The sequence below is a fragment of the Streptomyces sp. 1-11 genome, assembly GCF_007176755.1.
In the GTDB taxonomy this organism is placed as follows: domain Bacteria; phylum Actinomycetota; class Actinomycetes; order Streptomycetales; family Streptomycetaceae; genus Streptomyces.
This window is the reverse complement of sequence record NZ_BJTV01000011.1, coordinates 169,838-281,874: the sequence shown is the minus strand read 5'-3', so window position 1 is coordinate 281,874 and position 112,037 is coordinate 169,838. Positions and strand designations below refer to the sequence as shown.

Sequence of the window (112,037 nt, the reverse complement as noted above, 5' to 3'; positions counted from 1 at the left end):
AGTTCAGCTCGCCGTCCACCAGGTCCACCAGGTCGTCGCCGGCCATGGCGAGCCGGATCTGCGCCTTCTCGCGGGGCGGCCCGGGGTGCGTGGTGTCGACGTCGATCCGGCCGCCGGTCATCCGGCCCACGAACGTGACGTCGAGGTCGGTGACGTGGCAGCTCACCGAGCGGTCCAGGGCGGCTGCCGCCCGGACGTCGCCCTCGGCGCCCCGCATGTTGTCCGAGAGCCTTCCCAGCGCTGTGCGGCACTCCTCGATCGTGGCCATGGCAACCGACGGTACCCCAGCGGTTCGCGGTAGCGTCTGGGCATGAGCGAGTCCGTTTCCGAGGCCCGGGCCGAGGCCGTGGCGGGGGCCGAATCCGAGGCCGGATCCGAGGCCGCGCCCGCGGTCGCCCCGGCGGCCGACGCCGCCGTACCCGCGGCCGGGCCCGCCGCCGTCCCCGCCGCCGACCCCGAGGCCGGGCCCGGCTCCGGGGACGCCCCCGGAGCCGAGTACGACCCCGCTGCCCCCGCGCCCCTGAACGTCCCGCGCACCCCCACCGGCGACGCCGGCGTCGACGCGCGGCTCCAGCGGCTGGCCGACGCGGACCACCTCGCCACCGACGGCCACATGGAGGTGTACGAGGATGTACACAGGGGCCTGCGCGACGCGCTCACCGCGCTCGACGCCCGCCCCGGACCGCAGGTCCCCGTACCGCCGTACCGAAACAGGAGCTGAACCGAACGTGGCAGGAGTCGCACGCCTTCGTCTGGACGCGGAGCTGGTCCGCCGGAAGCTGGCGCGTTCGCGCGAGCACGCCAGCCAGCTGATCGCCGCCGGACGGGTCACCGTCGGCAGGACCGTGGCGACCAAACCGGCCACACAGGTGGACAAGGCGGCGGCGATCGTGGTCCAGAGCGACGAGAGCGACCCCGACTACGTCTCCAGGGGCGGCCACAAGCTCGCCGGCGCGTTCGAGGCCTTCGTGCCGCTGGGCCTCGTCGTCGAGGGCCGGCGCGCGCTGGACGCCGGCGCGTCCACCGGCGGCTTCACCGACGTCCTGCTGCGCGCGGGCGCCGCCCACGTCGTCGCCGTGGACGTCGGATACGGCCAACTCGCCTGGTCCCTGCAGAACGATGAACGCGTCACCGTCAAGGACCGTACGAACGTACGCGAGTTGACGCTTGAGGCGATCGATGGGGAACCTGTGGATCTTGTCGTGGGCGATCTGTCCTTCATCCCGCTCGGGCTGGTGCTGCCCGCCCTGAAGCGGTGCGTGAAGCCGGACGCCGACCTGGTGATGATGGTCAAGCCGCAGTTCGAGGTGGGCAAGGAACGGCTGGGCAGCGGGGGTGTCGTACGGAGTCCGCAACTGCGGGCGGAGGCCGTGCGCGGGGTGGCCGAGAAGGCCTGGGAACTCGGGCTCGGGGTGCGGGGGGTCACCGCGAGTCCGCTGCCCGGACCCTCGGGCAACGTCGAGTACTTCCTGTGGCTGCGGTCCGGCGCCCCCCGCCTGGACCCGGCCGACGTCGACCGAGCAGTGGCGGAGGGGCCGCGTTGACACAGAACCGAGCGCGTACTGTTTTCCTGCTCGCCCACACCGGGCGGCCCGCGGCCATCCGCAGTGCGGAGCTGGTGGTCAAGGGGCTGCTGCGGCACGGCATCGGGGTGCGGGTGCTGGAGGAGGAGGCGCGCGACCTGCCGCTGCCGGACGAGGTCGGACTCGTCAAGGAGGCCACCCCGCAGTGCCTCGACGGCTGCGAGCTGCTCATCGTCCTCGGCGGTGACGGGACCCTGCTGCGCGGCGCCGAGTTCGCCCGGGCCTCCGGGGTGCCGATGCTCGGCGTGAACCTCGGCCGGGTCGGGTTCCTCGCCGAGGCCGAGCGGGACGACCTGGACCGGGTCGTCGACCGGGTGGTGGCGCGCTCCTACGAGGTCGAGGAGCGGATGACGATCGACGTCGTCGTGCACCGCAACGGGGACATCGTGCACACCGACTGGGCGCTGAACGAGGCCGCCGTGCAGAAGGCCGGCGCCGAGAAGATGCTCGAGGTCGTCCTCGAGATCGACGGGCGGCCGGTCACCGCGTTCGGCTGCGACGGGATCGTGCTGTCGACGCCCACCGGATCCACCGCGTACGCCTTCTCGGCCGGTGGGCCCGTGGTGTGGCCCGAGGTCGAGGCGCTGCTGATGGTGCCGATCAGCGCGCACGCGCTGTTCGCCAAGCCGCTGGTCACCTCGCCCGACTCGGTGCTCGCGGTGGAGGTGCTGCCGCACATCCCGCCGGGTGTGCTGTGGTGCGACGGGCGGCGGACCATCGAGCTGCCGCCCGGGGCGCGGGTGGAGGTGCGGCGCGGCGCCGTGCCGGTGCGGCTGGCCCGCCTGCACCACGCCTCGTTCACCGACCGGCTGGTCGCGAAGTTCGCGCTGCCGACCACCGGCTGGCGGGGCGCGCCGCACACGTAGCCGCGCGGCCGGCCCGGGACCCGGCGGGGGCCACTCGCCCGGGTGACACGGGCGGGCCATGTGCGCTCCCCGCCCCGGACCTCGTATGGTCTGTTCCGTGTTGGAGGAGATGCGGATACGGTCGCTCGGGGTCATCGACGATGCCGTGGTCGAGCTGTCACCGGGGTTCACCGCCGTCACCGGCGAGACCGGTGCGGGCAAGACCATGGTGGTCACCAGCCTGGGACTGCTGCTCGGCGGCCGGGCGGATCCGGCGCTGGTGCGGATCGGCGCCGGCAAGGCGGTCGTCGAGGGGCGGATCGCCGTGCCCGCGGACGCCGCCGCCGTCGTACGCGCCGAGGAGGCGGGGGCCGAGCTGGACGACGGCGCCCTGCTGATCAGCCGTACCGTCTCCGCTGAGGGCCGCTCGCGGGCCCACCTGGGCGGGCGCAGCGTGCCGGTGGGGCTGCTCGCCGAGCTGGCCGACGACCTGGTGGCCGTGCACGGCCAGACCGACCAGCAGGGGCTGCTGAAGCTCACCCGGCAGCGCCAGGCGCTCGACCGGTACGCCGGCGACGCCGTCGCCGTGCCGCTCGCCAAGTACACCGGGGCCTACCGGCGGCTGCGGGCCGTCTCCGCCGAGCTGGAGGAGATCGTCACGCGCGCGCGTGAGCGCGCCCAGGAAGCCGACATGCTCCGGTACGGGCTGGAGGAGATCGCCGCCGTCGAGCCCCGGGCCGGGGAGGACGTGGAGCTGGCCGAGGAGGCGGAGCGGCTCGGGCACGCCGAGGCCCTGGCGTCCGCCGCGACCGCCGCGCACGCCGCTCTCGCGGGCAATCCCGAGGACCCCGAGGGGATCGACGCCACCACCCTCGTCGCGGGCGCTCACCGGGCCCTGGAGGCCGTCCGCTCGCACGATCCGGCGCTCGCCTCCCTCGCCGACCGGATCGGCGAGGTCGGCATCCTGCTCGCCGACGTGGCCGGAGAGCTGGCCGGCTACGCCGACGACCTGGACGCCGACCCGCTGCGGCTGGCCGCCGTCGAGGAGCGCAGGGCCGCGCTGGGCGCCCTGACCCGCAAGTACGGCGACGACGTGGGCGCCGTCCTCGCCTGGGCCGAGCAGAGCGCCGCCCGGCTCACCGAGCTGGAGGGCGACGACGAGCGGACCGGCGAGCTGACCGCCGAGCGGGACGCGCTCCGCACCGAGCTGGGCGGACTCGCGCAGGCCCTCACCGACGCCCGGACCGAGGCGGCCGAACGGTTCGCCGCCGCCGTGACCGCCGAGCTGGCCTCGCTGGCGATGCCGCACGCGCGCGTGTCCTTCGACATCCGGCAGACCGAGGACCCCGAGGGTGTCGAGGTCGGCGGCCGGAACGTGGCGTACGGCCCGTCGGGCGCCGACGAGGTCGAACTGCTGCTCGCCCCGCACCCGGGCGCTCCGCCGCGGCCCATCGCCAAGGGCGCGTCCGGCGGTGAGCTGTCCCGCGTGATGCTGGCCGTGGAGGTGGTGTTCGCGGGCACGGACCCGGTGCCGACGTACCTCTTCGACGAGGTGGACGCGGGTGTCGGCGGCAAGGCCGCGGTGGAGATCGGGCGGCGGCTGGCCAAGCTGGCCAGGACCGCGCAGGTCGTCGTGGTCACCCACCTGCCCCAGGTCGCCGCCTTCGCCGACCGCCAGCTCCTGGTGGAGAAGACGAACGACGGCTCGGTGACCCGCTCCGGCGTCAAGGTCCTCGAGGGCGAGGAACGGGTCCGCGAACTCTCCCGGATGCTGGCCGGTCAGGAGGACTCCGAGACGGCCCGCGCCCACGCCGAGGAACTCCTGGAAACGGCCCGCGCCGATCTCTGACCCCGCTGTTCGGGCGCCCCGGGCTGAAGCTCACCCGTACGGGTGAACGTGCTCCGGCGCAGCGCTCCGGGCGCCGGCGGTGCGCGCCTTGCGGGGTTTCGCAGGAACAGCCGTACGCCCTGGCATGCTTGGCGGTGAACGCGGTCCGCGCGGGGAGGCGCGCGGTCCGGCCTTCCGGTCCTGCCGGCCCGCTACCTTCGGTACGTTCTCTCGTGACGCCCGCCCCGAATCAGGAGCCCCCGGCCCCGTGAGCCCCGTGAGCAGCAACGCACCGCACGGCCAGTCGCCGCTGCGCACCGTGCAGGTGCTGGGCGGGGGCAACGCCGGCAGCAGCGCGCACGTGCGCTCGCTGGCCGAGGGGCTCGTCGCCCGGGGCGTGCGGGTCACGGTGTGCGCCCCCGCCGAGGCCGACCGCGCCTATGACTTCTCCGGGACCGGCGCCGACCACGTGCACGTGCCGCGCAGCAGCGACCCGGCCTCCGTGGCCGTGCTCCGGGCCGCGTGCGCCGACGCCGACCTCGTGCACGCCCACGGTCTGCACGCCTCCTTCCGCACCGTGCTCGCGCTCAGCGGGCGCGGCACCCCGCTGGTGGTGACCTGGCACAACCGGGCCCGCGCGGAGGGCGCGCGGGCGCACCTGCTGCGGCTGCTGGAGCGGCGCGTGGTGCGGACCGCCGCCGTGGTCCTCGGCACCACCTCCGACCTGGTGGACCGGGCGCGCCGCTCGGGGGCGCGGGACGCCCGGCTGGCGGCCGTCGCCCTGCCCGGGCGGCGCCGGCGCGCCGACCAGGACGAAGCGGACCGGGAACGGCACAAGCTCCGCGCCGAACTCGGCGCCACCGGACGCCCCTTGCTCATGGCCGTCGGCTCCCTCGACCGGGAGCGCGGCTACGACGTGCTGCTGGACGCGGCGCGTGCCTGGCGGGGCCTCGACCCCGTCCCGCTGGTCGTCGTCGCGGGGGAGGGGCCGCTCCGTCCCGGGCTGCAGCGGCGGATCGAGGACGAGGAACTGCCGGTACGGCTCGTCGGCCGCCGCGACGAAGTGCCCGAGCTGCTCGCGGCCGCCGATCTGGCGCTGCTGACCAGCAGGTGGGAGTCCCGGTCCGTCCTCGCCCAGGAGGCGCTGCACGCGGGCGTGCCGCTCGTCGCGACCCGCGTCGGCGGCGTCCCCGACCTTGTGGGCGAGGCCGCCGAACTGGTCCCCTACGGCGACGCGGAAGCTCTGGCGGCCGCCGTCGTCCGGCTCCTCGCCGACCCCGCACGCCGTGCACTGCTGCGCGAGCGCGGCCCCCGGCAGGCCGCGACCTGGCCCACCGAGGACGAGACCGTCGCCCAGGTCCTGAGCGTCTACGACGAACTCACCCAGCCCACACCGCTGCCCTAGGGCAGGGTTCGGGTGACGCCGCGGCCGTCAGGACATCAGCTCCGCCGGCACCTTGCGCGTCCTGCCGTGCAGGGTCCGTCTCCGGCACGCGGCACCGCCGCGCCGGTGATGGGGCCGGGAGCCGGGACCCTAGGAGGTGTGCCGGCGGGCGCGCAGGGCCAGGCTCAGGGCCAGGACCGTCTGCGGGTCGTCGAGGTCGGTGCCCAGCAGTTCGCCGATGCGGGCGAGGCGGTTGTAGAGGGTCTGGCGGTTGAGGTGCAGCTCGCGGGCGGTCTCCGCCTTGCGGCCCGCGTGCGCGAGATAGGTCTCCAGGGTGGGCAGCAGCGGCGGCTTGGAGCGGTGGTCGTGATCGCGCAGCGGACCGATCGCGCGGTCCACGAACGCCGCCAGGTCCGGGTGGCCGCGCAGCCGCCACAGCAGCAGGTCGATGTCGAGGCGGCGGGCGTCGTACCAGGGCCGGTCGGTCAGGCCCTGCGCCGCCGTCGCCGTCTCCGCCGCGTGCCGGAGCCCGGCCGAGGCGGCCGCCCAGCCGCCCGCCACCCCGACGACCACGACCGGCGGAGCCGCGCCCGGCCGCCGCATCCCGGCCCGCTCCACGCCCGCCCGCAGCGCCGCCGCCACCCGGTCCGCGACTGACGTTCGCTCCGACTCCGAGCGCAGCCCGAGCAGGACCAGCACCCGGCCCTCGACCGGCCGGACGCCCAGCAGCACCGGGACCCCCACCGCGGCCAGCTCCTCGGAGACCGCGCGCGCCAGCACCGCCCAGCCCCCGGACGGGGACAGCGAGTCCCCGGCCCGCATCACCACCGGCAGCAGCGGGCTGCCGCCCGGCTTGAACCCCAGGACGCGGGCCTGCGCCGGGGCGTCCTCCGCCGTGATGCGGCCCTCCGCGAGGTCGGTGAGGAAGTCGCCCCGGCCACGCGCGGCCAGCTCCTCCTCCTGCCGGGCCTGCATCAGCACCACGGCCAGGATGCCCGCCGCCCGCTCCGCGGCGATCCGGTGCACCGGAGCCAGCGGCGAGCGGACCGGCAGCAGCACCAGCCTGGCCCGCACCGACCCCGGCCCCGACCCGGGCCCGCCGCCGGGGACGTCCACCAGCACTGAACCGGCGGGCGGCGGCGCCTCCTTGTGCGGGCCGCGCAGTCCCTCCCACACCTGCAGCGGGTCGGCGCCCTCCGGCCCCGGCCCGGCGGTGTACAGCAGCCGGCCGTCCGCGGTCTCCAGGAAGACCGGGTTGGCGCAGAAGTCGGCCAGGATGCCGAGCACTTGAGGAACCCCGCCACCGCCCAGCAGCGCCTGAGTGCACCGCCGGTGCACTTCCTCGGCGCGCTGCAGCAGCGCGTAGTGCCCGTTGACGATCTCCGTGTGGATCTCCTCGGTGACCGCCACGAAGGGCACCTCGCGGTGGAGCTGGACCAGCGGCAGTCCGGCGGCGCGGGCGGTGTCCACCAGCGCCGCGGGCAGCCGGGCGAACCGCGGCCCCAGCTCCACCACCAGCGCGGCGATGCCCCGTTCGGCGAGGGTGCGCACGAACGCCCGCTGCTCGGCCGGCCGGGTCCCCAGGCCGTAGCCGGTGGTGAGCAGCAGCTCGCCGCCCTTGAGCAGCGAGGCGATGTTCGGCACCTCGCCCGCGTGCACCCAGCGCACGGTGCGCCCCAGCCGGTCGCCGCCCGCCAGGATCTCGGGGAGCCCGCTGCGCAGCCCGGGCAGTTCCAGCGCCCGCTGAACGGTGATGCCGGCGCCCTGCGTGGCGAGTCTGCTGTCCGTACCGCTGTCCATGGAGCGGACGCTACCTGCGCAAACGTCCGGACGACAGCGTGTGCCCCCGCTACACCGGGCGGATGTTGTGGTTGAAGCGGAACACGTTGTCGGGGTCGTAGGCGCGCTTGACCTTCTCCAGCCGGAACAGGTTGCCCTCGCCCAGTCCTGCCCTGACCCGGTCCCGGCCCTCGTCCCCGATGAAGTTCAGGTATACGGCGCCGGTGCTCCACGGCCGGACGTCGGCGCGGACGTCGCGCACCCAGGCGACCGCCCGCTCGTCGTCGGCCGGGTCCTCCCAGACGGCGAAGGGGTGCACCGCCCAGGCGGCGTCCCGGCAGGGCAGCGGGTACTCGTGCGGACCGGCGGCGACGGCGCCGCCCTGCGGGAACAGCAGGTGCTGGGTGCTGGTCGGCACCGGCATGCTCTCGGCGCGGGCGCAGTAGACGGCCGCCAGCTCGTCGGGCATACCGGTCACGTACTCCGCCGACCAGTAGTTCCGCTGCCCGGGCGGAGCGTCCAGCATGCACTGGACGTCGGCGTACGGCATCGCCCCGGCGATCTCCGCCTCGTGGGGCAGCGCCAGCAGCGGCCCGGCGAGCCGGCGCAGCTCCTCCTCGCCGCCCGCGTAGGTGAGCAGCGCGGCGCACACCAGCTTGCCCACCAGCTCCGCCGGCACGAACTGCTCGGGCGGGCCGGTCAGGTACAGCACGGCGCCGCTCACCTCGTCGGGGCCGGTGGCGACGATCTCGCGGAAGACGCGGACCACGTCCCGGCCGAGTTGCGGCAGGTACAGCAGCAGGGCGATCGCGAACTCGGGCATCTCGTGCAGCCGCAGGGTGAGCGCGGTGGCGACGCCGAAGTTGCCGCCGCCGCCGTGCAGGGCCCAGAACAGCTCCGGGTTCTCGTCGGCGCTCGCGTGCACCCGCTCCGCGTCGGCGGTCACCAGCTCCACGCCGAGCAGGTTGTCGCAGGCGTAGCCGAAGGCGCGGTCCAGCCACCCGGTGCCGCCGCCGAGGACGAGACCGCCGACGCCGGTGGTCGAGGCCCGGCCACCGGTGGTCGCGAGGCCGTACGGCTGGGTGGCCCGGTCCAGGTGGCTCATGGTGGCGCCGCCCTCGACCCGGACCGCCTCGGCGACCGGGTCCACGCTCACCCCGTGCATCCGGCGCAGGTCCACCACCACGGCGCCGTCGCCCAGGGCCGCGCCGGCCACGCTGTGCCCGCCGCCGCGCACCGCGACCCGCAGGTCGAGGTCGCGGGCGAAGCGTACGGTGCGGACCACGTCGGCCGGGCCCGCGCACTGGGCGATCACGGCCGGCCGCCGGTCGATCATCGCGTTGAAGACGGCTCTGGCCCCGTCGTAACCCGGGTCCGAGGGGGCGAACACATCGCCGGTCAGGTCTTCGCGCAACGCGGCGAGGGCCGCGCCCGCCTTCGAAGGGGAAGCCATGGCCGCCCCCTTCCGGAAAGGGGCAGTAGTCCGCTCTCAGCCTAGGTCCTGTCGTCAAACTCCCGTCTGCCCTGCGACGCCATGCACGCACTCTCGCCGCACCGGACCCAGACCCGAGTACATCCAGTACGAGGGCCAGGGCCCGGCACGCCGAGAGCACGCACCTGACGCCACAGGGCCCGCCCTCCGGGCGGACGACGGGCATTTGACGACAGGACCTAAGGCGGGCGCGCGCACCCGGTCGCGTTCAGCCGCCGTAGGCGCCCGAGGCCGTCAGCCGCAGGGCGGTGTCGATCAGCGGCACGTGGCTGAACGCCTGCGGGAAGTTGCCGACCTGGCGCTGCAGCCGCGGGTCCCACTCCTCGGCGAGCAGGCCGAGGTCGTTGCGCAGGGCGAGCAGCTTCTCGAACAGCTTCCTGGCCTCGTCCACGCGGCCGATCATCGCCAGGTCGTCCGCCATCCAGAACGAGCAGGCCAGGAAGGCCCCTTCGTCGCCCGGGAGGCCGTCGACGCCCTCGTCCTTGCCCTCGGTGGGGTAGCGCAGGATGAACCCGTCCGAGGTGGACAGCTCGCGCTGGATCGCCTCGATGGTGCCGATCACCCGCTTGTCGTCCGGCGGCAGGAAGCCCATCTGCGGGATCAGCAGCAGCGAGGCGTCCAGCTCCTGGGAGCCGTAGGACTGCGTGAAGGTGTTGCGCTCCTTGTCGTAGCCCTTCTCGCACACGTCCCGGTGGATGCCGTCGCGCAGTTCCTTCCAGCGCTCCAGAGGGCCGTCCGCGTCACCGGACTCGATCAGCTTGATCGTGCGGTCCACCGCCACCCAGGCCATCACCTTGGAGTGCACGAAGTGCCGGCGCGGGCCGCGCACCTCCCAGATGCCCTCGTCCGGCTCCTGCCAGTGGTCCTCCAGGTAGCGGATCAGCTTGAGCTGGAGCAGGGACGCGTAGTCGTTGCGGGCCAGACCCGTCATGTGGGCCAGGTGCAGGGCCTCGGTGACCTCGCCGTACACGTCGAGCTGGAGCTGGTGCGCGGCGCCGTTGCCGACCCGGACCGGGGCCGAGTGCTCGTAGCCGGGCAGCCAGTCCAGCTCGGCCTCGCCCAGCTCGCGCTCGCCCGCGATGCCGTACATGATCTGCAGGTTCTCGGGGTCGCCGGCGACCGCGCGCAGCAGCCACTCGCGCCAGGCGCGGGCCTCCTCGCGGTAGCCGGTGCGCAGCAGCGAGGACAGGGTGATCGCCGCGTCGCGCAGCCAGGTGTAGCGGTAGTCCCAGTTGCGGACGCCGCCGATGTCCTCGGGCAGCGAGGTGGTGGGGGCCGCGACGATGCCGCCGGTGGGGGCATAGGTCAGCGCCTTCAGAGTGATCAGCGAGCGGACCACCGCCTCGCGGTACGGACCGTGGTACGTACAGTGCTCGACCCAGTCGCGCCAGAAGTCCTCGGTCGCCACCAGCGACGCCTCCGGCTCCGGCAGCGGCGGCGGCTCCTTGTGGGAGGGCTGCCACGAGACGGTGAACGTGATCCGGTCGCCCGGGGCGACGGTGAAGTCGGAGTAGGTCGTCAGCGCCTTGCCGTAGGTCTCGGCCTCCGTGTCGAACCACACGGAGTCGGGCCCGGCGACCGCCACCGTGCGGCCCTCGTGCTTGTGCACCCAGGGCACGACCCGGCCGTAGGAGAACCGCATCCGGAGCGCCGAGCGCATCGGCACCCGGCCGGTGACGCCCTCCACGATCCGGATGAGCTGCGGGGCGCCGTCACGCGGGGGCATGAAATCGGTCACGCGCACGGTGCCGCGCGGGGTGTCCCACTCGGACTCCAGGATCAGCGAGTCGCCCCGGTAGCTGCGCCGGGCGGCCGTGGGCGGCTGCGAGTCGGCCGCGTGCGCCGGGCCGAGCCGCCAGAAGCCGTGCTCCTCGGTGCCCAGCAGGCCGGCGAAGATGGCATGCGAGTCGAAGCGGGGCAGGCACAGCCAGTCGACTGTGCCGTCCCGGCAGACCAGGGCAGCGGTCTGCATGTCTCCGATGAGTGCGTAGTCTTCGATGCGCCCGGCCACGTGCAACTCCAGTCGAACGGCCACGTCACCCCCGCGCAGGGGGCTGTCGCTAGTGCGGTCAAGGGGGTCGTTGTTATGCGTCGTTGAGCGGTGAAGCAAAGCAGCCCGCCGAGCCCTGGGGCAAAACGACAGTCCTTGCTCAACGAACTGCCGCGCTCTCGTTGTTCCGGCTGGTGCGGGCGGGGGTGTGCCGTCTTTACCGGACGGGCTCGGCAGGTGAGTGTCCGAGCAGGATACGACGCACGTAGATGATCTGCGCGCCGCTCCCGGCAACCCGTGTGGGCCGAACGAGTGAGCACCGGGTGACGGGCGTGTGACGAGAGCGCACGGGTGCCCGCGAGCCCTCCGGTGATCCGGACCGCTGCGTACCGGCCCGGAAGCGGAGCGTGGCCGGGAGCCATCTCCTCCGGGCGCTGTTACGCTGGTAGCCCGTGGACCGGTGGGAGATGAACCCCCGAACCGCAGCGACGGCGCCCCCGGAGGAATCCGGTCCGGCGGCCGTACCGCACGACAGTCAGCGACCACGGGAGCCCCCTCTTGGCCATGCCGCCGAAATCTACGACGACCAAGCACATCTTCGTCACCGGGGGTGTCGCCTCCTCGCTCGGCAAGGGCCTCACCGCCTCCAGCCTGGGCATGCTGCTCAAGGCCCGCGGCCTGCGCGTCGTGATGCAGAAACTCGACCCGTACCTGAACGTCGACCCGGGCACGATGAACCCCTTCCAGCACGGTGAGGTGTTCGTCACCAACGACGGCGCCGAGACCGACCTGGACATCGGCCACTACGAGCGCTTCCTCGACCGGGACCTGGACGGCTCCGCCAACGTCACCACCGGTCAGGTCTACTCGACCGTGATCGCCAAGGAGCGCCGCGGCGAGTACCTGGGCGACACCGTGCAGGTCATCCCGCACATCACCAACGAGATCAAGCACCGCATCCGCCGCATGGCGACGGACGAGGTCGACGTGGTGATCACCGAGGTCGGCGGCACGGTCGGCGACATCGAGTCGCTGCCGTTCCTGGAGACCGTCCGCCAGGTCCGCCACGAGGTCGGCCGGGACAACGTCTTCGTCGTCCACATCTCGCTGCTGCCGTACATCGGCCCCTCCGGCGAGCTGAAGACCAAGCCGACCCAGCACTCCGTCGCCGCGCTGCGCAACATCGGCATCCAGCCGGACGCCATCGTGCTGCGCTGCGACCGCGAGGTGCCGACCGCCATCAAGCGCAAGATCTCGCTGATGTGCGACGTCGACGAGGCCGCCGTCGTCGCCTGCCCGGACGCCCGCTCGATCTACGACATCCCGAAGGTCGTGCACTCCGAGGGCCTGGACGCCTACGTCGTGCGCAAGCTCGACCTGCCCTTCCGCGACGTGGACTGGACGACCTGGGACGACCTGCTGGACCGGGTCCACAACCCCGACCACGAGATCACCCTCGCCCTGGTCGGCAAGTACATCGACCTGCCCGACGCCTACCTGTCGGTCACCGAGGCGCTGCGCGCCGGCGGCTTCGCCAACAAGGCCCGCGTCAAGATCAAGTGGGTCACCTCCGACGACTGCAAGACCCCGGCGGGCGCCAAGGCGCAGCTCGGCGACGTCGACGGCATCTGCATCCCGGGCGGCTTCGGCGACCGCGGTGTGCTCGGCAAGGTCGGCGCGATCCGCTTCGCCCGCGAGAACAGGATCCCGCTGCTCGGCCTCTGCCTGGGCCTGCAGTGCATCGTGATCGAGGCCGCGCGCAGCCTCGCCGACATCCCGGACGCCAACTCCACCGAGTTCGACCCGGCCACCGCCCACCCGGTCATCTCCACCATGGCCGAGCAGATGGACATCGTCGCCGGCGAGGGCGACATGGGCGGCACCATGCGCCTCGGCATGTACCCGGCGAAGCTGGCCGAGGGCTCGATCGTCCGCGAGGTGTACGACGACAAGGAGTACGTCGAGGAGCGGCACCGGCACCGCTACGAGGTGAACAACGCCTACCGCGCGGAGCTGGAGAAGAAGGCCGGCATCCTCTTCTCGGGCACCTCGCCGGACGGCAAGCTCGTGGAGTACGTGGAGTACCCGCGCGACGTCCACCCCTACCTGGTCGCCACGCAGGCGCACCCGGAGCTGCGCTCGCGGCCGACCCGCCCGCACCCGCTCTTCGCCGGGCTGGTGAAGGCCTCGGTCGAGCGGAAGATCTCGAAGTAACACACCGGTTGTACGGTGGCCGGGGTGCGAACCTTCAAAGGTGGGCACCCCGGCTTTCGCGGGAGGCCGGGATTTCGCGTGCGCGTGGGGAAGGACAGGGCATGACGATCAAGGACACCCCCGAGGAGTGGGAGATCCGGGCGACGGAGACCCCCTTCGCGGGCAACAAGACCTCCGTGCGCACGGACGAGGTCGTCATGCCCGACGGCTCCGTGGTCCGCCGCGACTACCAGGTGCACCCCGGCTCGGTCGCCGTCCTCGCCCTGGACGAGGAGGACCGGGTGCTGCTCATCAACCAGTACCGGCACCCGGTGCGCCACAAGCTGTGGGAGATCCCCGCCGGTCTGCTCGACGTGCCCGGCGAGAACCCGCTGCACGCCGCCCAGCGCGAGCTGTACGAGGAGGCGCACGTCAAGGCCGAGGACTGGCGGGTGCTGACCGACGTGTACACCACCCCCGGCGGCTGCGACGAGGCCGTGCGGATCTTCCTCGCCCGCGACCTCTCCGAGGCCGAGGGCGAGCGGTTCGAGGCGGAGCACGAGGAGACCGACATGGAGCACGCGCGCGTGCCGGTCGGCGACCTGGTGCGCCGGGTGCTCGCCGGCGACGTGCACAACAACTGCCTCGTGGTGGGTGTGCTCTCCCTGGTCGCCGCCCGCGGCGGGGACGGCCTGGACGCCCTCCGCCCGGCCGACGCGCCCTGGCCCGCGCGTCCCTTCGAGTCCTGAGCCCCGGGCCCCGGCAGGGGCCCTGACGGCCGTCGCGGACCCCGCCGCCCCCGCTCCGGGCCGACGCCCGCCGGGGGTCCGTCCCACCCGTCCGCGTATTGGTGTGACGATCGCCTGATCCGATCGGGGGACGTGCCCGCCGCGCTCCCACCGGAACGTCGCAGAGCGTGAACTAGGCTCTGGAAATGCCTGTTCCGGGAGGACCCGGCGGGCTTGCGCGTGCGGTGGGACGGGAGTGTGGCCCGTGACGGACCAGGCGGTGGACACAGGCGGCGCGCGGCTGCCCGCGCACCCGGCCGCGGACGACCATTTCCTGGGCCGTACACGGGAGTTGAAGGGACTGCGCGCCGACATCGAGCGGGCCGGCCTGGACACCCTCTCCGGCCGCAAGGCGCCCCGCGCGCGCGTGCTCCTCATCGCGGGCCGCCCCGGCTCCGGCCGCACCTCCCTGGCCCGGGAACTCGCCCGGCAGGTCGCCGAGCGTTACCCCGACGGGGTGCTGCGGGCCCGCCTCAGCGAACCCGACGGCACCCCCGTACCGGTGGCGCGCACCGCCCGCGAACTGCTCGCCGCGCTCGACGTGCCGGCCCCCGCCGGGGCCGCCGAGGAAGAGCTGACCGAGGTGCTCCGCGCGGCCCTCTCCGGCCGGCGGGTGCTGCTCCTGCTGGACGACGCGGCCGGCGCCGAGCAGGTCGACGCCCTGCTGCCGGACGCCCCCGACTGCCTGGCCGTCGCCGTCGCCGGCGGCCCGCTCACCGGCATCGCCGACGTCCGCCCCTGCACCCTGGGCGGCCTCGACACCAAGTCGGCGGTGGAACTCCTCACCCGCTACGCCGGCTCGGTCCGCATCACCGTGGACCCGCGCTCCGCCGAGAGCCTGGCCGAGGCCTGCCTCGGCCAGCCGGCCGCGCTCACCCTGGCCGGCGGCTGGCTCGCCTCCCGGCCCCAGGCGGCCGTCTCCGACCTCGCCAAGCGGCTGCACGCCGACGCCGGCGACGGAGCCGAGGCCACCCCGCTCGCCCGGGTCTTCCGGCTCGTCCACGACCAGCTCTCCGGCCAGGCAGCCCGGATACTGCGCCTGCTGTGCCTGGCCCCGGCGGGCCTGGCCGACCCGCACACCGCCTCCGCCCTGGCCGGCTGCTCGGTGGGCACGGCCGGCGCCGCGCTGGAGGAGTTCGCCGCGCTCGGCCTGGTGCGCGCGGTGGACTCCCCGCTGCCCGAGTACGAGGTCCCCGGCTGTCTGCACCCGCTGCTGCGCGCCCGCGCCGAGAGCCAGGAACGCCCGGGCGAGCTGCAGCTCGCCCGGGCCCGGATGCTGGAGCGCAACGTACGGCTGCTGCAGTCCTGCCGGGTGATCACCGAGACGGACAGCCCGCAGGCCCGGGAGAAGCTGCGCGAGATGCCACAGGCGCTGCGCTTCCCCAGCCCCCGGGCCGCCGCCGAGTGGCTGAGCGCGCGAAGGCCCGCCCTGCTGGCCGCCACCCGCGTGGCCGTCGCCGACGGCGAGCTGGACACCCTGGCCCGCCGGCTGATGTCCCAGCTGGTCAGGGCCATGGCGGCGCACTTCGGCGCGCAGGCGGCGGCGCCCGACCTGTACGAGGTGCACGGCCTCGTCCTCGACGTCGCCGAGCGGCGCGGCCTGCACCGGGAGCGGGCCGCGGCCCTGCTGAACCTCGGCGACGTGGACGCGCAGACCGGCCGCACCGCCGCCGCGCTGGCCCGGTACCGGGCCGCGCTGGACGCCGGACGCGAGGCGAACGACCCGTACGCCACCGGCCGCGCGATGGAATCCGTAGGCGGCGCCCACCAGGAGCTGGGGGACTACGACCGGGCCGCCGACTGGTTCGGCCGGGCGCTGGCCGAGCGGCTGGCCAGGGGCGAGCGCGCGGAGGCCGCCCGGCTGTACGGCCGCACGGCCACCGCCCACACCTACGCGGGCCGCTACGGCGAGGCGCTCAGGAATTGGCGCGCGGCCGCCGCCGGGTACCGCAAGGAGGGCGATGTGGCCGCCCACGCGCGGGCGTTGAGCGAGGTGGCCCGGGTGCAGGAGTACGCGGGGCGGCCGGAGGAGTCGCTGCAGACCTGCCGGGAGGCGGTGGACTGGGCCCGGCGTGCCCAGGACGCCCGGCTGCAGGCCGCGCTGGAGCTCAGACTGGCCGACACCCTGGACCGGCTCGGTGACCCCGCCGCCGCCCACCTGCACCGGGCCGCGGCCGAGCGCATGCTGGGTAAGGAGGCACAGGAGGACGACGTCTCGTCGAAATACGGCGATGACGCCTGCGAAATCCGTAGTGCCGCGAGCGAAGATTGATGCAATGAAAGGCTAGACAGCAGGAACGCCTTCATTAAACTGGCTCTGCCGCTCGTTCTCCTGCGGTGTCTCCCGGTATGCCCCTGCATGTCTGGGTACGTCTTGCATTGCACCCCCATACCCTCTGAGCCAAGGACCGTGATCGACGTGAAGGTCGGCATCCCCCGCGAGGTCAAGAACAACGAGTTCCGGGTGGCCATCACCCCCGCCGGTGTGCACGAGCTGGTGCGCAACGGCCACCAGGTCGTCGTCGAGCGGGGCGCCGGTCTCGGCTCCTCGATCACGGACGAGGAGTACGTCTCCGCGGGCGCCTCGATCCTCGGCAGCGCCGACGAGGTGTGGGCCGCCGCCGATCTGCTGCTCAAGGTCAAGGAGCCGGTCGCCGAGGAGTACCACCGCCTCCGCAAGGACCAGATCCTCTTCACCTACCTGCACCTGGCCGCCTCCAAGGAGTGCACGGACGCGCTCATCGAGTCCGGCACCACGGCCATCGCCTACGAGACCGTCGAGCTGCCGAACCGCGCGCTGCCGCTGCTCGCCCCGATGTCCGAGGTCGCGGGCCGGCTGGCCCCGCAGGTCGGCGCCTACCACCTGATGCGCCCGGCCGGCGGCCGCGGTGTGCTGCCGGGCGGCGTGCCGGGCGTGACCCCGGCCAAGGCCGTCGTCATCGGCGGTGGCGTCTCCGGCTGGAACGCCACCCAGGTCGCCGTCGGCATGGGCTTCGACGTGACCCTGCTCGACCGCGACATCAACAAGCTGCGCGAGGCCGACAAGGTCTTCGGCACCAAGGTCAAGGCCATCATGTCCAACTCCTTCGAGCTGGAGAAGGCCGTCCTGGACGCCGACCTCGTCATCGGCGCGGTGCTCATCCCGGGCGCCAAGGCCCCGAAGCTCGTCACCAACGAGCTGGTGTCGCGCATGAAGCCCGGAAGTGTCCTTGTCGACATCGCGATCGACCAGGGCGGCTGCTTCGAGGACTCCCGTCCCACCACGCACGCCGAGCCGACCTTCCGCGTCCACAACTCGGTCTTCTACTGCGTCGCCAACATGCCCGGCGCGGTGCCGAACACCTCCACCAACGCCCTCACCAACGCCACGCTGCCGTACATCGTCTCGCTCGCCAACAACGGCTGGGTGGAGGCGCTGCGCCGTGACGCCGCGCTCGCCAAGGGTCTCAACACCCACGACGGCAAGGTGGTTTACAAGGAGGTCGCCGAGGCGCACGGCCTGGAGCACGTGGAGCTGGAGTCCCTGCTCGGCTGACCCACGCGGCCTGGCGTGTCGCCAAGTCGCCAACGGACGAAAGGCGATTCGTCAACACGCCCCGTCAACACCGAACGCCCGGCCGGACCTTGCCCGACAAGGTCCGGCCGGATGTGTGTATGGTCACTTTGCCGCTTGCGGTCAACTCGCCTCGAACGTAACCCTTCGACCGATTCGCACACCGGTGAAACCTGCCGTGCGACGCCCGTACGCCCTTGACAGAGGGATGTTTCATTGCCGACACATCCTGCCGGGTCCGGCGGATTGTGTTGCTGCGGACCGCCGACACGCCATAGAGTCGCCAACCGTCGGCATGGTGCCACGCTGACCTTGTCTAGAAGTTTCCTGGTCACCAAGGAGGTAAGACGACTTGTGAATGAGTCGACATTTACTCCCGGGGGTGGTCAACCAGGAATGCCGGTACGGGGCCAGGCCGGTTCCGCGGGATTCGAGGCTGTCGGCTCCGTAGCTGTGCGCACCTTCGCAGCCCATCAGACTCCGGGTCCGCAGACGGTCCGGACAGCACACCAGAGCATGGATGGCCATCACGTGAACGCCATGGCCGGCGACGGAAGTGGCGCGCCCCACAACCAACTCGCCGACTACGACGACCTGCCCGAGGGGCACTTCTACGACCCCGACGCCGAGTACGAGCCCGATCCCGAGTACGCGGCCACGCTCGCTCCCGACGCGGCCCGTCAGCGCCGTGAGCGCATCGGCCCGACCGGGCGCCCGCTGCCGTACTTCCCGATCCCGGGCCCGCTGACCGACCACGGCCCCGCGAAGATCATCGCGATGTGCAACCAGAAGGGCGGCGTCGGCAAGACCACGTCGACCATCAACCTGGGTGCCGCGCTCGCGGAGTACGGCCGGCGCGTGCTGCTCGTGGACTTCGACCCGCAGGGCGCGCTGTCGGTGGGTCTCGGCGTCAACCCCATGGAGCTCGACCTCACCGTCTACAACCTGCTCATGGAGCGGGGCATGTCGGCGGACGAGGTCCTGCTGAAGACGGCGGTCCCCAACATGGACCTGCTGCCCTCCAACATCGACCTGTCCGCCGCCGAGGTGCAGCTGGTCTCGGAGGTCGCGCGCGAGTCGACCCTGCAGCGGGCGCTCAAGCCGCTGATGGACGACTACGACTACATCGTGATCGACTGCCAGCCCTCGCTGGGCCTGCTCACGGTCAACGCGCTGACGGCCGCCCACAAGGTGATCGTGCCGCTGGAGTGCGAGTTCTTCGCGCTGCGCGGTGTGGCCCTGCTGACCGAGACCATCGAGAAGGTCCAGGAGCGGCTCAACCCCGACCTGGAGCTCGACGGCATCCTCGCCACGATGTACGACTCGCGCACCGTGCATAGCCGTGAGGTGCTGGCGCGCGTGGTCGAGGCGTTCGACGACCACGTGTACCACACGGTCATCGGCCGCACGGTCCGCTTCCCGGAGACCACGGTCGCCGGCGAGCCGATCACCACGTACGCCTCCAACTCCGTCGGCGCCGCCGCCTACCGCCAGCTCGCCAGGGAGGTGCTCGCCCGGTGTCACGCCGAGTGAGTCTGCCCGGGGCCGACGAACTGTTCCGAACGACAGGGGGGACGGCGCTCCAGCCGTCCACGCCCCGGCGCGGTGCCAACGGCGAGGCCCGGGTGCCGGCTCCCGCGGGGGAGAGCGACGAGGCGGCCGCGGAGGACGCCCCGGCGTCGGTGCCCGTCCGGGGCGGCGACGGGGAGGGCGCGGAGCACGTCGCGGCCGACGCGGAGCCGGCCGAGGCCGGGGAGTCCCGCACCCGGCCCTCCCGGCGCCAGCCGCCGCCGGAGGGTTCGGCCGCGGCTGCCGCTGCCGCCGCGGCCGCCCAGCCGCGCAAGCGCGGCCGGGCGGCGAACCGGCGGCCCAGCGGCCGGGAGCGGCACGACGAGAAGATCACCGTGTACGTCTCCGCCGAGGAACTGATGGACCTCGAACACGCGCGGCTGGTCCTCAGGGGCGAACACGGCCTCGCCGTGGACCGCGGCCGCATCGTCCGCGAGGCGGTCGCGGTGGTCCTGGCCGACCTGGAGTCCCGCGGGGACGCGAGCATCCTGGTACGGCGGCTGCGGGGTCGGTAGTCGGCCACGCGGGCGCCAGACGATAGCCTGCGACGGCCATGACCCCGAACGACGCCCCCGCCTCCGGCCCCGGTGCCGGCCGCAGGCGTGCGCTGGGCCGTGGACCCGGCACCCCCCGCCCCCAGCCCCCCGGGACCCCCGCGGAGCCGCACGACGCGCCCCCGCCGGCTGCCGCCCCCCGGGCGCGGACCGAGCCGGGCCCGCCGGCCGCGGACGGGGCCGCCCCGCCCGAGCCGCAGGCGCCGGCCGGCGCCGAGCCCGGCCCACGAGCGGCCGCCCGGCACGAGGCCCGGCCGCCCACGACCGCCGAACCCGGGCCGGCGACGCGCGCCGACGCCTCGGCCCCCGCCCTGGAACCGACGACCGAGCCCGCACCCGAGCCGCCGGCACGGGCCGCTGTCGAGGCACCGGCCGAGACCGGGACGGTCACGGGAGACGCGCCGGAGCCGATCGCCGGGGCCGGACCGTCGGCTGAGGCCGGTGCCGGTGCCGGTGCAGGGGCCGGTGACGTCTCCGAGGCCGCTGCCGGCGGTGTCTTCAAGGTGCGCCTCGCCAACTTCGAGGGGCCGTTCGACCTGCTGCTCCAGCTCATCTCCAAGCACAAGCTGGACGTCACCGAGGTCGCGCTGTCCAAGGTCACCGACGAGTTCATGGCGCACATCCGGGCCATGGGCCCCGACTGGGACCTCGACCAGACCACCGAGTTCCTCGTCGTCGCCGCCACCCTGCTCGACCTCAAGGCGGCGCGGCTGCTGCCCGCCGCCCAGGTCGAGGACGAGGCCGACCTCGCGCTGCTGGAGGCCCGGGACCTGCTGTTCGCACGGCTGCTGCAGTACCGCGCGTACAAGCAGATCGCCGACATCTTCAACGGGCGCCTGGACGAGGAGGCCCGCCGCCACCCCCGCACCGTCGGTCTGGAACCCCAGTACGCCGAGCTGCTGCCCGAGGTCGTCATCAGCATCGGACCCGAGGGGTTCGCCAGGCTGGCCGTCAAGGCGATGCAGCCGAAGGCCAAGCCGCAGGTCTACGTCGACCACATCCACGCCCCGCTGGTCAGCGTGCAGGAGCAGGCGGGGATCGTGGTGGCGCGGCTCAGGGAACTGGGCGAGGCCAGCTTCCGGGCGCTGGTCGAGGACACCGACGACACCCTGACCGTCGTGGCCCGCTTCCTGGCGCTGCTGGAGCTGTACCGGGAGAAGGCCGTCGCCCTGGAGCAGGAGGCCGCCCTGGGGGAGCTGCTGGTGCGCTGGACCGGCGGGGACTCGGACGCGGCGCCGATGGTCACCGACGAGTTCGACCGGCCGCCCGACGAGCCCGAGGAGAAGAAGGCGTGAGCGAGACCACCGGGGCGCCCGCGGACCACCCAGCGGCGCCCGCCGACCGCCCAGAGGCATCCGCCACGGTCACCGGCCCGCCCGCCGGGACCGCCGAAGCGCCCGCCGGGGCCGTCGATGCGCCCGCCGGGGCCGAAGAAGCGCCCGCCGGCCTGCCCGTCGCACCGGGCACGGTCGCCGGGCTCGACCTCAAGCCCGCCCTCGAAGCGGTCCTGATGGTCGTGGACGAGCCCGCGACCGAGGAGCACCTGGCCCGCATCCTCGAGCGGCCCAGGCGACGGATCGCGGACGCGCTGCGCGAGCTGGCCGACGACTACACCGTGCAGGGCCGCGGCTTCGAGCTGCGGTTCGTCGCCGGCGGCTGGCGCTTCTACACGCGCGCCGAGTACGCCCCCGCCGTCGAGCGGCTGGTCCTGGACGGCCAGACGGCCCGCCTCACCCAGGCCGCGCTGGAGACCCTCGCGGTCGTCGCCTACCGCCAGCCGGTCAGCCGCAGCCGCGTCTCCGCGGTACGCGGAGTGAACTGCGACGGCGTCATGCGCACCCTCCTGCAGCGCGGTCTGGTCGAGGAGGCGGGCACGGAACCCGAAACAGGTGCGATCCTGTACAGGACGACGAACTACTTCCTGGAGCGGATGGGCCTGCGCGGCCTGGACGAGCTTCCGGAGCTCGCGCCCTTCCTCCCGGAGGCGGAGGCGATCGAGGCCGAGACCCAGGAGGGAGTCCCGTCGTTCGACCCGGACGCGCCCGACGCGCCCGGCGGTCAGGACGCAGACGACTAAGACGGAAACCTTGATGCGAAGCAGCGGCAGCGGCAAGAGCGGCGGGCGCGGTAACTACCGCGGTGCCGGCAACGACAGGGACCAGAAGCAGGGGCAGGGCCGTCCCCGCAAGCCCCGCCCCGAGGAGCGCCGCTACGACGTGGGCCCCGGCGCCTCCCAGGACGGCCCCAAGTCCGGGCGCGGCGGTGCCGCCCGTGGCGGCGCCAAGGGCGGCCCGAAGAGGCCCCAGCAGGGCGGCCGCAGCGCCCCCGCGCGGTCGCGCGAGTACGAGACGCGGGTGGAGGAGCGCAATCGGGAGCGGTACGCGGGCAAGAAGGACGTCAAGCTGCCCAAGACCTTCCCCGGAGCCGAGCAGGAGGGCGAGCGGCTGCAGAAGGTGCTCGCGCGCGCGGGCTACGGCTCCCGCCGTGCCTGCGAGGAGCTGATCGAGCAGGCCCGGGTCGAGATCAACGGCGAGATCGTGCTGGAGCAGGGCCGCCGGGTGGACCCCGAGAAGGACGAGGTCAAGGTCGACGGCCTCACCGTCGCCACGCAGTCCTACCAGTTCTTCTCGCTGAACAAGCCCGCCGGCGTCGTGTCCACCATGGAGGACCCGGAGGGCCGCCAGTGCCTCGGTGACTACGTCACCAACCGCGAGACCCGGCTCTTCCACGTCGGCCGGCTCGACACCGAGACCGAGGGCGTCATCCTGCTCACCAACCACGGCGAGCTGGCGCACCGGCTGACCCACCCGAAGTACGGCGTGAAGAAGACGTACCTCGCCGCCATCGTCGGGCCCATCCCGCGCGACCTGGGCAAGCGCCTGAAGGACGGCATCCAGCTCGAGGACGGCTACGCGCGCGCGGACCACTTCCGGGTGGTCGAGCAGACCGGCAAGAACTACCTGGTCGAGGTGACCCTGCACGAGGGCCGCAAGCACATCGTGCGCCGCATGCTCGCCGAGGCCGGCTTCCCGGTCGAGAAGCTGGTGCGCACCTCCTTCGGCCCGATCACCCTGGGCGACCAGAAGTCGGGCTGGCTGCGCCGCCTGTCCAACACCGAGGTCGGCATGCTGATGAAGGAGGTCGACCTCTAAAGAGGTTGTGCTCCCGGACACCCCCTTTTATAGTCGCAGTGACTATAAAAGGGGGTGTCCGTGCTGCAGGGCTACGACAAGCACGCCTACGAGCCTTTCGCCGTCACCGTCGACCTCGCCGTCCTGACCGTCCGCGAGGGCGCCCTGCACGTGCTGCTGGTCCAGCGCGGGCAGGAGCCGTACGCCGGTCACTGGGCGCTGCCCGGCGGCTTCCTGCTGCCGGACGAGTCGGCGGAGACCGCGGCCCGGCGCGAACTCGCCGAGGAGACCGGCCTGGTGGACGTCTCCGGGCTGGACCTGGAACAGCTGCGCACCTACAGCGAGCCGGACCGCGACCCCCGGATGCGGGTCGTCTCCGTGGCGTTCACCGCGCTGCTGCCCGAACCTCCCGAACCCCGCGGCGGCGGCGACGCGGCCCAGGCCCGCTGGCTGCCGTACCGCTCGGCGGGGCCGCTCGCCTTCGACCACGACCGCATCCTCGCCGACGCCCACGAACGCGTCGGCGACCGGCTGGAGAACACCCGCGCCGCCACCGCCTTCTGCCCGCCCGAGTTCACCCTCGGCGAGCTGCAGCAGGTCTACGAGACGGTGTGGGGTACCGCCCTCGACCGGCCCAACTTCCGCCGCAAGGTGCTCGCCACCCCCGGCTTCGTGGAACCCGTCCCCGGCGCCGCCCGGCTCACCGGGGGCCGCGGCAAGCCCGCCGCCCTCTACCGCGCCGGCCCCGCCACCGTCCTGCACCCGCCCCTGCTCCGGCCGTCCCCGGAAGGAAGCCCCGCATGACCACCACCCGACCGGGCAAACGCGCCGCCACCGGCTCCCTCCTCGGCCTCGCCCTCGGGGACGCCCTCGGCTTCCCGACCGAGTTCGACGACGTGCCCTCGATCCTCGCCGAGTGCGGCTCCTGGCGGGAGATGGAACTGGCGCGGCACGCCCTCGTCTCCGACGACACCCAGATGACCCTCGCCGTCGGCCGCGCGCTCCGGACGGCCCTGGAGCGCGGGGACCTCGCGCCGCTTCGGCTGGAGCGGCCGCTGCGCGAGGAGTTCGTGGACTGGTACCAGTCGCCGGACAACAACCGCGCGCCGGGCAACACCTGCCTGACCGCCTGCGCGCTGCTCAAGGAGGAGGGCCGCGCCTGGCAGGACGCCGGCCAGGCCGGTTCCAAGGGCTGCGGCGCCAACATGCGCGTCGCCCCGGTCGGCCTCGTCCCCGGCCTCACCGGCGAACAGCGCGCCGGCGCCGCCCAGTTGCAGTCCGCGCTCACCCACGGGCACCCCACCGCCCTGGCTGCCTCCGACCTGACCGCCCACGCCGTGCACCTGCTCGCCAGCGGCACCGACCCGGCCGGACTCGTCGGACGGCTCCGCAGCTACGCCTACGACAACCGCACCCGCTACCACCACACCTGGCTCGGCGACCTGTGGACCCGCTCCCAGGACCGCACCCCCGAACACTTCATCGCGCGCGGCTGGGACGAGTGCCTGGACGTGCTCGGCCGGCTCCAGGAGGCGGTGCGCACCGTCTCCCCGGAGACCGACCCCTGCCTGGCCACCGGTGCGGGCTGGATCGCCGAGGAGGCCCTCGCCACCGGGCTGCTGTGCTTCCTGCTCTTCCCGGACCGGCCCGTCACCGCGCTGCGCAGGGCCGCCTGCTCCTCGGGCGACTCGGACTCGATCGCCTGCCTCACCGGGGCCTTCGCGGGCGCCTGGCTGGGCGCGGACGCCTGGCCCGCCGACTGGGCCGGCCGGATCGAGTACCGCGGCGATCTTTTGGCACTGGGAGCGCTCTGGGACGCTTAGGCCCATGATCGACGACCTCGACATGGACCTGACGCCCGTGATCGCCGAACAGCCCCACCCCCTGCTGTTCGCGACCGTCTCGGGAGCCCACCTCTACGGGTTCCCCTCCGAGGACTCCGACCTGGACCTGCGCGGCGCCCACCTGCTGCCCGCGGCGGACCTGGTCGGGCTGCGCGAGCCGGAGGAGACGCGGTCGCGGACATGGGTGCGGTTCGGCACCGAGATGGACCTCGTCACCCACGACGTGCGCAAGTTCGCCCGGCTGATGCTCCGGCGCAACGGCTATGTGCTGGAGCAGCTCCTGTCGCCCCTGGTGGCGCACACCTGCGAGGCGCACCGGGAGCTGGCCGCGCTCGCGCCGGGCGTCCTCACCGGCCACCACGCCCACCACTACCGCGGGTTCGCGGTGACCCAGTGGCGGCTGTTCGACAAGACCGGCGAACTCAAGCCGCTGCTCTACACGTTCCGGGTACTGCTCACCGGCATCCACCTGATGCGCAGCGGCGAGGTGCAGGCCCACCTGCCCACCCTGCTGGAGCAGGTGGACGCGCCCGCCTACCTGCCCGAGCTGATCGCGGCCAAGGCCGAGCGCGAGCACGGGACCGCCGACGTCGATCACGCGCGCGTGGAGGCCGACGTGGAGCGGCTGCACGCGGTGCTCGACGAGGCGCAGGCCGCCTCAGCCCTGCCCGACGCGCCCAGCGCGCACGACGCCCTGCACGACTTCGTCGTACGCGTCCGCCTGGCGGGCTGAGGCGCGGCGCGCCCGGAACAGGAAGCCGGCCACGCGCGCGCGGTCCGGTTCCGGCGGCAGCGGGGTGCCGCGCAGGGCCAGCTCGGTCTCCGCCGCCAGCCGGGCCATGCGCGCCTCGACCTCCGGCCAGGAGACCTCGCCCCGCTTCACCGCCAGCAGCGGCTCCCGCTCGTCGCCGGCGTCGATCCGCAGCTCCCCGGTGCGCAGCAGGTCCCGGGCGCTGGTCAGCAGGCGCAGCAGGTGCATGGCGTGCTTCCAGCGCGGGGCGCCCGTGGTGCGGATGTCGGCGTCGAGCTTCCTGCGCTGGCCCAGGGCGTAGCCGGTGAAGGTGTCGTACACCCGCCGGGACAGGAAGGCGCCGCGCAGGGCGAGCAGTTCGCGGCCGGTGTCGTCCACGTGTTCCACCAGCGGGGAGTGCAGGCACTCCAAGATGTTCGGGTTGCCGCGCAGGGCCAGCTCGCAGAACCGCTCCAGCTCCCAGGAGAAGCGTTCCTCGCCCGGCCCCTCCACGTGCGCCGGCGGCTTGTCGAACCGCCAGAACAGGGGAGTGGGAGCGAGGAAGACACCCCGCCGGTCGGTGTCGCTGGCCTCGGTGGCCAGGCCGAAGGCCCGCGAACCCATGACGCAGGCGTAGATCGTGTGGTCGCGTACCAGGTCCGCGGGCTGCATCCCCGCAGCGTACGCGGGCCGCTCACGTCAGGCGGATCGAATTTCCCTCCACCTTGATGGTCTCGGCGGGCAGCGGCCGGGTCGCCGGGCCGTTCGCCACCGAGCCGTCGGTGATGCGGAACCTGCTGCCGTGGCAGGGGCAGTCGATGGTGCCGTCGGCCACCGCGCTCACCGTGCAGCCCTCGTGCGTGCAGATCGCCGAGAAGGCCTTGAAGTCGCCCTTCGACGGCTGGGTGACCACGACCTTCTGCTCCTTGAAGACTTTGCCGCCGCCCTCCGGGATGTCGCTCGTGCTCGCCAGCGCCCGGCCGCTGGGCGACGGGGAGGAGCCCGCCGAGCCGCCGCCGCCCCCGCAGCCGGTGGCGAGCGCCGCCGCGCCCGTCGCGAGAACCGTGCGCCGCGTCGTGCTGTAGGTCATGTCGTCACTCCGAACATCGGATGGAGGAAAAGCAACGATTTGCGACATCTTCGCACCAGAGGCGTCCCCGTCGGGGGAGGAGACGGGAGGGCGGACCCGCCCGTCACCGGGTCGGCCCCGCGTCTCAGCGGCCGGGCGCCGCGCGCCCGGCGGCCGGGCCCTGACTAGGCTGGAGGCCCAGCAACGAAGACGCACGTCAGCGAGGAGCAGCGCCGTGGCGGTACGAGCGGTCCGGGGGGCCGTCCAACTGGAGCGGGACGAGGCCGGTCACATGGACGAGCAGGTCGGAGCGCTGCTCACCGCGGTCCTCGAGCGCAACCGGCTCACCGCCGACGACCTGATCAGCATCTGGTTCACGGCCACCCCCGACCTGCACAGCGACTTCCCGGCCGCCGCCGCCCGCAAGCTCGGGATCGTCGACGTCCCCCTGATCTGCGCCCAGGAACTGGACGTCGAGGGCGCCATGCCCCGGGTCGTCCGCGTGCTCGCGCACATAGAGTCGGACCTGCCCCGCGCCCGGATCGCCCACGTCTACCTCGGCGCCGCCGCCGCCCTGCGCAAGGACATCGCCCAGTGAGAACCGCACTCGTCATCGGCACCGGGCTCATCGGCACCTCCGCCGCGCTCGCCCTGACCCAGCGGGGCGTCGTCGTCCACCTCGCCGACCACGACCCCGAGCAGGCCCGCACGGCGGCCGCGCTGGGCGCGGGCACCGACGAGGCCCCGGACGGCCCCGTCGACCTCGCCGTCGTGGCCGCACCGCCCGCACACGTGGCCGGCGTCCTCGCGGACGCCATGACCCGCGGCGCCGCCCGCGGCTACGTCGACGTGGCCAGCGTCAAGGGCGGCCCGCGCCGCGAGCTGGAGGAGCGGGGCCTGGACCTGTCCGCCTACATCGGCACCCACCCCATGTCCGGCCGGGAGAAGTCCGGCCCGCTGGCGGCCACCGCCGACCTCTTCGAGGGCCGCCCCTGGGTGCTCACCCCGACCCGGGACACCGACACCGAGGTCCTCAACCTCGCCCTGGAGCTGGTCTCGCACTGCCGCGCGGTGCCGGTCGTCATGGACGCCGACGCCCACGACCGGGCCGTCGCCCTCGTCTCCCACATGCCCCACCTGGTCTCCAGCCTGGTCGCGGCCCGCCTGCAGCACGCCGAGGAGGCCGCCGTGCGGCTGTGCGGGCAGGGCATCCGGGACGTCACCCGGATCGCCGCGTCCGACCCCCGGATGTGGATCGACATCCTCTCCGCCAACCCCGGCCCGGTCGCCGACCTGCTCACCGACGTCTCCGCCGACCTGGAGGAGACCGTCCGGGCCCTGCGCGCCCTGCAGTCCTCCGACGAGGACAAGCGCCGCGAGGGCGGCACGGGCATCGAGGACGTGCTGCGCCGCGGCAACGCGGGCCAGGTGCGGGTACCCGGCAAGCACGGCAGCGCGCCGCGCCGGTACGAGACCGTCGTCGTCCTCATCGACGACCAGCCCGGCCAGCTCGCCCGCATCTTCGCGGACGCGGGCCGGGCCGGGGTCAACGTCGAGGACGTCCGGATCGAGCACGCGACGGGGCAGCAGGCCGGTCTCGTCCAGCTCATGGTCGAGCCCCAGGCGGCGCCGATGCTGAAGGAGGCGCTGCGGGAGCGGGGCTGGGCGCTGCGGCAGTAGGCGGGCGGGCGTCCGACGGGGTCACCCGAACCCAGTAACCTTGTGCGGGGCGCTCTCGCGCTCCGGCCCCCCGCCCCCGCACCGCACCAGGAAGGTGTCCCCCGTGGAAAACGGCGCCCCGACCGCCAAGCCCGTCGTCGTCGCGATCGACGGCCCCTCCGGCACGGGCAAGTCGAGCACGTCGAAGGCCGTGGCCGCCAAGCTCGGCCTGAGCTACCTCGACACCGGCGCCCAGTACCGGGCCATCACCTGGTGGATGGTGACCAACGGCATCGACCTGGAGGACCCGACCGCCATCGCCGCCGTCGCGGGCAAGCCGGAGATCGTCTCCGGCACCGACCCGTCCGCCCCGGCCATCACGGTCGACGGCGTCGACGTCGCCGCCCCGATCCGCACGCAGGAGGTCACCTCCAAGGTCAGCGCGGTCAGCGCGGTTCCCGAGGTGCGCACCCGGATCACCGAGCTGCAGCGCTCGCTGGCGGCCGGCGCCGAGCACGGCATCGTGGTCGAGGGCCGGGACATCGGCACCACCGTGCTGCCGGACGCGGACCTGAAGATCTTCCTCACCGCCTCCCCGGAGGCCCGCGCGGCCCGCCGCAGCGGCGAGCTGAAGGGCGCCGACGTCCACGCCACCCGCGAGGCCCTGATCAAGCGGGACGCGGCCGACTCCAGCCGCAAGACCTCCCCGCTCGCCAAGGCGGACGACGCGGTCGAGGTGGACACCACCGAGCTCACCCTCACCCAGGTCATCGAGTGCGTCGTCACCCTGGTCGAGGAGAAGCGGGCCGGGAAGTGAGCCTTCCGTCGGAGCGGGGCGCCGAGGTCGGGCGGCGCATCGGCGTCGGCCTGATGCACGGGCTGTGGCGGCCGCGTGTGCTCGGCGCCTGGAAGCTGCCCGCGAGCGGTCCGGCGATCCTCGCCGTGAACCACTCGCACAACATCGACGGCCCGATGGTCATGGGCGTCTCGCCCCGGCCGACGCACTTCCTGATCAAGAAGGAGGCGTTCGTCGGCCCGCTGAACCCCTTCCTGACCGGCATCGGCCAGCTCAGGGTGGACCGCACCACCGCCGACCGCGCCGCCATCACCCAGGCCCTCGGCGTGCTGGAGGCCGGGGGAGTACTGGGCATCTTCCCGGAGGGCACCCGGGGCGAGGGCGACTTCGCCTCGCTGCGGGCCGGGCTGGCCTACTTCGCGGTACGCAGCGGTGCGCCGATCGTGCCCGTGGCCGTCCTGGGAAGTTCCGGGCGGCCGGGCAGGTTGATAAAGCAACTGCCACCGCTGCGCTCCCGCGTCGACGTCGTCTTCGGCGACCCGTTCGACGCGGGCGACGGGTCCGGGCGGCGCACGCGCAGGGCGCTGGACGAGGCCACCGAGCGCATCCAGAAGCAGCTCACCAGCCACCTGGAAAACGCAAGGCGCCTCACCGGGCGCTGAGCGACACTTGAGTAGTGGATCAGCCCACCAGGGCCGCTCCACCGATCACCACGATGAACGACGAGGTACGGACTTCATGAACGACCAGACCCAGCCCGGCGACTCGGCTGAGCACGAGTACGACCACGGGGCTCTCGGCGACGCCGAGTACGCGGAGTTCATGGAGCTCGCCGCGGAAGAGGGCTTCGACATCGAGGACGTCGAGGGCGCCATCGAGGCGGCGGGCCACGGCCCGCTGCCCGTGCTCGCCGTCGTCGGCCGTCCCAATGTCGGCAAGTCGACCCTGGTGAACCGGATCATCGGCCGCCGCGAGGCCGTGGTCGAGGACAAGCCCGGCGTCACCCGCGACCGCGTGACCTACGAGGCCGAGTGGGCGGGGCGCCGCTTCAAGGTCGTCGACACCGGCGGCTGGGAGCAGGACGTCCTCGGCATCGACGCCTCCGTGGCCGCGCAGGCCGAGTACGCGATCGAGGCCGCCGACGCGGTGGTCTTCGTCGTGGACGCCAAGGTCGGCGCCACCGACACCGACGAGGCGGTCGTACGGCTGCTGCGCAAGGCCGGCAAGCCCGTCGTGCTGGCCGCCAACAAGGTCGACGGCCCGAGCGGCGAGGCCGACGCCACCTACCTCTGGTCCCTGGGCCTCGGTGAGCCGCACCCCGTCTCGGCCCTGCACGGGCGCGGCACCGGCGACATGCTGGACGCCGTCCTGGAGGCGCTGCCCGAGGCGCCCGAGCAGACCTTCGGCGCCGCGGTCGGCGGCCCGCGCCGCATCGCCCTCATCGGCCGCCCGAACGTCGGCAAGTCCTCGCTGCTGAACAAGGTGGCGGGCGAGGAGCGCGTCGTCGTCAACGAGCTGGCCGGCACCACCCGCGACCCGGTCGACGAGCTCATCGAGCTGGGCGGGGTGACCTGGAAGTTCGTCGACACCGCGGGCATCCGCAAGCGGGTCCACCTCCAGCAGGGCGCCGACTACTACGCCTCGCTGCGCACCGCGGCCGCCGTCGAGAAGGCGGAGGTGGCCGTCATCCTGATCGACGCCTCCGAGAACATCTCGGTCCAGGACCAGCGCATCGTCACCATGGCGGTGGAGGCGGGCCGCGCCGTCGTCCTGGCCTTCAACAAGTGGGACACCCTGGACGAGGAGCGCCGCTACTACCTGGAGCGGGAGATCGAGACCGAGCTGGGCCAGGTCGCCTGGGCGCCCCGGGTCAACGTCTCGGCCCGCACCGGCCGGCACATGGAGAAGCTCGTCCCGGCGATCGAGACCGCCCTCGCCGGCTGGGAGACCCGGGTGCCCACCGGCCGGCTGAACGCCTTCCTCGGCGAGCTGGTCTCGGCCCACCCGCACCCCGTGCGGGGCGGCAAGCAGCCGCGCATCCTGTTCGGCACCCAGGCCGGCACCAAGCCGCCGCGGTTCGTCCTCTTCGCCTCGGGCTTCATCGAGGCGGGCTACCGGCGCTTCATCGAGCGCAGGCTGCGCGAGGAGTTCGGCTTCGAGGGCACCCCGCTGCACATCTCCGTGCGGGTGCGCGAGAAGCGCGGCAAGAAGAAGTGACCGGCCCCGCCGGGGCATGACGAAGGGCGGCTCTCCCGTGGGAACGGGGGCCGCCCTTCGTCATCGCCTCAGGCGCCGCGCCGCGGCGCGGGCGGCAGCCCCGCCGGGACGTGGTGCATCCCGGTGTCCTGCTGCCGCCCCAGCGTGCCGACCCGCTGCCACTGGGGCTGCTGCTGGCCGCCGCTCTGCCGGGCGCTGTACGCCCCCGCGCTGTAGGCGCTGTAGGAGGTCATGCGGTACGAGCCGGTGCTGTGCGGGGCGGTGCCGAAGGCGGTGAACCCCAGCTCCTCCTCGCCGCTGCGGTCACCCGGCAGCGTGCGGAAGGCCTTGACCCACTCCGCGTAGAGCGAGTCGTAGATCGGCGTGGCCGATGCGGCGACCGGACTCTCCCCCGACCGGGCGGACGGAACGGAGGCGAAGGCGGGCCGGCGGGGAGGAGAGGTGTCATATGCGTGCACGTATGTCCAAACGACCGGGATCCCGAAGGGATGCGGTCGTACAAGTCGGGTGCGCTGCCCGCCCGCGGGGACGCCTCTCAGGTGCCCGCGAGCGGCAGCGCGGCCGCCACCAGCTTGCCGCTCGCCGCGGCCCGGTCGAGGGAGCCGCGCAGCAGGTCCTCCCGGGGCTGCCGGCCGATGGAGCCCACCGGCGCCGCGAACATCAGCACCTGCTGGTGCTTGTTGGCGGCGGCCCGCCAGCTGTCCGTCACCTGCAGCGGCTGGTGCGCCTGCCACCAGGCGACCGGCTGACCGCCGCCCACGCCCGGCTGGAGCACCGCGTGCAGCTGGCCCATCGCCAGCAGGACCGACCAGCCGTGCAGCACCGGCGGGACCGATGTCAGCTCCATCACCGGCATGAAGCCCTGCTCGATGAGCAGCGGCAGGAAGTCGTCGCCGGAGCCGTAGGAGCCGGGGCGCACGACGGGCGCCGTCGGCTCGACGACGAGCGCGGGGTGCAACTCGCCCTCGATCAGGACCAGCCCGCTGGTCACACCGAGCACGGCCTGCTCCGGCACGGACCGCTGCGGCTCGCCGTCCACGGCCGGACGGCCCCCGATGGACCGGACGGCGCCCTGCAGCTGCTCCTCGGTGACCTGGACGACCTGCGAGGGCAGGCAGCCGGCGTGGGCGAAGGCGAGGACGGCCGTCTCGTCGCCGACGAACAGAACGGTGCTGGTGCGCTCCTGCTCGGAGTCGCCCGGGGTGCGGCAGGAGGTGCAGTCGTAACTGCCCGGGGCGTTGTCTCCGGCGAGCAGCCGGTCGGCTTCTTCGTCGCCGATCTCGGCGCGTACTGCGTCACTGACGTCGAGCATGCGCGGCACGGTGGCTCCCTCGGGATGCGGTGCAGGGTCGGCCGGGTGGCTCCCGGCCGATGAGCCCCGGGGTTCCGGGCTCATGAAGAAGACAACGGGCGTCCTGTGGTGGGGGTCACGCCCCCGGGACAACGGAATCGAACCATCCACCGCACAGGGTCACTGCTGGTGCGGAATCGGACACTCACCGTCAAGTGCGTGTCACGTCAAGGAACTTGAACGGGTGAAGTGGGTCACAGGTCAGCCGGGTGGGTGGCCGAAAAATCATGACATCAATGCATGAATGGGCTGGCCGAAAATCGCCGATACCCGGGGTAACCGCGAACTGGCCTGGAAAGACGGCGAGTTGGTTGAAATCGGCCGCCCGCTCTCTCTAGATTCCTCCGCCGTGTGCAACGAGCACCGCTCGGGTACGTCCGCCGGCCGGCCAGGCAGAGCACGATCGCCGCACCGGCCGCGGCGGACGGGGCGGGCGCGAGGAACCGCGGTCCTGCGCGGTGAGGCGCGCTCCGCCCGGGGGAGCCCGGGTTCGTGGAGAGGGAATCACATGTCCGAGTGTGCCGATACCACCCGCAACACCGCCCGTCCCGAAGGTGCCCGCAAGGGCCGTGCGACGGCCGCCCTGGCCGGAGCCGCGCTGCTGGCCCCCCTGGGACTCCTGGCCGCCACCGGCAACGCGGCCGCGGCGGACAACGGGGTGTGGGACCGCATCGCCCAGTGCGAGAGCGGCGGCAACTGGCACATCAACACCGGCAACGGCTACTACGGCGGGCTCCAGTTCTCCGCCGGCACCTGGCGCGCGTACGGCGGCGCCGCCTACGCCCCGACGGCCGACCAGGCCTCCCGGGGCGCGCAGATCTCCGTCGCCACCAAGGTCCAGCAGGCCCAGGGCTGGGGCGCCTGGCCGGTCTGCTCGGGCCGGGCCGGCGCCTCCGGGACCGCCCCCGCGGCCGCACCGGCCGCCGGCACCGCGAGCGGCGCGACGACGAAGTCCGCGCCCGCGCCGAAACCCGAGGGCACGGCGGCCCGCACCGAAGGCCACGCGGCCCGCGGCGGCTACACCGTCCGCGAGGGCGACACCCTGAGCGCCATCGCCGCCCGGCACGGCACCAGCTGGCAGCGGGTCTACGCCGCCAACCGCAACGTCATCGGCGACGACCCGAACATGATCGTGCCCGGCCGGCGCCTGGCGCTCTGAGCCGCCCGCGCACGCACAGCCGCTGTCCCGTCGAGGACAGCGGCTGTCCGCGTCGTCCGGCAGACTCTGCCTCATGTTGGAGACCTCGGCACGACTGCTGCGCCTGCTCTCGCTGCTCCAGGCCCACCGCGAGTGGTCCGGCGCCGAACTCGCCGACCGGCTCGGCGTCACCCCGCGCACGGTCCGCCGGGACGTCGACCGGCTGCGCGAGCTGGGCTACCCGGTCAACGCCAGCCCCGGCACCGGCGGCGGCTACCAGCTCGGCGCGGGCGCCGAACTGCCCCCGCTGCTGCTGGACGACGACGAGGCCGTCGCCGTGGCCGTCGGCCTGCGCACCGTCGCCGGACAGGGCATCGAGGGCATCGGCGAGACCTCCGTGCGCGCCCTCGCCAAGCTGGAGCAGGTGCTGCCCAGCCGGCTGCGCCGCCGGGTGGGCGCGCTCAACGCCTTCACCGTGCCGATGCTGCGCGGCGGCCCGCCGGCCTCCCCGGTCGACCCGGCGCTGCTCACCGAGATCGCCCATCTGTGCCGGGACGCCGAGCGGCTGCGCTTCGAGTACCGCACGCACGACGGCGCCGCCGGCCGCCGCACCGTGGAACCGCACCGGCTGGTGTGCACCGAGCGCCGCTGGTACCTGGTCGCCTGGGACGTGGACCGGTCGGACTGGCGGACCTTCCGCGTCGACCGCATCACCCCGAGGCCGCCGTACGGCCCCCGCTTCACCCCACGCGAACCGCCCGCCGGCGACCTGGCCGCCTATGTGTCCGAGGGCGTCTCCACGCGCGCGTACGCCGAGCGGTCCGCGGTCCGGCTGCTGGTGCCGCTGCACGAGGCCGCCGAGCGGATCTCGCCGTCCGCCGGGACGCTGGAGGCCGACGGCCCCGACGCCTGCGTCCTGCGCAGCGGCGCGCCGAGCCTGGACGTGATGGTGATTCACATCATGATGACCGGCTTCCCGTTCGAGGTCCTGGAGCCCGCCGAGCTGACCGATTCGGTCAGGAGGGTCCGCGACCGGCTCGACGGTGCCTTGGCCCGGTCGGCGCCGACGCACGCCGGTGAGGCGCCGAATCACTGAAATTCCCGGTGGCCTCGGCCCGCCCGGCGCCGCTACGGATTCGGCGCGGAAACGCGCCGCGGACCCGGCCCGACAGGGGCGGCGGCGCTTTCCGCCGGCCAATTCGGCGGGGTGCTGCGACACGCGGAAATTGTGTTCGAATACCCCGGCGAACGAGTCGGAAACCCCCGATCGTGTGAAGGAGTTCGAGAAAATCCGGCGCCCGGAACCTGTGACAGAAGCGTGACAGGAGAGGGGCCGGAGCAGGCCGCCGCCGTGCCTTCCGTCGCCGCCCGATGCGGCCTAGCGTGGCCGCATGGCACCGATTCCCACTCCGCCAGCGGAGCCCCAGGACAGTCCGGACGGGTACGTCGGCCTCGAAGCGCCGAGCGCCGAGCGGCTCGCCCGGCAGCGCGGATGGTCGGCGGTACGGTCGCTGCCGCCGGGCGCGATCATCACCATGGAGTACCGGGTGGGCCGGCTCAACTTCGAGGTGCGGGACGGCCGGGTGACCCGTGCCTGGAAGGGCTGAGCACGCCGAAGGCCCCGCTCCCCTTCCGGGGGCGGGGCCTTCGCGGTGGCCGCTGGGGTCGCTCGTGCATACCGGACCCCCCGACCTGCCGGGCGTCAGCCGCCCGAGACGGGACGAGCCGGCTGGGAGGCGCCGCGCGGCAGCCGGTCGGCGTGCGGTGGGCGGCGGCTGCCCGCCGGGGTGACCGGGGTGCGCTCCGAGCGGGCCGCGTGCGGGCTCGGGGCCATGTGCACCGGCGCCCGGGGGCCGCGCACCGACGGCACCGGCTCGCGGGCCGGGCCGGACTGCTCGGCGGGCGCGGTCCGCGGCTTGAGCAGCACCGGGGTGACCGGCACGGCCGAGGGGGTTCCCCCCGCGGGAGCGGAAGCGGGAGCGGAAGCGGAAGCGGGAGCGGGGGTGGGTACGGTACGGCCGCGGCGGGCGCGCCAGCGGTCGCGCAGGTCGAAGATCGCGGTCTCGGACCGGGCGATCAGCGGCTCGCACCACGGCAGCGCGAGCAGGATCAGCAGGCCCGCGGCCCAGCCCAGCAGCACGTCGCTCAGCCAGTGCGTACCGAGGTAGACGGTGGCCATCCCGACGCCCAGCGAGGTCACGGCCGACACGGCGGACAGCCAGCGGCGCGCGGTCGGGGTGGAGGCCAGGTAGGCCAGGATTCCCCAGGTCACCACGGCGTTCGCGGTGTGGCCGCTGGGAAATATATCGCCGCCGAGACCCATCTCGTTCGAGCCGATCACGGTGGCGTAGTGCGGGCCGAGCCGGCCCATGCCGTACTTGGCGGCGCCGACCGTGATGTTGAGCAGCAGCAACGAGGCGCCGAGGGTCAGCAGCGGGCGGAGCGTGTGCTGCCGCCAGGAGCGCCAGCCCAGCCAGGCGGCGACCATCACGGCGGTGGGGCCGCGCTGGCCGAGCACCACGTAGTAGTCGACGAACCAGTGGATCTCCGACCACTGCTGGTACGGGCGGAAGAACATGACCAGCCAGTCGAGCCGGACCAGCCAGGAGGTGATCACCACGGCCCACACGATCGCCAGGTAGAAGGCGAGGGTCGCGGTGAACAGCACGACCCGGTGCCGGCTCATCCGCGGCACATCGATGTGGGCCGGCCGTTCCGGCTCACGGTCCAGCCTGGCGAACACCCGGTCCAGACGCCGGGTGAGGTTTGGTTCGGTACGCACCCGATCGACGTTACAGTGAGTGCGCTCTGTTCCCGGTCGAAACAGCGTCTTTGTGATGACGATGTGATGTGGGAAACCTCTCAGGAGCCGCCGAATTCCTGGGATTCCGCAATCCGCTGAGCCTGCTTCCTGCAATTCCTTTGATCATTTCGGGTGGCGGTTATATCCCGCTTATGAATTCGTTCACCGAATCATCGTGTCGAATTCAGGGCGCGCTCATCGGGCCGCCGGAGCCGGTCACGGCGGACCGGAGCCGTTCAGCCAGAACGCGCCGTACACCGCGGCCAGCACCGCCAGACCCGCCGTGACCAGCGCCGATCTGGCGGTCCGCGGCCGGGCCAGGGCGCGGGCGAGCGGGAACAGCAGCGGGAACGCCGGCATCAGCAGCCGCGGCTTCGACCCGAAGTAGCTCGAGGCGCACAGGGCGAGCGCGAGGACGACACCCGTGTACACCAGCAGCGGCAGGGGCTGGCGCTGCCGCACGCCGGTGGCGTACAGCGCGATCAGCAGCACCACCCCGGCGATCAGGCCGACTCCGGCGAGGGCCGACGGCAGTGACGTGAACTTGTCGGCGACGAAGCGGGCGAAGGCGTATCCGCCGTCGAACCCGTTGCGCCAGCCGGCCTGCACGTCCAGATAGCCGAGCGGCCCCTTTCCGGTGCGCCGGCCGACCCACAGCACATAGCCGGCCGCGCCCAGCGGGGCGAGGAGCAGTCCGAGTACGCGGCGCCAGGCGGGCGGGTGAGGGGCGCGGGGGGTGAGGGGCAGGGCGCGTGTCGCGTGGAGCGCGCCGTCCGGCGCGGACAGGGCGCGCGTCGGTTCGTGCGCGCCGTCGGTGCACGCGACGCGCCCGGCGCGCACATCGGCCGCCGGACCGTGAGCACCGTCGCCGCCGCCGGCGTCGCGCGCGCCCCGCTCCCTCACGAACGTGAGCACGCCCGCCGCCCACACCGCCGCGACCACCGCGAGACCCACCGGCCGGGTCAGCCCCGCCAGCGCCGCCAGCACGCCCGCGCTCACCCACCGGCCGGTCAGCACGGCGTACAGCGACCAGGCCGCCAGCGCGGTGAACAGCGACTCGCTGTACGCCATCGACTGCACGATCCCGACCGGCAGCACCGCCCACAGCAGCACCGCGCAGACCCCCGCCCGGGGCCCGTACACCCGGTCCGCGACCGCGAAGATGCCGCCCGCCGCGGCCAGCGAGGCGAGCACGGAGACGACCAGGCCGGCGTCGGCGTACGACAGCGGCGTCACGGCGTGCAGCAGCCGCTCCAGCCAGGGCAGCAGTGGGAAGAACGCCAGATTGGAGTGGACGTCGCCGTTCGGCAGGCGCACCTCGTAGCCGTAGCCGAGCTCGGCGACCCGGGTGTACCAGAGGGAGTCCCAGCGCGCGCCCAGCAGCGTGAGCGCGCTGCTGCCGCGCGCGGCGCTCCACGCGGCCAGCACGAGCAGGCCGAGGATCCGGACGGCCGCGTACCCGAGGAGGGCCGGGGCCGCCCGGCGCGGGAGGGTGCCGCGGGCCGGGGCCACGCGCGTAGCTAGGTCGGTCACGGGCTCGATTATCGACCGGCTCCCGGACCGGTCCGTCCGCCGGGCCCCGCACGACGGCCCGCGAGGTGGCGTACGCCACACGGGTTGGGTCCCACGTGTGAGAGGTCCGCCACGTGTGCCCATCACGGACTCGCGTACGCTGACGAGTCACCCGCGTGGGTTCGCGCGGGCCGGAGACCCCGCTCCTCTCCGGCCGTACGACGGAGGTTCCCGCTCCGCCGGTCCGCCGCACGCGAGGGACCATCTGGGAGGTACGTACATGTCCGGCACGACCGCGGCCGCCGTTCGGCCGCGCCGTCGGGCGGCCGGGGCCGGTGCCAACCGCTGGGTCGTCCTGGTCGTCCTCTGCGTCAGCCTGCTGCTCGTCGCCCTCGACGCGACCGTCCTGCACGTGGCGGTCCCCGCCGTCACCGAGGACCTCAGGCCCGGCGCCGTGGAGCTGCTCTGGATCGTCGACGTCTACCCGCTGGTCTGCGCCTCGCTGCTGATCCTCTTCGGCACGCTCGGCGACCGCGTCGGGCGCAGACGTGTGCTGCTGCTCGGCTACACCCTGTTCGGCGTCGCGTCCGCCGTGGCCGCCTTCGCGCCCAGTGCCCAGACGCTGATCCTCGCCCGCGCGCTGCTGGGCGTCGGCGGCGCGATGATCATGCCCGCGACCCTCTCGATCCTCCGTCAGGTCTTCCCCGACCGGCGCGAGCGCGCGCTGGCGATCGGCGTGTGGAGCGCGGTCGCCGCCGTCGGCGCCGCCGTCGGGCCGCTGCTCGGCGGCTTCCTGCTGGAGCACTTCTGGTGGGGCTCGGTCTTCCTGGTCAACATCCCGCTGATGCTGGTCAGCCTGCCGGTCGGGCGCCTGCTGCTGCCCGAGTCCCGGGGCGAGCGCGACGGCCCCTGGGACGTCACCGGCGCCCTGATGGCGGCGGCCGGCCTGTTCGGCGTCGTCCTGGGCGTGAAGCGGCTCGGCGGCGGGGAGTCCGCCGCGAGCCCGTTCACCGTGGCCCCGCTGCTGCTGGGCGCGGCGCTGCTGTTCCTCTTCGTCCGCCGCCAGGGGCGCCGCCCGCACCCACTGGTCGACCTGCGGATGTTCCGGCGGCCGGCGTTCACCACCTCCGTGGGCTGCATCGTGCTGGCCATGCTCGCGCTGGTGGGCCTCGAGCTGATCGCGGCGCAGTACCTGCAGCTGGTGCTGGGCCTGTCGCCGCTGCGCACGGGCCTGCGGCTGCTGCCGCTGACCGTCGCGGCGATGGCGGCGGGCCTCGCGGGCGCCCGGCTGCTGCGCCGCTTCGGACCGCGCCGCATGGTCGCCGTCGGCTTCTGCCTCACCGCCGCCGCGGTCGTGACCCTGACCGCGATGGGCGGCGAGGACAACGCGGCGCTGCTCCTCGGCGGCTTCGTGCTGCTCGGCTTCGGTCTGGAGACCACCCTCTTCGGCGCCTACGAGTCGATGCTCAGCGAGGCCCCGGCCGAGCAGGCCGGCGGGGCCGCGGCGATCGGCGAGACCTCGTACCAGCTCGGCGCCGGGATCGGGATCGCGCTGCTCGGCAGCGTGATGAACAAGGCCTACGCGCCCGGCCTCGCCTCGGTGCCGGGCGTCCCCCCGGGCGCCGCCCGGGAGGCGGGCCACTCGCTCGGCGAGGCCTACGAGGTCGCCGGGCGCCTGGGCGGGTCCGCCGGGGAGTCCCTGCGCCTGGCCGCCCGGGACTCGTTCGTGCACGGGCTGCACGTCACCCTTCTGGTCAGCGCCGGCCTGCTGCTGCTCGGCGCGCTGATGGCGCTGCGGCTGCCGCGGGTCATGCACTGCGGCGAGAGCGCCGAGGGAGAGGTCCCGGCGGCGGGGGTGCCCGCCCCGCGGGAACCGCAGAAGCCGAAGGTGTCGGCCTGACCCCGCGCTCTGGACGTGCGGGACACTGCACCGTAACGTCGGCCGGAGAGACGTAACTAGCGCTGCTAGTTTTTATGAGTTCCAGTGTTCCGGAGGGTGTTCCATGTCCGCGTCCGCGAAGCTGCCCCCGTTCGACGCCGCCGACCCGCTCGGGCTCGACGACCTGCTCGACCCGGAGGACCTGGCGATCCGGGACACCGTCCGCGGCTGGGCGGCGGACCGGGTGCTGCCGCACGTCGCCGACTGGTACGAGAAGGGCGAGCTGCCCGGCATCCGGGACCTCGCCCGGGAACTGGGCGGCATCGGCGCGCTCGGCATGTCGCTGACCGGCTACGGCTGCGCCGGCGCCACGGCCGTGCAGTACGGACTCGCCTGCCTGGAGCTGGAGGCCGCCGACTCGGGCATCCGCTCCCTGGTCTCGGTGCAGGGCTCGCTCGCGATGTACGCGATCCACCGGTTCGGCAGCGAGGAGCAGAAGCGGCAGTGGCTGCCCCGGATGGCCGCCGGCGAGGTGATCGGCTGCTTCGGCCTCACCGAGCCCGACCACGGCTCCGACCCCGCCTCCATGCGGACCCACGCCAAGCGCGACGGCGACGACTGGATCCTGAACGGCCGCAAGATGTGGATCACCAACGGGTCGGTGGCCGGCGTGGCCGTCGTCTGGGCGCAGACCGAGGACGGCATCCGCGGGTTCGTGGTGCCGACCGACCGCCCCGGCTTCTCGGCGCCCGAGATCAAGCACAAGTGGTCCCTGCGCGCCTCGGTCACCAGCGAGCTCGTCCTGGACGACGTGCGGCTGCCCGCCGACGCGGTGCTGCCCGAGGTCACCGGCCTGCGCGGGCCGCTGAGCTGCCTCTCGCACGCCCGCTACGGCATCGTCTGGGGCGCGATGGGCGCGGCGCGCAGCAGTTTCGAGGCGGCCGTGGAGTACGCGAAGACCCGGGAGCAGTTCGGGCGGCCCATCGGGGGCTTCCAGCTCACCCAGGCCAAACTCGCCGACATGGCGGTGGAACTGCACAAGGGGATCCTGCTCGCCCACCATCTGGGGCGGCGGATGGACGCCGGCCGCCTGCGTCCCGAGCAGGTCAGCTTCGGCAAGCTCAACAACGTCCGCGAGGCCATCGAGATCTGCCGTACGGCGCGGACGATCCTCGGGGCCAACGGGATCTCCCTGGAGTACCCCGTCATGCGGCACGCGACCAACCTCGAGTCGGTGCTCACCTACGAGGGCACCGTCGAGATGCACCAGCTCGTGCTGGGCAAGGCGCTCACCGGGCTCGACGCCTTCCGGTGAGCCTCCGGGGAGGCAGGGCCGGTGAGCGGCCCTGCCTCAGCTCTGGTTGAAGAAGCCGTCCTCGCGGCGCGCTGCCGGCTCACCGCTGACGATCTCGGTGTTCGAGGGCGTCAGCAGGAACACCCGGGTCGCGACCCGCTCGATCGTGCCCCGCAGGCCGAAGGTCAGGCCGGCCGCGAAGTCGACCACGCGCTTGGCGTCGGCGGGCTCCATGGCCGTGAGGTTCATGATGACCGGGATGCCGTCCCGGAACAGCTCGCCGATCGCGCGGGCGTCCCGGAAGCTGTCCGGGGTGACCGTGCCGATCCGGCGGCCCTTCTCCTCGGCGGTGTCCGTGGCCACCTTCACCCGCGGGTCCGTGACCCAGGCGTCCGCGGACCCGGGGCCCTCGGAGTAGTCGTCGTCGTAGTAACGCTCGTCATCGTTGTCGTCGACGAGGCCGAGCCACGCACTCGCCTTGCGTACCGATCCCATGGACGCCTCCTCTCACAGCGGTCCTTCTTGCTTTCCGCATCCCTATGGTCATCCATGATGCGGACCGTGCGCCAAGTGGATAGACGCCGCGCGGGGGGTTTGTGACGGTACTGGTGCACAGCGGATCCGTCGAGACTCCGTGTGCCCCAAGGGTCGCGACTCATACGGCTGCTGACTGTGAGTGAAATATGATTGTCGCTGGCGGTCGGGTGATACACGGAGCGTACGGGTGAACGGCGTACCTGATACGACCCGACAGTCGGCCGATACGATGCCGCGTCTCGAAGTCGCGGTACATCACGGGGGATCGTCCTATGTTCGGAATCGTGCGGCCATGCAGTCACCGGCTGGGGGAGGGGATGCGGGCCCAGTGGATGGCGCACCTGTGCGGGCTCTGTCTCGCCCTGCGCCGTGACCACGGGCAGTTCGCCCGCGTCGTCACCAACTACGACGGCCTGCTGATATCCGTCCTGACGGAGGCTCAGGCCGGCTCGGTGGAGGGGTCCCGGCGCACCGCCGGGCCGTGCGCGCTGCGCGGCATGCGGACGGCGTCCGTCGCCCAGGGCGAGGGCGCCCGGCTCGCCGCGGCCGTCTCGCTGGTCCTCGCCTCCGCCAAGGTGCGCGACCACGTCGCCGACCGGGACGGGCTGCTGGCCCGCAGGCCGGTCGCCCTGGCGGCCCGGCGGGTCGCGGCGAGCTGGGGCCGGGCCGGGGCGCACAGCGGCGCCGCCGTCGGGTTCGACACCGGCGTCCTGGTCGACGCCGTCGACCGGCAGACCGGCATCGAGGCCCTGGCGGGACACGGCACCCCGCTGCTGACGGTCACCGAGCCGACCGAGACGGCGACCGCGGCCGCCTTCGCGCACACCGCCGTGCTCGCCGGGCGGCCGGGCAACGCCGAGCCGCTCGCCGAGGCCGGCCGCCTCTTCGGCCGGCTGGCGCACCTGCTCGACGCCGTCGAGGACCGGGAGGCGGACGCGCGCTCGGGCGCCTGGAACCCGCTCGCCGCCACCGGCACCCCCCTCACCGAGGCCCGCCGGCTCGCCGACGACGCCCTGCACGGAATCCGGCTGGCGCTGCGCGAGGCGGAGTTCACCGACGGCGGTCTTGTCCACCTGCTGCTCGTGCACGAGCTGGGCCGCTCGGTGGACCGGGCGTTCGGCGGCCACTCGTGCGGACACGCGCCCGAGGCCTCCTTCGGGCCGCCGCCGGGCCACGGGGCGCCCCAGGCGCCGGGCAACCCGTACGGGAACCCCTTCGGGGGCGAGCCGCCGCGCCCGGACAAGCGGGGCTTCTGGGCCGGGTGCGCGGCCGCCCTGGGGCTGTGCTGCACCTGCAAGGTCTGCTGCGCCGACGAGTACGAGGGCCCCTGGTCCCGGAGGAAGCGCGAGGGCTGCTGCGGCAACTGGGACTGCTCGTGCTGCGAGGCCTGCCAGTGCTGTGAGTGCTGCGAGTGCTGCGAGTGCTGCTCGGGCTGCGACTGCTAGGGCCTGGGTTGCCGGGGGCGGTCGGGGCTGACCGCCCGGTCCGGGTGTGTCAGGGCTGCGAGTGCTGCTCGGGCTGCGATTGTTCGGACTTGGGTGCCGGGGCGCGGCTTTCGGTGTGCGGTCGGGGCTGACCGCGGCCGGGGGTGGCCGGGCTACGAGTGCCGCGGCTGGGACGGTCGGCTGACCGCCAGGTTCCCGAGAGCCAAGACCGCGAGAGCAAGGTCCGGAAGCGTCTGGGATGTGACCGGCAGGGGCTGCCGTGTCCGGGGCGAGGGCCATCCGGAGGGGTGAATTCCGGCCATGCCCGGGACGCGGGCGGCCGATGGTGGCCGTGTGGCGCCCGCCGCCTCCGGGCCCCGCGGCCGGTCCGGTGTGCGGGCGGCGCCTGCGGACGCGGGCGCGGCCTCGTCCCCGCCGGTGGAGAGGCGTTCGCGGCTATCGGAGCCCGCCCCGGCGCCACCGTCCGCCCGGCCGCGCGCGGCACCCCTCGCGGGCCTCTTCCTGACCCCGTGTCAAGAGAGCGGCATGCATAGGTGGTTCAAAGCTTGACGGCCGAAAGGCACCCTTGTGCCGACCGGCCGTTCGGCCGAATACTCCCCCTCAGCGCTTGTCAGGGGCATGAGCGTTGTTCGGTACCCCGGACAAGTCCCTGACTGCGCCTCACCGGGCCCCGACCCCACGCGGGCCCTCGACTTCCCCTGGGAGGGAATGAAACGTGAGGATCAAGCGCACCACTCCCCGCAGCGGTATCGCAAGACGGACCCGGCTGACCGCCGTGGCGACCGGCTTCCTCGCCGCGGCGGCGTTCGCCGCCCCCACCGCGAACGCCAGCGACGCCCACACCTTCAGCGCCAACCAGCTCACCAGGGCGAGCGGCTCCGTTCTCAAGGCCGACATCCCCGGCACCGCCTGGGCCGTGGACGCCAAGACCAACCGTGTCGTCGTCACCGTCGACAGCACGGTGTCCCAGGCGGAGATCGCCAAGATCAAGCAGCAGGCCGGCAGCGAGGCGGGCGCCCTCGTCGTCAAGCGCACGCCGGGCAAGTTCAACAAGCTCATCTCCGGCGGCGACGCCATCTACGCGAGCAGCTGGCGCTGCTCGCTGGGCTTCAACGTCCAGGACTCCAGCGGCAACTACTACTTCCTGACCGCCGGTCACTGCACCGACGGCGCGGGCACCTGGTGGTCGAACTCCTCGCACTCCACCACGCTCGGCACCACGGCGGGCTCCAGCTTCCCCGGCAACGACTACGGCATCGTGCGCTACACCAACAGCTCGGTGACCAAGTCGGGCGCCGTGGGCAGCCAGGACATCACCAGCGCCGCGACGCCCTCGGTGGGCACGACCGTCTACCGCCGCGGATCCACGACCGGCACCCACAGCGGCCGCGTCACCGCGCTGAACGCGACGGTCAACTACGGCGGTGGCGACATCGTCTCCGGCCTGATCCAGACCACCGTGTGCGCCGAGCCCGGCGACTCCGGCGGCCCGCTGTACGGCGGCTCCACGGCCTACGGTCTGACCTCGGGCGGCAGCGGCGACTGCACCTCCGGCGGCACGACGTTCTTCCAGCCGGTCACCGAGGCGCTCAGCGCCTACGGGGTCCACGTCTACTGACGGGACCGCCTGCCACGCCCCCACGGCCGGACGCGGTCGTGACGGCTCCGTGACGGCACAGGCCCCCGCACGCTCCTCGCGTGCGGGGGCTTTCGCCTGCCGCCCCGGCGATGCCGCTGCGGAGGGCGGAATTCCGGCCGGCGCCCCCGCGGCTCCCGGCCGGTCGGGTGTTTGCGCAGGTGAGAGGGGCTCTTCGGGATGTCGCACAGTTGTTCGAGAATGGAGGTATGGTGGGTGACGGAGTAGGGAACTGATGTTCGAGAGCTGTTCGGGGCTCACGAGTGCGGGAGGTGCGTGTGCCGGGCTTCGCGCATCTGCACACCGTCTCCGGGTTCTCCCTGAGGTACGGCGCCTCCCACCCGGAGCGGCTGGCCGTGCGCGCGGGGGAGCGGGACATGGACGCCCTGGCCCTCACCGACCGCGACACCCTCGCGGGGACGGTCCGCTTCGCCAAGGCGTGCGCCGGGGCGGGGGTGCGCCCGCTGTTCGGCGTGGACCTGGCGGTGGCCGGGCCGGAGACCGCCGCGCGGGAAAGGCGCCGCACCCCCGTGCGGGGCGGTGCCTTCGTCGACGAGTCGGCTCCCCGGGTGACCTTCCTCGCCCGGGACGGCGCCCGCGGCTGGGCCGACCTGTGCGGGATCGTCACCGCGGCGCACGAGGGCGGGGGCACACCGCTGCTGCCCTGGTCGGGCAACCACGGCGACGGCCTGACCGTACTGCTCGGGCCGGACTCGGACGTGGGCCGCGCCCTCGCCGCCGGACGCCCGGACCGGGCCGCGAGACTGCTCGCCCCGTGGCGCGAGATCTACGGCGACGCGCTGCGGCTGGAGGCCGTCTGGCACGGCCGCGCGGGCACCGGCCCCGGCTCCCTGCGGCTGGCCGCCCGTACCGTCGGCTTCGCCGCCGAGCAGCGGATCCGGCCGGTGCTCAGCAACGCCGTGCGCTACGCCGACCCCGGCCAGGGGCCGGTCGCCGACGTCCTGGACGCCGCCCGCCGGCTGGTGCCGATCGACCCCCGCAAGGAGCTGGACTCGGGCGAGGCCTGGCTGAAGGACGCGCCGGCCATGCTGGAGGCCGCCGAGCGGGTCGTGGCGGCGGCCGGCTTCCGGCGCGACACCGCCCGCCGGCTGCTGGAGCAGACCGGGGCCACGGCCGCCGAGTGCCTGGTCGACCCCGAGGACGACCTCGGCATCGGCACCGTCCACTTCCCCGAGGCGCACCTCGTCGGCGCGGGCCGCCGCACCGCCCAGCGGGCGCTCGCCTCGCGGGCGGCGGCCGGGATGGTGCGGCTCGGCCTCGGCGGCCGGCGCGAGTACTGGGAGCGGATGCACCACGAGCTGGACATCATCGCCCACCACGGGTTCGCCTCCTACTTCCTCACCGTCGCCCAGGTGGTGGACGACGTGCGGGGGATGGGGATCAGGGTGGCCGCCCGCGGCTCCGGCGCCGGCTCCCTCGTCAACCACCTCATCGGCATCGCGCACGCCGACCCGGTCGAGCACGGGCTGCTGATGGAGCGCTTCCTGTCCAAGGAGCGGGTGGTCCTGCCGGACATCGACATCGACGTGGAGTCCGCGCGCCGGCTGGAGGTCTACCGGGCGATCATCGGCCGCTTCGGCGCCGAGCGGGTCGCGACCGTCTCCATGCCCGAGACCTACCGGGTGCGGCACGCCATCCGGGACGTGGGGGCCGCGCTGTCCATGGACCCGGCCGAGATCGACCGCGTGGCCAAGTCCTTCCCGCACATCCGGGCCCGGGACGCCCGCGCGGCGCTGGAGGAACTGCCCGAGCTGAAGGAGCTGGCGGGGGAGCGGGAGAAGTACGGCAGGCTCTGGGAACTGGTCGAGGGCCTCGACGCCCTGCCGCGCGGAGTCGCCATGCACCCGTGCGGGGTGCTCCTGTCCGACGCCTCCCTGCTCGCCCGCACGCCGGTGGTGCCGACCAGCGGCGAGGGACTGCCGATGTCGCAGTTCGACAAGGAGGACGTGGAGGACCTCGGGCTGCTCAAGCTGGACGTGCTGGGCGTGCGGATGCAGTCGGCGATGGCGCACGCGGTCGCCGAGGTGGAGCGGGCCGCGGGGGAGCGGATCGACCTGGACGCGGTGGCGTCGGGCGACCCGGCGACGTACGGGCTCATCCGGTCCACCGAGACGCTGGGCTGCTTCCAGATCGAGTCGCCGGGCCAGCGCGACCTGGTGGGCCGCCTGCAGCCGAGCACCTTCCACGACCTGGTGGTCGACATCTCCCTCTTCCGCCCGGGACCGGTCGCCGCCGACATGGTGCGGCCGTTCATCGAGGCGCGGCACGGACGGGCGCCGGTGCGCTACCCGCACCCGGACCTGGAGGAGGCACTGAAGGACACGTACGGGGTCGTCGTCTTCCACGAGCAGGTCATCGACATCGTCTCCGTCCTGACCGGCTGCGGGCGCGGCGAGGCCGACCGGGTCCGGCGCGGGCTGTCCGACGCGGAGTCGCAGGGCCGGATCAAGGTGTGGTTCGCGCAGGCCGCGGCGGCGAACGGGTACGACGCGGAGACGATCCGGCGGACCTGGGACATCGTGGAGGCCTTCGGTTCCTACGGCTTCTGCAAGGCCCACGCCGTGGCCTTCGCCGTGCCGACCTACCAGTCGGCGTGGCTGAAGGCGCACCACCCGGCCGCGTTCTACGCCGGGCTGCTCACCCACGACCCCGGGATGTACCCCAAGCGGCTGCTGCTGGCCGACGCGCGGCGGCGCGGGGTGCCGGTGCTGCCGTTGGACGTGAACGTGTCCGGGGTCGCACACAGGATCGAACTGGTGTCTGAATCGGGGGTGTGGGGGCTCCGGCTCGCCCTCTCCGACGTGCACGGCGTCAGCGAGGCCGAGGCGGAGCGGATCGCGGCCGGACAGCCGTACGCCTCCCTGCTGGACTTCTGGGAGCGGGCCCGCCCGAGCCGTCCGCTCGCCCAGCGGCTGGCCCAGGTGGGCGCGCTGGACGCGTTCGGCGCCAACCGCCGTGACCTGCAACTGCACCTGACCGAGCTGCACCGGGGCGCCCGGGGCGGCGGCGGGGACCAGCTCCCGCTCGCCGGGGGCCGCGAGACCGCGCCGGCCGGCCTGCCCGACCTGACCCCGCAGGAGCGGCTCAGCGCCGAGCTGGGCGTGCTGTCCATGGACGCCTCGCGCAATCTGATGGACGACCACCGGGAGTTCCTGGCGGAGCTGGGCGTGGTGTCCGCGCGTCGGCTGCGCGATGCCGGGCACGGGGAGACGGTGCTGGTCGCGGGCGCCAAGGCGGCCACCCAGACCCCGCCGATCCGGTCCGGCAAACGGGTCATCTTCTCCACCCTGGACGACGGCTCGGGCCTGGTCGACCTCGCCTTCTTCGACGACTCCCACGACGCCTGCGCGCACACCGTCTTCCACTCCTGGCTGCTGCTGGTGCGCGGCGTGGTGCAGCGGCGCGGCCCGCGCAGCCTCAGCGTGGTGGGCTCGGCCGCCTGGAACCTCGCCGAACTGCTCGAGGTGCGCCGCGAGGAGGGCCTCGACGGGGTCGCGGCCCGGCTCGCCGGGCCGCCCGGCGGCGCCGCGGACGGCCCCGCGCCGCAGGACGGAGGCGGGCCGGCCCGGGCCCGGATCGCCGGTTCGGACGGGCTTCCCCGGCCGGCTGGTTCTGCGGCCGGCGACCCGATGGACGGCCGGACGATCCGCATGCCCACGGGGTACCGGATGCACCCCTGGGCCGATCTGCGCCCCGCGGGCGAAGGGCCCGCGGTGGGAAGGAAGCTGTGGCACCAGAGTCCGGGGAGTGCGGGATGACGATCCTCTGCGTACGTTTCCAGCCGCCGATGCGCGAGGCGGCCCTGCCCGGGCTGCTCGGGCTGCTGGAGGAGTTCACCCCGGTCGTGGAGGCGCTGCCGCCGGACGGGGCACTGGCCGATCTCCGGGGCGCCGAGCGGTACTTCGGGCGCAGCGCGGTGGAGCTGGCCTCGGTGATCCGGGTCCGCGCCCTCGCGCTGCACGGCGTCGACTGTCTGATCGGCGCCGGACCGGGCCCGATGCTGGCCCGGATGGCGCTGCGCGAGGCCCGCCCCGGAGTGACCTGCGCCGTCCCCGCGGAGCCGGACGCCGTCGCGGAGTTCCTCGCCGGCCGGCCCGTCGCCGCGCTGCCCGGCGTCGGCCCCGCGACCGCCCGCACCCTGTGCGAGTACGGCCTGGACACCCTCGGCCGGGTGGCCGGCACGCCCCTGTCCACGCTCCAGCGGCTGATCGGCGCCAAGGCGGGCCGCGAGCTGCACGACAAGGCGAACGGCGTCGACCGCGGCCGGGTCGTCCCGAACGCCGTCTCACGCTCCCTCGCCACCGAACGCGCCTTCGAGCTGGACGAACTGGACCCCGCCCGGCACCGCAGGGCGCTGCTGTCCGCGGCCGGGGAGATCGGCGCCCGGCTGCGCGCGGTGGAGAAGGTCTGCCGCACCCTGACCCTCACCGTGCGCTACGCCGACCGCTCCTCGACCACCCGCAGCCGCACCCTGGCGGAGCCGACCGCGCACTCGGCCGCGCTGACGAGGGCGGCCTACGGCATGTACGAGTCGCTCGGCCTGCAGCGCGCCCGGGTCCGCGCGCTCGCCCTGCGCGCCGAGGGCCTCACCCCCGCCGACCAGGCCGCCCACCAGCTCACCTTCGACCCCGTGGACGAGAAGGTCCGCCGCGTCGAGGAGGTCGCGGACCGCGCCCGGGCGAAGTTCGGGCCCCGGGCGGTGATGCCGGGGGCGCTGGCCGCCTGAGTCCCCGGCGCCGGAGGCTCAGTTGGCCCACGGCGGAGTGATGACCGTGCCGTCGGCCAGCCGGGCTGTGAGACCCACCGAGGTGGTGACCCACGAGAGCGCGGTGTGGTCGGTGGGGTTCTCCACGGCCAAGGTCGCGCCGGCGCCGACGATCACCGTGTCGCCGGCGCGGACGCGCTCGGTGTCGCCGTCGAGGGTGATCAGCAGTTCGCCGACGAGCAGGTGGAAGATCTCCTCCCGGTCGACGGTGTGGGCCGGCGCCCTGGTCCCGGCGGGGATCTCGCCCCGCCACGCGCACAGCTCCCTGCTCCCGGTGAGCGGGGTGGCGTACGAGATGAAGCGGGCGCCGTGAATCTCGTGGGTCACGGCCTCGGCCGCGCGGACCACTGGCATGACGGTCTCCGTCCAACTAGTCAAGTAGGTTGACTACATGGTCAAGCTGGTTGACTGGTTCGTCAAGGGTGTTTCAATGCCTGCGTGCAGAACTCCGAAGCCATGGCCCTGTCCGCCGCCCTGCTCGCCGTCGCGGGTGACCTCGTCCAGCGCATCCACGACGGGGTCGAGGCCCGCGGCTTCACGGACGTTCGGCCCGCCCACGGCTTCGCCTTCGCGCGGCTCGCGCCGGACGGTGCCACCGTCACCGACCTCGCCGCGCACCTCGGGGTGACCAAGCAGGCCGCGAGCCAGCTCGTGGAGGAGATCGTGCGCAAGGGGTACGCCGAGCGGCGCCCGCACCCCGCGGACGCGCGGGCCCGGCTCGTCGTGCTCACCGGGCGCGGCTGGGAGTGCACGCGGGCCGCGGAGGCGGCGGCCGCCGAGGTGGTGGGGGCGTGGGCGGAGCTGCTGGGCGAGGGTGAGGCCGCCGCGCTGCGCGAGCGCCTGCTGCGGATCACGCCCCAGGGCCCCGTTCGGCCTGCCTGGTGACGGTCCGTCAACACCGGGGCGAGTTCGCGGTTATCACTGGAAGTTTTTACTGACGCGTAACTTCACGCCTGCACTACTCGCCCGTAACTTGACGGGTGAACAGCATCCTCGTGATCCGGATCACAGGGACAGGTCGTCCGCCGCACCTCCCTTGAGCCGCAAGGAGATCACACGATGCTGCCCTGGAAACGAGCGCTCAGACCCCTCGCCGCGCTGCTCCTCACCGCCGCCGTCGCCGTCGTCCCCGCCGCCGCCGCGCACGCCGCCACCGCTCCCAGCTCGGGCTGGAACGACTACTCTTGCAAGCCCTCGGCCGCCCACCCCCGCCCGGTCGTCCTGGTCCACGGCACCCTGGGCAACTCCGTCGACAACTGGCTGTCCCTCGCCCCGTACCTGAAGCACCGCGGGTACTGCGTCTTCTCCCTGGACTACGGCCAGTTGCCCGGCGTCCCCCTCTTCCACGGCCTCGGCCCCATCGACAAGTCGGCCGAGCAGCTCGCCGCCTACGTCGACAAGGTGCTCGCCGCCACCGGCGCCGAAAAGGCCGACCTGGTCGGCCACTCCCAGGGCGGCATGATGCCCCGCTACTACCTGAGATTCCTCGGCGGCGCCGCCAAGGTGAACGCCCTCGTCGGCCTCGCCCCCGACAACCACGGCACCGACCTGAGCGGACTGACCAACCTGCTGCCCTACTTCCCGGGCGCCGAGGACCTGGTCAAGGCCACCACCCCCGGCCTCGCCGACCAGATCGCCGGCTCCGCGTTCCTCACCAGGCTCAACGCGGGCGGCGACACCGTCCCCGGAGTGCACTACACCGTCATCGCCACCAAGTACGACGAGGTGGCCACCCCCTGGCGGAACCAGTACCTGAGCGGCCCCGACGTGCGCAACGTCCTGCTCCAGGACCTGTGCCCGCTCGACCTGTCCGAGCACGTGGCGATCGCGCTGACCGACCGGATCGCCTTCCACGAGGTGGCCAACGCCCTCGACCCGGCCCACGCCACGGCCACCACCTGCGCGTCGGTCTTCAGCTGACGCGCGGCCGGGGCCCGTCCGGCCTGAGCCGCCGGACGGGCCCCGGAGCCTGCCGGGCTCAGCGGCCCGGCCGGCCGCCCGCCGAGCGCCGCCGGACGGAGAGGAACAGCGCCGCCGAACCGAGCGCCAGGGCCGCCGCCCCGCCGACCGCGACGTACGAGGTGCCGGTGGAGGCGCCGGTCTCGGCCAGGTCCGGCGCGCCGCCGGCGGCCGCCGGCCGGTTGGGCGCGGCCGCCGTGGTGGGCCGGGCGGACGCGCTCGCGCCGGCGTCCCCGTGCCCGTGGTGCCCGACCGTCGACCGGCCGGCACCGGCCTCGATCTGCTCGTCGGAGGGGGCGGAGGCGCCCGGCGCGGGGGCGCTCGCGCCGGTGCCGCCCTCCGGGCCGCCGGTGCCCGCGTCGTCTCCGCTGCCGTTGCCGCCGTCGGCACCGCCGCCGAAGTCCACGTCGGAGCAGGAGTAGAAGGCCTCCGGGCTGTCCGAGCGCTGCCAGACCGCGTACAGGAGCTGCCTGCCGGTGCGCTCGGGAAGGGTGCCCGTGAAGGTGTAGAACCCGCCCGAGGCGACCGGGTCGGTGACCGTCGCGACCGGGTGCTCCAGGTCCAGGCCGGACCAGCCGAGCGGCTTCGCCGGGTCGTACCCGGGCTTCGTCGCGTACACCGTGAAGGTGCCCCTGTGCGGAGCGGTCACCCGGTACCTGAAGGTGCGGACCCCGCTGTGCACGCTCGTCGCCGGCCAGTCGGAGCGGGCCAGGTCGAGACCTTTGAACTCCTCGTTGCCGGCGCTGCACAGCCTGCCGTCGGGGATCAGCTCACGGTGGCGCCCGGCGGCGTCGCCGATCCGGATGCCGTTCCAGTCGTACAGCGCCTGGGCGCCGCCCGCCGCGACGGCCGCCCGGCACGCCGCCGACCGCGGGCTCTCCGGGCCCTCCGCGTAGCACTGGGCGACCCGGCTGACCGGGTCGCCCATCGAGCCGTGCGCGGACGCGGGCACGGCGGCGAGCGCGGTCAGGCCGAGAGCGGCGACGGTGACGGCGGCGGCCTTGCGGCGTGCGGGCATGCCGGAACTCCTTGGAACGGTCCTCGAAGGGCGGGTCGGATCCCGTGGGGTTGATCCGAAGCTAGCCCCGGGGAGCCGGGAAATCGCCTGCTGAGGGCGGTTCCAGGAGATCCTTATGGCGGAGTTAAGGGAGGGCTGAGACTGGGCTCAGGTTGCGGCCGTGCGGGCAGGTGACGCGTGGCGACCGGACGGATGCGCGGCGAAGCGGCCCGTTTGAGCCCGGGAGATCGGTGCAGGCGCAGGGGGTACGACGGCGAAAGGAACGTGTTCATGGCGGCGACCGACGACGAGCCCGTGGACCACGCAGCGGTCAGGCGTCACCGGACCCTGTTCCGCGCGATCGAGCGACGACGCCACCCGAAGCTGCGCCGCAGCGACATCACCGTGACCGACGAGGCGGCGGTCAAGCGCGCCACCAAGGCGGCCGCGCTCGGCAACGCGATGGAGTGGTACGACTTCGGCATCTACAGCTACCTCGCCTCCACCATCGGCCAGGTCTTCTTCCCCTCCGCCAGCGGCACCGCCCAGCTGCTCAGCACCTTCGCCACCTTCGCGGTCGCCTTCCTTGTACGCCCGGTCGGCGGCATGGTCTTCGGACCGCTCGGCGACAAGCTCGGCCGCAAGCGCATCCTCGCCGCGACCATGATCATGATGGCGGTGGGGACGTTCGCCATCGGCCTCATCCCCTCGCACGACGCCATCGGTCTGTGGGCCCCCGCCCTGCTGATCCTTTTCCGGCTGGTGCAGGGGTTCTCGACCGGCGGCGAGTACGGAGGCGCGTCGACCTTCATCGCCGAGTACGCGCCCGACAAGCGGCGCGGCTACTTCGGCAGCTTCCTGGAGTTCGGCACGCTCGCCGGGTACGTCGGGGCCTCCGGCCTCGTCGTCGTCCTCAGCAGCTTCCTCAGCGACGACCAGATGCTGCACTGGGGCTGGCGCGTGCCCTTCCTGGTCGCGGCCCCGCTCGGCCTCATTGGTTTGTACCTGCGGCTCAAGCTGGACGAGACGCCGGCGTTCCGGAAACTGGAGGGCGGCCAGGGCAAGGCGACCGAGGCCGCGAACGCGGTGGAGACCTCGGCCGCCGGAGACCTCGGCAAGATCTTCACCCGTCACTGGCGGCCGCTGCTGCTGTGCCTCGCGCTCGTCGCGGCGTACAACATCACCGACTACATGCTGCTGTCGTACATGCCGACCTACCTGTCCGACGAACTCGGCTACGGAACCAACCACGGTCTGCTGATCCTGCTGGTGGTCATGGTGCTGCAGATGTGCGTCATCAACCAGGTCGGACGGCTCTCGGACCGCTTCGGACGCAAGCCGCTGCTGATGACGGGCATGCTCGGATTCCTCTTCCTGTCCGTGCCGTCCTTCCTGCTCATCCGGCAGGGCAGCGTCGTCCTCATCGCCCTGGGTCTGGTCCTGATGGGCCTCTCCCTGGTGGCGATGCTCGGCACGATGTCGGCGGCGCTCCCGGCGATCTTCCCCACCCACGTCCGCTACGGCTCCCTCGCCGTCGCCTACAACCTGTCGACATCCTTGTTCGGCGGCACGACCCCGCTGGTGATCACCGCGCTGATCGGCGCCTTCGGCACCAACCTCATGCCGGCCTACTACGCAACGGCCGCCGCCGTCGTGGGCGTCGTCGCCGTCCTGTGCATGAAGGAGACGGCCAACGAACCGCTCGCCGGCTCGCCGCCCTCCGTCGAGACGGAGGAGGAAGCCGCCGCGCTCGTCCAGGTCCAGTTCGCCGACCCCAGGTTCTGAGACCCCGCCGGCCCACTCAGCGGCGGACGCGGGCCGTCTACCCGGCGGGCCACCAGGTGCGAGCGATGTCCTTTCGCACCTCCGGACGCCCCGCCGGGCGCTCCTCCGCCTCTTCGCGGAGCCGGCGGCTGTCCGTCCTCTTCAGCGGCTTCTGCAGGGTCACACGGCGCATGGCTGCCTCCTCACCGGCCTACCGGGTTCCGCGTTGGGGCGGAGATAGACGCTTTTGGGGAGACTTGCTCATCGATGCCGGATTGTCAGTGGCGGATGTCACTCTTCGGTACATGACGAACGAGAGCGCCCGACGGGCCGCGACGGACGCCGGGGTGGACTGGGACGCGCAGGCCGCCGCCTTCGACGACGAGCCCGATCACGGCCTGCGGCCCCCCGGGGTGCGGGCCGCCTGGGCCGACCGGCTGCGCGGCTGGCTGCCCGGGCGCCCCGCCGACGTCCTCGACCTCGGCTGCGGCACCGGCAGCCTGTCGCTCCTCGCCGCCGAGCAGGGACACCGGGTGACCGGGGTGGACAGCTCCCCGGCCATGGCCGCCCTGGCCCGCGCCAAGCTCGCCGGGCGGGACGCGGTGGTACTCCAGGGGGACGCCGCGGCACCGCCGGTGGGCGAGCTGCGTTACGACGTGGTCCTGGTCCGGCACGTGCTGTGGGCGCTGTCCGATCCCGAGCGCGTCCTGCGCCACTGGCGCACCCTGCTGCGGCCCGGGGGCCGGTTCGTGCTGGTCGAGGGCGTCTGGGGGACTCTGGACCCGGTCGGCATACCCGCCGACCGGCTCGTCGCCCTGCTGGAGCCGGTCGCCCGCCACACGCGCGTGGAACGGCTGTCCGGCGACCCGGAGCTGTGGGGCGGGGCCGTGGACGACGAGCGGTACGCGGTGCTGGCGGGCGTGTAGCGGCCCACGGGGCCCGCCGCCGGTCCCGGGCGGTCTTCAGGCCAGCAGGTCGTCGAAGCCGCCCCCGCGGGCCAGCGCCTCCAGTTCGTCCAGCGCGGCCGCGGCGGCGCGGGCGGCCACCGGGTCCCGCTCCGCGAGCCCGCTCGCGGCGAACTCGTCCTCGTCCAGCCGCCGCACGTCCGTGCCGTCGGCGGAGCGCCACAGGTCGAGGTCGAGGTCCTCGACGACCAGTTCGGCGCCGGCCCGGGTGGCCGGCCGGGTGACGTCGCAGTACCAGCCCTTCAGGGCGCCGTCCCCGGCCCGGACCTCCTTCACCGAGTACCACCGGTCCAGCCAGTAGTGCTCGGTGAACACGTCACCCGGCTCGAAGCGCACGAACCCGAAGTCGCGCACGCCCGCGCCCGCCCACGGGGCCCGCACCGACACGCGGGCGCCGTCCTCCCGCAGCAGCTCCGCCGGGTAGCGGATCTTCGTACGGCCGCCCTTGACCAGGACGACCTCCACCCGGCCGGACGGCTCAGCCGGCCGCGCGGACATAGCGCACCTCCGACGCGCAGACCTCGTACCCGAGCCACTTGTTGACCGCGATCATCGGCTCGTTGCCGGCGTCGTTGCCCGTGAAGGCCTCCGTGACGCCGGCGGCGCGGGCGCGGTGCAGCGAGTGGATCTTGACGAGCTTGGCCAGGCCGCGGCCGCGGTGGGCGCGCAGGGTGCCGGTCATCGCGGTGGTGTACCGGGTGGCGCCGTCGGTGTAGGCCACCGTGAAGGCGACCGGCCGGCCGTCGGCGACCGCGACGGTGGTCAGCTCCTGGTTCAGCAGCGGGTGCCGCCAGTTGTGCTCGAGCCAGGCGTCGTAGTCGGTGAACTCCACCGGCACCATGCCCGGTTCGTCGGTCACCGTCGCCGCGTCCAGCTCGAACAGCGGACGCGGGTCGTCCGCGTAGTCCGCGGCGGTGCGCAGCTCGACACCCGGCGGGGTCTCCAGCAGCGGCGGAAGGGTGCCGTCCGCCAGGTCGAGACGGAGGAAGTGCGCCCGCCTGGCCGGGGCGTAGCCGAACCGTTCGGCGAAGGCGCGGTTGGCGGGCTCGTCGAGGACCCAGGTGTACAGCTTGGTCGCGCCGACGGCGCCGAGGTGCTCCTCGGCCGCGCGGACGAGCAGCCGGCCGGCTCCCCGGCCGGTCCGGTCCGGGCGCACGTAGACGTTGAGGAACCCCTGGCCCGGCTCCGGGCTGTCGTGCGCCAGGGAGACCCCGGCCGCGCCGATCACCTCCCCGTCCTCGACGGCGATCAGTGAACGGAAGTGGGCGTCGGGATGGCTGTGGGCGACGAGGTGGCGGACCGATTCCGGGGTGAACAGCATGTAGGGGAGGGTGAGATGGCGGACCCGGGCGTAGCCCTCCGTCTCGGCCGGCACGTCCAGGCGCAGATCGCGCACGATCACTGTCATGGGGAGGCACCGTACGGGCCGGGGCGCCGGGGATGCCTCCCATTTTCCGCCGGGTGCGGGACAATCGGCCTGTGAGCCTGAAGATCCACATCGATGACAGCGCGCCGCCGTACGAGCAGGTACGGGCGCAGATCTCCGAGCAGGCGCGGTCCGGGGCCCTGCCGGTGGGGTACCGGCTGCCGACCGTGCGCGGGCTGGCCGAGTCGCTGGGGCTCGCGGTGAACACGGTGGCCAAGGCGTACCGGGCGCTGGAGGGCGACGGGGTGATCGAGACGCGGGGCCGCAACGGCACGGTCGTGGCGGCCGCCGGCCCGGCCGCGGTGCGCGAGGCGGCGTCGGCCGCGCAGGCCTACGCGGAGCGGGCGCGCCGGCTCGGGCTGGCGGAGGAGGACGCCCTGGCCGCCGTCCGCGACGCCCTGCGGGCGGCCTACGGCGAGTAGCGGCGGCGGTCAGCGCGCCGGCGCCGGCTCCGGGGTCCGGGTCGCCGCCAGGCCCGCCCTGCGCGCCGCCCGCGCGAACGTCACCGCGTCCTGGACCGCCGCACCGCCGGGGTCGTTGTTGAAGTAGGCGAACACGTCCTCGCCCTCGGGCCAGGTCGTCGCGATGCGGTCCACCCAGGTCTCCAGGGACCGCCTGCCGTAGCGCGGCCAGGGCTGGGCGCGCCCCTGGTGGAAGCGGACGTAGCCCCAGCCGGCGGTGCGCCACAGCGGGGTGACCGGGCGGGCCAGGACGTCCGCCCAGCACAGGGCGGCACCCCGGGAGGACAGCACCTCGCGCACCTCGGCCGTCCACCAGGAGTCGTGCCGCGGCTCGACGGCGACCCGGGTGCCCGGCGGGAAGCAGGCCAGGCAGGCGTCCAGCAGGGACGGGTCGGCGCGCAGGGTGGGCGGGAGCTGGAGGAGGACCGGGCCCAGCCGGTCGCCCAGGCCCGCCGCGTGGGTCATCAGCCGGTGCACCGGCTCCTCCGGCTCCCGCAGGCGCTTGATGTGGGTCAGATAGCGGCTGGCCTTGACCGCGACCACGAAGTCCGGCGGCACCCGCACCCGCCAGGCGGCGAAGTTGTCGTACGACGGGAGCCGGTAGAAGGCGTTGTTGAGCTCCACGGTCAGGAACCGGCGCGTGTACTCCTCCAGCCACAGCCGCGCCGGAACGCCGGCCGGGTAGACGACCTCCCGCCAGTCCTTGTACTGCCATCCCGAGGTGCCAACGAACACGGTCATACGGCCATGAAAGCACCCGGATCCGCTGCCGACAGGTCCGCCGCCACCGGGCCGCCGGTCACAGGTACAGCCCCGCGTCCGCCCCGTCCCGCGCTCCCGGAACCGAGGTCGGCGCCGTGCCCCGGCGCAGCGCGTACAGCTCGGCCAGGGTGGCGCCGTCCCGGCCGACGCCCTCCTCGGTGCCGAGCCAGCCGGCCGCCTCGGCGCGGCTCAGCGGTCCCACCTCGATGCGGGCCAGACAGCGGCCGGGCCGTACGACGGCCGGGTGCAGGCGCTCCAGGTCCTCGTTGGTGGTGACGCCGACCAGGACGTTGCGGCCCTGGCCGAGCAGGCCGTCGGTGAGGTTGAGCAGCCGGGACAGGGCCTGCCCCGCGGTGTGCCGGGCCTCGCCCCGGATCAGCTCGTCGCAGTCCTCCAGCAGGAGCAGCCGCCAGCGGCCCTTGCCCGCCGCGTCCTCCTCGCCGATCGCGATGTCCATCAGGTAGCCGACGTCGGAGAAGAGCCGCTCCGGGTCGAGCACGCAGTCCACCTGGCACCAGTCGCGCCAGGAGCGGGCGAGCGTGCGCAGCGCGGAGGTCTTGCCGGTGCCGGGCGGCCCGTGCAGCAGGAGCAGGCGGCCGGCGATGTCCTCCGGCGTCGTCTTCATCAGGCGGTCCATCGCGTCCGCCACCGGCGCCGTGTAGTTGGGCCGGATCTCGTCCCAGGTGCCCGCCGAGATCTGCCGGGTGGTGCGGTGCGGGCCGCGGCGCGGGGAGACGTACCAGAAGCCCATGGTCACGTTCTCCGGCTGGGGCTCCGGTTCGTCGGCCGCGCCGTCCGTCGCCCGGTCGAGGACGGTCTTCGCCAGTTCGGCGGTGGTCGCGGTCACCGTGACGTCCGCGCCCCGGTTCCAGCGGGAGACCAGCAGTGTCCAGCCGTCGCCCTCGGCGAGGGTGGCGCTGCGGTCGTCGTCGCGGGCCGCCCGCAGCACCCGGGCGCCCTCCGGCAGCAGGGTCGCGCCGGAGCGGACGCGGTCGATGTTCACCGCGTGCGAGTACGGCTGCTCGCCCGTCGCGAAGCGGCCGAGGAACAGCGCGTCGACGACGTCGGACGGCGAGTCGGAGTCGTCGACGTGGAGCCGGATCGGCAGTGCGTCGTGTGGGTTCGCAGACATGCCCGCCATGATCCGGCACCGATGCCCTCCGCGCACGGCATTTCCACCCCTTGTCCCAGGTGTCCACACGCCTGCCGCGAGCCCCGGACCCGGCGGCCGCCGTGCTCGTTGACGGGTCGTCATGAGCGCCGTCGCGGGCGTGGCGGCGGCGGACCGGCGGGGCCGCGAGGGCGCTCCGCGGGGCGGCCGGGTCACCGGCGCGCAAGAGGGCGGCGGTGAACGTCCTGGGGTGATTGCGTCGAGAGGTGGTGAGAAGTCGTTGAGCCCGAAAAAGTTTTTGGCATGGACACTTCCAGTCAACACGCGTAGTTGCTACGACAGTTACGGCAGAGATCCTGCTAAACGGAGGTTCCATGAGACGTTCCCGACTTACCGGATTCGTGACCTCGCTCCTCCTCGCCGCCGGCCTCTCCCTCACCGGGGCCGTCACGGCGCAGGCCTCCTCGGCAGCCGTGACCGGTGGCTACGTGGCGCTCGGCGACTCCTACTCCTCGGGGGTCGGCTCGGGCAGTTACATCAGCTCCAGCGGAAGCTGCGACCGCAGCACCAAGGCGTACCCGTACCTGTGGAACGCCGCCCACAGCCCGTCCTCGTTCGCCTTCAACGCCTGCTCGGGCGCCAAGACCGACGACGTGCTGGCCAACCAGCTCGGCTCGCTCAACTCCTCCACCGGCCTGGTCTCCATCAGCATCGGCGGCAACGACGCCGGTTTCGCCGACGTCATGACGACCTGTGTGACCTCGTCCGACAGCACCTGCCTCGCCAAGATCAACACCGCCAGGGCGTACGTCGACTCCACGCTCCCCGGCAAGCTCGACGCCGTCTACAACGCGATCAGCGCCAAAGCCCCCACCGCCCGGGTCGTCGTCATCGGTTACCCCCGCTTCTACAAGCTCGGGCAGACCTGCCTCGGCCTCTCCGAGACCAAGCGGTCCGCGATCAACGACGCGGCCGACTACCTCGACAACGCCGTCCAGAAGCGCGCCCTCGACCACAACTTCGTCTTCGGTGACGTACGCACCACGTTCACCGGCCACGAGATCTGCTCCAGCAGCTCCTGGCTGCACAGCGTCAACTGGCTCGACATCGGCGAGTCGTACCACCCGACGGCGGCCGGCCAGTCCGGTGGCTACCTGCCGGTGCTCACCAACGCGGCCTGAGCCGGGCGGGTGAGGCCGTCGGACAAGGCCCTTCCGTGGCCGACCCGTGGGAGTGAACCCCCCGGGCGAGCCCGGAGCTGACGCGGAGACCCCGTTTGACGGGGTCTCCGCGCGGTCGTACCGGTCACCGGTAACGGCCGCGCGAGGCGCCCGTGTCCACGGCGGTGCCGGCTCAGCCGGCCGCGGACACGGCCCCCTTGAGCAGCAGACCGGCGCCCAGGGCGACGACGGTCAGCGCGGACGCCAGCGGCAGGGAGCGGCGTAGCAGCCCGGCCACCGGGTGGGACGTCCAGCGCGGGCGCCGCTCCAGCACCTGGGCGACGCCCGACCCCAGCCGGACCACCGCGAACCCGGCCGCCGTCAGGGTCAGCGCCAGACCGGCGCCGTACGCCACGACCAGCAGCAGCCCGAACCAGGCCTTCCCGAGCGCCGCGGCGCCGACCAGGACGACCACGGCGGAGGGGCTGGGCACCAGACCGCCGGCGAAGCCGAGCAGGATCGTGCCGCGCAGGGTCGGGGCGGTCGGATGGCTGTGGGTGTGACCGCCATGGGTGTGCACCACACCGCCGGAATGAGGGTGATGGTGTTCTTCGTCGGGACGGTGGTGATGGCCGTCGTGGTGCTCGTGCCGGCCGTGATGGTGATGGCCGTCGTGGTGCTCGTGCCGGCCGTGATGGTGATGGCCGTCGTGGTGCTCGTGCCGGCCGTGACGGTGATGGCCGTCGTGGTGGCGGCCGTGGTCCGGGCGTTCGGCGCCGGCGGCCTCCCGGGCCGCGCCCACCAGCGCCGGCGGGGCCTGCTCCGGCACGGGCCGGGCCCGCGGGTGCGCATACCGAAGCGCGCGCTCGCGCCAGGCCCGGCGCACCAGGCCGGCGCCCGCCGCGAGCACCAGCGCGCCCCCGGCCACGCCCAGCCAGGCGATCACCGACGGCGCGGCCGCCGAACCGGCGGTGACGAGCAGACCGAGGGCGACCACGCCGAGGGTGTGGGTCACCGTCACCGACGCCGCCAGGGGCAGCACGTCCCGGACCCGGGACCGGCCCCCGCGCGCGGCCGCCGTCGCCGCCATCAGGGTCTTGCCGTGCCCCGGGGCCAGGGCGTGCAGGGCGCCGAGGGCCACGGCGACGAGCAGCGCCAGCGCGGCGAAGCCGAGGGTGAGGTCCTGCCGGGCCACCAGATCGTCCAGGGCGCGGGTCCAGCGGTCGGCGCCCCGGGGCAGCACGGCCGCGCCGGGCGCGTCCTGCCGCTCCTCGGCCAGGGCCGGTCCGCCGGGCCGCACCCGCAGCGAGGCTCCGGCGGTGTCGGCCGGCGAGGACAGCAGGTCCTTCGGATACGTGGTCAGCTCGTGCGAGACCGACCGCCCCGGCACGTCCGTCGCGGTGAGCGTCATCCGGTCACCGCGCGCGGTGACCTCCCGCCAGCCGGGGCCGCCGGCCGCCGCGCCGCGGAAGCGGAGGGCCAGCGGCCTGCCCCCGGGCAGCGGCGCGGTGAACCGGCACTCCAGACGCAGGGTGTGCAGCCCCGCCTGCCCGGGCCGCAGCCGGGCCCGCGCGCTCGCGGGGGACAGCGCGGTGGCGCGTCCCGCCACGGTCAGCGCGCTGTCCGCGGCGGCCGCGGCGCACCGCCGCCCGGCCCACGCGTCCAGGCCCAGCCGCCGCACGGCCGGCCCGGCCTGGGTCGCCGGGATCTCCGCGAGATCCTCCACGTGGTCCACGCGGAGCCGGCCGGGGGCGACGACGAGGCCGTCGTACCGGTTCACCGTGAAGTTGCCGAGAGGGTGCGCGCTCGCCGTCGCGGCGGGCAGCAGCGCGAGGCCGCAGGCGGCGGTCAGGACGGCCGCCGCCAGGGCGGCCGGGCGGCGGAGCGTCACTCGGCGCCCCCCAACGCCTTCCGGGCCTCGGCCGCGCCCCGCGGCGAGAAGCCGGGGTTCAGCCGCAGCGCCGCCCGCAGCGAGGCACGGCCCTGTGCCGTGCGGCCCGTGGCCAGCTCGATCATGCCGCGGTGGTAGAGGAAGACGGCGTTGCGGTAGCCGGTGGCCGTGGCCCGGCGGGCCGGTGAAAGGGCCTCCTGGTCACGGCCGTTGACGTGCAGCGCCCAGGCGAGGGCGTCCGCGGTGTGCACGGTGCGCCGGCGGTCCCACTCGGCGCGGGCGGCGCGCAGCGCGGACGCCTTGTCCCCGTGGTCGGCGGCGGCCAGCGCGGTGTCCAGGTCGGCGTCGACGCCGTTGGCCCTGGCCAGGGCGGTCCAGGCGTCCACCAGCGCGTACTGCTCGCGCGCCTGCGCCTCGTCGCCGGCCGCGCCGCGCGCCTCGTACAGCTCGCCGAGCGCGACCAGCGGCCCGGGCAGCGGATAGCGGGCGACCACGGTCCGCAGCCCCCGGATCGCCTCGTCCCGGTGCCCGCTCGCCGCCTGGGCCCGGGCCCGGCCCTCCAGCGCCGGCAGATAGGTGTCGTCGGCGGCCAGAGCCCGGGCGTAGAAGCGGAGCGCGGACGCGTACCGCCCCTGGTTCCAGGCGAGCTGGCCGAGCTGGGCGGCCACGTAGGCGACGTCGCCGGACGAGGCGGCCGCGTCGAGGGCCTGCCGCAGGACCCGCCGGGCCGTCGCCACGTCCCCGCGCAGCTCGCGCACGTAGGCGTACCGGGTGAAGACCGGCACGCCCGGCCTGCGTTCGTCCGCCGTGCGGGCGGCCCGCGACGCCTGCGCGTACCGGCCGAGCTCCACCAGGGCGTCGACACGGGAGCACAGGGCGCGTTCGCTGTACGGGTTCCGCCGCAGCGCCCGGTCCGCGTAGCCGAGCGCGCCCGCGAAGTCGTGCCGGGCGGCGGCGAGGGCGGCCCGGCCGGCCAGCGCCCGGTCGTCGCCGGGCGCCAGTGCCAGGGAGCGCGCGAGAGCCTTGTCGGCCTGCGGGTAGCGGGCCGGGTCGCCGTTGGTCCGCGCCTGCTCGACGTAGGCCAGACCGAGGGTCGCCCAGCCGCCGTGGTCCCGTGGCTGCGACCGAAGATGGGCCTGCAGGGCGGCCACGGCGGCGTCCAGGTTCCCGCCGCCCAGCAGCCCGGGGTCGACGGCGGCGGAGGCCGCCGCCGGCAGCGCCCGGCCGTCCCGCAGGGCCCCGGCGGCGATCGCGCCGCCGGTCAGCGCGACCGCCAGCAGCACCGCGGGCCCCGCGAGCCGCGCGGCCCGCCACCGCCGTGCGGCGGCCCGGGCCCGCCGCACGGCGGCCACCCGCTCGTCAGCCCCCGCCGCGCCCCGCGCCCCGTCCGGCCCGGCGCCGGGCCCGGGCCGCGGTGCGGGTGCGGTGCCGGGAGGCGGCGCGGACGCGGCCCCGGGCCGCGGTGCGGATGCGGTGCCGGCAGGCGGTGCGGGTTCGGTGCGGGGTGGCGGCGGGGCGCCGGGCCCGGCCGTGCGGGCGGTTCGCCCGTCGGTCTGCTCGTCGTTCGTGCGCGGGGCCATGCCGTCTCCTGGATCGCCTGGTGCCGGTTCGAAAAGCGGAGGGCGCGGCCCGCCGTGGGGGAAGGGAAACGGGCCGCGCCGGTTCGGGGGTGTGTCAGTACGGGCGCCGCATCCGGCGGCGCCACCAGGCGAGGGCGGTGCCGATCAGCAGGACGCCGGCCGCGCCGGAGGCCGCCGAGGCGGCGATCAGCACGGCGTTCCCGGAGCCGGCGGAGCCCGCCCCGGCCGGCCGCAGCGCGTCGCCGAGCTGACTGCGCACGTCCGCGCCCTCGGCGGTGCCCTTGGCGAGCGCGCCGCGCGAACCGGCGGTGGGCTGGGCGACGTACGGGAAGTACTTCTCGAACTTCTTGTCGTTCTCGTCCACCGCGTCGCCCAGATCGTTCTTGGCGCCGACCAGTTCGCCCTCCATCACCTGGAGCGCCTCGTCGACCACGTCGTCGGTGAGCCGGCGGCCGTTCGGGAAGCCCGCGTTGTCGCCGTCCAGGACGCCCAGCCGCTTCGGATGCATGGCCGGCTTGATCGAGGTGTTCAGCCGCAGTTGCTCCGAAGGCTTCACGTTCGGCGGCTGGTTGAGGCCCTTGACGCCCTTCAGGAAGACGTCGACCAGGTCGTCGCGCGGCTCGGCGGGCGCCTTGATCTTGTAGATGCCCTCGATGAGCTTCGGCAGCTCCGGGCCGGTGACGTTCTTCAGGAACTGGGCGTCGTACGAGGGCTGCGAGGCGTTGAACCGGTCCTTGTCCTTCTGCGGGTTGACGACCTCGTTCACCAGCGGGTTGCCCAGGCGCGAGACCTGCGCGTAGTAGCCCTGCGCGTTGCGGCGCTGGGTGGTCGACCAGATGCCGACCACCGGCTGTCGGCCGGACTCGCGGATCAGGTCGTTGGGCACCTGCAGCGCGATGGTGTTGACGTTGTAGCCCTTGAGCGTGTCCCGGCCGACCTCGGTGAGGTTGCCCCCGTACAGCAGGTCGAAGACGCGCAGGTCCAGGAAGAACGGGTCGTCGGCCTGGCCGGCGAAGGTCGCGGCACCGCCGGCCGCCTTGTACACGGCCTGCGAGCGCAGCTTGCCGTAGTCCGGCATGGACGCCTTGCCCACGTTCGACGGCGCCACCGGTACGTCGTCCGCGAGCTTCGTCCGCGACACCACGTGCTGGTTCCTCAGCCGGACCAGGTCGATGTCGTACGTCTGCGTGACGTTGAGGTCCGGGTCGTCCAGGCTGGTGACCGGACCGGTGTTGTACAGGAACGTGTTCCCGTTCTTCGTGTGCGTCCTGAAGGTGTAGCGGAAGAGCAGGTCGTCCCGCGCGTCACCGTTGTTGTCGACGTGGATGTCGTACTGCGCGTCGTCCGCGAACGTGTAGAAGTTCGGGCCGCCGGCCGGGTCCTCGAACGGGATCCAGTCGGCCACGATCGTCGTGGTGTCCGGCTTGTCCGGGCTGACGAACGCGTACAGGTCCGTGTTGTCGTACTGCGGTGTGCCCGATATCAGCGGCGCCTCGCGGTGCGAGGAGGCGGAGGCCGCCCCGGGTTCCAGCGTGGCGACGCCGGCGGCCGCGAGCCCGCCGGCGGCCAGCGCGCCACAGATGAGCGTGACCAGGCCCTTGCGACCGGTGCCGCTCCTGGAGAAGAGAGGTGTCATGCCGTCCGTCCTCAGTGCCGACTTGCTCCGACGGACGGGTATACGGAGCGGGTTCGCCGGCCGGATTGGTCGGCGCGGGAATTTCTTTCGGGTCCCGCGGGACCCGCGTTTTCGGCTCCCGGATGCGTATCAACCGCCGGAGGTGTGCGCTCGTGCGGATGCGTGGAGTCAGAGGCGGGGGCCGGACCGGATGCGGTCACGGAGCGGGGAGCGGGGCGCGGGCGGACGAACTGCTGCTGCTCGTGGCGGACGGGGACCACAGGGCGTTCGAGGACCTGTACGCACTGGTGTCCGGGCCGGTGTTCGGGCTGGTGCGGCGCGTGGTGCGCGATCCCGCGCAGTCCGAGGAGGTCGCACAGGAGGTGCTGCTCGAACTCTGGCGCTCGGCGGGCCGGTTCGACCCACGGCGGGGCAGCGCCCTGTCCTGGATCCTCACCCTCGCCCACCGCCGCGCCGTGGACCGGGTGCGCAGCGCACGCGCGGCCGGCGAGCGCGAGCAGCGGGAGGCCCTGCGCGCCGGGGAACCGGCCTTCGACCAGGTCGCCGAGGAGGTGGAGGCCGGACTGGAGCGCGAGTGGGTGCGCCGCTGCCTGAACCGGCTCACGGCGCTGCAGCGCCAGTCCGTCACCCTCGCCTACTACGACGGCTACACCTACCGTGAGGTGGCCGAGCGGCTCCAACTGCCGCTCGGCACGGTCAAGACCCGGATGCGCGACGGGCTCACCCGGCTGCGCGAGTGCCTGGGAGGTGCCGCGTGAGCCCGCTGGGCCGCCTGCTGGGCCGTGAGGACCCGCACTCCCTCGCCGCGCCCCACGCGCTCGACGCCCTCGGACCCGGCGAACGGCGCCGCTTCGAGAAGCACCTGGGCAGGTGCGACCGCTGCGCCGCCGAGGTGCGGGCGCTGTCCGAGGACGCGGTCCGCCTCGCCTGGTCCACGGCCGAGCCGGCGCCGGCCGCCCTGCGCGACCGGGTCCTGGCCGCCGTCCGCACCACCGCCCAGGAGCGGCCGCCCGCCGGGGAGCGCGCGACCCGGCTGCCCCCGCACGTCTGGGGCGGCCAGCCCCCGCCGCGCACCCGTACGCCCCGGTCGCGCCCCCTGTTCGTCCCGTTCGCCACGGCGACCGCCGCCGCGGCCCTCGTCGTCGCCTCGCTGTTCGCGGTCCAGGCCGGCCGCACCCATGACCGGCTCGACGCCGAGCAGGCACGGGCACGTGAGATCGCCCACGTTCTCGCGGCGCCCGACGCCCGGGCCGCGGCGAGCGGGGACGGCCGGGGCCGCGGTATCGGAGTGATCGCCTCCGTATCCGAGGGGCGGGCCGTCGTCACCCTCAGCGGGTACGGCGCCCCCTCCGGCGGCCGCGTCCACCAGCTCTGGGTCATGCGCCCCCATGCGCGGCCCCGCTCGCTGGGCCTCCTCGCGGGCGACACGCCCTTGGTCGCCCAGGGTCTCGGCAGATCCTCGACGTCACTCGCCGTGACCGTCGAGCCCGACGGCGGATCGGCGCAGCCCACTGGTCAGCCGGTTGCTCAACTCACCCTGAAAGTGGTCGGATTCGGAGAGTAGTCAGCGACGAATGGTCAACCTCCTTGTGGGGAAGGTGAATCCTGTGGGCGAGATACACGGGTGCTCCACCGGGGCGATAGGGTTACCCTGCCCGGGCCGGGTGGACTCGTACGGGTGGGGAGTGACATGGAGCAGATAACAGTGCGCAGCAGGGCCAGGGTTCCTGCGATCACCTGCGGGAGCAGCGCGACCAGTTCGCGCCTCGACCGCCATCTGGCGGTGCTGGCGGGTCCCGCCATACCGCAGGTCGAGACGGTCGAGGCCACCTCGCTGATGCGTGAGCTGACGGCGCGCGACACCCCGCACCAGCGCAGCGACCGGGGCCGGCGGGTCAGCCGGGTCTCCCTGTTCGCGCCGCTGCGCCGGCTGCGCCGTTCGCTGTTCGGCGGGCACTGAGCCGGCACCGAGCCGACACCGAGCGCACCCCGCGAGGCCCCGCGGGGTCCCCGAGCGGGCCGGCGGACCCGGACCCGTCCGGGGCCCGCGCTCAGGCCACCACACCGTCCCGGCGCAATGCTGCGATCTCGCCGTCCGTCATCCCCACGGCGCGCAGCAGGGGCTCGGTGTGCTGTCCGAGCGCGGGCACGTCGCCCATCCGTGCCTCCTCCCCGCCCGGCAGCGTGAGGGGAGGCAGCAGCGCCTTCAGCGGTCCGGCCGGCGTACCCACCTGACGCCACCGGTCCCGGGCCGCGAGCTGCGGGTGGCCGGCCAGCTCGTGCAGGTCGCGCAACCGCGCGCAGGCGATCCCGGCCCTCTCCAGCAGGTCCAGCGCCTCGTCGGCGCCGAGCGCGGCCAGCTCCCGTGCCACCAGCTCGTCGGTCCGCGCCCGGTTGGCCACCCGGGCCGCGTTCGTCGCGAAGTCCGGGTCCGTTCCCAACTCCGGTCTGTTCAGCACCTGTTCCGCCAGCCGCCGCCACTCCCGGTCGTTCTGCACCGACAGCAGCACCCGTCCGCCGTCCGCCGTCGGATAGGCGTCGTAGGGCGCGATGACGGCGTGCGCGAGCCCGGTGCGGGCCGGCGGCTCTCCGCCGTGCATCGCGTGGTGCAGGGGATGCCCCATCCACTCCGCGAGCGCCTCCAGCATCGACACCTCCACCGGTCCGCCCCGCCCGGTGACGCCGCGCCGGACCAGGGCGGCCAGCACACCGGAGAAGGCGTACATGGCCGCCGCGATGTCCGCCGCCGGGATGCCCGCCTTGACCGGCTGCCCGGGTGTCCCGGTCACCGACACGAGACCGGCCTCGCACTGCACGAGCATGTCGTACGCCCGCTTGTCCGCGTACGGGCCCGAACCGCCGTACCCGGAGATGTCCACGGCGATCAGCCGCGGGTGCGTCGCGCACAGCGTGGCCGCGTCCAGCCCCAGCCGGGCGGCGGCCCCGTGGGCCAGGTTCTGCACGAACACGTCCGCCTCCGCGACCAGCCGCCGCACCACCGCCAGGCCGCGCGGGTCCTTCAGGTCAAGGGCGATGGACTCCTTGCCGCGGTTGCACCACACGAAGTGCGAGGCGAGCCCGCCGGCGGCGGTGTCGTACCCCCGCGCGAAATCACCTCCGTCGACCCGCTCCACCTTGACGACCCGGGCGCCGAGGTCGGCGAGCTGCCGGGTGGCGAAGGGCGCGGACACGGCCTGCTCGACGGCGACGACGGTGATGCCCTCCAGGGGCAGCGGCAGTTGATCCATGGGCCGGATGATCTCCCCTGACCGGCGGTCCTGTCAGCCCCTTGCGACGCACGGCACCGGACGCCGCGGGCTGATCCGGCGCGCATCGTCGGACAGGCCCTACAGCAGCGCGAACTGGCCGTCCGGGCCCTCCTCCTGGTGGTCCAGGACCGAGGCGGGGCGGCGGGCGGAGGCCGGGACCGGGAGGACGCCCGCGCGCCGCAGCCCGGCCGCGGTGACCGGTGAGGTGACCTCGAAGGCGGTCCGCCCTGGACGCAGCTCCGCCAGCAGGGTCAGCACCGTGACCAGCTCCAGCAGCTCCGACGTCCAGGCCTGCGGCCAGCCGGCGGGGCGGATCGCCGAGAGGGTGCCCGGCGCCGCCGGCGCGGTACGGGCCGTGAACCAGGCCTGCAGGACCCGGACCCCGGCCACCTCGTAGTCCCAGGCCTCCGGCGGCACGGGGGAGATGCGGCCGTCGTCGAGGTGCAGCGTCTCCTCCTCGCGGTCGTAGTGCAGGGTCAGGGGGCGCGCGGGCAGCGGGGCGCGGACGTAGGGGCGGCGGCCGCCGGGCAGCTTGGGGCGTTCGCCGTCGCGGCGCATCAGCCACAGCACGCGCCGGCCCAGCTCCACGCCCGCGGTCCAGACCTCGGCGTCCCGCGTCAGCGGGACGGTGAGATCGGGGCGGGCCGCCGCCAGGATCCAGGCCAGCACGTCCACGGCCGTGGGGCGTTCACCCAGCAGGGCGGCGAGATGGTCCAGCAGGCCGGGCGCCAGGTTCGGCTCCGTGCCGTCCGGGCGGCGGTACAGCGGGCGGATCCGGCCGGGGCGCAGCAGCGGCAGCAGCGAGGTCGCGAGCAGGGGGCCGCCGTCGCCGGTCTCCACCACGAACACCTGCCGCTCGCCGGCCACCCGCCACAGCTCCGGCCGGGCCGCGTCGAGCAGCCGGTGGTCCGGGATCAGCCACTGCTCGTCGAACGGCGCCGCCAGCACCCGCACCGGTTCCGCGCAGGGGCCCTCGGCGCGCGCCAGCCGTTCGGTGCCGGTGGACTGGCCGGGGAGCTGGCCCACCGCGGAGTGCGGGGTGCGGGAGCGGGTCGGCTCGAACAGGGCCTCCCGCTCCGGACCCGCCGCCCGGAGCAGCGCGTCCCAGCGGGCCCGCAGGGAGCCGGGGTCGGGCGCCGTCGGCCAGGCGCGGCCCGGCCGCGGCGGTGCGACGGACCACGGCATGAGGTCCGCCAGCGGCGGAGCGTCGTCGTGCGTCACGCTGGGCATCGTAGAGCCTGCCGGCGACGGCCGGGTCAGGTGGCGTCCAGGGTCACCGTGAAGGAGAAGCGGTCGCCCCGGTAGTGGATGACCACCACGTCCAGCGCCCGGCCCGCGGTGTCGTAGGTCACGCCGGTGTAGTGCAGGATCGGGCTGAGCAGCGGCACCCGCAGCAGCCGCGCGGTCTCCGGGTCGGCGAGCCGGGCCTCCACGGTGTCCGTGATGCGGCTGATGTCCGCGCCCGCGACGTCCCGCAGCACCTTGGTCATCGGCCAGCGCACCAGGTCCCGCACGTCGATGCGGGCGGCGAGTTCGGGCCGGACGTGGTTGCGCGCGTGGTTGGTCGGCTCGCCGGTCTTCTCGTCGCTGCGCAGCCGGTGGTACGTCGCCACCTCCGCCAGGTCCGGGAAGTGCTCGGCGAGTTCGCCGGTCACCGGGGTGCTGCCCTGCTCCAGCAGCTCGGTGGTCATGCCGGACTGCTGGGCGACGATCGCGTCCACCGAGCCCAGCAGCCGCACCGGGGCGCCGCGCCGCGCATCGGGTTCGATGAACGTGCCGCGCCGCCGGTGGCGGCTGATCAGCCCCTCGTCCTCCAGTTCCTTCAGCGCCTGGCGCATGGTGAGCACGCTCACCCCGTAGTGCTCCGCGAGCCGCTCCTCGGTGGGCAGGCGCAGCGGGTCCCGCGGTGAGCGGCCCAGTATCGAGGCGCGCAGCGACTGCGAGACCTGGTACCACAGCGGCAGCTTGCGGTTCAGGACGATCGAATCCGGGGCGAAGGAGGTCACGGGCTATCCGTACCTGTTCGGGATCGTTCGGTGCAACGGAGCCGTCACAGCGCGCGGAAGTGACGTTCGAGGCCCTGCCAGACGTCGTCGTAGCGCTGCTGGAGATGGCCGGCGCCGGCCGCCTGCGGGGCGAGCGTCAGCGGCCAGCGGGTCTCGAACATGAACGCCAGCCCGTCGTCGACCCGCTGCGGCCTCAGCTCGGCCGCGCTCGCCCGGTCGAAGGTCTCCCGGTCCGGGCCGTGCGCCGACATCATGTTGTGCAGCGAGCCGCCGCCCGGCACGAACCCCTCGGCCTTGGCGTCGTAGGCGCCCTCGATGAGGCCCATGTACTCGCTCATCACGTTCCGGTGGAAGTACGGCGGCCGGAAGGTGTCCTCGCCCACCAGCCAGCGCGGAGCGAACACCACGAAGTCGACGCCGGCCAGGCCCGGGGTGTCCGACGGGGAGGTCAGCACCGTGAAGATGGACGGGTCCGGGTGGTCGTAGGAGATGGTCCCGATCACATTGAAACGGCGCAGGTCGTAGACGTACGGCACATGGTTGCCGTGCCAGGCGACCACGTCGAGCGGGGAGTGGTCGTACGTGGCGGTCCAGAGGTTGCCGCAGAACTTGTTGACCACCTCCACCGGCCCCTCCACCTCCTCGTACGCGGCGACCGGGGCCCGGAAGTCCCGGGCGTTGGCGAGTCCGTTGGCGCCGATGGGCCCGAGGTCGGGGAGCTGGAAGGGCGCTCCGTAGTTCTCGCACACATAGCCGCGGGCGGACGGGCTCGGCCCGCCGTCCGGTGCGGTGTCGAGCAGCTCCACGCGGAAGCGCACCCCGCGCGGGATCAGCGCCACATGTGCGGGCTCCACATGGAGCCGGCCGAACTCGGTGTGCAGCAGCAGTCCGCCCCGCTCCGGCACGATGAGCAGCTCACCGTCGGCGTCGGAGAACACCCGCTCCATCGAGGCGTTGGCGTGGTACAGGTGCACGGCCATGCCGGTCCGCTGGGTCGCGTCGCCGTTGCCGCCCAGCGTCCACAGGCCCGCCAGGAAGTCGGTGCCGGCCGGCGGCTCGGGCAGCGGGTTCCAGCGCAGCCGGTTGGGGTCGGGCACGGTCTCGGTGAACGGCGCGGTGCGGATCGCGCCGTTGCCGGTGCGGGTGAACGCGGGGTGCGCGGCCGAGGGGCGGACGCGGTACAGCCACGAGCGCCGGTTGTGCGCCCGCGGCTCGGTGAACGCCGTCCCGCTGAGCTGCTCGGCGTACAGGCCGAGCGGCGCGCGCTGCGGCGAGTTGCGGCCCTCGGGCAGGGCGCCCGGCACCGCCTCCGAGGCGTGCTCGTTGCCGAACCCGGTCAGGTACGACAGTCCCTCGGCGGTCTTCCGCGCGTCCCCGCTCATCGATCGCTCCCTTGCGCTCCTGATTCCTATGCATCACCGTAGGAATGAGTGGGGCGCGGGCGCAAGGGGGCGCCGGACGCCGGGTGTCGGGCGTCCTTACCCCGCCCGCCCTCCGAGCGGGCGCCGTCCCGGCCCGTGCGGTCGATGAGTGCAGCAGCCACCTTTTTCCGTACCGGGGGGCGAGGTTCACCCGACCCCGCCGGAGAGGCATCATGAAGTCCGTGCCCCACGCGACATCGCTTCGCCGCGCGCCCGTCCAGAGGCGCAGCGCGGAACGGCTGACCAGGATCCTCGACGCCTGCGCCGACCTCCTCGACGAGGTCGGCTACGAGGCCCTGAGCACCCGCGCGGTGGCCGCGCGCGCCGAGGTGCCCATCGGCTCGGTCTACCGGTTCTTCGGCAACAAGCGGCAGATGGCCGACGCCCTCGCCCAGCGGAACCTGGAGCGGTACACCGAACGCGTCGCGGAGCGGATGAAGGGCGAGCGGCGGGGGGACTGGCGGGCCGCCGTGGACGCCGTGCTGGACGAGTACCTGGCCATGAAGCGCACCGCGCCCGGCTTCTCCCTCGTGGACTTCGGCAACCAGATACCGGTCGGCGCCCGGCAGGCGGAGCCCAACACCCGGGTCGCCGACCGGCTCACCGACCTGCTCGCCGGCCATCTCGGCCGCACCCCCGGCGAGGAGCTGCGCCGCGTCTTCCTGGTCGCCGTGGAGAGCGCCGACACCCTGGTCCAACTGGCCTTCCGGGTCGCCCCCGAGGGGGACCCGGCGATCATCCACGAGACCCGTGAGCTGCTGCGGGCGTACCTGGGGCGCGTCCTCGACTGAGCCGGCCGCCGGCCGACGCCGCCACAGGGCTCCCCTCCATGCCTACCGGTCGGTATGCTCACCGTCCGAGCCTGCCCGGGCCCGCCCGGGCCCACCGGGGCGGGCTCGGCAACGCCGCCGATCCTCCGGGAGGACCCGTGCCCCGCACCGCCCTGCGAATCTGCCCCCTGTGCGAGGCCACCTGCGGGCTGACCCTCACCGTCGAGGGCACCCGGGTCACCGGCGCCCGCGGCGACCGCGAGGACGTCTTCAGCAAGGGCTTCATCTGCCCCAAGGGCGCCGCCTTCGGGGCCGTCGACTCCGACCCCGACCGGCTGCGCGTTCCGCTGGTCCGTGAGGACGGCGCGCTGCGCGAGGCCACCTGGGAGGAGGCCTTCGACGCGGTCGCGGCGGGGCTGCGCCCGGTCGTCGAGCGGTACGGGCCGCACGCCCTCGGAGTGGTCCTCGGCAACCCCAACGTGCACACCGTGGCCGGCGCGCTCTACCCGCCGGTCCTGCTTGCGGCCCTGCGCACCCGCAGCCTGTTCACCGCCTCCACGGTCGACCAGATGCCCAAGCACGTCTCCAGCGGCCTGCTCTTCGGCGACGCGCACGCCATCCCCGTCCCGGACCTCGACCGCACCCACCACCTGCTGCTGATCGGCGCCAACCCCCTGGAGTCCAACGGGAGTCTGTGCACCGCCCCCGACTTCCCCGGCCGGCTCAAGGCCCTCCGGGCCCGCGGCGGCCGGCTCACCGTGGTGGACCCCCGCCGCACCCGCACCGCGAAACTCGCCGACCGGCACCTCGCGATCCGCCCCGGCACCGACGCCCTGCTGCTCGCCGCCCTGGCCACCGTGCTGTTCGAGGAGGACCTGACCGACCTCGGCGCGCTCGCCCCGCACGTCCAGGGCGTCGGGGAACTCCGCGACGCCCTGCGGGACTTCACCCCTGAGGCGGTGGCCGAGGCCTGCGACCTGGACGCGGACCTCATCCGCACCCTCGCCCGCGAACTGGCCGCCGCCCCCACCGCCGCCGTCTACGCCCGCATCGGAAGCTGCACCGTCCCGCACGGCACCCTGGCGAGCTGGCTGGTCGACGTCCTCAACGTCCTCACCGGCAACCTGGACCGGCCCGGCGGCGCCCTCTTCCCGCAGGCCGCCACCGGCCGCACCCCCCGCCCGGCCGGCCCCGGGCACGGCTTCGCCCTCGGCCGCTGGCACTCCCGGGTCCGGCGTCTGCCCGAGGCCAAGGGCGAGTTGCCGCTCTCCGCGCTCGCCGAGGAGATCGACACCGCCACCGACGAGGGCGAACCGGTCCGCGCGCTCGTCGTGATCGCGGCCAACCCGGTGCTGTCCGCGCCCGACGGCGACCGCCTCGACAAGGCCCTGCGCTCACTGGACTTCATGGTCAGCGTCGACCCCTACCTCAACGAGACCTCCCGCCACGCCGACGTCGTGCTGCCCCCGCCGCCGCCCTCGCAGAGCCCGCACCACGACTTCGCCTTCAACGGCTTCGCCGTCCGCAACCAGGTCCGCTACAGCCGCCCCGCCGTACCCCTCGAACCCGGCCGCATGGCCGAGACCGAGATCCACGCCCGGCTGGTGCTGGCCGCGACGGGCATGCACGGCGCCGACCCGGCCGCCGTGGACGCGACGGTCGTCGAGCAGACCCTCGGCAAGGCCGTGCAGGACGTCCACTCCCCGGTGCACGGCCGCGATCCGCGGGAACTCGCCGCACAGCTCACCGGGGACGACGGCCCGGAGCGACGGCTCGACCTGATGCTGCGCCTCGGCCCCTACGGCGACGGCTTCGGCGCCCGGCCCGACGGGCTCACCCTGCGCGCACTGCTCGGCCACCCGCACGGCATCGACCTCGGCCCGCTGCGCCCACGCCTGCCGCAGCCGCTGAAGACCGTGAGCGGCCGGATCGAGCTGCTGCCCGCGCCGATCGCCGGCGACCTGCCGCGGCTGCGCCGGGCGCTGCGCGAACGCCCCGCCGCACTGGTCCTCGTCGGCCGCCGCCACCTGCGCTCCAACAACAGCTGGATGCACAACGTGCCCGCCCTCACCGGCGGCAGCAACCGCTGCACCCTCCAGCTCAACCCGCGGGACGCCGCGCGCCTCGGCATAGGGGACGGCGAACCGGTGCGGGTGACGGGCGCCGGGGGAGCGGTCACCGCGCCCGCCGAGGTCACCGACGCGGTCCGGCCGGGCGTGGTGAGCCTGCCGCACGGCTGGGGCCACGACCGCGCCGGCACCCGGCTGAACCACGCCGGCGCCGACCCCGGCGTCAACGTCAACCAGCTTCTCGACGGCAGCCTGCTCGACCCGCTGTCCGGCAACGCGGTCCTCAACGGCGTGCCCGTCGAGGTGGCGGCCGTGCCGGAAAAGCTCACCGCGCGGACCTGAGCAAAGCTGTGACCTGGACTTTCGCGCTTATTGCTCGCGTGTCGACCACTTGTTAACGCCGTTTGACGGGACCTAACGTCGTCGCACCGCCGGCCCCAGGTGGGATGTTCAAGGGCGAACGTTAGGTATCCACATGCTGACCATCCTCGGCTTCGCCATGATCGCGACCTTCCTGGTCCTGATCATGCTGAAGAAGATGTCGCCGATCGCGGCGCTCGTGCTCATACCGGCACTCTTCTGTGTGTTCGTGGGCAAGGGCGCCCACCTCGGCGACTACGTCATCGACGGCGTCACCGGCCTCGCCCCCACGGCGGCGATGCTCATGTTCGCGATCGTCTACTTCGGCGTGATGATCGACGTCGGCCTCTTCGACCCGGTCGTCCGCGGCATCCTCAGGTTCTGCAAGGCCGACCCGCTGCGGATCGTCGTCGGCACGGCCGTCCTGGCCGCGATCGTCTCCCTCGACGGCGACGGCTCCACCACCTTCATGATCACCGTCTCGGCGATGTACCCGCTCTACAAGCGGCTGAAGATGAGCATGGTCGTGATGACCGGCGTGGCGGCCATGGCCAACGGCGTGATGAACACGCTCCCGTGGGGCGGGCCGACCGCGCGTGCCGCGACGGCGCTGAAGCTGGACGCGAGTGACATCTTCGTCCCGATGATCCCGGCCCTGGCCGTGGGCCTGCTGTTCGTCCTCGTCCTCGCGTACGTCCTCGGGCGGCGCGAGCGCAAGCGGCTCGGCGTGCTCACTCTGGACGAGGCCCTGGTGGAGGCCCCCGAGACGGAGACCGTGCTGGTCGGCGCGGGTTCCGGCAGGACCCCGGCGCCCACCGCCGGCGCCGGCGATGGCCTGCCCGGGGAGCCCGGTGAGGAGGGCTTCCAGGGCCTCGACCCCGAACGCGCGACCCTGCGGCCGAAGCTGTACTGGTTCAACGCGCTGCTCACCGTGGCCCTGCTCACCGCCATGATCATGGAGTGGCTGCCGATCCCGGTGCTGTTCCTGCTCGGCGCCGCCCTCGCGCTGACCGTCAACTTCCCGCACATGCCGGACCAGAAGGCCCGCATCGCCGCGCACGCCGAGAACGTCCTCAACGTCTCCGGCATGGTCTTCGCCGCCGCCGTCTTCACCGGGGTGCTCCAGGGCACCGGCATGGTGGACCACATGGCGGAGTGGCTGGTGCGCAACATCCCCGACGGGATGGGCCCGCACATGGCCCTCGTCACCGGCGTGCTGAGCATCCCGCTCACGTACTTCATGTCCAACGACGGCTTCTACTTCGGCATCCTGCCGGTGCTCGCCGAGGCGGGCCAGGCGCACGGCGTCCCCGCCGTGGAGATCGCCCGCGCCTCGATCGCCGGCCAGCCGCTGCACATGTCCAGCCCGCTGGTCCCGGCCGTGTACGTCCTCGTCGGCATGGCCAAGGTCGAGTTCGGCGACCACACCAGGTTCGTCGTGAAGTGGGCCGCCCTCACCTCCCTGGTGGTGCTCGGCGCGGCCGCCGTGTTCGGCATCCTCTGACCCGCCCGGAAGCCCCTGAAGCCCCTGAAGTCCCGGAAGCCCCTGGAGTCCCGGAAGGAACGCGCTCATGACGCCCGGTGGGAACCGCGGCTGGCTGCTCCGCCTGGTCATCGCCTTCGGCCTCGCGCAGGGGGCGGTGTCGATGGCCCGGCCCGCCGTCTCCTACCGGGCCCTCGCGCTCGGCGCCGACGAGCGGGCGGTCGGTGTCATCGCGGGCGTGTACGCCCTGCTCCCGCTGTTCGCGGCGGTACCGCTCGGCCGCCGCACCGACCACGGCCGCTGCGCTCCGCTGCTCCCGGCCGGCGTGGTCCTCATCTCCGGCGGCTGCCTCCTCAGCGGACTGGCCGGCTCCCTGTGGGCGACCGCCCTGTGGAGCGGGGTGATGGGGCTCGGGCACCTGAGCTTCGTGATCGGCGCCCAGTCGCTGGTGGCGCGGCAGTCCGCGCCGCACGAACAGGACCGCAACTTCGGGCACTTCACCATCGGCGCCTCCCTCGGCCAGCTCGTCGGGCCGGTCGCCGCCGGCGCCCTCATCGGCGGTCCCGACATGGCCGGCAGCAGCGCGCTGGCCCTCGTCGTGGCGGGCGCGGGCGGGGCGCTCGCGCTCACGTCGCTGTGGCGCGTCGAGGACCGGGACGCCGTGGGATCCGGCGTCCCGGGCGGCGAACGGGTGCCGGTGGGCGGGATCCTGCGGGCCCGGGGCGTGCCCGCCGGAATGCTGATCAGCCTCTCCGTGCTCTCCGCCACCGACATCCTCACCGCCTATCTCCCGGTGGTCGGCGAGCACCGGGGCATCGCCCCCGCGGTGATCGGCGTCCTGCTCAGCCTGCGCGCCGGGGCCACCATCGCCTGCCGGCTCGTGCTCACCCCGCTGCTGCGGCTGCTGGGCCGTCCCGCGCTGCTCACGGTGACCTGTTTCCTGGCGGCCGTGCTGTGCGCGGGGGTGCCGGTGCCGGTGCCGGTGTGGGCGCTCGGCGTGATGCTCACCGTCCTCGGCTTCTGCCTCGGCGTCGGGCAGCCGCTGTCCATGACGACGGTCGTGCAGGCCGCCCCGGCCGGCGCCCGCTCCACCGCGCTCGCCCTGCGGCTGACCGGCAACCGGCTCGGCCAGGTCGCCGCACCGGCCGCGGCCGGACTGGTCGCGGGGGTGGCCGGAGTGGCCGCGCCGTTCGTGATGCTGGGGGCGTTGCTGCTGCTGTCCTCGGCGGTGGCGGTGCGGTCGCCCGAGGGCGGAAAGCCGTACCGGGCAGCCGATTCGGCACCCGGGAAAGGCCGGAAGGGAGCGGCGTTGCGCCGCACGAGCGATATCTGACGGCGCGTCCGGCGTTGGTGCGGCCGGCCGTGGAGCGCATGCGTGAGAGTCCAACGAAGAGCGATTTGTATGAAAATCGTCTAACTCGGAGGAGCTTGCATGCCCACCCTGACACTTCCACGGACCTTCTCCCGCGCGAGTGCCACCGTTCTCCTCACCGCCCTCGCCGTGGCGGGCGCGTCGTGGGTGGAGGCCCCCAACGCGGCGGCTCAGGGAGAGAACGGCGACATCAGGATCCACAACGCGCGTTCCACCAACCCGCCCTCGTTCATCGGTTCGGCGAAGGACGACCCGGTGGTCTGCAAGTTCTTCCTCGAGGCGGTCAACTTCGACTCGCTGCCGGCAGTCACGTACACCATCACGCCCCAGCCACCGCTGCCCACCGCCGCCACCGTGACCGGGAGCATCCAGCTCGCCGGCGGCGCCGGCCACACCGACCCGCTGGGGCTCGCGGACGGGCAGTACAAGATCAGCTGGACCGTGGGGACGCCACCGGCCCTGAAGGAGAAGGTGTTCCGCGTCAACTGCCACGACGGCAGGACGGAGGGCCAGCACGGCCCGGGGGGCCAGATCGAGGACCACCAGCAGAACAACGACCAGCGGGGCGACTCGGCCTGGGGTCCGGGCGGCGACCGCAACGACGGTCCCCCCAGGGGCGGTGTGCACGCGGGCGGCGGCGGGCTCGTCGACACCTCGGGCGCGTTCTCGCCGGTGGCGGCCGCCGCGGCCGTCGGACTGGTCGCGGTCAGCGGCGCGCTGTACATCCGGCTGATCCGCCGGCGGCCCCATGGTGCCGCGTAGGCGCCGACGCAGGCCGTGGTACCGGACCCGGGCCTACCGCCTCGCCAGGACGGCTCTGCTCGCGACCGTCCTGGTGACGGTGGGAGTCCGCTGCGGCGGCCCGGACGGACCGGACCTGGCGGGCGGCCGCACCGGCGACGCACGGCAGGGGGACGGCGCCGGCCGGACGCCCCCGCCCCGCCCGCTGTCCACCCGGTCCCGGCCGACGGACTTCCGCATCCCGTCCCTCGGGATCGACGCCCCCGTCATCGGTCTGGCGCTGGAGGGCGACCGGCAGTTGTCGACCCCGCCGCTCGACCGGCCCAACGAGGTTGGCTGGTACCAGGGCGGTCCCACACCGGGGGAGACCGGCACCGCGATCGCCGTCGGCCACCGCGACACCCGGACCGGCGCCGCCGTCTTCGCGGCCCTGGCCCACGTCGAGCCCGGCAAGCCGATCGAGGTCGGGCGGGCGGACGGCCGCACCGCCGTCTACAGCGTGGACCGGGTGAAGGTGTACGACAAGGCGGGCTTCCCCGACGAGGAGGTCTACGGCTCCTCCGGGCGCCCGGAGCTGCGCGTGCTCACCTGCGGCGGACTGTACAGCCGGCGCACCGGCTACACGAGCAACGTGGTGGTCTTCGCCCACCTCACCGCCACCGGCTGACCGGCCCGGACCAGGCCTCCCGCGCCCGCGCCGGGAGGCCCGCGGACCCGAACCGCGCCTTCCGTTTCCGCCCCCGCCCGGGGCGCGGCTTCCGGACCCCGTCGCCACTCTTCCCCCCGCCCGGCACATTCCGTTAACTTCCGTGACTCAAGGGGCCTGTCGTCCCCTCCCCGCCGGCCGCGCCACGGGGCGCGACGGCATGCCCCTGGGCCCCGTACGTCCGCACGGGGCCCCGGACCCAAGGAGCAGCGGCGCTCCGCACAGCCCCCGGGGGCAGCACCCATGACACGCGCCATCTCTCTGCACGACGTGAGCAAGTCCTACGCCCGGGGCCCCCGTGTGGTCGACCGGGTCTCGCTGGACATCGCACCCGGCGAGTTCCTGGTCCTGCTCGGGCCCTCCGGCTGCGGCAAGTCCACCGTGCTGCGCATGATCGCCGGGCTCGAGGAGATCGACGACGGCCGGCTGCTGCTCGACGGCGAGTACGCCAACGACTGGCTGCCCGCCGAGCGGGACATCGCGATGGTCTTCCAGAACTTCGCGCTCTACCCGAGCATGACCAGCCGCGACAACATCGGCTTCCCGCTGCGCATCGAGGCCCCCGCCGCCGACCCCGGCCCGCGGGTGGACGCCACCGCCCGCATGCTCGGCATCGAGGACCTGCTCGACCGCTTCCCCGGCCAGCTCTCCGGCGGTGAACGTCAGCGGGTCGCCATGGGCCGGGCCATCGCCCGCCACCCCTCGGCGTTCCTGATGGACGAGCCGCTGTCCAACCTCGACGCCAAGCTCCGCAACCATCTGCGGGCCGAGATATCCCAGCTCACCCGCGAGCTGGGCGTCACCACGGTGTACGTCACGCACGACCAGTCCGAGGCGATGTCCCTCGGCGACCGGGTCGCCGTGCTGCGCGGCGGGGTGCTCCAGCAGGTGGGCAGCCCGCGCGAGGTCTACGCCCTGCCCCGCAACGTCTTCGTCGCCGCGTTCATCGGCACCCCGCGCATCAACCTGCTGCGCGGTCTGGTCCGCGCCCCGCTGGACGGCGCCATGACCGTCAGCCTCGGCAAGCAGTACCTGCGCCTGCCCGAACCCCTGTCGCTGGACCACCAGTTGCTCCGCGTCCAGCAGGGCCGCGAGGTCATCGTCGGGCTGCGCTCGGAGGCGGTGCGGATCGCCAAGCACAGCGCCGCCCGGCCCGGCGAGGTGCCGCTGACCGGGCTGGTGGAGCACATGGAGTTCCAGGGGCACGAGACCCTCGTGCACTTCAACACCGGCTCGCGCCCCGCCGTGGTGCCCGAACTGGAGGCTCCGCGCCCGGCCGCCCGGCCGGTGCGCCGGCGCCGCCGGGAGGGGCCGGGCGTGCTGGACCGGCTGCGGGAGCGGGCCGGGTCGCTGCGGGCCGGCCCGGTGGTGGTCCTGGAGCACCCGCACGAACCCCTGCCCGAGCCCGCGCCGCCGGAGGGCCGGCTCCCCGGCGACCTGGTGGTCCGCACCACCCCGGACATCCGGCTGCGCCACGGCATGCAGGTGCCCCTGCTGGTCGACCTCGCCCACCTCTTCGTCTTCGACCAGCACGGCGACCGCATCTGCCCGTCCCCGGCCCACCTGCCCGATCTGGAGCAGTGAGCGGCCGCCGTCCCGGCGAGGATGTCCTGGTACGTCCGGGTGCACGGCGGCGCCGGCGCCCGGACATCTCTGGCGCGAGAAAACTATCGCCGCTAGTTTGAGTGCCGGACGACGGAGACCCGCCGGGAGGAAGCAGCATGAAGGCACACGACGGCCTGTACATCGGCGGCGCCTGGCGCCCCGCCGCCGGCCGCGACGAGATCGAGGTCGTGAACCCGGCCGACGAGCAGGTCATCGGCCGGGTCCCGGCCGGTGACGCCATGGACGTCGACACCGCCGTACGCGCCGCCCGCGCGGCCCTCGCGACCTGGGCCGCCACACCCCCGGCCGAACGCGCGGCACGCCTGGGCGCCCTCCGCGACGTGCTGGCGGCCCGCAAGGACGAGATCGCCGGGACGGTCACCGCCGAGCTGGGCTCACCGCTGCCGTTCTCGCAGGCCGTGCACGCGAGCGTGCCGATCGCGGTCGCCGGCTCCTACGCCGAGCTGGCCGCCGCCCACTCCTTCGAGGAGAAGGTCGGCAACTCCACCGTGCTGCACGAGCCGGTCGGCGTGGTCGGCGGGATCACCCCCTGGAACTATCCGCTGCACCAGATCGTCGCCAAGGTCGCCCCCGCCCTCGCGGCCGGCTGCACCGTCGTCCTCAAGCCCGCCGAGGACACCCCGCTCACCGCACAGCTCTTCGCCGAGGCCGTCCACGAGGCGGGCGTCCCGGCCGGTGTGTTCAACCTCGTCACCGGACTCGGCCCGGTCGCCGGGCAGGCCCTCGCCGAGCACCCGGACGTCGACCTGGTCTCCTTCACCGGCTCCACGGCCGTCGGCCGGCGGATCGGCGCGGCGGCCGGCGCCGCCGTCAAGAAGGTGGCGCTGGAACTGGGCGGCAAGTCCGCCAACGTCATCCTGCCGAGCGCCGACCTCGCCAGGGCGGTCAACGTGGGGGTCGCCAACGTGATGTCCAACTCCGGCCAGACGTGCAGCGCCTGGACCCGGATGCTGGTCCACCGCGACCGTTACGACGAGGCCGTGGAACTCGCCGCGGCCGCCGCCGCCAAGTACGGCGACCGCATCGGCCCGGTCGTCAACGCCAGGCAGCAGGCCCGCGTGCTCGGCTACATCGAGAAGGGCGTCGCCGAGGGCGCCCGCCTGGTCGCGGGCGGCCCCGAAGCCCCGCGCGAGCAGGGGTACTTCGTCAGCCCGACCGTCCTCGCCGACGTCACCCCCGAGATGACCGTCGCCCAGGAGGAGATCTTCGGCCCGGTCCTGTCCGTCCTGCGCTACGAGGACGAGGAGGACGCCCTGCGCATCGCCAACGGCACGGTGTACGGGCTCGCGGGCGCCGTCTGGGCCGGGGAGGAGTCCGAGGCGGTGGCCTTCGCCCGCCGGATGGACACCGGCCAGGTCGACATCAACGGCGGCCGGTTCAACCCGCTCGCGCCGTTCGGCGGCTACAAGCAGTCCGGGGTCGGCCGGGAACTCGGCAGCCACGGACTGGCCGAGTACCTCCAGACCAAGTCCCTCCAGTTCTAAGGGAGTCAGCGAGACATGGCCGTACGAGCCGCCGTCCTGCCCGCCATCGGCGCACCCCTGGAGATCACCGGCATCGAGCTGCCCGACCCGGGCCCCGGACAGGTCCGCGTCCGCCTCGCCGCCGCCGGGGTCTGCCACTCCGACCTGTCCCTGTCCAACGGCACCATGCGGGTGCCGGTCCCGGCCGTCCTCGGCCACGAGGGCGCCGGCACCGTGGTGGCCGTGGGGGAGGGCGTCACCCATGTCGCGCCCGGCGCCCCCGTCGTCCTCAACTGGGCGCCCTCCTGCGGCACCTGCCACGCGTGTGCGCTCGGCGAGGTCTGGTTGTGCGCCGACGCCCTGGCCGGCGCCGCCGGGGTGCACGCGCGCACGAGCGACGGCACCGAGCTCCACCCCGGCCTGAACGTCGCCGCGTTCGCCGAGGAGACGGTGGTCGCCGCGTCCTGCGTGCTGCCCCTCCCCGACGGGGTGCCGCTCACCGACGCCGCCCTGCTCGGCTGCGCCGTGCTCACCGGCTACGGCGCGGTCCACCACTCGGCACGCGTCCGGCGGGGCGAGTCGGTCGCGGTGTTCGGCGCGGGCGGCGTGGGCCTCGCCACGCTCCAGGCGGCCCGGATCGCGGGCGCCTCCAGGATCATCGCCGTCGACGTCTCACCGGAGAAGGAGGAACTGGCCCGCGCGGCCGGCGCCACCGACTACGTCCTCGCCTCCGACGCCACCGCGCGCGAGATCCGCGGCCTCACCGGCAGGCAGGGCGTCGACGTCGCCGTGGAGTGCGTGGGCCGCGCGGTCAGCATCCGCGCCGCCTGGGACTCGACCCGCCGGGGCGGCCGGACGACCGTCGTCGGCATCGGCGGCAAGGACCAGGAGGTCACCTTCAACGCCCTGGAGATCTTCCACTGGGGCCGCACCCTGTCCGGCTGCGTCTACGGCGACAGCGACCCGGCCCGCGACGTACCCGTCCTCGCCGAGCACGTGCGGGAGGGCCGCCTCGACCTCTCGGTGCTGGTCACCGAGCGGATCGCGCTGGAGGGCATCCCGGCGGCCTTCGAGAACATGCTCGCGGGCAAGGGCGGCCGCGCGCTGGTGGTGTTCTGAGGGTCCGGCGCCCGACGGTTCAGCCGACCTTCTCGGGTCGCGGCTCCCCTGCCGCGACCCGGCGCGAGCGGCCGGCCGCCCGGGACCGCGACACCGCGACACCCGCCAGGCACAGCGCGCCGCCCACCAGGGTGAGCGCCCCCGGCACCTCGCCGAGCGCCAGCCACGACATCAGCACGACCAGCGCCGGCACGGCGTACGTGGTGGCGCCCATCCGGCTGGCGGTCGTGCGGGCGAGGGCGTAGGCCCAGGTCGTGAAGGCCAGCGCGGTCGGGAAGACGCCCAGGTAGACCATGTTCAGGGTCGCCGACACCGGCGCGTGGGCGGCCTCGGTCACCAGTCGCCCGGCGAACGGCAGGCAGACCACCGCGCCGACGAGACACCCGAACGTCGTCACCTGCAGGGCGCTCGCCCGCCCGAGCGCGGGCTTCTGCGACACGACCCCGGCCGCGTAGGCCACCGCCGCGAGCAGACACGCCACCACCCCGAGGAGCGAGGCCCCGCCGCCCCCGGACGACATCGAGAGCCCCACGGTCACGGCGCCGGCGAAGGACACCGCCATGCCCGCCAGCAGCCTCGGCGGCATCGGGTCGCCGAGCAGCCGGGCCCCGAGCAGGGCGATCAGCAGCGGGCCGACGTTCACGACGAGAGCGGCGGTGCCCGCGTCCACCCGCTGCTCGCCCCAGTTGAGGGCGACCATGTAGAACCCGAACCAGAGCACCCCGGAGAGGGCTATGCCGCGCCAGGCGGATCTCGGCGGCAGCCCCTCCCGCCGTACGACGCACAGGACGCCCAGCGTGAGCGCTCCGGCCAGCAGCCGCCCGAGCGCCAGCGCCCCCGGCGAGTAGGCGTCGCCGGCGCTGCGGATCGCCACGAAGGCCGAGGCCCAGAGCACGACGGTGAGGCCGGCCGCGGCGGCGGGCAGCAGGGGGTGACGCGGGGCGTTGCTCATCATGCTCCTGAGGCTAGGGGGGACGGTGCGGCGGCGGCTCGCGGAAAAGCGACGGCGCCCTGACTGCGGGGGACATGGGAACACGCGAGGGGCGCGGGGAACGGCGCGACCGGTCACGGCGGGCCGGCGCCCGGCGACCGGCGCGGCGGCCCGCCCCCCTCGACCGCGCTCAGCACAGCGTCTCCCGCTCCACGCCCAGCAGCTCGAACAGCGCCCGCTCGCCCGACGGAGTCACCCGCACCGCGCGCTCGGACCCGATCCGCACGCACCAGCCGGCGTCCAGCGCGTGCCGGCACAGCGCGGCGCCGGCGGAACCCGCGAGATGGGGCCGCCGCTCGGTCCAGTCGAGGCACGCCCGGGCCAGTGGCCGCCGGGCCGCCCGGTCCAGGGTGATCCCCGCCGTGCCGAACCAGCGCAGTCCCGCGTCCGTCAGCGCGAAACCGGTGTCCTGGCGCAGCAGACCCCGCCCGGTCAGCGCGTCCGTGATCGCGATGCCCAGCCGCCCCGCGAGATGGTCGTAGCAGGTACGGCCCCGGGCCATCGCGGAGCCCGCGCTGGACTCCCGCAGCGTGCGCGGGCGCGCGGCCGGCGCGGGCGCCACCTGGGCGGCGAGGTCCTCGACGAGCTGCGCCGCCCGCGCGTCCGCCAGCCGCACGTAGCGGTGCCGTCCCTGCCGCTCCTGGACGAGCAGCCCGCCGGCGACCAGCTTGCCCAGGTGCTCGCTGAGCGTGGACGGGGCCACCCCGGCGTGCCGGGCCAGTTCCCCGGCGGTCCAGGCCCGTCCGTCCAGCAGCGCCAGCAGACACGCCGCCCTCGTCTCGTCGGCGACCAGCGAGGCGAACGCGGCGAGCCCGGCGGCCCGGGAGTCCTTGGTGGTCATGCACCCAGCATGCGGCACCGGTACTTCGGCGCGGGCCGAAGTGTCCCCGGCGCCCTCACACGCTCTGCCGCGCCTGCTCGTACTGCCGCGCCAGCCCGTCCAGCAGTGCCGTCAGCCCCGTCTCGAAGGCCCGCTCGTCGATCTTCTCCTGCTGCTCGGCGAGCAGGTGGGCCTGCCCGAGGTGCGGGTAGTCGGCGGGGTCGTAGGCGCTCGCGTCGTCGACGAAGCCGCCCGCGAAGGAGCCGAGCGCGGAGCCCATGATGAAGTACCGCATCAGCGCGCCGATGGACGTGGCCTGCGCCGGCGGCCAGCCCGCGTCGACCATCGCGCCGTACACGGCGTCGGCCAGCCGCAGGGAGGCCGGGCGGCGGCCGGGCCCGCGGGCGAGCACCGGGACGATGTTGGGGTGGTCGCGCAGTGCGCTCCGGTAGGAGACGGCCCAGTCGTGCAGCGCGGTCCGCCAGTCCCGGCCGTCCTCGAACATCGACAGGTCGACCTGCCCGCTCACCGAGTCCGCGACCGCCTCCAGGATCTCGTCCTTGGTGCGGAAGTGGTTGTAGAGCGAGGGCCCGCTGACCCCCAGCTCGGCGGCCAGCCGCCGGGTGGAGACGGCCGCGAGGCCCTCCGCGTCCACGAGTTCCCGGGCCGTCTCGACGATCCGGTCGGTGCTGAGCAGGGGCTTGCGCGGTCGGGCCATGGCGCACATAGTAGGGCTGCGACCAGAAACTAGCAGTGCTAATTTAAATGTACGTCTTTCAAGATCTGTATCCGTGTGGGGTGATCGCGTGGTGAACCTGGAGCTGAGCGAGGAGCAGGCCGCCGTACGGCAGCTCGCCCGGGACTTCGTGGAGCGCGAGATCGCCCCGCACGTGGTCGCCTGGGACCGGGCCGAGGAGGTCGACCGGGGGATCGTGAAGAAGCTCGGCGAGGTCGGCTTCCTCGGGCTGACCGTCGACGAGCAGTACGGCGGCTCCGGCGGCGACCACCTCGCGTACTGCCTGGTCACCGAGGAACTGGGCCGCGGCGACTCCTCGGTGCGCGGGATCGTGTCGGTGTCCCTGGGGCTGGTCGCCAAGTCGGTCGCCGCCTGGGGCAGCGAGGAGCAGAAGCGGCGCTGGCTGCCGGGGCTGACCTCCGGCGAGTACGTCGGCTGCTTCGGCCTCACCGAGCCCGGCACCGGCTCCGACGCGGGCAACCTCTCCACCCGCGCCGTGCGCGACGGCGGGGACTTCGTCCTCGACGGCACCAAGATGTTCATCACCAACGGCACCTGGGCCGATGTGGTGCTCCTGTTCGCCCGGTCCACCGACGCCCCCGGCCACAAGGGCGTCTCCGCCTTCCTGGTGCCGACGGACACCCCCGGCCTGACCCGGCGCACCGTCCACGGCAAGCTCGGCCTGCGCGGCCAGGCCACCGCCGAGCTGGTCCTGGACGGCGTGCGGGTGCCCGCCTCCGCGCTGGTCGGCGAGGAGGGCAAGGGCTTCTCCGTCGCCATGTCCGCGCTGGCCAAGGGGCGGATGTCGGTCGCCGCCGGATGCGTCGGCATAGCCCAGGCAGCGCTGGACGCGGCCGTGCGCTACGCCGGCGAGCGCGAGCAGTTCGGCAAGCCCATCGCCCGGCACCAGCTCGTCCAGGAGCTGATCAGCGACATCGCCGTCGACGTGGACGCCGCCCGGCTGCTGACCTGGCGGGTCGCCGACCTGATCGACCGCGGCCGGCCGTTCGCGGTGGAGTCCTCCAAGGCCAAGCTGTTCGCCTCCGAGGCCGCCGTCCGGGCCGCCAACAACGCCCTCCAGGTCTTCGGCGGCTACGGCTACATCGACGAGTACCCGGCCGGCAAACTGCTACGCGACGCCCGGGTGATGACCCTCTACGAGGGCACCAGCCAGATCCAGAAGCTGCTCATCGGGCGGGCGCTCACCGGGGTCTCCGCCTTCTGAGGCCCGTCGGGGGCCGGCTGAGTACGTGTTCTGAGTATCCCGGCGGATGTAGCGCCGGCCACGTCCGCCGATGCTCGTCGTCATGAGTGACACACCGGTCAAGCAGCAGAACACGGCCGCCTTCTACGGGCAGGCCGTCGCCTCCTTCGCGGTCGCCATGGCGGCCACCGCCATCGGCATCTTCCGGCTGGACGCCGACGCCTGGGTGCGTTCCTTCCTGGCCATCGCCGTCCTCTACCTCGTCACGTCCGCCTTCACCCTCGCCAAGGTGATCCGCGACCGGCAGGAGGCCGGGCAGATCGTCAGCCGCGTCGACCAGGCCCGGCTGGAGAAGCTGCTCGCCGAGCACGACCCCTTCGAGAAGATCTGACCGCCCGGGTGCGGCGGCCGCGCGCCGGAAGGCTGGGCTAAGCGGCCGCTCACCTTCGGCGGTATGGTGGTGCTCCTGTCACCGAGAGGGGCGAACGAGCGATGAGTACGGCGCAGGAGACGGCCGGCGGCGAGGTCGAGCCGTGGGAAGAGGTCACCCCTGACGCGGCACGGCGGCTGCTGGTCGCCGCCGTGGAGGCCTTCGCCGAGCGCGGGTACCACGCGACGACGACCCGCGACATCGCGAGCCGCGCCGGCATGAGCCCGGCCGCGCTCTACATCCACTACAAGACCAAGGAAGAGCTGCTCCACCGGATCAGCCGGATCGGCCACGACAAGGCCCTGGACATCCTGCGCACGGCGGCCCGGCGCGAGGGCAGCGCGACCGAGCGGCTCGCCGACGCCGTCAGCTCCTTCGTGCGCTGGCACGCCGGGCGGCGCACCACCGCGCGGGTCGTGCAGTACGAGCTGGACGCGCTCGGCCCCGCCGCCCGCGCCGAGATCGTCGCGCTGCGCCGCCAGGTAGACGCCGAGGTGCGCGGGATCATCGACGAGGGTGTCGCCTCGGGCGAGTTCCGGGTGCCGGACGTGCAGGGCACCACCCTCGCGGTGCTGTCGCTCTGCATCGACGTGGCCCGCTGGTTCAACGTGGCCGGGCCGCGCACGCCCGAGGAGGTCGGCGCGCTCTACGCCGACCTCGTGCTGCGCATGGTGGGCGCCGAGCCGGACGCGCCGGCCCGGCGATAGGGCCGGCGGGCCCGGAGGCCCGGGCCCGGAGGCCCGGGCCCGGAGGCGCGTGCTCAGAGGCCCGGGCTCAGAGGTAGTAGCGGGACACCGACTCCGCGACGCACACGGGCTTCTGCCCGCCCTCCCGCTCCACCGTGAAGGCGAGCGTCACCTGGATGCCGTCCTTGACGTCCTCGACGCCGCTGATGACGGCGGTGGCGCGCAGCCGGGAGCCGACCGGGACGGGGGAGGGGAAGCGGACCTTGTTCGTCCCGTAGTTGACGCCCATCCGCACGCCCTCGACGCGCAGCAGCTGCGGGCCGAAGAGCGGCAGCAGGGAGAGCGTGAGGTAGCCGTGCGCGATGGTCGTCCCGAACGGCCCCGCGGCGGCCTTCTCCGGGTCCACGTGGATCCACTGGTGGTCCCCGGTCGCCTCCGCGAACAGGTCGATCCGCTTCTGGTCGATCTCCAGCCAGTCCGTGTGCCCGAGCTGCTCGCCCACTGCGGCCTTCAGCTCGTCGGGGGAGGTGAAGGTCCTCGGTTCTGCCATGTTCCCGGCCTCTCGCTCGCATTCCTAAGCAACTGCTTAGCATGGTCGGGTGCGGGGAGGATGTCAACGGAGGGCGGTGCGGCCGGGTCGGTAGTCTCTGCCGGGTGCCCCAGATCCCCGAGAAGGTCCACGAGCTGACCGTCGGCCAGTTGTCCGCGCGCAGCGGCGCCGCCGTCTCCGCCCTGCACTTCTACGAGTCCAAGGGCCTGATCACCAGCCGACGCACCGCGGGCAACCAGCGCCGTTACACCCGTGACACCCTGCGCCGGGTCGCCTTCGTGCGCGCCGCCCAGCGGGTCGGCATCCCGCTGGCCACGATCCGCGAGGCGCTGGCCCGGCTCCCCGAGGAGCGGACCCCGACCCGCGAGGACTGGGCCCGTCTGTCCCAGGCGTGGCGCTCCGAACTCGACGAACGCATCCGGCGGTTGAACCGGCTCAGGGACCACCTCACGGACTGCATCGGCTGCGGCTGCCTCTCCCTGGAGAACTGCGTGCTGTCCAACCCGGACGACATCTCCGGCAACCGCCTGACCGGCTCCCGTCTCCTGCCCGAACGGTCATAGGGCCGGTCCGGGCGCGCGCCGCGGGCACGGCCCCGCCCGCGGGAGTCCGGGACCGCCCCCGCGCTACGGCGAACGCCGGACCGACCCGTACTGGACCAGTCCCTCCGCCACCAACCGGGCGTTGGAGGCGGCGGGTTCGCCGTCGGGCAGGAACAGGGTGTCCTCCAGGCCGATGCGGGTGGCCAGGCCCAGCCGGCCGGCCAGCCGCAGCACCGGCCAGGCGCCGCCCTCCTCACCGTGCAGCAGGACCGGGCGGCCGTGCGCGGGACCGAGACGCGCCAGCAGGGCGTGCGCGGTCGCCTCCGCGGTCCCGGGGTCGGGATCCGTCACCTCCGCCAGCACCCGCAGCACCCTGGGGCCGAGCGGCGAGGCCGCGAACCGCCCGGCGGCGTCCGTGCCGGACCAGATGCCCGCCTCGACCCCCACGCCCATGGCGAGCAGTTGCGCGGCGACCTCCTCGGCGCCCGGCTCATGCCAGTTGACCGAGGCGAAGTCGGGCAGCACCGACCAGGCCCGCACGCGGCCGAGCCGGGCGGCCGGTTCGGGTTCGGCCCAGGCGCCGGTGGTCACGCCGACCGGCACCGCCACCCGCGCCCGTATCGCCTCGAGCGCCGCCGCGAGCACCCGGGGGGACAGGCTGTCGTGCCCGCACGGCGTCTTCGGGTGGACGTGGACCTCGGTGGCGCCCGCCGCGACGGCCTCGGCCGCGGACCGCGCCAACTCCGCCGGGGACAGCGGCACTCCGACGCCGTCGGCGGCCGAGCGGGTTCCGTTGAGACACACCTGCACCATGGGTCGATGGTGCCAGAGGCCACCGGCACGGCTTCCGGGCGCGTCAGGGGCGCGGCATCCCCCGGCGCACCCCCCGCGCATCCCCCTCGGTCGGGCCGGCCCGCGGATCAGGCCGACATCAGCAGGCGTTCGCTCCTGGAGTACGCCAGCGCCTGCGGTGTGAGCACGGGCCGGGGCACGAGGATGCCGCAGTCCGCGCAGACCGGGCCGGACGACGGCTCGTGGTCGAGGCCGTACCTCCAGACCAGCCGCTCCCCGTCGCAGACCGGGCAGCACGCGCCCGGTTCGCGGTTCAGCGCGGCGATGATCCGGCGCAGCACCTCCGCCAGCGGCTCGCCGGGATGGATCCGCGGGTCGTCGCACCAGGCGACCCCGAACCCGCCCCAGGTCATCCGGTGCCAGTCGTCCACCGTCCCCGGCCGGCGCAGCCCGTCGTGCTTCTCCTTCTTGCGGCGCTCGGCGAACTCGGCCTCGTAGCCGAGCCAGACCGCCCGCGCCTCCTCCAGCTCCTCCAGCGCGGCCACGAGCCGCGCCGGATCGGGGGACCGGTCCTCCGGGCCGAAACCGGCCCGGGAGCAGAGATGGTCCCAGGTCGCCCGGTGCCCATAAGGAGCGAACCGCTCCAGGCACTTGCGCAGCGAGTAGCGCCGCAGCGCCAGATCACACCGCGGGTCCCGCACCTGTCTCGCCAGACTTCGGAATCCGGCCATCGCCATGCACCTCCGTCACACCTGCGTCCGCTCTTGCGTCAGTTCTCCGTCGTCGTACGGGTTCCGCGCGACGTCGCCGAATAGACGTGTCGACACGAGATTCGGCTCCATCCGTTTTCCGATGCCCTCCCATAAGGCGCCCGGCGGTCGGCCCGGGCGCCGCTGTGACGACTTCGGAAAGTTGACGCATGTTCATCTTCATTCCCGGGGATACCGGCGGTAACGTCCGGCCCACCCCAGTCGGGAGGAGCTGCCATGCCACGGCGCGCCCCACGCAACGTGCTGTTCGACAAACTGAGAACTCCCCGCAGGCTCACCGGGTTCCTGAAGACGGCGTCGATATGCGTTCTCGTCGCCGCACTTCTCTCCCCGCTCACCCACGCCACCGCCGCACAAGCCGCCGTGACCTCGGACGACTACTGCGGCGGGCAGTGTTCGGACATCCTGCCGCCCGGCGAGAACGGCAACGCCACCCTCGCCCAGATCCTGCTCAACCAGGCCTTCGGCACCCAGCCCGCGCACGCCGAGGACCAGCTCGGCCCCTACGCCGGCCTGGCGACCGGATACCGGGGACTCACCGACGCGAAGATCAACACCTTCTTCAACGACGCGTCGTTCGGCGTGCCTTCCGACCAGGTCGCCTCCACCGAGAAACCGGCCGGGCGCGGCGACGTGACCATCGTCCGCGACAAGAAGACCGGTGTGCCGCACATCACGGGCACCACCCGCTACGGCACCGAGTTCGGCGCCGGGTACGCGGCCGCGGAGGACCGGCTGTGGCTGATGGACGTCTTCCGGCACGTGGGCCGCGGCCAGCTCACCGGCTTCGCGGGCGGCGCCGCCGCCAACCAGGGCCTGGAGCAGCAGTTCTACCGCAACGCGCCGTACACCGAGGCGGACCTGCAGGCGCAGATCGACAACGCCGTCGCGCGCAACGGCGACCGCGGGCAGCAGGCCCTCGCCGACGCGGACGCCTACCTCGCCGGCATCAACTCCTACATCGACGCCTCCGACAGCGGCCGTTACTTCCCCGGCGAGTACGTCCTGACCGGCCACAAGGACTCCATCACCAACGCCGGCACCATCGAGCACTTCAAGATCACCGACCTGGTGGCGCTCGCCTCGGTCGTCGGCTCCCTGTTCGGCTCCGGCGGGGGCGGCGAGGTGAACAACGCGCTCTCCCTGATCGCCGCCCAGTCCAAGTACGGCGTGGAGCAGGGCACCAGGGTCTGGGAGTCGTTCCGGATGCGCAACGACGCCGAGGCGGCCCTCACCGTCCACGACGGCACCAGCTTCCCGTACGCCGGCCGGCCCGCCGACCCCAAGGGCAGGGCACTGCCCGACGCCGGCACGGTGACCGAGGAGCCCCTGGTCTACGACCGCACCGGCAGCGCGGCCACCGCGAGCGCGAAGAGCGCCTCGGGCGCGGCGGCGAGGACCTCGCTGAGCTCCGCCCGGCGCGGGATGTCCAACGCCCTCGTGGTCAGCGGCAAGTACACCGCGAGCGGCCACCCCGTCGCCGTCTTCGGGCCGCAGACCGGCTACTTCGCCCCGCAGCTCCTGCTCCTCCAGGAGATCCAGGGCCCCGGCATCAGCGCCCGCGGCGCCTCCTTCGCGGGCCTGAGCATGTACGTCGAACTGGGCCGCGGCCAGGACTACTCCTGGAGCGCCACCACCTCCGGCCAGGACATCATCGACACCTACGCCGTCGAGCTGTGCCAGGACGACCACCACTACCTCTTCCACGGCACCTGCACCGCCATGGACCAGGTCGAGCGGAAGAACTCCTGGAAGCCCACCGTGGCCGACGGCACCGCCGCGGGCTCGTACACGATGCGAGTGTGGCGCACCAAGTACGGACCGGTGCAGTACCGCGCGACCGTCGGCGGCAAGAAGGTCGCCTACACCACCTTGCGCTCCTCCTACCTGCACGAGGCCGACTCCATCATCGGCTTCCAGATGCTCAACGACCCCGGCTACGTCAAGGGCCCGAAGGACTTCCAGAGCGCGGCCCAGCACATCAACTTCACCTTCAACTGGTTCTACGCCGACGCACAGCACACCGCGTACTACAACAGCGGCGACAACCCGGTCCGGGCGAGCGGCGTCGACGCCGAGTTCCCGGTGCTGGCCGAGTCCGCCTACGAGTGGCGCGGCTGGGACCCGGCCACCAACACGGCCGACTACACCCCGGCCTCCGCCCACCCGAACTCGGCCGACCAGGACTACTACGTCTCCTGGAACAACAAGCAGGCCAAGGACTACACGACCGCGTCCTGGGGCGACGGTTCCGTGCACCGCGGCGACCTGCTCGACGACCGGGTGGCGAAACTGGTCGCGGCCGGCGGGGTGACCCGCACCCAGCTCGTGCAGGCCATGGCGGACGCGGCCCTCACCGACCTGCGCGCCGAGGACGTCCTGCCGAAGCTGCTCAGGGTGATCAACTCGTCGCCGGTGACCGACTCCACCGCCGCCGCGGCGGTGAGCAGGCTCCAGGCGTGGGTGACCGCGGGCGCGAAGCGCACCGAGACCTCGGCCGGCTCCAGGAAGTACGCCGACGCGGACGCCGTCCGGATCCTGGACGCCTGGTGGCCGCTGCTGGTCAAGGCCGAGTTCGAACCCGGCCTGGGCGGCGACCTGTACACCGCGTTCACCGGCAACCTGCCCGTGGACGAGGCCCCGTCCGCCGGTCACGGCCCGACCGGATCGCACGCCGGCAGCTCCTTCCAGTACGGCTGGTGGAGCTATGTCGACAAGGACATCAGGGCGGTGCTCGGCGAGTCCGTGCGGGACGGCCTGGCGCAGAAGTACTGCGGCGCCGGTGGCCTCGGCGCCTGCCGGGACGTCCTGATCGGCACCCTGAAGGAGGCGGCCGGGAAGACCGCCGCCCAGGTCTACCCGGGCGACGACCAGTGCTCGGCGGGCGACCAGTGGTGCGCCGACTCCATCAGTCAGCGCCCCCTCGGCGGCGTCAAGCACGGCAGCATCAGCTGGCAGAACCGGCCGACCTACCAGCAGGTCGTGGAGTACACCTCGCACCGGTGACGGACCGGCGCCGGCGTGACCGGCGATCGCCGTACCGCGGTGGCTTCCGCCGCGGTACGGCCCCGGCGACGGTGGCGGGTCAGGCGATACGGCCCGCCGCCAGCACCAGCCGCGCCAGCTCCGGGTGCAGGATGTCGCTGTGCGCCCCGCTCGGCGCGCCGCCGCGCCGCACCACCGCGGCCACGTCGACGTTCACGCAGCCCGATCCGGGCAGCGGCCCGCGCAGGGCCGCCGCGAGGTCCAGGGCGGCGGTGCCCGGCACCGCCCGCACCCCGTCGTGGCCCATGGCCCCCCACCGGTCGCCCAGCAGCCGCCCGAGGGCGAGGCCGCCGACCGAGCGGTCGTCGTCGGCGCAGCGCGAGGCCAGCGGGTAGAACGTGGCGAGCGCCGTGTCGAAGCGGGAGTGGCAGCACACCAGCGGGCCGTCGATCCGCTGCTGCCGGTCCCGCAGCGCGCCCGCGCGGCCGGCGTCGTGCGGCAGCGCGGCCGCGAACGCGTAGTGCGAGAAGGCGCCCTGGAGCAGCGTCACGGACTTCACCGAGCGCACCCCGGCCGGCAGCCCGCGCAGCGCGAACGACACCAGCCGCCCGCCGAAGCTGTGCCCGACCAGGTGCACCCGCACGCCCGGCGCCGCCGCGGCCAGCCGCCCGACGGCCGGCCCGAGCCCGTGCTCCCCGACCGTCCCGGCCCGCCGCTTCATCGTGTAGTACGTCGCCTGCCGCAGCAGTTCCTTGGCGCCGTTCCACGGGTCCGGCAGCGCGAACCCCTCCGCCGTGCCGAGCCCCGCCAGCGCTCCGGCCAGCTCCGCGCAGGCCGCCACCGGGTCGCTCCGGAACACCGCCGGCCCGTCCTCCCCGGGGACATCGGCCACCCCGGGCCCGCCCGGCCCCGGCTCCACGAGCAGCCGCACCAGCCGCCCGAACTCCGCGAGCCCCTCGTCCCCGGGCGGCCGCTCGTCCAGCAGCCGGGCCAGCCGGCCGAGCACGGTGGCCCGGGCCGGGAAGGCGCCCAGCAGGGCCCGCCGGGTGTCCTTGTCGAGCGCCGGGCCGGGCGCCGCCTGCGCCTCCACGGCCGCGACCGACCGGGGCAGGTCCGGGATCGGCTCGTCACAGAACCGCATCGACGGCCAGACGACTCCGGCGTACCCGATCCGGGCCTTCGGGGCGAGGCCCGGGACCGGGGCGAAGAACGCGCGGTACAGCGCGGTCGCGGTCGAACGGTCGTTGTTCCAGCCGTGCGCGAAGACGATCAGGTCACGGACGCCGCGTTCCGTGACCTGCGCCAGCAGCCGGTCCCGTTCGGGGCCGTCCACGTCCCCGTCCGCGTCGAAGGTCAGCTCCCAGTAGGGAGACACGCTCATCCCCGGCTCCGCCATGACAGGCTCCCTCGTGCCCCGAAACGGTGCGATGCGGGCGTATCGTCCTGCGGCACGGGGGAGTTGGCCAGAGCGGGCGGCTCACCTGTAGAGGAGATATTTCCCGCGGACCTTGCGGAAGGCCGCCAGCTCGTCCTGCCAGGCGCCGACGACCTCGTCGGTGCCCGCGCCCGCGTCGATCATCGTCCGCACCCGGGAGGAACCGGTGAGCTTGTCGATCCAGTCGTCCGGCCGCCAGGCGAAGCCGTCCCAGACCTTCCGCGCGGTCACCAGCAGCGCGATCCCGGTGCGCACGGGATCGAAGGCGGCCCGGTCGTGCACGTGGATCTGCACGCCTCCGGCCGTCTTCCCCTGGAACTTGGAGAACGTGGGCGCGAAGTACGCCTCCCGGAACCGCACGCCCGGCAGCCCCGCCCCGTTGGCCTCGGCCGCCCACCGCCCGTCGATGCCCTCGGCCCCGAGCAGCTCGAACGGGCGGGTCGTGCCCCGTCCCTCGGAGAGGTTGGTGCCCTCGAACAGACAGGTCCCCGAGTACACCAGCGCGGTGTCCGGCGTGGGCATGTTCGGGCTCGGCGGCACCCAGGGCAGGCCCGACGCGTCGTAGAACCGGTCGCGCTTCCAGCCCGTCATCCGGACGGTCTCCAGCCGGACCGCCCCGTCCAGGAACTCCCCGTTGAACAGCAGGGCCAGCTCGGCCACCGTCATCCCGTGCGCCTGCGCGATCGGCTGCCGCCCGACGAACGTGGCGAACTCCCGGTGCAGCACCGGCCCCTGGGCCGAGCGGCCGGTCACCGGGTTGGGCCGGTCCAGCACGACGAAGCTCTTGCCCGCCAGCCGGGCCGCCTCCATGCAGTCGTACAGGGTCCAGATGTACGTGTAGAAGCGGGCGCCGACGTCCTGGATGTCGAAGACGACCGTGTCCACGCCGGAGGCGGTGAACACGTCGGCCAGCGGCTGACCGCTCTTCAGGTACGTGTCGAAGACCGGCAGGCCGGTCGCCGGGTCGTCGTAGCGGCCCTCGGAGCCGCCCGCCTGGGCGGTGCCGCGGAAGCCGTGCTCCGGGCCGAAGACGGCGGTCAGCCGCACCCGGGGGTCCGCGTGCATGACGTCGACGATGTGCCGGGCGTCGCGGGTGATCCCGGTGGGGTTGGTGACGACGCCGACGCGCCGGCCGTCGAGGAGGCGGTAGCCGTCGGCCGAGAGCCGCTCGAAGCCGGTGCGCGGATGCTCAGCGGCGGCTGCCGCCGCCGGGAGGGTGGCGGTGGCCCTGGACGCCGCCAGCAGGGCCGGCGCCGCGGGAAGGGCCGCGCCGGCCGTGGCCGCCGCCAGTACGCTCCGTCTGGACAGGTGCACGAGGAGACCTCCGTGGGTCGGGAAGTGCGGGCCGTGCGTGGCGGTTCGTGCCCACGCGGCGGAGTCGCACATCGGTACGGCCCCGCGCCCTAGGTTTGATCCGGCCACCCTTCCCTCACACATACCGACCGGTTAGTCTGGCGCTCGCTGAGCCGAGTCGCGTCGCGTCGAAGGAGACCGATGGTGAAAGCCGTGCAGGATGCGGGAGTGGTCGTCACCGGAGCGGGCGGGGGGATCGGAGCCGCGCTGGCCCGGCGGTTCGCCGCCGAGGGCGCCCGCGTGGTCGTCAACGACCTGGACGCCGGCAAGGCCGCGGCCGTGGCCGAGGAGATCGGCGGGACGGCCGTGCCCGGGGACGCCTCGGCCGTCGTCGGCGAGGCCCGCGACGCGCTCGGCGGCACGGTGGACGTCTACTGCGCCAACGCCGGCGTCGCCTTCGAGGACGCCGGACCCGGCAAGCCGCTGGACGAGCGGGCCTGGGCCGCCTCCTGGGACGTCAACGTGATGGCGCACGTCCGCGCGGCCCAGGAACTGCTGCCGGGCTGGCTGGAGCGCGGCGCGGGCCGCTTCGTGTCCACCGTCTCGGCCGCCGGGCTCCTCACCATGATCGGCGCCCCGTCCTACGCCGTCACCAAGCACGGTGCGCTGGCCTTCGCCGAGTGGCTGTCGCTGACCTACCGCCACCGGGGCGTCAAGGTGCACGCCATCTGCCCGCAGGGCGTGCGCACCGACATGCTGGCCGCCACCGGCAGCGCGGGCGACCTGGTGCTGCAGCCCACCGCGATCGAGCCCGAGGACGTCGCGGACGCCCTGTTCCGGGGCATCGAGGAGGACCGCTTCCTGATCCTGCCGCACCCCGAGGTCGCCGAGTACTACCAGGCCAGGGCCGCCGTCCCGGACCGCTGGCTGGCCGGCATGAACCACATCCAGCGCAAGTGGGAGGCCACCCGATGAGCGGCTCCCGCTACGCGGCCCGGCCCTGGCTGGCCCTGCTCGACGAGGCCCAGCGCGCCCCGGTCGACCCCGCCGACTCCCTGGTGCACGCCCTGCGCCGCGCCGTCGCCGAGGCCCCCGACCGCACCTTCCTCACCTACTTCGACGCCCGGCTCGGCTACCGGGAGACCGACGAGCTGACCGACTCGGTCGCCGCCCACCTCGCCGGGCGCGGCCTGCGGCGCGGCGACCGGGTGGCCGTGCTGCTGCAGAACTCCCCGCACTTCGTGCTCGCCGTCCTCGGCGCCTGGAAGGCGGGCGCCACCGTGGTGCCGGTCAACCCCATGTACAAGTCGGCCGAGGTCGCCCACGTGCTGCGGGACGCCGAGGTCACCGCGCTGGTCTGCTCCGACCGGGCCTGGGAGTCGTACCTGCGGGACACGGCCGCCGATTCGCCGGTAAGCGTCGTGCTCACCGCCTGCGAGCTGGACCTCCAGACCCGTGACGACGCGCGCGTACTCGGCTTCGAGCGGCTGCCAAAGGCCCCCGACGCCGACGACCTCCTGGCCGTCGCCCGGCAGGGCGGCCGGGCCCCGGCGGGCCGCGACCCGCTGCCCGGCGACATCGCCCTGATCAGCTACACCTCGGGCACCAGCGGCACCCCCAAGGGCGCCACCAACACGCACGGCAACATCATGCACAACGCCGAACGCCAGCGGACCGGTCTCGCCCTGCCCGAGGCGCCCGTCTACTACGCGCTCGCGCCCCTGTTCCACATCACCGGCATGGTCTGCCAGTTCGGCGCCTGCCTGAACAGCACCGGCACCCTGGTGCTCACCTACCGCTTCGAGCCCGGCGTGGTCCTGGAGGCCTTCGCCGAGCACCGCCCGCACTACACGGTCGGCCCGTCCACCGCGTTCATGGCGCTCGCCGCGCACCCGGACGTCACCGCCGAGCACTTCTCCTCCTTCGTCAACATCTCCTCCGGCGGCGCCCCCGTGCCGCCCGCCCTGGTGGAGCGGTTCCGCGACCGCTTCGGGCCGTACATCCGCACCGGCTACGGCCTCACCGAGTGCACCGCGCCGTGCGCCTCCGTGCCGCCCGGCCTCGAGGCGCCCGTCGACCCCGTCTCCGGGACCCTCTCGGTCGGCCTGCCCGGCGCCGACACGGTGGTGCGGATCCTGGACGACCGGGGCGCGGAGCTCCCCTTCGGGGAGCAGGGCGAGATCGTCGTACGCGGCCCGCAGGTCGTCCCCGGCTACTGGCGGCGGCCCGACGCCACCGCCGAGACCTTCCCGGACGGCGAACTGCGCACCGGCGACATCGGGTTCATGGACGAGCAGGGCTGGCTCTACGTGGTCGACCGCAAGAAGGACATGATCAACGCGTCCGGCTTCAAGGTCTGGCCGCGCGAGGTCGAGGACGTCCTGTACACCCATCCGGCGGTGCGCGAGGCGGCCGTCGTGGGCGTCCCGGACGGCTACCGCGGCGAGACCGTCAAGGCCTACATCAGCCTGCGCCCGGGCTCCGACACGGACCCCGGTGAACTCGCGGTGTACTGCAAGGAGAGACTGGCCGCCTACAAGTACCCGCGGCAGGTGGAGATCCTGCCCGACCTGCCCAAGACGGCGAGTGGGAAGATCCTCCGGCGGGAACTGCGCACCCGGGCGCAGGACAGCGGCAACGACAGTCGGTAGACACGACGGAAAGGCAGGTGGCGGCAGTGCCCAGGACGACGGACGGAGACGGGACGCCCGTCCCGCAGCGGCTGCTGGACGCCGCCACCCGCCTCTTCGCCGAGCAGGGTTACGACCGCACCTCGGTGCAGGAGATCGTGGAGGCGGCCGGCGTCACCAAGGGGGCGCTGTACCACTACTTCGGCTCCAAGGACGACCTGCTGCACGAGGTGTACGCGCGCGTGCTGCGCATCCAGCAGGAGCGCCTCGACACCTTCGCCAACGCCGACGAGCCGGTCGAGAAGCGGCTCAGGGGCGCGGCGGCCGACGTCGTCGTCACGACGATCGAGAACCTCGACGACGCGATGATCTTCTTCCGCTCCATGCACCAGCTGAGCCCGGAGAAGAACAAGCAGGTGCGCGCCGAGCGCCGGCGCTACCACGAGCGCTTCCGCGCGCTCATCGAGGAGGGCCAGCGCGAGGGCGTCTTCTCCACCGCGACCCCGGCGGACCTGGTCGTCGACTACCACTTCGGCTCGGTCCACCACCTGTCGACCTGGTACCGCCCCGACGGCCCGCTCACCCCGCAGCAGGTCGCCGACCACCTGGCCGACCTGCTGCTGCGGGCGCTGCGCCCGTGACCGGCGGCGGACGCGCGTGAGCCCCTGACCGGGCACGCGGAGGGGCGGCCGCCACGGGCGGCCGCCCCTCCGCCGCGTTCCCCTACAGGTACTTCTTCAGCTCGCGCCGGGCCAGCGAGCGCTGGTGCACCTCGTCCGGGCCGTCGGCGAGCATCAGGGTGCGGGCGCTCGCGTACAGCTCGGCCAGCGGGAAGTCCTGGCTCACGCCGCCCGCGCCGTGGAGCTGGATCGCCCGGTCCAGGATGCCGACCACCGCGCGCGGTGTGGCGATCTTGATGGCCTGGATCTCCGTGTGCGCGCCCCGGTTGCCGACGGTGTCCATCAGCCAGGCCGTCTTCAGCACCAGCAGCCGCAGCTGCTCGACGGTGACCCGCGCGTCGGCGATCCAGTTCTGCACCACGCCCTGCTGGGCCAGCGCCTTGCCGAAGGCGGTCCGGGACACCGCACGCCGGCACATCAGCTCGATCGCCCGCTCGGCCATGCCGATCAGCCGCATGCAGTGGTGGATCCGGCCGGGGCCGAGCCGGGCCTGGGCGATGGCGAAGCCGCCGCCCTCCTCGCCGATCAGGCTGGTGACCGGCACGCGCGCGTGGTCGAAGACCACCTCGGCGTGGCCGCCGTGGGAGTGGTCCTCGTAGCCGAAGACCTGCATCGCGCGCCTGACCGTCACGCCGGGGGTGTCGCGCGGGACCAGCACCATGGACTGCTGGCGGCGGATGTCGGCGCCGTCCGGGTCCGTCTTGCCCATGACGATGAAGATCCTGCAGTCCGGGTTCATCGCCCCGGAGATGTACCACTTGCGGCCCGTGATGACGTACTCGTCGCCGTCCCGCTCGATGTGCGTGGTGATGTTGGTGGCGTCCGAGGAGGCCACCTCCGGCTCGGTCATCGCGAACGCCGAGCGGATCTCACCCGCCAGCAGCGGCTCCAGCCACTGCTTCTTCTGCCGCTCGTCGCCGAACTGCGCCAGCACCTCCATGTTCCCGGTGTCGGGCGCGGCGCAGTTCGTCGCGGTCGGCGCCAGGTGCGGGGAGCGGCCGGTGATCTCGGCGAGCGGCGCGTACTGCAGGTTCGTCAGACCGGCGCCGTGCTCGGCGTCGGGCAGGAAGAGGTTCCACAGGCCCTGCCTGCGCGCCTCGGCCTTCAGCTCCTCCACCACGGCCGGGGTGTCCCACGGCGAGGCCAGCGCGGCCCGCTGCTCCTCGGCGACCGGCTCGGCCGGGTACACGTACTCGTCCATGAAGGCCAGCAGCCTGGCGCGCAGCTCCTCGGTGCGCGCGTCGAACGCGAAGTCCATGTGCGGTCAGCCTTCCTGAAGAGTGGTCAGTCCGTGGTCGATGAAGACGGGCACCAGCTCGCCGATCCGGTCGAAGCCGCGCCCGACCGTCTGGCCGAGCGTGTACCGGTAGTGGATGCCCTCCAGGATCACGGCGAGCTTGAACCAGGCGAACGCCGTGTACCAGGAGACGGCGGAGACGTCGCGGCCCGAGCGCTCGGCGTACCGCTCGATCAGCTCGGCGGGGGAGGGGTGCCCGGGCGCCTCGGCGGTCGTGGACACCGGCGACTCCGGCAGGCCGAGCGGCGTGCTGTACATGACCAGCAGGCCCAGGTCGGTGAGCGGGTCGCCGAGGGTCGACATCTCCCAGTCGAGGATGGCCCTGATGCTGTCGTCGGGGCCGATCAGCACGTTGTCCAGCCGGTAGTCGCCGTGGACGACGGCCGGGGCGGGCGAGGCGGGCAGGGCCCGGCCGAGTGCCGCGTGCAGCTCGTCGACGCCCGCGAGCTCGCGGTTGCGGGAGGCGTCGAGCTGCTTGCCCCAGCGGCGCAGCTGGCGGTCCAGGAAGCCCTCCGGACGCCCGAAGTCCTCCAGCCCCACGGCCGCCGGGTCCACGCCGTGCAGCCCGACCAGCGTGTCCACGAGCGAGAGCACCGCGTCCCGGGTCCGGGTCTCGCCGAGCGGGGCGAGCTGCCGGGCGGTGCGGTAGGGCGTACCCTCGACGAACTCCATGACGTAGAACGGCGCCCCGAGCACCTCCTCGTCCTCGCACAGCAGCACCGGCCGGGGGACCGGCACGTCCGTCGGGTGCAGTGCGCTGATCACCCGGTGCTCGCGCTTCATGTCGTGCGCGGTGGCCAGCACGTGACCGAGCGGCGGCCGCCGCACGACCCACCGCGAGGCGCCGTCGGAGAGCGCGTAGGTGAGGTTCGAGCGTCCGCCCTCGATCAGCCGGCCGTCGAGCGGGCCGTTCACCAGGCCGGGGCGCTCGCGGTCGAGCAGCGCGCGCAGCCGGTCGAGATCGAGCCCGGGCGGGTGGTCGGCGCTCATACATCACTCCTACGAACCGGTGAACAAGAACGGGTATCATGATGCCGACCGGTCGGTATGCCGTCCAGTACGCGTGCCGAACCTGCCCCCGAACGTGACCGGAGCCACCATAATCGCCGCGCGCCGCGAGCGCGGCGGACGATCACGGCGGCCCCCGCGGGGTACCGGTGACGGGGACATGGACGCTGCCGTCACGCGAACGGCGCACATCCCGGCACACCGGTTGCGTGGCGTACGAGGACCCCGGAGGGTCGTGGGCATGAAGGCCATCAGTTACAGCCGCTACGGCGGGCCCGAGGTGCTGGAGTACGGCGAGGCGGACGACCCCAAGGTCGGCCCCGACTCGGTGCTGGTCGCGGTCCGCGCCGCGGCCGTCAACCCGGTCGACTGGAAGTGCCGGGAGGGCTACCTGGACCAGATCCTGGACGCCGTCTTCCCGGTGATCCCCGGCTGGGACGTCAGCGGGGTGGTGGTGCAGCCCGGCGCCGCGGTCCCGGAGTTCTCCGTCGGCGACGAGGTCATCGGCTACGTCCGCGAGGACTTCCTGTCCCGCGGCACCTTCGCCGAGTACGTCGCCGCGCCCGTGCGCACCCTGGCCCGCAAGCCGCGCAACCTCTCCTTCGAGGAGGCCGCCGGGCTGCCGCTGGCCGGGCTCACGGCCTACCAGGTCCTGGTCGGGGCGCTGGAGGTCAAGCGCGGCGAGACCGTGCTGGTGCACGCGGCGGCCGGCGGGGTCGGCTCCCTGGCCGTCCAGATCGCCGCCCACCTCGGCGCCCGGGTGATCGGCACGGCGAGCGAGCACAACCACGACTTCGTGCGCGGGATCGGCGGCGAGCCGGTGAGCTACGGCGAGGGCCTGGCCGAGCGGGTGCGCGGACTCGCCCCCGAGGGCGTGGACGCCGCCTTCGACACCATCGGCGGCGACACCCTCAAGGCCTCGGCCAACCTGCTCGCCCCCGAGGGACGGCTGGTGTCCATCGCCGACCCGGAGGTGGTGAAGTACGGCGGCCGCTACTACTTCGTCCGGCCCGACGCCGAGGACCTGCGCAAGCTGTCCGAGCTGGCCGAGCAGGGCGTGGTGTCCGTGCACGTCCAGGAGACCTTCCCGCTGGAGCGGGCGGCGGACGCACACCGCCTGAGCCAGGAGGGACGCACCCGCGGCAAGATCGTGGTGACCGTCGCCGGTGAGGCCGGGGGCACCGCCTCCGCCTAGCAGGCTTCCGGGGTCCGGCGGCCGCCTCCGAGGCCGGGGCAGCCGCCTGGATCCCCGCGGCCGCCCCGGAGGGAGACGCCGGCGGCCGCGTCAGGTCACCAGGGTCACCGCGCACAGCGCCATCGCCACCGCGCACAGTGCCGCCGCCGCGGCCTGCCGGGGCGTGAGCGCGGGCGGCCGGGCGGTGGCCGCCAGGGCGCGGATGCGGTGCTGGGCCACCCACAGGAGGACCAGCCAGAGCCCGCAGCACAGCACGGATCCGGCGATCGCGGCGGCCGACGCACCGCCGTGCAGCGCGGCCCTGACCGCGAGCACGGCGGCCACGGCGGCCGACAGCGTCGTACGGCGCCAGGCCAGCCGGGTGCGCTCCGGCTGGAGCCCCGGATCGCGCTCCGCCGTGCTCACCCCTCCCACCCGACCAGCACCACCACGACCATCGCGACCGCCACCACCGCCACGACCAGGCTCAGCACCGCGGGGAACCGGGAGGCGGGCAGGTCCTCGCCCCGCCGCATCGCCCGTTCGCAGCTCACCCAGTGGTTCACCGCCCGCAGCGCGCACAGCACCCCGGCGCCGAGCAGCGCGAGCGCCAGACCGGTCCGCCACGCCCAGCGCAGGTGCGGCAGGAACTGGTCCACCGCGAACCCGCCGCCGATCAGCGCGAGCGCGGTCCGCAGCCAGGCCAGGAACGTGCGCTCGTTGGCCAGCGAGAACCGGTAGTCGGGCGTGCCGCCCTCTTCGCGCACGCGCTCCGGGGCGAACCAGAGCCGGACGTTGCGTACGAACTCACTCACGCGCAGGACCCTACCGGGGCGTCACCGGGCGGCGCGGAACGCCCGCAGCCGCTCGTAGGCCGCCACGCCGTCCGGCACCCACTCCCACTCGCCGAGCCGCCGCTCCACCTCGTCCGGCGTCAGGAAGTCGTGCCACTGCACCTCCTCGGCCTGCGGGTCCACCGGAAGGTCGCAGCACACCTCGTACACCGCCGACCACCAGCTCTTCCCGGCGCCGTCGTCGTAGAGGAACTTGAAGAGGAACTCCGGCCGGGGCAGCCCCGACACGCCCAGCTCCTCCTCCGCCTCGCGCAGCGCCGCCTCGTCGTAGGACTCGCCCGCGCCCACCACACCGCCGACGAACATGTCGTACAGGGAGGGGAAGACCAGTTTGGTGGGGGTGCGGCGGTGCACGAACAGACGCCCGGCCGCGTCCCGGGCCTGGATGAAGACGCACCGGTGGCGCAGGCCCCGGGCGTACGCCTCGCCGCGCGGGACCTGGGCGAGGACCCGGTCGTTGTCGTCGACGATGTCGAGGATCTCGTCAGCAGGGTTCATACCGGTATCCAAGCAGGACCGCACCCGCCGCCTCAGCGGGACTGCAGGTCCCGTGCGCGCTCCGCGTCCCGCGCCCTGGACGGCATCGCCGGGTGCAGCCCCAGCAGCACGATGCCCGCGACGATCGCCGCGAGCCCCGCCGCCTCCCAGGCCAGCGCCCCGGCGCCGGCGCGCAGCCGGTCGCCGAGGAAGCCCACCCCGCACAGGATGCCGGCCAGCGGCTGGGCGGCGGTGAGCGCCGGCAGCGACATGCGCAGCTCGGCCGTCTCGAAGGCGCTCTGCACCAGGACCAGCCCGGTGACGCCCAGCGCGAGCACGCCGTACGGCTGCCATCCGGTGAGCAGCCCGGTGAGGCCGCCGGCCGCGAAACGGGTGCCGCAGATCCGGGTCAGCGCGTCCTGCACGCCGTAGAGCAGCCCGGCGGCGGTGGCCAGCAGCACCGGGCCCCAGCTCAGCCGGGACCGCTTGGCCCAGGCGGTGAGCGCCAGGGCCGCGCCGAGCGTCGCGCCGATGATCAGCCAGTGCCGCACCGGATCGGTGACGGCGCTGCCGGCGCGCGGCTCGCCGGCCACGATGAACGCGCTCACGCCGCCCGCGAGCAGCCCGAGCCCCGCCCAGCCCTGGCGGCCGAGCGACTTCCCGGTCCGCAGCCGCGACAGGGCGAGCGCGAACAGCAGGTTGGTCGCGAGCAGCGGCTCGACCAGCGAGATCTCGCCCTTGCCGAGGGCGACCGCGCCGAGCGCCATGCCGGCCGCCATCAGCGCGATGCCGCCCAGCCAGCGCGGCACCCGCATCAGGTCCAGCAGCAGCCGGAAGGACAGGAAGTCGCTCAGCGGCGCCTGCTGCGCGGCGCTCTGCTGGAGCACGAACCCGAAGCCCACACAGCAGGCGGCGCTCACGGCGAGCAGAAGAACCAGAACGGACACGCGGCGCACCTCGATCATCCGGCCGGACCACGGACGCTGGGGCCTGTCCGACCATGCGCGTCGGATCGGCCCGCGGCGTCCGGTGCCGTGCATCGCAAGGCGGAGGGTCGCCCTCGTACTGGATGTACCTGGGCGCATCCGACAACGCGGCGAGGTGCGGTGCCAGGCGTCGCGGGCCCGGCGGGAATGGTCAGACAGGCCCTGGTGGCCGACTGTAGCCTCCGGGGAACGCCGCGCCATGGCGTTCGCCACACCGCCGCGCCCGCAGACCTCCCCCCGCACGCGGCGACCAGCGGGTCCGTGGCCCAAGTGGGCCTCACCACAGGGTGGTTGAAGAGGGCAACACTCCGGTTCCGCTTGACGCACACCTGGGCTGAGGGTTTGCTGTGCGTGATCGGCCGATGGCAGCCCGAGAAACAGGAAGTCCCGCGGTGCCCCCAATCCCGTCCCTGCTGAGCGCCCGCCGCGCCTTCCCGGACCTGCCGGGCGACACCGCCCCGGACGACTCCGGCGCCGCCGGCGCCTTCGACGCCGCCCTGGACGACGCCGAGCTCCTCGCCGCCCGGGCCGCGCTGGCCCAGGGCCGACGGCAGGCCACCCGCGCCCTGCTGCTGCGCACCGGCGACGACTGGGACCGCCGGGGACACCGCCTCACCGTGCTGGCCGGCGCACCCCAGGCCGTCGACTGGGCCCAGGACTGGCTGCTCGCCGAGCCCGAGTCGCCCGACGCCGCCGCCCTGCGCGCCCTGGCACTGGTCCGGCGGTCGTTGCGCGGCAAGGAGAGCCCGGACCGGGCCCGCGCCGCCTGCCGCGCCGCGGCCGCCCTCGCCCCCGCCGACCCCACGCCCTGGCTCGGCCTGCTCCAGCTGGCGCGCACCCAGGGCCCGGAGCGCGAGGTGCTGGACGCCTTCGCGGAGCTGCGTGAACGGCACCCGGAGCACCACCACGCCCACCACCTGCTGGTCGCCCGGCTCGCCGAGCGGCCCCAGGACGGCGGGGGCGAGTCCCACCTGGTGTACGACCTCGCCGAGCGGGCCGCCGTCGAGGCCCCCGCCGACTCCCCGCTGGCCGTGCTGCCGGTCGTCGCGTACGCCGAGCGCTACCGCGTCCTGGCCGCCACCGGCCTGGCCCCCTCGGACCCCGCCGCCGGCGGCCACTGGTCGGGCCCGCGGGCCCGCCGCGTCCTGCGCGCGGCCTTCGACTGGTGGCTGGAGTGGGAGCACGACGAGCACCCCCGCCGCCACACCGACCTCAACCACCTCGCCTTCGCCATGTCCTGCGCCGGCCGCCCGGCCGAGGCGGCGGCCCTGTTCCGGCGCATCGGCCGGCACGCCACCCGCGTCCCCTGGGCCTACCCGCACCGCGAGCCGTGGCCGGCCTTCCGCGCGGCCCGCGCCCGCGCGCTGGGCGGCCACCCGCGGCAGCGCGGCGGGAGCGCTCCCGCATCCGGGCGGGACGTCCTCGCGGAACTCGGGCGGGAAGTCATTACGGAACTCTGACCGGTGCCCGCACCCACTGGCCCGCCCCCGGCCGGAAGTGCTCGAATGAACACGTGAACCCCGAACCACCCGAGGACCCCGGCGCCCAGGGCCGGCCCGTCGGCCGCCGTGTCTTCCTCGGCACCCTCGCGCTGGGCGCGCTGGGCGTCGCCACCGCGCCGGTGCTGCAGCGCGGCCTCGAAGGCTTCCTCGGCGGCGTCTCCGGCAGCGATCCGACGGGCCTGACCGGTCTGCTGCCCAACGGCGGCGGCTTCCGCTACTACTCGGTGGCCGCGTCCGTCCCGCACAAGGGCCCCGCCGACTACCGGCTCACCGTCGACGGCCTGGTCGACCACCCGCACACCTACACCCTCGCCGACCTGCGCGCACTGCCGCAGACCCGGCTGGTCCGGGACGTCCAGTGCGTCACCGGCTGGCGGGTCCCGGGCACTCCCTTCCAGGGGGTGGCGCTCTCCCGGCTGCTGGACGCGGCCGGCGTACGGGCCGCCGGCCGGGCGGTCCGCTTCACCTGCTTCGACGGCACCTACACCGAGAGCCTCACCCTCGACCAGGCGCGGCGCCCGGACGTCCTGGTCGCCCTGCGCATGCAGGACAAGGACATCGGCCACGACCACGGCGGCCCGGTCCGCCTGTACGTGGCGCCCATGTACTTCTACAAGTCCGCGAAGTGGCTCTCCGGCATCACCGTCACCGACCGCGTCCGGCCCGGCTACTGGGAGCGGCTCGGCTACGACGTCGACGGCTGGGTCGGCCGGTCGAACGGACGGACCGATGAGCCTACGAGCTGACACCCCGGCGCCGCCGGACTCCCGCGTCCGCCGCTTCGGACCGGCCCAGCGCTGGGTGCACCGGGCCACGGCCGCCCTGATGGGCGTGTGCGTGATCACCGCGGCCTGTCTCTACGTCCCGCAGCTCGCCGTGCTCGTCGGCCGCCGGGATCTGGTCGTGCGGGTCCACGAGTGCGCCGGACTCGCCCTGCCCGTCCCCGTGCTGCTGGGTCTCGCCTCCCGCGCCTTCCGCGCCGACCTGCGCTTCCTCAACCGCTTCGGCCCGCACGACCGCGTCTGGCTGTGGGCCGCGCTGAGCCGGGACAAGCGCCGCTCCTCCCGGCCGGCGGGCAAGTTCAACGCCGGCCAGAAGGTCTACGCGGCCTGGATCGCGGGGGCGTCGCTGGTCATGCTCGGCACCGGTCTGATGATGTGGTTCACCCGGCTCACCCCGCTGGTCTGGCGCACCTCGGCCACCTTCGTGCACGACTGGCTGGCCCTGACGATCGGCGTGGTCCTGGCCGGTCACATCGGCATGGCGCTCGGTGACCCGGAGGCGCGGCGCGGACTGCGGACGGGCACGGTCAGCAGACGGTGGGCCGAACGGGAACACCCGCTCTGGCGGCCCTGAGACGCCGCTCGCCCCCTCCTCGGCGGCCGGGGAGGGGGCGAGTGGCGTCTCGACGCGGTGCGCACCGGCGCGGTGCGGGTGCGCACCGCGTCTATATGACGAGGGACAGCAGCAGGACCAGTCCGCCCGCGACCACCGAGATGATCGTCTCCATCACGGACCAGGTCTTCACGGTCTGTCCGACGCTCAGCCCGAAGTACTCCTTCACCAGCCAGAAACCGGCGTCGTTGACATGGCTGAAGAAGAGCGAGCCGGCGCCGATGGCGAGGACCAGCAGGGCGGTGTGGGTGGTCGACATGTCGGCCGCGAGCGGCGCGACCAGGCCGGCCGCCGAGACCGTGGCCACCGTCGCCGAGCCGGTGGCCAGCCGGATCGCGACCGCGATCAGCCAGGCCAGCAGCAGCGCCGGGATCGACCAGTCCTTGGAGATGTCCAGCACCATCTGGCCGACACCGCAGTCGATCAGCGTCTGCTTGAAGCCGCCGCCCGCACCCACGATGAGCAGGATGCCGGCGATCGGCATCAGGCCCTTCTCGACCGTCTGCTGCAGCCGGTCCTTGCTGAACCCGGCGGGCCGGCCCAGCGTGAAGAAGCCGACGATGACGGCGGCGAGCAGCGCGATCAGCGGGGAACCGACCACGTCGAAGACCCGCTGGGTCATGTTCGCGGTGTCGTCCACCACGATGTCCACCAGCGCCTTGGCCAGCATCAGCACCACCGGCAGCAGCACCGTGGCCAGCGTCGGGCCGAAGCCCGGACGGCGCTCCAGCTCCTCCGACGGGCGCTGCGGGATCATCCGCTCGGGAGCCGGGACGTCCACCCAGCGGGCGGCGAAACGCGAGAACACCGGACCGGCGATGATCACCGTGGGGACGGCGACCAGGATGCCGAGCGCCAGCGTGACGCCCAGGTTGGCCTTGACGGCGTCGATCGCGACCAGCGGGCCGGGGTGCGGCGGGATCAGGCCGTGCATCACGGACAGACCGGCCAGCGCCGGGATGCCGATGCGCATCAGGGAGTAGTTGCCGCGCTTGGCGACCATGAGCACGACCGGGATCAGCAGCACTATGCCGACCTCGAAGAACAGCGGCAGACCGATCACGGACGCGATCAGCACCATCGCCCACGGCATCGACCGCCCGCCCGCCTTGGCGAGGATCGTGTCGACGAGCTGGTCGGCGCCGCCGGAGTCGGCGAGGAGCTTGCCCAGGATCGCCCCGAGCGCGATCAGGACGCCCACGCCGGCCACGGTGCCGCCGAGCCCGGTGGTGAAACTGAGGATGGCCTTGTCCAGCGGCGCCCCGGCGACCGCGCCGAGCACCAGTGACCCGATGGTCAGCGACAGGAAGGCATGGAGCTTGAACTTGGTGATGAGCAGCACGATGACGGCGATGCCCACCAGGACGGCGATGCCGAGCTGGGCATGGCCGGCGGAGGTGATCGGCGGAGGTGCGTCCGCTGCCAGCATCTCGACGCTGAGTCTGGTCACGGGGGTTCCCTTGCAGGTACGGGGGACGGGGGTGAGGTGTTACTCGGAGGTGTCGGAAAACGCTTCGAGGGCCCGCACGGCGCGTGCGGTGATCTCCTCGGGGCTGCCGCTGACGTCCACGGCCACTCCGGCCTCGTCCGGCTCCAGCGGCTCGAGCGTGGCGAACTGGGAGTCCAGCAGCGCGGTCGGCATGAAGTGACCCTGCCGGTGGGACATCCGGTCCGCGATCAGCTCGCGGTCGCCCGTCAGGTGGAGGAACACCACCCCCGGGGCGACGGCCCTGAGCCGGTCGCGGTACGACCGCTTCAGCGCCGAGCTGCTTGCCACCCCGCCGAGCCCGGCACGCCCGTGCGCCCAGTGCCCGATGGCTTCGAGCCACGGCCACCGGTCGGCGTCCTCGAGCGGAACGCCGGCCGACATCTTGTCGATGTTGGCCTGCGGGTGGAAGTCGTCGCCCTCGGCGTACGGGACGCCCAGCCGGGCGGCGAGCAACGGACCGATCGTGGTCTTGCCCGTCCCGGCGACGCCCATCACGACGACGACCTGGGGGGTGCGCATGACTGCCTCGCTGTCTTCCTCGACATCCGACGCCACATCGGCGTCGCCACACTGAAACCTATTAGGTACGACGAATTCAAGAGAGTGTGACGCATAAGTCTGACTTTTTGTGATCGTGATCCAGGCCGTACGCTGACTCCATGAGCACACCGGGCCGGGGGCTGCACGGCCGCGTACTGGACACCCTCGGTCCCGCGATCACCGCGGGTGAGTACCCGCCGGGCAGCGTGCTGCGTACCGACGAGCTGGCACAGCACTTCGAGGTCTCCCGCTCCGTGATGCGCGAGGCCGTGCGCGTACTGGAGTCCATGCACCTGGTCGAGTCCCGCCGCCGGGTCGGCGTCACCGTCCGCCCCAAGTGCGAGTGGAACGTCTACGACCCGCAGGTCATCCGGTGGCGGCTGGCGGGCGCCGACCGCCCGCACCAGCTCCGCTCCCTGACCGTGCTGCGCTCCGCGGTCGAACCCGTGGCCGCGGGCCTCGCCGCCGCCCACGCCACCCCCGAACAGTGCGCCGAACTCACCGAGTGCGCCCTCGGGATGGTGGCCAACTCAAGCGGACACCGGCTCCAGCAGTACCTGATCCACGACATCGCCTTCCACCGGGTCGTCCTCACCGCCTCCGGCAACGAGATGTTCGCCCGGCTCGGCGACGTCGTCGCCGAGGTGCTGGCCGGACGCACCCAGCACGAGGTCATGTTCGAGGACCCCGACCCGGCGGCCGTCACCCTGCACGTCCAGGTCGCCGAGGCGGTCCGCGAACGCGACCGCGCCCGCGCCGAACGGCTCACCAGGGAGATCACCGAGGGCGCCCTCCAGGAACTGGACATCCTGGCGCCCTGACCCCGCCGGGCCCGCCGCCACCGCGGCCGCGGTCAGCCGAGGAAGTCCCCGTCGACGTACACCCACGCCCCGTCCACCCGCTCGAACCGGCTGAGCTCGTGCAGCGAACCGCCCCGGTAGGAGGCGCGGAAGGTCACCGTCCCCGCCCGGTGGAACGCCGAGCCCTCACCGGTTTGAAGGATCTCCAGCCCCGTCCACCTCGTCCGCGGATCGAGGTCCAGCCGCTCGGGCCGGGTCCGCGGATGCCACGTCCGCAGCAGGTACGCCGCGTCCCCCCGGACGAACGCGCTGTACCGCGACCGCATCAGCGCCTCCGCGGTCGCAGCGGCGGCCGCCCCGGAGTGGAAACGGCCGCAGCAGGCGTCGTAGGGCCGGGGGAGCCCGCAGGGGCAGTCGCGCGAGGTCATGCCCCTCATTGTGCCCGGACCGCCGCACCGGTCCGCCGCCG

Annotated in this window: 104 protein-coding genes (1 of these 104 cut by a window edge); 62 read left to right on the top strand and 42 right to left on the bottom strand. The window is 73.8% G+C overall.

What is annotated here, in order from left to right:
- A protein-coding gene (locus TNCT1_RS24140) for a sterol-binding protein (RefSeq protein WP_143635643.1) crosses the window boundary here: on the bottom strand, positions 1-268 show its 5' portion. It extends 80 nt beyond the left edge of the window; the window shows 268 of its 348 coding nt (coding positions 1-268); the start codon lies at positions 266-268; its stop codon lies off the left edge, out of view.
- A 42-nt stretch (positions 269-310) separates the two neighbouring features.
- On the opposite strand from TNCT1_RS24140, the gene TNCT1_RS24135 reads away from it, so the two are divergent.
- From TNCT1_RS24135 to TNCT1_RS24115, 5 genes are all read left to right on the top strand, one after another.
- Complete coding sequence (locus TNCT1_RS24135) at positions 311-721, top strand: hypothetical protein (protein WP_235902857.1); 411 nt, start codon at positions 311-313, stop codon at positions 719-721.
- Between the two features lie 7 nt (positions 722-728).
- Positions 729-1,544, top strand: coding sequence for a TlyA family RNA methyltransferase (locus TNCT1_RS24130; protein WP_143635641.1), 816 nt, complete (start codon positions 729-731; stop codon positions 1,542-1,544).
- A complete protein-coding gene (locus TNCT1_RS24125) occupies positions 1,541-2,449 on the top strand; it encodes an NAD kinase (RefSeq protein WP_143635639.1) in 909 nt (302 codons plus the stop codon). The genes TNCT1_RS24130 and TNCT1_RS24125 overlap by 4 nt, the downstream gene beginning before the upstream one ends.
- Positions 2,450-2,534: 85 nt before the next feature.
- A complete protein-coding gene (recN, locus tag TNCT1_RS24120; RefSeq protein ID WP_174266428.1) occupies positions 2,535-4,277 on the top strand; it encodes a DNA repair protein RecN in 1,743 nt (580 codons plus the stop codon).
- Between the two features lie 247 nt (positions 4,278-4,524).
- On the top strand, positions 4,525-5,661 hold the full coding sequence (locus TNCT1_RS24115; protein ID WP_174266427.1) for a glycosyltransferase family 4 protein: 1,137 nt from the start codon (positions 4,525-4,527) through the stop codon (positions 5,659-5,661).
- 129 nt (positions 5,662-5,790) lie between these two features.
- Here TNCT1_RS24115 and TNCT1_RS24110 read toward each other — a convergent pair whose 3' ends face one another.
- The 3 genes from TNCT1_RS24110 to TNCT1_RS24095 form a co-directional block, all read right to left on the bottom strand.
- Positions 5,791-7,440 (bottom strand): PucR family transcriptional regulator, encoded by a 1,650-nt coding sequence (locus TNCT1_RS24110; protein ID WP_143635635.1) that lies wholly within the window; start codon positions 7,438-7,440, stop codon positions 5,791-5,793.
- 49 nt (positions 7,441-7,489) lie between these two features.
- The gene (locus TNCT1_RS24105) at positions 7,490-8,872 is read right to left on the bottom strand and encodes an FAD-binding oxidoreductase (RefSeq protein ID WP_143635632.1); all 1,383 of its coding nucleotides are present in this window, start codon (positions 8,870-8,872) and stop codon (positions 7,490-7,492) included.
- Positions 8,873-9,119: 247 nt separating this feature from the next.
- Positions 9,120-10,922: a glycoside hydrolase family 15 protein gene (locus TNCT1_RS24095; RefSeq protein WP_143635703.1), complete on the bottom strand. Its 1,803-nt coding sequence runs from the start codon at positions 10,920-10,922 to the stop codon at positions 9,120-9,122.
- A 543-nt stretch (positions 10,923-11,465) separates the two neighbouring features.
- On the opposite strand from TNCT1_RS24095, the gene TNCT1_RS24090 reads away from it, so the two are divergent.
- From TNCT1_RS24090 to TNCT1_RS24035, 12 genes are all read left to right on the top strand, one after another.
- A complete protein-coding gene (locus TNCT1_RS24090) occupies positions 11,466-13,115 on the top strand; it encodes a CTP synthase (RefSeq protein WP_143635630.1) in 1,650 nt (549 codons plus the stop codon).
- A gap of 101 nt (positions 13,116-13,216) precedes the next feature.
- Complete coding sequence (locus TNCT1_RS24085) at positions 13,217-13,843, top strand: NUDIX hydrolase (protein WP_143635628.1); 627 nt, start codon at positions 13,217-13,219, stop codon at positions 13,841-13,843.
- Between the two features lie 244 nt (positions 13,844-14,087).
- A complete protein-coding gene (locus TNCT1_RS24080; protein WP_143635626.1) occupies positions 14,088-16,154 on the top strand; it encodes a tetratricopeptide repeat protein in 2,067 nt (688 codons plus the stop codon).
- 138 nt (positions 16,155-16,292) lie between these two features.
- Positions 16,293-17,417 (top strand): alanine dehydrogenase, encoded by a 1,125-nt coding sequence (ald, locus tag TNCT1_RS24075; protein WP_143635624.1) that lies wholly within the window; start codon positions 16,293-16,295, stop codon positions 17,415-17,417.
- A gap of 414 nt (positions 17,418-17,831) precedes the next feature.
- A complete protein-coding gene (locus TNCT1_RS24070; protein ID WP_143635621.1) occupies positions 17,832-18,968 on the top strand; it encodes a ParA family protein in 1,137 nt (378 codons plus the stop codon).
- Positions 18,953-19,519: a hypothetical protein gene (locus TNCT1_RS24065; protein WP_174266426.1), complete on the top strand. Its 567-nt coding sequence runs from the start codon at positions 18,953-18,955 to the stop codon at positions 19,517-19,519. Before TNCT1_RS24070 ends, TNCT1_RS24065 begins: the two co-directional genes overlap by 16 nt.
- A 38-nt stretch (positions 19,520-19,557) precedes the next feature.
- Positions 19,558-20,853 carry a ScpA family protein gene (locus TNCT1_RS24060; RefSeq protein WP_143635619.1) on the top strand — a complete coding sequence of 432 codons (1,296 nt, stop codon included), beginning with the start codon at positions 19,558-19,560 and terminating at the stop codon, positions 20,851-20,853.
- Between the two features lie 152 nt (positions 20,854-21,005).
- Positions 21,006-21,635, top strand: coding sequence for an SMC-Scp complex subunit ScpB (scpB, locus tag TNCT1_RS24055; protein ID WP_143635699.1), 630 nt, complete (start codon positions 21,006-21,008; stop codon positions 21,633-21,635).
- Positions 21,636-21,648: 13 nt separating this feature from the next.
- Entirely contained in the window at positions 21,649-22,710 is a 1,062-nt protein-coding gene (locus tag TNCT1_RS24050; RefSeq protein ID WP_143635615.1) for a pseudouridine synthase, read from the top strand.
- 54 nt (positions 22,711-22,764) lie between these two features.
- Complete coding sequence (locus TNCT1_RS24045) at positions 22,765-23,493, top strand: NUDIX domain-containing protein (RefSeq protein ID WP_143635613.1); 729 nt, start codon at positions 22,765-22,767, stop codon at positions 23,491-23,493.
- A complete protein-coding gene (locus TNCT1_RS24040; RefSeq protein ID WP_143635611.1) occupies positions 23,490-24,512 on the top strand; it encodes an ADP-ribosylglycohydrolase family protein in 1,023 nt (340 codons plus the stop codon). Before TNCT1_RS24045 ends, TNCT1_RS24040 begins: the two co-directional genes overlap by 4 nt.
- 4 nt (positions 24,513-24,516) lie before the next feature.
- Positions 24,517-25,266, top strand: a complete 750-nt coding sequence (locus TNCT1_RS24035; protein WP_143635609.1) for a DNA polymerase beta superfamily protein — start codon at positions 24,517-24,519, stop codon at positions 25,264-25,266.
- Here TNCT1_RS24035 and TNCT1_RS24030 read toward each other — a convergent pair.
- Both TNCT1_RS24030 and TNCT1_RS24025 read right to left on the bottom strand, forming a co-directional pair.
- Positions 25,192-25,935, bottom strand: coding sequence for a DNA polymerase beta superfamily protein (locus tag TNCT1_RS24030; protein ID WP_143635606.1), 744 nt, complete (start codon positions 25,933-25,935; stop codon positions 25,192-25,194). The two genes, TNCT1_RS24035 and TNCT1_RS24030, sit on opposite strands and share 75 nt — an antisense overlap.
- A gap of 22 nt (positions 25,936-25,957) precedes the next feature.
- On the bottom strand, positions 25,958-26,353 hold the full coding sequence (locus tag TNCT1_RS24025) for a Rieske (2Fe-2S) protein (protein WP_143635603.1): 396 nt from the start codon (positions 26,351-26,353) through the stop codon (positions 25,958-25,960).
- Positions 26,354-26,567: 214 nt separating this feature from the next.
- Between TNCT1_RS24025 and aroH the strand changes: the two genes are divergently transcribed.
- The 5 genes from aroH to der all read left to right on the top strand — a co-directional run bounded on the left by aroH (position 26,568) and on the right by der (position 31,004).
- On the top strand, positions 26,568-26,930 hold the full coding sequence (aroH, locus tag TNCT1_RS24020) for a chorismate mutase (protein WP_143635601.1): 363 nt from the start codon (positions 26,568-26,570) through the stop codon (positions 26,928-26,930).
- Positions 26,927-28,012 (top strand): prephenate dehydrogenase, encoded by a 1,086-nt coding sequence (locus TNCT1_RS24015; RefSeq protein ID WP_143635599.1) that lies wholly within the window; start codon positions 26,927-26,929, stop codon positions 28,010-28,012. Before aroH ends, TNCT1_RS24015 begins: the two co-directional genes overlap by 4 nt.
- 103 nt (positions 28,013-28,115) lie before the next feature.
- Positions 28,116-28,808, top strand: a complete 693-nt coding sequence (gene cmk / locus TNCT1_RS24010) for a (d)CMP kinase (RefSeq protein ID WP_235902855.1) — start codon at positions 28,116-28,118, stop codon at positions 28,806-28,808.
- Positions 28,809-28,861: 53 nt separating this feature from the next.
- Positions 28,862-29,449, top strand: a complete 588-nt coding sequence (locus tag TNCT1_RS24005; protein ID WP_235902864.1) for a 1-acyl-sn-glycerol-3-phosphate acyltransferase — start codon at positions 28,862-28,864, stop codon at positions 29,447-29,449.
- 76 nt (positions 29,450-29,525) lie between these two features.
- Positions 29,526-31,004, top strand: coding sequence for a ribosome biogenesis GTPase Der (gene der / locus TNCT1_RS24000; protein WP_143635591.1), 1,479 nt, complete (start codon positions 29,526-29,528; stop codon positions 31,002-31,004).
- 68 nt (positions 31,005-31,072) lie between these two features.
- Here der and TNCT1_RS23995 read toward each other — a convergent pair whose 3' ends face one another.
- A complete protein-coding gene (locus TNCT1_RS23995) occupies positions 31,073-31,462 on the bottom strand; it encodes a hypothetical protein (RefSeq protein WP_143635588.1) in 390 nt (129 codons plus the stop codon).
- A 77-nt stretch (positions 31,463-31,539) separates the two neighbouring features.
- Positions 31,540-32,325 carry a hypothetical protein gene (locus tag TNCT1_RS23990; RefSeq protein WP_143635585.1) on the bottom strand — a complete coding sequence of 262 codons (786 nt, stop codon included), beginning with the start codon at positions 32,323-32,325 and terminating at the stop codon, positions 31,540-31,542.
- Between the two features lie 538 nt (positions 32,326-32,863).
- On the opposite strand from TNCT1_RS23990, the gene TNCT1_RS23985 reads away from it, so the two are divergent.
- From TNCT1_RS23985 to TNCT1_RS23975, 3 genes are all read left to right on the top strand, one after another.
- Positions 32,864-33,514 (top strand): transglycosylase family protein, encoded by a 651-nt coding sequence (locus tag TNCT1_RS23985; RefSeq protein ID WP_143635582.1) that lies wholly within the window; start codon positions 32,864-32,866, stop codon positions 33,512-33,514.
- A 73-nt stretch (positions 33,515-33,587) separates the two neighbouring features.
- Positions 33,588-34,589 (top strand): YafY family protein, encoded by a 1,002-nt coding sequence (locus tag TNCT1_RS23980; protein ID WP_143635580.1) that lies wholly within the window; start codon positions 33,588-33,590, stop codon positions 34,587-34,589.
- Between the two features lie 295 nt (positions 34,590-34,884).
- Complete coding sequence (locus TNCT1_RS23975; RefSeq protein ID WP_143635578.1) at positions 34,885-35,100, top strand: I78 family peptidase inhibitor; 216 nt, start codon at positions 34,885-34,887, stop codon at positions 35,098-35,100.
- 95 nt (positions 35,101-35,195) lie between these two features.
- Here the strand turns inward: TNCT1_RS23975 and TNCT1_RS23970 are convergent, their stop codons facing one another.
- On the bottom strand, positions 35,196-36,275 hold the full coding sequence (locus TNCT1_RS23970) for a phosphatase PAP2 family protein (RefSeq protein ID WP_143635576.1): 1,080 nt from the start codon (positions 36,273-36,275) through the stop codon (positions 35,196-35,198).
- Between the two features lie 237 nt (positions 36,276-36,512).
- Positions 36,513-37,829, bottom strand: coding sequence for a glycosyltransferase family 39 protein (locus TNCT1_RS23965; protein ID WP_143635574.1), 1,317 nt, complete (start codon positions 37,827-37,829; stop codon positions 36,513-36,515).
- Positions 37,830-38,088: 259 nt separating this feature from the next.
- Here TNCT1_RS23965 and TNCT1_RS23955 point away from each other — a divergent pair, with 259 nt between their 5' ends.
- Positions 38,089-39,708: an MFS transporter gene (locus tag TNCT1_RS23955; RefSeq protein WP_143635572.1), complete on the top strand. Its 1,620-nt coding sequence runs from the start codon at positions 38,089-38,091 to the stop codon at positions 39,706-39,708.
- Positions 39,709-39,811: 103 nt separating this feature from the next.
- Complete coding sequence (locus TNCT1_RS23950) at positions 39,812-41,002, top strand: acyl-CoA dehydrogenase family protein (protein WP_143635570.1); 1,191 nt, start codon at positions 39,812-39,814, stop codon at positions 41,000-41,002.
- A gap of 36 nt (positions 41,003-41,038) precedes the next feature.
- On the opposite strand, the gene TNCT1_RS23945 is transcribed toward TNCT1_RS23950, so the two are convergent.
- Positions 41,039-41,476: a cell division protein SepF gene (locus TNCT1_RS23945; RefSeq protein WP_143635568.1), complete on the bottom strand. Its 438-nt coding sequence runs from the start codon at positions 41,474-41,476 to the stop codon at positions 41,039-41,041.
- A 314-nt stretch (positions 41,477-41,790) separates the two neighbouring features.
- On the opposite strand from TNCT1_RS23945, the gene TNCT1_RS23940 reads away from it, so the two are divergent.
- The 4 genes from TNCT1_RS23940 to TNCT1_RS23925 all read left to right on the top strand — a co-directional run bounded on the left by TNCT1_RS23940 (position 41,791) and on the right by TNCT1_RS23925 (position 49,346).
- Positions 41,791-42,963 (top strand): DUF5685 family protein, encoded by a 1,173-nt coding sequence (locus TNCT1_RS23940; protein ID WP_143635566.1) that lies wholly within the window; start codon positions 41,791-41,793, stop codon positions 42,961-42,963.
- Positions 42,964-43,678: 715 nt separating this feature from the next.
- Complete coding sequence (locus tag TNCT1_RS23935; RefSeq protein WP_143635564.1) at positions 43,679-44,581, top strand: S1 family peptidase; 903 nt, start codon at positions 43,679-43,681, stop codon at positions 44,579-44,581.
- A gap of 296 nt (positions 44,582-44,877) precedes the next feature.
- Positions 44,878-48,378 carry a DNA polymerase III subunit alpha gene (locus TNCT1_RS23930; RefSeq protein WP_143635561.1) on the top strand — a complete coding sequence of 1,167 codons (3,501 nt, stop codon included), beginning with the start codon at positions 44,878-44,880 and terminating at the stop codon, positions 48,376-48,378.
- A complete protein-coding gene (locus TNCT1_RS23925) occupies positions 48,375-49,346 on the top strand; it encodes a hypothetical protein (RefSeq protein WP_143635559.1) in 972 nt (323 codons plus the stop codon). Before TNCT1_RS23930 ends, TNCT1_RS23925 begins: the two co-directional genes overlap by 4 nt.
- Positions 49,347-49,364: 18 nt before the next feature.
- On the opposite strand, the gene TNCT1_RS23920 is transcribed toward TNCT1_RS23925, so the two are convergent.
- The gene (locus TNCT1_RS23920; protein WP_143635557.1) at positions 49,365-49,739 is read right to left on the bottom strand and encodes a cupin domain-containing protein; all 375 of its coding nucleotides are present in this window, start codon (positions 49,737-49,739) and stop codon (positions 49,365-49,367) included.
- An 84-nt stretch (positions 49,740-49,823) separates the two neighbouring features.
- Here TNCT1_RS23920 and TNCT1_RS23915 point away from each other — a divergent pair, with 84 nt between their 5' ends.
- Together TNCT1_RS23915 and TNCT1_RS23910 are read left to right on the top strand one after the other, a co-directional pair.
- Positions 49,824-50,270 carry a MarR family winged helix-turn-helix transcriptional regulator gene (locus TNCT1_RS23915; RefSeq protein ID WP_143635555.1) on the top strand — a complete coding sequence of 149 codons (447 nt, stop codon included), beginning with the start codon at positions 49,824-49,826 and terminating at the stop codon, positions 50,268-50,270.
- Between the two features lie 174 nt (positions 50,271-50,444).
- On the top strand, positions 50,445-51,305 hold the full coding sequence (locus TNCT1_RS23910) for a triacylglycerol lipase (RefSeq protein WP_143635553.1): 861 nt from the start codon (positions 50,445-50,447) through the stop codon (positions 51,303-51,305).
- Between the two features lie 58 nt (positions 51,306-51,363).
- On the opposite strand, the gene TNCT1_RS23905 is transcribed toward TNCT1_RS23910, so the two are convergent.
- Positions 51,364-52,362: a lytic polysaccharide monooxygenase gene (locus tag TNCT1_RS23905; RefSeq protein WP_143635551.1), complete on the bottom strand. Its 999-nt coding sequence runs from the start codon at positions 52,360-52,362 to the stop codon at positions 51,364-51,366.
- Between the two features lie 270 nt (positions 52,363-52,632).
- Here TNCT1_RS23905 and proP point away from each other — a divergent pair, with 270 nt between their 5' ends.
- The gene (gene proP / locus TNCT1_RS23900) at positions 52,633-54,126 is read left to right on the top strand and encodes a glycine betaine/L-proline transporter ProP (RefSeq protein WP_143635549.1); all 1,494 of its coding nucleotides are present in this window, start codon (positions 52,633-52,635) and stop codon (positions 54,124-54,126) included.
- 37 nt (positions 54,127-54,163) lie between these two features.
- Here the strand turns inward: proP and TNCT1_RS36705 are convergent, their stop codons facing one another.
- A complete protein-coding gene (locus TNCT1_RS36705; RefSeq protein ID WP_143635547.1) occupies positions 54,164-54,298 on the bottom strand; it encodes a hypothetical protein in 135 nt (44 codons plus the stop codon).
- Positions 54,299-54,410: 112 nt separating this feature from the next.
- On the opposite strand from TNCT1_RS36705, the gene TNCT1_RS23890 reads away from it, so the two are divergent.
- On the top strand, positions 54,411-55,031 hold the full coding sequence (locus TNCT1_RS23890; RefSeq protein ID WP_143635545.1) for a bifunctional 2-polyprenyl-6-hydroxyphenol methylase/3-demethylubiquinol 3-O-methyltransferase UbiG: 621 nt from the start codon (positions 54,411-54,413) through the stop codon (positions 55,029-55,031).
- A 36-nt stretch (positions 55,032-55,067) separates the two neighbouring features.
- Here TNCT1_RS23890 and TNCT1_RS23885 read toward each other — a convergent pair whose 3' ends face one another.
- Positions 55,068-55,568: a DUF402 domain-containing protein gene (locus tag TNCT1_RS23885; RefSeq protein ID WP_143635543.1), complete on the bottom strand. Its 501-nt coding sequence runs from the start codon at positions 55,566-55,568 to the stop codon at positions 55,068-55,070.
- Positions 55,549-56,478, bottom strand: a complete 930-nt coding sequence (locus TNCT1_RS23880; RefSeq protein ID WP_174266424.1) for a GNAT family N-acetyltransferase — start codon at positions 56,476-56,478, stop codon at positions 55,549-55,551. Before TNCT1_RS23880 ends, TNCT1_RS23885 begins: the two co-directional genes overlap by 20 nt.
- Positions 56,479-56,549: 71 nt before the next feature.
- On the opposite strand from TNCT1_RS23880, the gene TNCT1_RS23875 reads away from it, so the two are divergent.
- The gene (locus TNCT1_RS23875; RefSeq protein ID WP_216856679.1) at positions 56,550-56,918 is read left to right on the top strand and encodes a GntR family transcriptional regulator; all 369 of its coding nucleotides are present in this window, start codon (positions 56,550-56,552) and stop codon (positions 56,916-56,918) included.
- 9 nt (positions 56,919-56,927) lie between these two features.
- Here TNCT1_RS23875 and TNCT1_RS23870 read toward each other — a convergent pair whose 3' ends face one another.
- Together TNCT1_RS23870 and TNCT1_RS23865 are read right to left on the bottom strand one after the other, a co-directional pair.
- On the bottom strand, positions 56,928-57,698 hold the full coding sequence (locus TNCT1_RS23870) for a DUF72 domain-containing protein (RefSeq protein ID WP_143635538.1): 771 nt from the start codon (positions 57,696-57,698) through the stop codon (positions 56,928-56,930).
- 58 nt (positions 57,699-57,756) lie between these two features.
- Positions 57,757-58,851, bottom strand: coding sequence for a DUF5925 domain-containing protein (locus TNCT1_RS23865; protein ID WP_143635536.1), 1,095 nt, complete (start codon positions 58,849-58,851; stop codon positions 57,757-57,759).
- A gap of 353 nt (positions 58,852-59,204) precedes the next feature.
- Between TNCT1_RS23865 and TNCT1_RS23860 the strand changes: the two genes are divergently transcribed.
- Complete coding sequence (locus TNCT1_RS23860; protein WP_143635534.1) at positions 59,205-60,011, top strand: SGNH/GDSL hydrolase family protein; 807 nt, start codon at positions 59,205-59,207, stop codon at positions 60,009-60,011.
- Between the two features lie 172 nt (positions 60,012-60,183).
- On the opposite strand, the gene TNCT1_RS23855 is transcribed toward TNCT1_RS23860, so the two are convergent.
- The 3 genes from TNCT1_RS23855 to TNCT1_RS23845 all read right to left on the bottom strand — a co-directional run bounded on the left by TNCT1_RS23855 (position 60,184) and on the right by TNCT1_RS23845 (position 65,097).
- A complete protein-coding gene (locus TNCT1_RS23855) occupies positions 60,184-61,881 on the bottom strand; it encodes a nickel transporter (protein ID WP_143635532.1) in 1,698 nt (565 codons plus the stop codon).
- Entirely contained in the window at positions 61,878-63,461 is a 1,584-nt protein-coding gene (locus TNCT1_RS23850) for a lipopolysaccharide assembly protein LapB (protein ID WP_143635530.1), read from the bottom strand. The genes TNCT1_RS23855 and TNCT1_RS23850 overlap by 4 nt, the downstream gene beginning before the upstream one ends.
- Before the next feature lie 94 nt (positions 63,462-63,555).
- Positions 63,556-65,097, bottom strand: a complete 1,542-nt coding sequence (locus tag TNCT1_RS23845; RefSeq protein WP_143635528.1) for a DUF4331 domain-containing protein — start codon at positions 65,095-65,097, stop codon at positions 63,556-63,558.
- Positions 65,098-65,255: 158 nt separating this feature from the next.
- Here TNCT1_RS23845 and TNCT1_RS23840 point away from each other — a divergent pair, with 158 nt between their 5' ends.
- The 3 genes from TNCT1_RS23840 (at position 65,256) to TNCT1_RS23830 (ending at position 67,057) form a co-directional block, all read left to right on the top strand.
- Entirely contained in the window at positions 65,256-65,855 is a 600-nt protein-coding gene (locus TNCT1_RS23840) for a sigma-70 family RNA polymerase sigma factor (RefSeq protein WP_235902853.1), read from the top strand.
- Positions 65,852-66,661 carry an anti-sigma factor domain-containing protein gene (locus TNCT1_RS23835; RefSeq protein ID WP_143635525.1) on the top strand — a complete coding sequence of 270 codons (810 nt, stop codon included), beginning with the start codon at positions 65,852-65,854 and terminating at the stop codon, positions 66,659-66,661. The genes TNCT1_RS23840 and TNCT1_RS23835 overlap by 4 nt, the downstream gene beginning before the upstream one ends.
- Positions 66,662-66,787: 126 nt before the next feature.
- Positions 66,788-67,057, top strand: a complete 270-nt coding sequence (locus tag TNCT1_RS23830; RefSeq protein WP_143635522.1) for a hypothetical protein — start codon at positions 66,788-66,790, stop codon at positions 67,055-67,057.
- Positions 67,058-67,148: 91 nt separating this feature from the next.
- On the opposite strand, the gene TNCT1_RS23825 is transcribed toward TNCT1_RS23830, so the two are convergent.
- The 4 genes from TNCT1_RS23825 to hmgA form a co-directional block, all read right to left on the bottom strand.
- On the bottom strand, positions 67,149-68,345 hold the full coding sequence (locus TNCT1_RS23825; RefSeq protein WP_143635519.1) for a CaiB/BaiF CoA-transferase family protein: 1,197 nt from the start codon (positions 68,343-68,345) through the stop codon (positions 67,149-67,151).
- A gap of 99 nt (positions 68,346-68,444) precedes the next feature.
- Positions 68,445-69,596: a type ISP restriction/modification enzyme gene (locus TNCT1_RS23820; protein ID WP_143635517.1), complete on the bottom strand. Its 1,152-nt coding sequence runs from the start codon at positions 69,594-69,596 to the stop codon at positions 68,445-68,447.
- Positions 69,597-69,622: 26 nt separating this feature from the next.
- Positions 69,623-70,372, bottom strand: coding sequence for a GntR family transcriptional regulator (locus TNCT1_RS23815; RefSeq protein ID WP_143635513.1), 750 nt, complete (start codon positions 70,370-70,372; stop codon positions 69,623-69,625).
- 44 nt (positions 70,373-70,416) lie between these two features.
- The gene (gene hmgA, locus TNCT1_RS23810; protein WP_143635510.1) at positions 70,417-71,754 is read right to left on the bottom strand and encodes a homogentisate 1,2-dioxygenase; all 1,338 of its coding nucleotides are present in this window, start codon (positions 71,752-71,754) and stop codon (positions 70,417-70,419) included.
- Between the two features lie 212 nt (positions 71,755-71,966).
- Here hmgA and TNCT1_RS23805 point away from each other — a divergent pair, with 212 nt between their 5' ends.
- The 9 genes from TNCT1_RS23805 to TNCT1_RS23765 all read left to right on the top strand — a co-directional run bounded on the left by TNCT1_RS23805 (position 71,967) and on the right by TNCT1_RS23765 (position 83,502).
- A complete protein-coding gene (locus TNCT1_RS23805) occupies positions 71,967-72,584 on the top strand; it encodes a TetR/AcrR family transcriptional regulator (RefSeq protein ID WP_143635508.1) in 618 nt (205 codons plus the stop codon).
- A gap of 137 nt (positions 72,585-72,721) precedes the next feature.
- Positions 72,722-74,974: a molybdopterin oxidoreductase family protein gene (locus TNCT1_RS23800; RefSeq protein ID WP_143635506.1), complete on the top strand. Its 2,253-nt coding sequence runs from the start codon at positions 72,722-72,724 to the stop codon at positions 74,972-74,974.
- A gap of 133 nt (positions 74,975-75,107) precedes the next feature.
- Positions 75,108-76,496 carry a CitMHS family transporter gene (locus TNCT1_RS23795; RefSeq protein WP_143635503.1) on the top strand — a complete coding sequence of 463 codons (1,389 nt, stop codon included), beginning with the start codon at positions 75,108-75,110 and terminating at the stop codon, positions 76,494-76,496.
- 67 nt (positions 76,497-76,563) lie between these two features.
- Positions 76,564-77,808, top strand: a complete 1,245-nt coding sequence (locus tag TNCT1_RS23790) for an MFS transporter (protein WP_143635501.1) — start codon at positions 76,564-76,566, stop codon at positions 77,806-77,808.
- 99 nt (positions 77,809-77,907) lie between these two features.
- A complete protein-coding gene (locus tag TNCT1_RS23785; RefSeq protein ID WP_143635499.1) occupies positions 77,908-78,609 on the top strand; it encodes a hypothetical protein in 702 nt (233 codons plus the stop codon).
- The gene (locus TNCT1_RS23780) at positions 78,596-79,255 is read left to right on the top strand and encodes a class F sortase (RefSeq protein WP_143635497.1); all 660 of its coding nucleotides are present in this window, start codon (positions 78,596-78,598) and stop codon (positions 79,253-79,255) included. Before TNCT1_RS23785 ends, TNCT1_RS23780 begins: the two co-directional genes overlap by 14 nt.
- Before the next feature lie 282 nt (positions 79,256-79,537).
- Positions 79,538-80,878, top strand: a complete 1,341-nt coding sequence (locus tag TNCT1_RS23775) for an ABC transporter ATP-binding protein (RefSeq protein ID WP_143635494.1) — start codon at positions 79,538-79,540, stop codon at positions 80,876-80,878.
- A 137-nt stretch (positions 80,879-81,015) separates the two neighbouring features.
- A complete protein-coding gene (locus TNCT1_RS23770; RefSeq protein ID WP_143635491.1) occupies positions 81,016-82,404 on the top strand; it encodes an aldehyde dehydrogenase family protein in 1,389 nt (462 codons plus the stop codon).
- 15 nt (positions 82,405-82,419) lie between these two features.
- On the top strand, positions 82,420-83,502 hold the full coding sequence (locus TNCT1_RS23765; protein ID WP_143635488.1) for a Zn-dependent alcohol dehydrogenase: 1,083 nt from the start codon (positions 82,420-82,422) through the stop codon (positions 83,500-83,502).
- A 19-nt stretch (positions 83,503-83,521) separates the two neighbouring features.
- On the opposite strand, the gene TNCT1_RS23760 is transcribed toward TNCT1_RS23765, so the two are convergent.
- From TNCT1_RS23760 to TNCT1_RS23750, 3 genes are all read right to left on the bottom strand, one after another.
- A complete protein-coding gene (locus TNCT1_RS23760) occupies positions 83,522-84,457 on the bottom strand; it encodes a DMT family transporter (protein WP_143635486.1) in 936 nt (311 codons plus the stop codon).
- A 166-nt stretch (positions 84,458-84,623) separates the two neighbouring features.
- A complete protein-coding gene (locus TNCT1_RS23755; protein ID WP_143635484.1) occupies positions 84,624-85,334 on the bottom strand; it encodes a helix-turn-helix transcriptional regulator in 711 nt (236 codons plus the stop codon).
- Between the two features lie 55 nt (positions 85,335-85,389).
- Positions 85,390-86,031 carry a TetR/AcrR family transcriptional regulator gene (locus TNCT1_RS23750; RefSeq protein ID WP_143635482.1) on the bottom strand — a complete coding sequence of 214 codons (642 nt, stop codon included), beginning with the start codon at positions 86,029-86,031 and terminating at the stop codon, positions 85,390-85,392.
- Positions 86,032-86,122: 91 nt separating this feature from the next.
- Here TNCT1_RS23750 and TNCT1_RS23745 point away from each other — a divergent pair, with 91 nt between their 5' ends.
- From TNCT1_RS23745 to TNCT1_RS23735, 3 genes are all read left to right on the top strand, one after another.
- The gene (locus tag TNCT1_RS23745) at positions 86,123-87,274 is read left to right on the top strand and encodes an acyl-CoA dehydrogenase family protein (RefSeq protein ID WP_143635692.1); all 1,152 of its coding nucleotides are present in this window, start codon (positions 86,123-86,125) and stop codon (positions 87,272-87,274) included.
- A gap of 82 nt (positions 87,275-87,356) precedes the next feature.
- The gene (locus TNCT1_RS23740) at positions 87,357-87,644 is read left to right on the top strand and encodes a YiaA/YiaB family inner membrane protein (protein ID WP_143635479.1); all 288 of its coding nucleotides are present in this window, start codon (positions 87,357-87,359) and stop codon (positions 87,642-87,644) included.
- A gap of 101 nt (positions 87,645-87,745) precedes the next feature.
- On the top strand, positions 87,746-88,390 hold the full coding sequence (locus TNCT1_RS23735; protein WP_143635476.1) for a TetR/AcrR family transcriptional regulator: 645 nt from the start codon (positions 87,746-87,748) through the stop codon (positions 88,388-88,390).
- A 67-nt stretch (positions 88,391-88,457) separates the two neighbouring features.
- Here the strand turns inward: TNCT1_RS23735 and TNCT1_RS23730 are convergent, their stop codons facing one another.
- Complete coding sequence (locus TNCT1_RS23730) at positions 88,458-88,919, bottom strand: MaoC family dehydratase (protein WP_143635474.1); 462 nt, start codon at positions 88,917-88,919, stop codon at positions 88,458-88,460.
- A 104-nt stretch (positions 88,920-89,023) separates the two neighbouring features.
- Between TNCT1_RS23730 and soxR the strand changes: the two genes are divergently transcribed.
- Entirely contained in the window at positions 89,024-89,482 is a 459-nt protein-coding gene (gene soxR / locus TNCT1_RS23725) for a redox-sensitive transcriptional activator SoxR (protein WP_143635472.1), read from the top strand.
- Between the two features lie 63 nt (positions 89,483-89,545).
- On the opposite strand, the gene TNCT1_RS23720 is transcribed toward soxR, so the two are convergent.
- Together TNCT1_RS23720 and TNCT1_RS23715 are read right to left on the bottom strand one after the other, a co-directional pair.
- A complete protein-coding gene (locus TNCT1_RS23720) occupies positions 89,546-90,274 on the bottom strand; it encodes a 3-keto-5-aminohexanoate cleavage protein (RefSeq protein ID WP_174266422.1) in 729 nt (242 codons plus the stop codon).
- Between the two features lie 107 nt (positions 90,275-90,381).
- Complete coding sequence (locus TNCT1_RS23715) at positions 90,382-90,984, bottom strand: hypothetical protein (protein WP_143635470.1); 603 nt, start codon at positions 90,982-90,984, stop codon at positions 90,382-90,384.
- 255 nt (positions 90,985-91,239) lie between these two features.
- Between TNCT1_RS23715 and TNCT1_RS23710 the strand changes: the two genes are divergently transcribed.
- Positions 91,240-94,029: a penicillin acylase family protein gene (locus TNCT1_RS23710; RefSeq protein ID WP_143635468.1), complete on the top strand. Its 2,790-nt coding sequence runs from the start codon at positions 91,240-91,242 to the stop codon at positions 94,027-94,029.
- Between the two features lie 79 nt (positions 94,030-94,108).
- Here TNCT1_RS23710 and TNCT1_RS23705 read toward each other — a convergent pair whose 3' ends face one another.
- Positions 94,109-95,404, bottom strand: a complete 1,296-nt coding sequence (locus TNCT1_RS23705; protein ID WP_174266421.1) for a serine-threonine protein kinase — start codon at positions 95,402-95,404, stop codon at positions 94,109-94,111.
- Positions 95,405-95,485: 81 nt separating this feature from the next.
- Positions 95,486-96,757 carry an exo-beta-N-acetylmuramidase NamZ domain-containing protein gene (locus TNCT1_RS23700; protein WP_143635466.1) on the bottom strand — a complete coding sequence of 424 codons (1,272 nt, stop codon included), beginning with the start codon at positions 96,755-96,757 and terminating at the stop codon, positions 95,486-95,488.
- A 180-nt stretch (positions 96,758-96,937) separates the two neighbouring features.
- Between TNCT1_RS23700 and TNCT1_RS23695 the strand changes: the two genes are divergently transcribed.
- From TNCT1_RS23695 to TNCT1_RS23685, 3 genes are read left to right on the top strand one after another with little or no spacing between them, the layout of a single operon-like run.
- Positions 96,938-97,711, top strand: a complete 774-nt coding sequence (locus tag TNCT1_RS23695; RefSeq protein WP_143635464.1) for an SDR family oxidoreductase — start codon at positions 96,938-96,940, stop codon at positions 97,709-97,711.
- Positions 97,708-99,387, top strand: a complete 1,680-nt coding sequence (locus TNCT1_RS23690; RefSeq protein WP_143635462.1) for a class I adenylate-forming enzyme family protein — start codon at positions 97,708-97,710, stop codon at positions 99,385-99,387. The genes TNCT1_RS23695 and TNCT1_RS23690 overlap by 4 nt, the downstream gene beginning before the upstream one ends.
- 26 nt (positions 99,388-99,413) lie before the next feature.
- On the top strand, positions 99,414-100,007 hold the full coding sequence (locus TNCT1_RS23685; RefSeq protein WP_143635460.1) for a TetR/AcrR family transcriptional regulator: 594 nt from the start codon (positions 99,414-99,416) through the stop codon (positions 100,005-100,007).
- 82 nt (positions 100,008-100,089) lie between these two features.
- Here TNCT1_RS23685 and TNCT1_RS23680 read toward each other — a convergent pair whose 3' ends face one another.
- Positions 100,090-101,304, bottom strand: a complete 1,215-nt coding sequence (locus TNCT1_RS23680; protein ID WP_143635458.1) for an acyl-CoA dehydrogenase family protein — start codon at positions 101,302-101,304, stop codon at positions 100,090-100,092.
- Positions 101,305-101,310: 6 nt separating this feature from the next.
- Positions 101,311-102,333 carry a phosphotransferase family protein gene (locus TNCT1_RS23675; RefSeq protein WP_143635456.1) on the bottom strand — a complete coding sequence of 341 codons (1,023 nt, stop codon included), beginning with the start codon at positions 102,331-102,333 and terminating at the stop codon, positions 101,311-101,313.
- A gap of 259 nt (positions 102,334-102,592) precedes the next feature.
- On the opposite strand from TNCT1_RS23675, the gene TNCT1_RS23670 reads away from it, so the two are divergent.
- Complete coding sequence (locus tag TNCT1_RS23670; RefSeq protein ID WP_143635454.1) at positions 102,593-103,546, top strand: NADP-dependent oxidoreductase; 954 nt, start codon at positions 102,593-102,595, stop codon at positions 103,544-103,546.
- 90 nt (positions 103,547-103,636) lie between these two features.
- Here the strand turns inward: TNCT1_RS23670 and TNCT1_RS23665 are convergent, their stop codons facing one another.
- Genes TNCT1_RS23665 through TNCT1_RS23650 form a run of 4 tightly spaced genes read right to left on the bottom strand, consistent with a single transcriptional unit; the run spans position 103,637 to position 105,821 of the window.
- The gene (locus tag TNCT1_RS23665) at positions 103,637-103,960 is read right to left on the bottom strand and encodes a DUF202 domain-containing protein (RefSeq protein WP_143635452.1); all 324 of its coding nucleotides are present in this window, start codon (positions 103,958-103,960) and stop codon (positions 103,637-103,639) included.
- Complete coding sequence (locus tag TNCT1_RS23660; protein WP_143635450.1) at positions 103,948-104,340, bottom strand: YidH family protein; 393 nt, start codon at positions 104,338-104,340, stop codon at positions 103,948-103,950. The genes TNCT1_RS23665 and TNCT1_RS23660 overlap by 13 nt, the downstream gene beginning before the upstream one ends.
- A gap of 21 nt (positions 104,341-104,361) precedes the next feature.
- On the bottom strand, positions 104,362-104,877 hold the full coding sequence (locus TNCT1_RS23655) for an NUDIX hydrolase (protein ID WP_143635448.1): 516 nt from the start codon (positions 104,875-104,877) through the stop codon (positions 104,362-104,364).
- Positions 104,878-104,909: 32 nt separating this feature from the next.
- Entirely contained in the window at positions 104,910-105,821 is a 912-nt protein-coding gene (locus TNCT1_RS23650) for a DMT family transporter (protein WP_174266420.1), read from the bottom strand.
- A 413-nt stretch (positions 105,822-106,234) separates the two neighbouring features.
- Between TNCT1_RS23650 and TNCT1_RS23645 the strand changes: the two genes are divergently transcribed.
- Genes TNCT1_RS23645 through TNCT1_RS23635 form a run of 3 tightly spaced genes read left to right on the top strand, consistent with a single transcriptional unit; the run spans position 106,235 to position 108,700 of the window.
- Positions 106,235-107,302: a hypothetical protein gene (locus tag TNCT1_RS23645; protein ID WP_373920500.1), complete on the top strand. Its 1,068-nt coding sequence runs from the start codon at positions 106,235-106,237 to the stop codon at positions 107,300-107,302.
- 53 nt (positions 107,303-107,355) lie between these two features.
- Positions 107,356-108,090, top strand: a complete 735-nt coding sequence (locus TNCT1_RS23640) for a molybdopterin-dependent oxidoreductase (protein ID WP_143635444.1) — start codon at positions 107,356-107,358, stop codon at positions 108,088-108,090.
- A complete protein-coding gene (locus TNCT1_RS23635) occupies positions 108,074-108,700 on the top strand; it encodes a cytochrome b/b6 domain-containing protein (RefSeq protein ID WP_143635442.1) in 627 nt (208 codons plus the stop codon). The genes TNCT1_RS23640 and TNCT1_RS23635 overlap by 17 nt, the downstream gene beginning before the upstream one ends.
- A 91-nt stretch (positions 108,701-108,791) precedes the next feature.
- Here the strand turns inward: TNCT1_RS23635 and TNCT1_RS23630 are convergent, their stop codons facing one another.
- The gene (locus tag TNCT1_RS23630) at positions 108,792-110,189 is read right to left on the bottom strand and encodes a GntP family permease (protein ID WP_143635440.1); all 1,398 of its coding nucleotides are present in this window, start codon (positions 110,187-110,189) and stop codon (positions 108,792-108,794) included.
- Between the two features lie 39 nt (positions 110,190-110,228).
- Positions 110,229-110,747 (bottom strand): gluconokinase, encoded by a 519-nt coding sequence (locus TNCT1_RS23625; RefSeq protein WP_143635438.1) that lies wholly within the window; start codon positions 110,745-110,747, stop codon positions 110,229-110,231.
- A 140-nt stretch (positions 110,748-110,887) separates the two neighbouring features.
- Here TNCT1_RS23625 and TNCT1_RS23620 point away from each other — a divergent pair, with 140 nt between their 5' ends.
- Positions 110,888-111,589, top strand: coding sequence for a FadR/GntR family transcriptional regulator (locus TNCT1_RS23620; protein ID WP_143635436.1), 702 nt, complete (start codon positions 110,888-110,890; stop codon positions 111,587-111,589).
- A gap of 32 nt (positions 111,590-111,621) precedes the next feature.
- On the opposite strand, the gene TNCT1_RS23615 is transcribed toward TNCT1_RS23620, so the two are convergent.
- Positions 111,622-111,996, bottom strand: a complete 375-nt coding sequence (locus TNCT1_RS23615; protein WP_143635434.1) for a YchJ family protein — start codon at positions 111,994-111,996, stop codon at positions 111,622-111,624.
- Between the last annotated feature and the right edge of the window lie 41 nt (positions 111,997-112,037).

Bases quoted from the DNA above. Each gene is read 5' to 3' on its own strand.
- TNCT1_RS24135 (WP_235902857.1), top strand. From the start codon at position 311: ATGAGCGAGTCCGTTTCCGAGGCCCGGGCCGAGGCCGTGGCGGGGGCC.
- recN (WP_174266428.1), top strand. From the start codon at position 2,535: ATGGTCTGTTCCGTGTTGGAGGAGATGCGGATACGGTCGCTCGGGGTC.
- TNCT1_RS24110 (WP_143635635.1), bottom strand. From the start codon at position 7,440: ATGGACAGCGGTACGGACAGCAGACTCGCCACGCAGGGCGCCGGCATC.
- TNCT1_RS24105 (WP_143635632.1), bottom strand. From the start codon at position 8,872: ATGGCTTCCCCTTCGAAGGCGGGCGCGGCCCTCGCCGCGTTGCGCGAA.
- TNCT1_RS24090 (WP_143635630.1), top strand. From the start codon at position 11,466: ATGCCGCCGAAATCTACGACGACCAAGCACATCTTCGTCACCGGGGGT.
- TNCT1_RS24085 (WP_143635628.1), top strand. From the start codon at position 13,217: ATGACGATCAAGGACACCCCCGAGGAGTGGGAGATCCGGGCGACGGAG.
- TNCT1_RS24070 (WP_143635621.1), top strand. From the start codon at position 17,832: ATGCCGGTACGGGGCCAGGCCGGTTCCGCGGGATTCGAGGCTGTCGGC.
- TNCT1_RS24060 (WP_143635619.1), top strand. From the start codon at position 19,558: ATGACCCCGAACGACGCCCCCGCCTCCGGCCCCGGTGCCGGCCGCAGG.
- TNCT1_RS24050 (WP_143635615.1), top strand. From the start codon at position 21,649: ATGCGAAGCAGCGGCAGCGGCAAGAGCGGCGGGCGCGGTAACTACCGC.
- TNCT1_RS24040 (WP_143635611.1), top strand. From the start codon at position 23,490: ATGACCACCACCCGACCGGGCAAACGCGCCGCCACCGGCTCCCTCCTC.
- TNCT1_RS24035 (WP_143635609.1), top strand. From the start codon at position 24,517: ATGATCGACGACCTCGACATGGACCTGACGCCCGTGATCGCCGAACAG.
- TNCT1_RS24030 (WP_143635606.1), bottom strand. From the start codon at position 25,935: ATGCAGCCCGCGGACCTGGTACGCGACCACACGATCTACGCCTGCGTC.
- TNCT1_RS24025 (WP_143635603.1), bottom strand. From the start codon at position 26,353: ATGACCTACAGCACGACGCGGCGCACGGTTCTCGCGACGGGCGCGGCG.
- TNCT1_RS24005 (WP_235902864.1), top strand. From the start codon at position 28,862: ATGCACGGGCTGTGGCGGCCGCGTGTGCTCGGCGCCTGGAAGCTGCCC.
- der (WP_143635591.1), top strand. From the start codon at position 29,526: ATGAACGACCAGACCCAGCCCGGCGACTCGGCTGAGCACGAGTACGAC.
- TNCT1_RS23985 (WP_143635582.1), top strand. From the start codon at position 32,864: ATGTCCGAGTGTGCCGATACCACCCGCAACACCGCCCGTCCCGAAGGT.
- TNCT1_RS23980 (WP_143635580.1), top strand. From the start codon at position 33,588: ATGTTGGAGACCTCGGCACGACTGCTGCGCCTGCTCTCGCTGCTCCAG.
- TNCT1_RS23975 (WP_143635578.1), top strand. From the start codon at position 34,885: ATGGCACCGATTCCCACTCCGCCAGCGGAGCCCCAGGACAGTCCGGAC.
- TNCT1_RS23955 (WP_143635572.1), top strand. From the start codon at position 38,089: ATGTCCGGCACGACCGCGGCCGCCGTTCGGCCGCGCCGTCGGGCGGCC.
- TNCT1_RS23950 (WP_143635570.1), top strand. From the start codon at position 39,812: ATGTCCGCGTCCGCGAAGCTGCCCCCGTTCGACGCCGCCGACCCGCTC.
- TNCT1_RS23945 (WP_143635568.1), bottom strand. From the start codon at position 41,476: ATGGGATCGGTACGCAAGGCGAGTGCGTGGCTCGGCCTCGTCGACGAC.
- TNCT1_RS23940 (WP_143635566.1), top strand. From the start codon at position 41,791: ATGTTCGGAATCGTGCGGCCATGCAGTCACCGGCTGGGGGAGGGGATG.
- TNCT1_RS23925 (WP_143635559.1), top strand. From the start codon at position 48,375: ATGACGATCCTCTGCGTACGTTTCCAGCCGCCGATGCGCGAGGCGGCC.
- TNCT1_RS23920 (WP_143635557.1), bottom strand. From the start codon at position 49,739: ATGCCAGTGGTCCGCGCGGCCGAGGCCGTGACCCACGAGATTCACGGC.
- TNCT1_RS23910 (WP_143635553.1), top strand. From the start codon at position 50,445: ATGCTGCCCTGGAAACGAGCGCTCAGACCCCTCGCCGCGCTGCTCCTC.
- TNCT1_RS23905 (WP_143635551.1), bottom strand. From the start codon at position 52,362: ATGCCCGCACGCCGCAAGGCCGCCGCCGTCACCGTCGCCGCTCTCGGC.
- proP (WP_143635549.1), top strand. From the start codon at position 52,633: ATGGCGGCGACCGACGACGAGCCCGTGGACCACGCAGCGGTCAGGCGT.
- TNCT1_RS36705 (WP_143635547.1), bottom strand. From the start codon at position 54,298: ATGCGCCGTGTGACCCTGCAGAAGCCGCTGAAGAGGACGGACAGCCGC.
- TNCT1_RS23890 (WP_143635545.1), top strand. From the start codon at position 54,411: ATGACGAACGAGAGCGCCCGACGGGCCGCGACGGACGCCGGGGTGGAC.
- TNCT1_RS23885 (WP_143635543.1), bottom strand. From the start codon at position 55,568: ATGTCCGCGCGGCCGGCTGAGCCGTCCGGCCGGGTGGAGGTCGTCCTG.
- TNCT1_RS23880 (WP_174266424.1), bottom strand. From the start codon at position 56,478: ATGACAGTGATCGTGCGCGATCTGCGCCTGGACGTGCCGGCCGAGACG.
- TNCT1_RS23870 (WP_143635538.1), bottom strand. From the start codon at position 57,698: ATGACCGTGTTCGTTGGCACCTCGGGATGGCAGTACAAGGACTGGCGG.
- TNCT1_RS23865 (WP_143635536.1), bottom strand. From the start codon at position 58,851: ATGTCTGCGAACCCACACGACGCACTGCCGATCCGGCTCCACGTCGAC.
- TNCT1_RS23860 (WP_143635534.1), top strand. From the start codon at position 59,205: ATGAGACGTTCCCGACTTACCGGATTCGTGACCTCGCTCCTCCTCGCC.
- TNCT1_RS23850 (WP_143635530.1), bottom strand. From the start codon at position 63,461: ATGGCCCCGCGCACGAACGACGAGCAGACCGACGGGCGAACCGCCCGC.
- TNCT1_RS23845 (WP_143635528.1), bottom strand. From the start codon at position 65,097: ATGACACCTCTCTTCTCCAGGAGCGGCACCGGTCGCAAGGGCCTGGTC.
- TNCT1_RS23840 (WP_235902853.1), top strand. From the start codon at position 65,256: ATGCGTGGAGTCAGAGGCGGGGGCCGGACCGGATGCGGTCACGGAGCG.
- TNCT1_RS23830 (WP_143635522.1), top strand. From the start codon at position 66,788: ATGGAGCAGATAACAGTGCGCAGCAGGGCCAGGGTTCCTGCGATCACC.
- TNCT1_RS23825 (WP_143635519.1), bottom strand. From the start codon at position 68,345: ATGGATCAACTGCCGCTGCCCCTGGAGGGCATCACCGTCGTCGCCGTC.
- TNCT1_RS23820 (WP_143635517.1), bottom strand. From the start codon at position 69,596: ATGCCCAGCGTGACGCACGACGACGCTCCGCCGCTGGCGGACCTCATG.
- hmgA (WP_143635510.1), bottom strand. From the start codon at position 71,754: ATGAGCGGGGACGCGCGGAAGACCGCCGAGGGACTGTCGTACCTGACC.
- TNCT1_RS23805 (WP_143635508.1), top strand. From the start codon at position 71,967: ATGAAGTCCGTGCCCCACGCGACATCGCTTCGCCGCGCGCCCGTCCAG.
- TNCT1_RS23795 (WP_143635503.1), top strand. From the start codon at position 75,108: ATGCTGACCATCCTCGGCTTCGCCATGATCGCGACCTTCCTGGTCCTG.
- TNCT1_RS23790 (WP_143635501.1), top strand. From the start codon at position 76,564: ATGACGCCCGGTGGGAACCGCGGCTGGCTGCTCCGCCTGGTCATCGCC.
- TNCT1_RS23785 (WP_143635499.1), top strand. From the start codon at position 77,908: ATGCCCACCCTGACACTTCCACGGACCTTCTCCCGCGCGAGTGCCACC.
- TNCT1_RS23780 (WP_143635497.1), top strand. From the start codon at position 78,596: ATGGTGCCGCGTAGGCGCCGACGCAGGCCGTGGTACCGGACCCGGGCC.
- TNCT1_RS23775 (WP_143635494.1), top strand. From the start codon at position 79,538: ATGACACGCGCCATCTCTCTGCACGACGTGAGCAAGTCCTACGCCCGG.
- TNCT1_RS23770 (WP_143635491.1), top strand. From the start codon at position 81,016: ATGAAGGCACACGACGGCCTGTACATCGGCGGCGCCTGGCGCCCCGCC.
- TNCT1_RS23765 (WP_143635488.1), top strand. From the start codon at position 82,420: ATGGCCGTACGAGCCGCCGTCCTGCCCGCCATCGGCGCACCCCTGGAG.
- TNCT1_RS23760 (WP_143635486.1), bottom strand. From the start codon at position 84,457: ATGATGAGCAACGCCCCGCGTCACCCCCTGCTGCCCGCCGCCGCGGCC.
- TNCT1_RS23755 (WP_143635484.1), bottom strand. From the start codon at position 85,334: ATGACCACCAAGGACTCCCGGGCCGCCGGGCTCGCCGCGTTCGCCTCG.
- TNCT1_RS23750 (WP_143635482.1), bottom strand. From the start codon at position 86,031: ATGGCCCGACCGCGCAAGCCCCTGCTCAGCACCGACCGGATCGTCGAG.
- TNCT1_RS23740 (WP_143635479.1), top strand. From the start codon at position 87,357: ATGAGTGACACACCGGTCAAGCAGCAGAACACGGCCGCCTTCTACGGG.
- TNCT1_RS23735 (WP_143635476.1), top strand. From the start codon at position 87,746: ATGAGTACGGCGCAGGAGACGGCCGGCGGCGAGGTCGAGCCGTGGGAA.
- TNCT1_RS23730 (WP_143635474.1), bottom strand. From the start codon at position 88,919: ATGGCAGAACCGAGGACCTTCACCTCCCCCGACGAGCTGAAGGCCGCA.
- TNCT1_RS23720 (WP_174266422.1), bottom strand. From the start codon at position 90,274: ATGGTGCAGGTGTGTCTCAACGGAACCCGCTCGGCCGCCGACGGCGTC.
- TNCT1_RS23715 (WP_143635470.1), bottom strand. From the start codon at position 90,984: ATGGCCGGATTCCGAAGTCTGGCGAGACAGGTGCGGGACCCGCGGTGT.
- TNCT1_RS23710 (WP_143635468.1), top strand. From the start codon at position 91,240: ATGCCACGGCGCGCCCCACGCAACGTGCTGTTCGACAAACTGAGAACT.
- TNCT1_RS23705 (WP_174266421.1), bottom strand. From the start codon at position 95,404: ATGGCGGAGCCGGGGATGAGCGTGTCTCCCTACTGGGAGCTGACCTTC.
- TNCT1_RS23695 (WP_143635464.1), top strand. From the start codon at position 96,938: ATGGTGAAAGCCGTGCAGGATGCGGGAGTGGTCGTCACCGGAGCGGGC.
- TNCT1_RS23690 (WP_143635462.1), top strand. From the start codon at position 97,708: ATGAGCGGCTCCCGCTACGCGGCCCGGCCCTGGCTGGCCCTGCTCGAC.
- TNCT1_RS23680 (WP_143635458.1), bottom strand. From the start codon at position 101,304: ATGGACTTCGCGTTCGACGCGCGCACCGAGGAGCTGCGCGCCAGGCTG.
- TNCT1_RS23675 (WP_143635456.1), bottom strand. From the start codon at position 102,333: ATGAGCGCCGACCACCCGCCCGGGCTCGATCTCGACCGGCTGCGCGCG.
- TNCT1_RS23670 (WP_143635454.1), top strand. From the start codon at position 102,593: ATGAAGGCCATCAGTTACAGCCGCTACGGCGGGCCCGAGGTGCTGGAG.
- TNCT1_RS23655 (WP_143635448.1), bottom strand. From the start codon at position 104,877: ATGAACCCTGCTGACGAGATCCTCGACATCGTCGACGACAACGACCGG.
- TNCT1_RS23650 (WP_174266420.1), bottom strand. From the start codon at position 105,821: ATGATCGAGGTGCGCCGCGTGTCCGTTCTGGTTCTTCTGCTCGCCGTG.
- TNCT1_RS23635 (WP_143635442.1), top strand. From the start codon at position 108,074: ATGAGCCTACGAGCTGACACCCCGGCGCCGCCGGACTCCCGCGTCCGC.
- TNCT1_RS23625 (WP_143635438.1), bottom strand. From the start codon at position 110,747: ATGCGCACCCCCCAGGTCGTCGTCGTGATGGGCGTCGCCGGGACGGGC.
- TNCT1_RS23620 (WP_143635436.1), top strand. From the start codon at position 110,888: ATGAGCACACCGGGCCGGGGGCTGCACGGCCGCGTACTGGACACCCTC.
- TNCT1_RS23615 (WP_143635434.1), bottom strand. From the start codon at position 111,996: ATGACCTCGCGCGACTGCCCCTGCGGGCTCCCCCGGCCCTACGACGCC.